Origin of the sequence: Pseudomonas sp. GM17 (assembly GCF_000282175.2) — a bacterium.
Lineage (GTDB): Bacteria > Pseudomonadota > Gammaproteobacteria > Pseudomonadales > Pseudomonadaceae > Aquipseudomonas > Aquipseudomonas chlororaphis.
In genome coordinates this window covers 6496541-6610004 of the sequence record NZ_CP124732.1, presented here as the reverse complement: position 1 = coordinate 6610004, position 113464 = coordinate 6496541, and the positions used below count along the sequence as shown (strand labels likewise).

Here is a 113464-nt window from a genome sequence, read left to right as displayed (position 1 = left end):
CGACATCGAGTTTGGGGTGGGTGGTTGTCTGCTTTCGATCGTTGATGATCATCGACCTGACACCCAGCTTGCTAAGTGTCAGGGCAAGAGTCAGCCCGACCGGACCGCCTCCGGAGATAACTACAGGCACTTCAATCATGCTGCTACTCCAAGCCTTGTTTTTTGTGGCTGTGCGCCGCGGAAGGCGGAACGGACGTTCTCAAGAACACGGCCCAAGCCGTTCGCCCCACGGACAATCTGCTTGGTCTGGGTGGCAAGACACTCGACCCCGACCTCCACAGCATCTGCGTGCTCTTTAATCGATGCAGGGTGATAGCCATACAGCGCAGTCACATTGGGGAAGCGCTTGAGGCCCTGATGGAAATGTCCTTTGAGAGTGGATTGATGGAACCGCCAAGCACCTGGATAACCATAGTGGCGATCCAGGGAGCCGATCTGGGTGGTCATGACAGGCTTCCCGCCAGGCTCGAGCAGTAAATCCATGTCTTTGAAAGATTCGGAGGTTCGACCGATGTCTTCCGCGAGGCCGGCGAACTGAAAAATTCGCATCAACTCGCTATCAAAATGTACAGCCCCGGGGGCGTAATACAGATCAACATCGCGCTCTATAGCCGCGATATTCCATCCGTACTGACCCAGTAGATTTGCCAGTACTGCCCCTGTAGGGCCGAGTCTGACGATCACTACATTGCAAGTTCTTGTTATTGGTTGAGTCACGAGCGTAAGTCTCCGCAAAAGCAAACACAGGCAATTTATATTGAACATGAGTGATCAATTTGGTCAACCGCATGATCGAAGATAAAACCTCCTAAAATTTCCTGTGATGATGAAAGTCACCATAAAAATCCTTTTATTTACAACTGGTTTAGATTTTGTGATCGTCTGGCGACGCCTCGATCTGAGGAGCGGACATGTTTCCTGGTTGAAATAAATTGAACTTTGATGTTCAATTTGTCCATGGCTAGCTTAGGAGACATTTGTGAAGAACCTCAGCCAAGTGCAGAAACGCATTCATGAAGCCGCACTCCGCCTCTTTGTGGAGCGTGGTGGCAGTCAGCTGAACATCAGCGATCTAGCCGCTGCAGCCGGCGTTGCCCGAGGCACGATCTACAACAATCTGGAATCGATGGAGCAACTGTTCGTGCAAGTCGCCACCCACCTCGGGGCCGAAATGCACCAACGAGTCACCAGAAGCTTTGCGCAACTGCCAGATCCGGCTCAGCGCCTTTCCAACGGAATTCGCTTCTTTGTACGTCGTACCCACGAAGAACCCCATTGGGGTGCTTTCATCAATCGCTTCGCACTGAGCAACGCCTCTCTGCAGGAAATGCTCTACGGCCCGCCCACCATGGATCTGATGCAAGGCCTTTCGAGTGGGCGCTACAACTTCCGGCCGGAGCAACTGATGACGGTCATATCCCATATCGCGGGAACCACGTTGGGTGCGATGTTCCTCGTGAGCCAAGGCCACAAAACGTGGCGCGAGGCGGGATCGGACTCCGCAGAAATGGTTTTGCGCTCGTTGGGCATTTCCTTCGATGAGGCTCGTGCCATTGCCACAGTAGAGCTGCCACCTCTGCCTACGTTGGACTGATGAACTAGGCCCAAACGCCTCCTTCAAAAAGAAGGGGTTGGGGGCTCGCTTTGCCTGCGAAAAGCTGGGAGAACAAGAAGATGACCAGTAATGTGAAGAATCCGACTCTTGTTACACCGCAACCCGCCCGCCATCCGCGGCCGACGGTCAAGGCCCAAACCCTTGCTCATCTGATTTTCGAGCGTCCGGATTTGGATAAGGCCGAGAAGTTTTTGGTGGATTTCGGCCTGCGGATCACACACCGCACGGATGACTGTCTGTGCTTGCGGGCCACTGGGTCAGCTCCCTACTGCTATCGGGTGCATCGAGCTGACCAGACGCGGTTTGTTGGCCTCGGTTTCACAGTCGCTTCCAAGGAAGACCTGATCAAGGTGTCGGGTATTCCTGGTGCTAGTGCTATCCAAGAGGCGACCTTACCGGGTGGTGGTCAGTTCGTAAGCGTGACGGACCCATCTGGTTTCACTGTGGAGGCCATCTTCGGCCAGACACCAGTACTACCGCTGTACCATCGCTCTGCTTTGCCGGTTAACCAACCTTCAGACACAGCCCGGGTCAATCAGACCCAGCGTTCTCCAGCAGCACCGCCGGAGATTATCAAGCTTGGCCACGTTGTCCTCGAGGTGGCTGACTATCAAGCCACTTCGGGCTGGTACACCCAGAACTTCGGTCTGATCCCCAGCGATGTGCAAGTCCTGCCGGACGGCTCTCCCGCAGTCGCGTTCATGCGCCTGGATCTGGGTGACACGCCTGCTGACCACCATACCCTTGCAATGGCTCAAGGGTTCATGGCTGCCTACAGCCACAGTGCTTACGAGGTAGTGGATGCCGATGCCGTCGGTATAGGGCAGCGCGTTCTGCGTGAGCGCGGCTGGAAGCATGCATGGGGTATCGGTCGCCACATACTGGGTAGCCAAATCTTCGACTATTGGCAAGATCCTTGGGGTGATAAGCACGAGCACTACTGCGATGGTGACCTATTCACTGCCGATCGGCCTACGGGCCTCCACCAAGTGAGCGCCGAAGCAATGTCGCAGTGGGGAGAACGTATGCCCAAGAGCTTCACCAAGCCCAAGAAGAATCTGGCGAACCTTTGTGCCCTCGTGCGCAACCTGCGCCGAAGTCCCGATCTGAGCCTGCGCAAACTGATCACGTTGGCGCGCCTCTTCGCCTGACTCAATGAAAACCGAATCCCCCCGATTCAGCAGGCGCACGCTAATCAAGGCGAGCGGCTTGGCTTTGTGCAGCCCTCTGCTCTGTACGTATGGAACCGAGCCACCTAGCCAGATCGTGGCGTCAACGCACCAGAACAATGACTCTCCAGGAGCTTCTGCCATGCCCGTGCACATTGTCCGTTTCATCCACCAGAACGCTCCACGTTGGGGTGTCATCCGCAAGGATCGTATTTCTCTGATCGAGGGCGACTACCCCACAACCGGAGACTTCATTTGTGGCAACACGCCCGAGGAGCTGGAACGCCTTCAAGATGGCGAGCTCCGCTTGAGCGACGTGAAGCTGCTCTCGCCGGTTACCCAGAACCAACAGTTCGTGTGTCAGGGCGCCAACTACCGTCAGCATATGATCGAGTCTGGAATGGACCCGGACGCGAAAGCCTACAACATGATCTTCACGAAAGCGCCCAGCTGCATCGTTCCGGCGAACAGTAATCTGATCAAGCCGAAGAGCGTGCGCTTCCTCGATTACGAGATCGAACTGGGGCTGATCCTCAAGAAAGACATCACCAGCGGGGTGGCGATCACCGAAAGCAACCTGCACGAGTACATTGCAGGTGTCGTGATCGTGAACGACTACTCCGCACGGGACATCCAGATTCCGCAGATGCAGTTCTACAAAGGCAAAAGCTTCCGCACCTTCGGCCCGGTGGGCCCGTACCTTTGCCTTCTGAATCGGCATGAGATGCGCTATCTCCGGGACCTGCGTCTGCAGCTCAGGGTAAATGGTGAGGTTCGTCAGAACGACACCACGGCAAACCTCGTATTCGGACCGGTAGAGACGCTGGCCGAGTTGTCGACGGTACACGATTTAGCCCCGGGCGACCTCATTGCTACTGGAACCCCGGCAGGCTGCGCGCTGGCAATCCCATCGCCTGCCAAACAACGCATTGGTGCTCTGCTGCCGGAGGAGACGAAGTGGAAACTCTTCATGAAAGCTCAAGAAGGCCGTACCCAGTATCTGAAGAACGGAGACGTTGTAGAGGCGAACATACGCAGCAGTGACGGTGTTATTGATCTAGGCGTTCAACGCAACCTGGTAGTGGAGCAAGCCTGATGGCCGTGAGTTCGCTGACCGATATCGAGTCTATGGAAAAAACGCCACTCTCCCAACGAGGGTTGGCTCCCAGTACCTACGAGGCAATTTCGCGAACGGCGAAACGCTTCCCGAATGCTCCGGCGCTTACCTTCTTCCTGGATGCCAAAGATTTTCGTTCAACCCATCAGTGGGACTACTCCAAACTGATGGGCGACATCAATAGAGCGGCGAATGCCTTCCACAATCTAGGGATCGGTCCGAAGGATGTCATTGCCTTCATCCTGCCGAACCTGCCGGAAACCCAGTTCACTATCTGGGGTGGTGAAGCCAGCGGCATTGTCATGGCAGTGAACCCACTCCTTGAGCCTACCCAGATGGCGGAGCTGCTTCGAGCAGCCAATGCAAAGGTCGTGGTGACTTTGGCGCCGACTCCCGGTGCCGATCTGTGGTCGAAGCTGGCGGGCCAGCTGAAGAATCTTCCCGGTGTGAAGCACATCGTCTGGGTCAGTATGGCGCCATACGTGAGCGCCGTGAAAGGTTTGGCTCTGAGATGGGTAGCGTATCGCGAAAAGGCCAACCACCAGGGCGTGAAGATCAGCGACCTCCGTTCGTTGATGCGCGGTCAGCCCTCGTCCCATTTGAAGAGCGGTCGTCAGATTCGTGCGCAAGAGCGTTCTTCATTCTTCTGTACCGGTGGAACTACAGGGCTTCCCAAGATTGCTGCGCGTACGCACGGATCCGAGGTGTATGACGCTTGGGCGATGGCAAGCAACATGTTTCCGCGAGAACCCGGCGATGTCATCTTTTGTGGCCTACCGTTGTTCCATGTGAATGGCCAGATGATGACGGGACTGATGCCTTGGACCTATGGTGATCACGTCGTCATGGGGACGCCTCAAGGTTACCGCGGAAATGCTGTGATCAGCAGGTTCTGGGAAATTGTCGAGCATTTCAAAATCAACTACTTCTCAGGCGTTCCGACCGTTTTTTCCTCGCTACTGCAGTACCCTACCGATGGGAAAGACTTGTCCAGTCTCACCTACGCCCTCTGCGGTGCAGCCCCCATGCCGGTGGAAATCTTCAGGGAGTTCGAGCAGCGCATCGGCATCAGCATTCTTGAAGGTTATGGCCTGACCGAAGGTGCCTGCGTATCTACCTGCAACCCGCCAGCTGGCGAAAGGCGCGTAGGCTCGATTGGTCTTCGTCTTGCTTATCAAGGTATGCGCACTGTCGTACTGGATGACAATGGTGCCTATCTGCGTGACGCCGAGATAGACGAAGTTGGGGTAGTCGCCATCCACGGCCCTAACGTCTTCGAAGGCTACCTGGAGCCCAGTCACAACAAAGGACTGTGGATCGATATCGCCGGAGCCCGCTGGTTGAACACCGGCGATCTTGGTCGCCAGGACGCTGAAGGCTACTTCTGGCTGACCGGCCGTAAGAAGGAGTTGATCATCCGCGGCGGTCACAATATCGATCCGAAAGTTATTGAGGAGTCGATGCAAACCCACCCTGCGATTGCACTGGTGGCCGCGGTGGGGTGCCCAGATGCTCACGCCGGGGAAGTCCCGGTGATCTATGTGCAACTGCATCCAGGGATGACTGCTAGCAAAGAAGAGTTAATGATCTTTGCTGTGGGATCTATATCCGAGCGAGCAGCGGTACCCAAACGCATCGAACTCCTTGATGCGCTTCCCCTCACCCCTGTCGGCAAGATTTTCAAGCCAGCACTGCAGCAACGCGAAATTGCCTACATCGTTCGCCAGGAGGCAGCCACTGCCGGCCTGAATGGCCTCGAAGTGGAGGTTGTCCAGGATACCCGCCGCGGGCTCGTTGCCCAAATCAACAGCATGTATCGGGCAACTCTGGAACGAGCACTTGGCAGGTACAGCTTCGCAGTCAATTGGATAGGTGATTCCCCCCAACAAGTCAGACCTCCCAAGCTGAGGTGATGCCATTAGAGCATTAATGAGCGGAGAGATATTGGAGAACCAAGAGACCTTTATCGAAAAGTACAGTGTTAAAGGTCAGTGGCTAATTTCTCGCTGATTCGACGAGGCAATCGAGATGACTTGCTCTTAACTCATCGTATATGCCGGCTGTGGCAGACGTTGAACCTTGGCTGTTAGATATACAGCAAGAGCCACTTTCATGCCTCTTTGGGTCTGAGAGCAGAACTCAACACTTCTAGAAACTTATAAGGGAGAGGTCGTCAATCAAAGTCTTTGCATCACCAAACTCAATAATAAATACAATAAAAGAAGAGCGAAATCATGAGAATACAAAGCAAAACCGGTGCCTTTGCTATCAATCGCCAAGCGTCCACTCCAAAAACAGTTGTCATCACCGCACTGCTCTTAGCATCGATGATCAGTCCCCATTCTTATGGGAATGGCCTGGCGATCAACGAGCAAAGCGCAAGTGCAGCTGGAACCGCTTATGCGGGCCGATCTTCCTCCGCCATTGACGCGAGCACCGTCTACGGGAACCCTGCCGGTCTGACTAAGCTGAAGTCTCGACAAGTGGTTAGCGGCCTGTCGGTTGTAATCCCGAAGGACGAAATCTCCGACGTCGAAAGCTCAGCAACAGGGACTAGTAAGGGAAACTCCATACCCGTTGGCGTCATTCCCTTCGCTTATTTCTCGCAGCCGATAAACGATCGAGTTTCGTTTGGTCTTGGCTTCTATGCGACTGCCGGCCTGGTAAACGATTACGAGTCCACCTTCCAAGGTCGATACTACGGTTCCTACAGTGACACCAAGATTGTTACGCTTCAGCCGACCATTGCCTTCAAGCTCACAGATAGAGTTTCGTTTGGATTTGGCCCCACGATTAATCGCATCGACGGGAAACTACAAAATTATCTCGCAACCGGCCCATTGAATAATGGCACGGAAACGCGCCTATCCATCACCGGTGATGATACTGCACTAGGTTATAACGTAGGCATCCTGTTCGATATTTCTGATGCCGCGACGATAGGTCTGACTTACCATTCGAAGGTCAACTTCCACCTTAAAGGAAAAACAAAGGTTACTGGCGCACCGGATGGTTTTGATATCAATGGTTCCTATGATGCCAGCCTTGATATCGTTTACCCGGAATTTGTTGATACATCACTAACCTATCGGTTCAACAATAAGTGGACCGGTTATCTTGGCACATCATGGACTCGCTGGAGCAGGTTTCAGTCATTTGATATCTATAACAAGACACCGGATACCGCTGTTGGTAATGGTTTATCTAAAGTCGTCGAACCACTTAGATGGAAGGATACGTGGTCGATATCAATAGGGGCGGCGTATCAGATTAATAACGAGTGGCAGCTGAGAGCGGGGATGGCATACGACCCTTCGCCGGCGCACAATGCCAACAGAAACGTTCGTATCCCGACCGGCAATCGTAAGGCTTTCACCGTAGGCGCAGGTTACTCACCGACCAGCGATATTACCGTCGACTTCGCCTATGGGTATATTTGGGAGTCCGAGGCCTCGGTGTCGCAATCGGACTCCTCCGGATTGTGTCCCTCTTACAACGCCACTTACCAGAACAGCGCCAACGGTATAACGACGTAACTAACCTATAAGTTTTGAAATTTGCTCATGGGCTGGCCAAAGCTACGGCTTGGTCAGCTCGGTCAGTCGAGCAAGGGCGGTTGAGGAACCGGCGCAAAAAGCAAAAGCACACAAAAGATGGCAACAGGGATACCTGGCGACTCTAGACTAGCGACTTATCTATTAGATGCTGACATGGTCATCTCAGCGGACAAAAAACTTCGTTCGCCTTTCCGAAAGGAAGGCAGAAGTCCCTTTTGTGATCGCTCAGGCAATGCGAGTTCCTGCTGAACGAGATAGTGTTGATGAGCTGTTCCAGCGGGTCGCTAACGCTCGTAAGATATAGACCCCTTGTGAGTCTTAGTGCTACACAGCACTCCTGACTGGCCGCTATGAAAGCAGTCACTGGCATCCGTACTGCTGACTGTCACCTTGGTCCCCCGTTGGGGATAATGGTTCAGAGAGATTTCATTTCATTATATGAAACCTGTCGATGTATCCAGTCAGCTGCCGCTGATTGGGTTTCGTGATCCCCCTTAGAAAGTCTGGGTGTAGGACGCTCTCATCTATTTCTACTATCGTTGGACCAGATCGCTCTTATAAGTAGATATTGTTTCGTTTATTCCTTTCAGTGGGTGCAGACCTGCTTTATGCAAGGCAAGTCGGGCGTATGCTTACCGCCAAACTGCAGGCCTAATGCTCGATTAAGGCTATAGCCATATCGAGGCCTACCGCTTGCTTGGGGTAGTCACCTGAGAGAAGCATAGAGTCCGCCTATACGCTGTCATGTCTGTGAGAGAGTGGATTCCCGCTGACGAGCAATATCGAAATCTAGATGTGCAAGCTCTCGTAATGCTATCAGTCGTTGGCGGTATTCAGTGGCAGGCATACCTTCTTCGAGCATAGTGAGCAACTCATCTTCTTCTTCAAAATATTTTCCAATGGCCATGACCAAATGTACCGAACTTACAGTCTCTGTATAGCTCGAAAGATCGCGGAAAGCGAGATGTATGTAGTACTCGACGGATTGAGTTTGTAGATGTCCAGTCCAGTTGATGATTTCAGCAACAAAAGTTCGGCTATCTAGCAGGGCGCGACGGAATTCATCTTCGTTCGAAAGCTCGTGGCGCTTTATAAAATGAATGAAGAGGTTTGTGATAAAAGCATGACGGAACATGTGCGCACAAACCTGGGATTTGATGCCTGCAACCTTGCGAAGATGATTAATCTCGTTGGAGATCACTGGGCTAGTGAGCGGATCGCCTGTCCTGGCTGAGACGAAAAGGTAGCCATGATCTATGTTGTATTTGTAGGATTTTCGCATTAACTTTCTACGTTCTACTTCGATATATTGCCGAAGTTTTTTTAGTGCAGTGGTGAAAACTGGAATGTAGCGTTCGGCTCCCTCACCTTGCTTGAGTGTGTCTAAGCGCAAGACGGGATGCTTCATTTCTAAAGCCTTTAACACATCATCCACCTTGAGGTTGGCAATTTCTGTTCGTCTTGCTCCCGTGTCAGTGAGAAGCTCGATCATGCAAGCACGTCTGACCTTTACGAACGCCGATGAGTTATCAATTCTGATAGCGGCTTTTAGTTGCTTAATTTGCTCCTTAGTTATCGGATTTCTACGGTGCTGTCTTCCTGGAGAGCCAAATGAGTGATGAGTCAGATAAGTTCGGTAGATCTTTTTTCCATTATGTGTAATCGTGACGTGTTTTTCCTCCCTTGCTCGAATAGTTCCATCAGCAGATACAAAGTCGCGGTAACCATAAAATCTACCGACAAAGTCTAAGAAGTTGAGCCAGACTTTTCCTGTTGCGATAACCGTGGATTCCGATTTTTTGGGTTGTGATGGATTGTAGCTGGAAGTCTCTCTTCGGATTTCGCTGATGTAATCGGTGAATTTCGCATCTTCTAGGCAGATAGGGTCGATTTCGTCTCTATAGCATCGCCGAAGCAGTTGGCTGACTTTCGCGGCGTAGTCGCCCATGGACCCCCCTTTCTTCCCCTTGCGAGATAGTCCTTGCTGGCCTCGACCCTTGCGTTCGAGGAGCGATAGCATATAGAGGTTGCCAACCAAACAAGGTGATCCATTTGGCCAAATAATGAACGGCATATTAGACGCGTCACGTGTGTTCAGCCGACCCACGGAAAAGTAGCTGAACATATTAAAATCACCCAAGAGCTGATAAAGCTTACGGTCCGTAACGCTTTCCATCTATTTACCCCTGCGAAAATCGTCGATATGCGAAACTTCGGTTGAGGGAGCAAGCGTTTCGAGGGAGTTCGGAATCACGTTGAAAGGAGGCATGCCCATGCTTACGATTGCACGTAGAGTTTGAAGAGCATCCTGAGTTCGCTTGGATCTGATATTGTCATTAGAAGCATCCCTAATGCCGTTGAACTGGCCAATTGCTTCAGACAATGCGCGAAGCAAGATGATATTCGTCTTGCGATGCATCTGTAGTTCTTGCTCTAATTGTTCGACTTTCCTTGTCAATCCAGACTTGCTTCGTTTGTTTGCGTACTGTTCTTGTTTATTAGCGTAATCTAATGATTCAAGAGCTTTGAGACGGAGGTCATTAAGCGCTTTGAAACCACCTACTAGATTCTCATTGGCGTGAGCCTTGAGGGTGTTAAGACTCATAGCGAATGTCTGCTGGGCCTCGCCTTGGTCGTTAATAATGGAGCATTCAAACTTTGCAAGGCTGCCTTGGCTTTTGAGTGCAATACGAAGGTCGACCTCCTTATTAAATTGCAATGGCCGTTGAATAATCTGTACCAGCAGAGCATGGAGTGTTTTGACGCCAACAACCACTTGGCTTGCTCGTGAAGGTGCTTTGCTCATGCTTCCACTCCCGTCTTGATCAGGCGGGCCACAACCTGGAACTTATGACCCCGGTGGTCAGTGAAGAATTCTGGCTCGATTTCCACCCAGCCCTCAGCCATCAAGTCTTGAATCTGGTCTTCCAAGTCATGGGTATCGATTAGGTTGAAGTCCTCGGTGCCGTGCCGTTTCTTGAGCAGTTCAGCGAGTGCAAGGTAGTTCTCAACATTACCTAGATGCAGTTGTTCGGCCACGTAGTGTGCCTTGGCACTGGCTAGTACGGTTCCGTCGGTTGACTCAGTGATGTAATGGTAGACATGCTTGGGATCTGTGTGACCCAGCATCCATTGCAGCGTGTCGAGCTTGGCGAAACTACCACAGTAGAAAAACAGCATGGCAAAGAAACGGCGCATTTGGTGCTGGCGGAAATAGTAGCGTTCACCAAATGTATTCAGGGGCGTTTCGAAATAGTCACAGAACAGATCGAGATTACGATTGTATACAGCGGCGCCACATTCCGTAAGCTTCGCTGCGCCCGTCATTGCGGGCGTGGAAAACAAGGTTTGAGGCTTACGGATGTACCCTATTCGCTGAAGTACCTTTTGCATCTTGATCAGCGTTTTCACCATGTCTGCTGCAATCGGCTCAATAGGGCGCGCTTGTATACGACGATAGCCGAATAGATGACGAGTACTCTTCGCGTTGTGGAATATGAGCCACTGTTCAGTTTCATCCAGACAGTCAGCTGCTTTTAGCTTATACAGCTCACTCGCTCGTCTGGCCATAAGTGCGCCAACGATCAGTTGAACACTCCCAATATACACCGCGATAAGCTCATATAAACCAGAATTGTTTCGAAGATTGTTGAAGTACTCATGCTTTTCCCCTTTCACGTTAAGAGGGTTCTTTAGCATGTTCATGCCATTCAGGCGGGCTGCGAGACAAAGTTTTCTGACGCCAAAGCTCACCAGCTTAGGTCCGGCTAGCTTTTGTACCTCTTGATGCATAAGAGCGCTTGGTGAGATGTTGCGCTTTCGACATTCGAGCGCAATTCGGCAAAAAGCTCTGGTGAGATCCTGTCCAAAATCGAGGTGAAACTCAATTGCTTGCCGGAGAGCATTGAAAACAATCGCAGACGGAATGGTGCGAAACCGGCCTAAGGCTGACAGATTGGGCATAAAGCATTCAGCTTCAATAAGAGCCTCAAAACTGGGGGCTGGAAGAGAGAGTTCGTGTAACACTCCTAAGCCATAAAGCGCAGAGCGGAAGGAAAAGTATTTGGATTCTTTCATTTTTTCACTCCTTCCGCTTGTTACAGGAACACTACAGAATTCTCTTTTGAAAGGGCTGGAGTTATTGTTAAAGCAAAGAATAGAGTGAATAGCCTTGGCGTTATTTTTTCCCCATAGGGTGTCAGTATAAATCTCTTGGGCGATCAAGAGGGTGTTTGGCTGATTACCGTATGGTACCTGATTGTGGTAAAGGCCCTTTAAATAGAGGGCTGCTCGTACCTGGGGGACTAGCTCGTGCGGAATCCCAAGCGTGTCATCGTCTAATTGTTCATTAGTGATTTCTGAAATGTTTGGAATGCTATTTATTAAGGCTAATATCTCTTTTTGGTCTGCGCGGGCTAACAAGTCAAGACAGTATGCGCGAAGTCGATGAGTCCATTTGTAGATTGACTCAAAAATTGAGTGTGTTGACGAAATGGTTTCTAGAATTTCTATTAAGTTTCCACCCGTTAGTCCTTCCAGTCCATGCGAAGAAAGCTGGTAGCGTTTATCATTGATCAGTAAGATATCAATTATGCAACAAGTGGTACGAAAGTGCTTGCGTTGTTGCGCAAGGCTATTTGTTTCTTCGTAGACGCTGGAGGGGCTACGTACGCAAGATGTCAAGTAGTACTTTAGGCTGTCTAGTAACTGCTTGTTTTGTGGTGCGGTTAGAAGGCTTCCATCATTCAACCTTACGTTCCAGTATAATTTTTTGGGTATTTCGAAGTCAAAGCTGTAGCTCCACACTGGAGAATCAAAGTCGCTACGCAACCAAGGGGCCGTTCGATATTCTTCCTGGGGGTCAGTAAAAAAAGGCGATAGAAACGCGAGTTTAGGAGGAAGATGCATATATCAGACTCTCCATGTGTGAAGCATTGGCGTACTGTTTCGCGACGTTAAGGTGGTCTTGAAGGTCGCTGTTGAAACCGTCTTCAATTTCTTTAACAACCAGATCGGTGAACTTTGACCAATAGATGGCTTTTGAACAAAGATTGGATGGGGTTTGGGAAAGACTAACAGCCTCTTTCAGTGAGATAAGGGCTGTGAGAACGCCGGCATCAATTGAGATAAGTACGCGATCGGCATGCTTATCGTTATTGTTAATTACCTGCTTGAATTCCTTCGTTTTAATAAAGTCCGGATTCTGAAGGTGTTCGGGGATTTCGCGTAGCGCATGGTTTTCCAGGAACTCATGAAGCTCCTCCATGCTTTGGAATTTTGCTACATCTAGCAAGCGAGGGCTCTCCTTCATGGCTTCACAAATAATTCCGCGCTGAAAAATTTGGATCCACCGGGTTTGGAAGAACGCCAGGATAGGTTCCGGCAGGTAGCAGCTCAGCAGAGACGAGTGATAAGCGGTATGCCCAAGAGCCTTAGCCATTGCCTCGACACTGTTGGTTTTGAGGTAAACCTCAACTCCACTAGATGCTCTGTACGACGTCACGGAGATTCGAGTGAGAAAATCTCGGATGCTATTTTCGTCTTGGTCAGATAGAGCAGAAAACTCATCCAGTGTCCGCTGATGGCTATCGATGTTGCCTTTATTGATTTTAAAAGGTATTGGCCTCTTTGGGTAGCTAATGGCTCGCGCGCAGTGAAGGAATAAGTAACGCCATGCATCGTCGCCAGTTTTATGTAACTCGTCTCGAAGAGGTTGCGTTAAAGAAATAATTCGACGTACCCAAGCAGCTTGCCGAGGAGTTAAGTCAACTTTTTGCTCGCTCAGTGCACCACCCTTGCGATCTTTGTATCCTATCAGTTGATACCCCTGATCTGTCTTTAGGAATCCAGAAATATTTCCCCGTTTGTCATAAAGTTCAAAGTGAGCGAAGAAGCTTTCCGTCAGGCAGGGATGATAGTAGGTGAGCATCAATTGCAGGGCCAAAAAGTCAATGGCTTTAGGAATGGCTAATATTTTGGCTGCATCATCTTTCGTTAGTGTGTTTGCGATGTTTTTATAGTTTTCTCGGAGATGTGCTAATCCCTGGGTGTTGAGTGTTGTGCATAGTTGAATTTTCTCGAATTCATTGCTGTGATTTATAAGTGGGTTTTTCTCTGTGTTTGGTGTTCCCATGAGCGCAAGCTGATCTCGAATAACTTGAGCCTTGCGGGATTTAAATAACCTTTGCTTGCTCCACTTTAAAACAAGCTTGTTGTCGTCTAAGATTTTTTTAAAAAGAATATCGATAGCTTCCGAGTCGCTTATTTGTAATGGTACGGAAGTGATTAGTTTGTCTTTGACAACGACCCCGCAAGCCGTTTTTCTGATATTGGTATGAGAGCCAGGTGTGGATGATGACGTTGGGCGTGGTAATTGGCCGGTGAACGGTCTAGCCCAGAGGCCCGATTGGATGAATGTCTCATCCATTTGAGTGATGAACTTTGCATAGGAACGCGTCCGCGTTGCGATATCTGTACCTATTTCCAGTGCTTGCTTGAAGTTGAAAACCATGTATTCGATGAAAAGTTTTTTGATCCGTACAGGATGTTTAAAACTGGCTGTAGGCCATAGTTCAGCATTCTGAGAGAGGAAAGCTAGGAAAAGCTTGAAGTTAGAGTGTGAGGGGGCAAGGTACTTTGCTGAGTTTTGGCGATAGTTTTTATAGACCTCTTCGGCAAATTCCTCTCCATGGGAGTTCCAGATCAGGTTGATCGGAATGAAGCTGACATTGTCCTTCCGGCCTCTAACGTTCCAACCATTCCAGTAACGGACCGCCTTTGGATCAAGGTGCTGCTTCGCTTTTTCCCAGAGGTGTTGGTTGTTCCAGGGCATTCGTTCCTTGTTACTTAAGGATGGTATGAGTGGAATTTCTCTGCGCATTTCATCCAGCAATTTGACGAACCCCCTTCGGTAGCGCTGTCTGCCCTGAACTCCAAGGGCGATCAAGGAATCGTCAGCTAGCGACCCGAGAAATCCTTTCATGACATTGAGGAATGCTGGGGAAGAGAGAGAGAAGAACGTAATCGAGATCTTGGTGACGTGACAGTAGGCCTCGAAGACCTTTAAGAGGTGAGTAGGAGTTTCCCTGGGATTGATGGAGGCGCAACGCTGCATGATCTCCACGACATCCGCTGGAAGGATCTTGAAGGGATAGTTCATCAGTGACTGCATGTGTTTGATAATTGTCAATGACCGTACCTCCGTAGTTTTCATTTTTACCCCAGATATAGATGGATCCTTTCAAGTGTTGACAAGATTAAGCAAGTGGCAAATTCAACGAGCGCAGTCTCGACGCCGACCTGGCCCTGGCCTTGAGCCTCAATGGCCGCGATCTGTTTCGCGACGAGCAGCCGCTGAAAATCCTCCTGATGTCGGCGACCCTGGAAGGCGAGCGCCTGGCCGGGCTGCTGGACGACGCACCGATCCTGCGCAGCGAAGGCCGCATGTTCCCGGTCGATGTGCGCTGGGGGCGGCCCTTCCAGCCGGGCGAGTTCATCGAGCCGCGGCTGGTGCAGACCGTTCTTGAAGCGCTGAACGATGAAAGCGGCAGCGTCCTGGTGTTCTTGCCGGGGCAGGCCGAGATCCGCCGGGTGCATCAGCAGTTGGCCGACGCCCTGGGCGAGCGCCCGGAGACGCTGCTCTGTCCGCTGCACGGTGAACTGGACCTGGCGGCGCAGCGCGCGGCCATCGAACCGGCCCCGCCGGGCAAGCGCAAAGTGGTGCTGGCGACCAATATCGCCGAGACCAGCCTGACCATCGACGGCGTGCGCGTGGTGGTCGATGCCGGGCTGGCACGGGTGCCGCGTTTCGACCCGGGCAGCGGCATGACCCGTCTCGACACCCAGCGTATTTCCCGGGCCAGCGCCACCCAGCGCGCCGGCCGGGCCGGGCGCCTGGAGCCGGGCGTGTGCTATCGCCTGTGGTCCCAGGACCAGCACGAACAACTGGCGGCCTATGGCAGCGCGGAGATTCTCCAGGCGGACCTGGCGGGCCTGGCCCTGCAACTGGCCCGCTGGGGTGTGACACCGGCGCAACTGGTGTGGCTGGATGTGCCGCCCGGCGCGGCCTATGCCCAGGCCCAGGACTTGCTCGAACGCCTCGGAGCGCTGACGGCCAAGGCTGGCGAGGACTGCAAGCTGACGCCCCATGGCCAGGCAATGGCCGAGTTGCCGGCCCATCCGCGCATTGCCCATCTGCTGTTGCGCGGCCAGGCCCTGGGGCTGGCGGACATGGCCTGCGACGTCGCCGCCTTGCTCGGCGAGCGCGACATCCTGCGTGGCGGCGGTGCCGACCTGCATAGCCGCCTGGTGCTGCTGTCCGGCGAAGAGCGCGCGGCCCGTGGCGCCCAGGGCGGGGTCCAGCGGGCTCGGCAACTGGCCCGGCAATACCGTGGTTATCTGCGCGGACAACCAAGCCAGGCGGTGGCGGACCCGGATCACCCGCGCTGGCTGGGCGCCTTGCTGGCGCTGGCCTATCCGGATCGGGTCGCCCAGCAACGTCGTCCCGGCGGCGCCGAATACCGGCTGGCCAACGGCCGCGCGGCGCTGTTCAGCGAGACCGACAGCCTGATGAAGCAACCCTGGCTGGTGATCGCCGACCTGGGCAGTCGCCAGGGGCAGCGGGAAGAGCGCATCTACCTGGCGGCGGATTTCGACCCGGCGCTGTTCGACTCGGTCCTGGCCGAGCAGGTGCGCTGCGTCGATCAGCTTGATTGGGACGAGCGCGAAGGAGTGTTGCGTGCCGAGCGCCAGCGCAAGGTCGGCGAACTGGTGCTCAGCCGCGAGCCGCTGACCGGCCTGGACGAGGCAGCGCGCTGCCAGGCCCTGGTCAACCTGGTGCGGCGCAAGGGCCTGGAACTGTTGCCCTGGACCCCGGAGCTGCGCCAGTGGCAGGCCCGGGTGGCCTTGTTGCGCCAGCTCGATCTAGAGGCCAAGGGCGAAAGCCAGTGGCCGGATGTCAGTGACGCGGCGTTGCTCAAGAGCCTGGAAAGCTGGCTGCTGCCGTATCTGGGCAAGGTTTCGCGCCTCAGCCACTTCGCCAACCTGGAACTGGCCAGCATTGTCCACAGCCTGCTGCCCTGGCCGTTGCCGCAGCGCCTGGACGAGCTGGCGCCGCACCACCTGACAGTGCCGTCCGGCTCGTCGATCCGCCTTGATTACAGTGAACAACCGCCGATTCTCGCGGTGCGCTTGCAGGAGTTGTTCGGCCTGGCAGAGACACCACGGATCGCCGGTGGCCGGCAGGTGGTCAAGCTGCATCTGCTGTCCCCGGCGCGGCGGCCGGTGCAGGTCACCCAGGACCTGGCGAACTTCTGGCGCAGCACCTACGCCGAGGTGAAGAAGGACCTCAAGGGCCGTTACCCGAAACACTACTGGCCGGACGACCCGCTGGTGGCCGAAGCCACGGCCCGCGCCAAACCGCGCAAGTAACCCAGTGTGTAGCCGCTGCCGCAGGCTGCGATAGGTCCGCAGGACCTCCAGTGCCGACGCCAGCGACCGTTCCGGCCGATCGGCGGCAGCGGCTACGGCGCGGCGGGCAGCAGGAAGCGGGCGATCAGTGGCAGGTGGTCGGAGATGCGCAGGGTGTCGTCCTGCCGTACCTGGGCCTCGACTCGCTTGAGCCGCGGGCTGTGGAACAGGTAGTCGACGGTGCGATCCGGGCCGCTCAGGGCCGGGTCGTTGGGGTAGTGGGTCAGCCACAGGGCGCGGTCGATACCGCTGGCTTCGTTGTTGGTGGGAATCATCGGGTACTTGTCCCAGAGCGTGTGCAGCGCGCTATCGGCGGAGTAGGGCGTGCGTTGCTCGGGGGCGAGCCGCTGGTACTGGCCCAGGGGCAGCAGGCTGAAATCGCCGCCGATCAGCCAGGGCGTACCACGGGCTTCGAAGCGGTCGAGGATCCTGGTGACCGCGTTCACCTGGGCTTGCAGGGTGTCGTCGGGTTTCGTCGCGCGCTCCAGATGGGTGTTGAGCACCGCCATCTGCCCGCCGTCGCTTAACGGCAGGTAACTCACCAGCACGGCGTTTTTCGGCTGGAACTGGCGGCTGAGGAGATTGGCCTCGGGCACCGGCAATTGCAGGCGTTCGGCATGTTCGATGCGGTAGCGGCTCAAGGTCGCCAGTTGCCGGCCGACGCTGCCGAAGATGTGCGGGGAGGGTACGAAGTCGGCCTTCCAGTCGAAGGCCTGTGTGCTGCAGGGATACAGGTCGGTCAGGCGTTCCTGCAGCAGCTTGAGCTGGTCCTGGTAGTCGCTGGCCTTGGCGCCGTCGTCCAGCTCCTGCACCAGCACGATGTCCGGCTGTTCATCGCGAATCACCCGGGCCACTTCGTCCAGGCTGAAGGCCATGTCTTCCGGGGTCGGGCGCTCGTCCGGCCCTTGGGCCTGGTCGTTCCAGAACACGTAGCGCTTGCCTGCCAGGTACTGCACGTTCCAGGTCATCACCTTCAGCGCCTGGCCCGGCACCAGGCTGGGCACCTTGCCGGTGCAGGCGACCGGCAGCGACTCCTTGGCGTCGGGGCGCCAGGTCAGGCTGTAGACCAGGGCTGATAACAGGCCTGCGCTGATCAGCAGGCCCAGGAGGATGAAGCGAAATAGGCGGGGCATCGGCTCGGCTTATGGCGTTGCTGGATTGAGCCCGAGCATAACCGAGAGCGGGACCGCGGCCCAAGGGGTAGAGCGGTCGGCCCCCGGGGTCATTGCTGGTCAGGCGAGTCGCCGATCAGCATGAACAGGCGGAATACCACCACGCTGGTGAACAACTGCAGGAAGCTGTGGGCGCTTTCGATCAGCAGCGACAGCATCGGACCCGGCTCGGGGTACGCCGCCAGGCTGGCGCCCTTGAGCACCCACAACGGGGCCATCACGGCCAGGATGCAGACCAGGATCCGCAGGAAGTGCCCGCGGGTCAGGCGGAAGCTTTCCTTGATCGCGGCCAGTGGTTGCAGGCCCTTGAGCACCAGCAGGTATTCGGCGAAGGCCAGGGTCACCATCAGCCACAGCCCGGGCAGGAAATACAGCGACAGGCCCAGCAGGATCAGCAGGGTGTTGATGGCGGTCAGCAGGGCAAAGCGCGGCCACAGGCTGACGGTCGCGGCGAGCAGGTCGCGGGCCAATGGCGATTCGCCACGGCTGCGGGCATCTAGAAACAGGATCAGTACCCCGGTGTAGAGCGGGTAGATCAGCAGGCCGACGATCACGCTGTAGCCGGGAAAGGCCTCGGGGCCCAGCGAGCTGTCGACCGCCTGCTGCAGCAGCGCTTCGAGGACCACCAGCGGCAGGCACAGTTGGACGATACGGCCCAGGTTGCGCTGGCAGAAGTACAGGGAGTCGCGCAGAACGGTTAACGGATTCATCAGTGGTTATCGCAGATCACAAAAAGCGGTTGGACACTTTAACCGATGCAGCCCCGGGGCGAGCAAACGTAAACGTTAGGTAAAGGCCATTGAAAGCTCGCTGGGCAGCCCCATTACTGGTTGCACCTTGCGCATGACGGACAAGGCCCCGTTTTTTACCGGCAATCTAAAGAGGTCGCCATGAACAGCGAAGAGCAAACCCTGATCGATGGACTGTTTTCACGGTTGCAGCAAGCCGAGAAGGATTCAGCCCCGCGCGACGCCCAGGCCGAGGCGCGGATCAAGGAGCATCTGACCCGGCAGCCTGCCGCCGGGTATTTCATGACCCAGGCGATTCTGGTGCAAGAGGCGGCAATCAAGAGTCTCGACGAGCAGAACAAGCAACTCACCCAGCAAGTCCAGCAACTGCAGGCCGAGCTGCAGCAGGCCAGGTCCCAGGCCGCGGCGCCGGCGCCCAGCAGCGGTGGCGGCTTCCTTTCGAGCATCTTCGGCAGCGGTTCCCGCGATCCGCAGCCGGCGCCGACGCAAAGCGCTCCGGCCTCGTCCGGCGGTGGCTGGCGCGAACCGGCGCGGCCGGCGTTCAACCCGCAGCCGCAGCAGAACTACCCGCAACAGAGCTATCCCCAGCAGAACTATGCCGCGCCACCCCAGCAGGCTCCGGCCGCGGCTGGCAGCAGTTTCCTCGGTGGCGCGCTGAAAACTGCCGCCGGCGTGGCGGGTGGCGTGATGCTGGCGCAAGGTCTCAGCAGCCTGTTCCATGGCAACCAGCAGCCGCAGGAAATCGTCGAAGTGATCAAGGAAGAACCGGCACCCGCCAGCGACAACGCGGGTGGCTGGGGCAATGACGAGCAGCGCATGGCCAACAACGACTCCTGGGGCAACAACGACCAGGGTGGTTTCAGCGATGCCGACTACGGCAACGACGACAGCTCGTTCTTTTCCGACGACGATTCCTTCGTCTGATCCGCCATCGGTCCGGAACGCAACAGCGTCCCGGACCGATTATTCGCGGAACCTTCCTTCTGGCTGGCATACTGGGCGACTTTTTCAGGGTTTGAGTCCCGGCCCAGTTCGCGCGCGTGAGCGCCATGAGGATAAGCGGTGAAAAAAATCGCTGTGTTCGCCGATGTCCAGAATCTCTATTACACCGTGCGCCAGGCCTATGGCTGCCACTTCAACTATGCCGCCCTGTGGGCCGATATCAGCCAGCAGGGGCAGATAGTCGAGGCCTACGCCTATGCGATCGACCGGGGCGACAGCAAGCAGCAGCAGTTCCAGCAGATCCTGCGCAACCTGGGCTTCACGGTAAAACTCAAACCCTATATCCAGCGCAGCGACGGCTCGGCCAAGGGCGACTGGGACGTGGGTATCACCATCGACATCATGGACGCCGCCGCCCATGTCGACGAAGTGGTGCTGGCTTCCGGTGATGGCGATTTCGACCTGTTGCTCGAGCGCATCATCAGCAAGCACGGGGTCGAAGCGGTGGCCTATGGCGTGCCGGGGCTGACCGCCAATTCGCTGATTCGCGCGGCCACGCGCTACGTGCCGATCGAAGGCGCGCTACTGCTCAAAAGCTGAGCTGACTATTTTTTGTACGGAGCTGGGCAGGTTTGGAACGCATCGCAGTCATCGACTTTGAAACCACCGGGATCTCCCCGAGCAGCAGTTGCCGGGCCACGGAAATCGCCGTGGTGATCCTTGAGCAGGGGCGCATCGTCGAGCGTTACCAGAGCCTGATGAACGCCGGCGTGCGGGTGCCGGCCTTCATCGAACAACTGACCGGCATCAGCAACGCCATGCTGCGCGGCGCGCCGCCGGCCGAGCAGGTGATGAACGAGGTCAATGAGTTCGTCGGCACCACGCCGCTGCTGGCGCACAACGCTGCGTTCGACCAGAAGTTCTGGGACTACGAACTCGGCCGGATCAAGCGCACCCGCTTGCAGAACTTCGCCTGTTCCCTGTTGCTGGCGCGACGGCTGATGCCGGCGGCGCCCAACCATAAGCTCGGCACCCTCACCAGTTTCGCCAGCCTGCCCCATACCGGCCAGGCTCACCGGGCCATGGCCGATGCGGAAATGGCCGCCAACCTCACCGCCCACCTGGCGCTGGAGCTGCGGCAGAAACACGGGCTGCGCGAGCTGTCCCACGATTTCCTATGCAAATTGCAGAAAGTGCCGGCCGCCAAGATCGGCGAACACCTCAAGCGCCATCGCGGCGCCTGACTCCTGTAGCCGCTGCCGAAGGCTGCGATAAGGCTCGAAGAGTCTTCCGAGGCCCTCAAGAGCGCGTCTCCTTCGGAGCCGATCGCAGCCTGCGGCAGCGGCTACACAGTCGGCGCTGGCTGGGTTCACTTGCCGTTGCTCTCCAGATGCCCCAGCGGCACGCGCTGTTCGATGGCGCTGGAGAGCACGATCGAGGTCTTGCTGAACCCGTACTTCGCCACCCGGTTGATCAGCTCTTCCAGCTCCGGCATCGAGCCGACGGCGGCGCGCATGATCACGCACGGATCGCCGGTGACCCGCTGGCATTCGGTGAGTTGCGGGATCCGGCTCAGTTCGTCGTAGGCCTTCTGATTACCGTGCTGGGCCATGCGCAGTTCGATCACGCACTGGATCGGCAGCCCGAGCTTGGCCAAGTCGACCTTGGCCTGGTAACCGGTGATCACTCCGCTGGCTTCGAGTTTGGCCACCCGTTCGGCCACGGCCGGGGCGGAGAGGTTCACCTTGCGCGCCAGCTCGGCGTAGCTCGCCCGGCCATTTTCCAGCAGGGCGGCGAGGAGCATGCGGTCATATTTATCCATGATAAGGCTCTCAAACTCAGCGACTTTCGAAAGCATGGTTTATAGCCAGAATCTCCATGTTTTGAAAAGTGTACCGATGCTTTAAACAGGTTTTGTAACTTAAGTTCCGTCGGCCGGCTTTCTAGAATAACCCTCTCCCTCGTCCTGTCTTCGAGCTTCCCATGCCTGGCCTACGCCGTTTTCCCTTGCCCCTGATTGCCGCCTTTTTTGCGTTGTACGTGATCTGGGGGTCGACCTACCTGGTGATCCGTATCGGTGTCGAATACTGGCCGCCGCTGATGCTCGCCGGCATCCGTTTCGTTATCGCCGGCAGCCTGATGTACGGCTTCCTGCGTTGGCGCGGGGCGCCGGCACCGACCTGGGCGCAATGGCGGGCGGCGGGGGTGATCGGCATCCTGCTGCTGAGCTGCGGCAATGGCGCGGTCACTGTCGCCGAACACATGGGCGTGGCGTCCGGAGTGGCGGCCCTGGCGGTGGCCACGGTGCCGTTGTTCACCCTGCTGTGCGGTTACTTCTGGGGGGCGCGCAACACTCGCCTGGAATGGGCCGGGATCGTCCTCGGGCTGATCGGCATCGCCATGCTCAACCTCGGTTCCAACCTGCAGTCGAGCCCGACCGGCGCGGCTTTGCTGGTGTTCGCGGCGGCGGCCTGGGCCTTCGGTTCGGTGTGGAGCAAGCACCTGCCGTTGCCGCAAGGGGCGATGGCCAGTGCCGTCGAGATGCTGGTGGGCGGCGTGGTGCTGCTGATCGGCAGCTGGTTGAGCGGCGAGCAACTGGCCGCCGTTCCGCCGATCGAAGGCTGGGCAGCCCTGGCGTACCTGATCGGCTTCGGCTCGATCATCGCCTTTAACGCCTACATGTACTTGCTCAAGCATGTGCGTCCGGCGGCGGCCACCAGCTATGCCTACGTCAACCCGGCGGTAGCGGTGCTGCTGGGGATCGTGTTTGTCGGCGAGACCATCGGCCTGGAGGAGGCGCTGGCGATGGTGGTGATCATCAGTGCCGTGGTGTTGATCGGCCTGCCGCAGTGGCGCAAACCAAAAGCCACCGCGATACAGGAAGAAGCCACCGCTTGAAATGGCCTGTTGGCGCATGATCAAAAACGCCGGGCATTGCCCGGCGTTTTTTGTTCCAGCCTGTCGTGCTCAGTCCGGGTTGGACAGCATCACCAGCGCTAGCAGCACCAGGACGAAGGCCAGCATGAACAGCAGGCTGATCCCGGCGACGCGCCACAACGAGAAGAAAGGCCCCTTGCTGAGTTTGTGTTCGACGACGACCGGACCGAAGAGCTGGCGTGCGTAGGTGTTCATCGCAAAAATCGGTGGCAGTACGAAGACCACGGCTGGAACGCTTTCCGGCAGCACCGCGCCCAGCACCATCATCAGGATGAGCAGGCCGATACCGATGTACCAGGCCTTCTTCACTTCGCTTTCACGGCCGAGCGCCTTGAGGTTGGCGGCGATCATGTAGGACCCCGCCACGGAAGTGCCGAGGAAGGTGGCAAGGCCGACAGCGTTGGTGCTGTACAGGCGCAATGGCGCAGTCGCCGCCGGGGTCTGCAATTCGGCGGTCGGTGTCTGGAAGGGGTTGGGTGTATCCATACAGGTCAGGCTCCTGGATCTTCAAAGGTGCGATAGGGAAAAAGGGGCTGAATTCTCCTCCCGTACCTCAAGGCGCGTCCACCTGCATTCTTCATGCCCGCCAGCTGGCGACCTGTTGCGGGGCAACTCGTCAGCCCGAAAGAAACCCGCCTGAATTAGGGTAAACTGCCGCCCATTGCACACCTGCGCTGACAATCTCCCTACGGTATCCCCATGACATTCGCCACTCTTGGCCTGATCGAACCCTTGCTGCGCGCCCTCGAAACGCTTGGCTACCAGACCCCGACACCGGTGCAGGCGCAAGCCATTCCGGCGGTGCTGGGCGGTCGCGACCTGATGGCCGCGGCCCAGACCGGCACCGGCAAGACCGCCGGCTTCGCCTTGCCGCTGTTGCAGTTGCTGGCCATGGAAGGGCCGAAAGTCTCCGCCAACTCGGTGCGCGCCCTGATTCTGGTGCCGACCCGCGAACTGGCCGAACAGGTGCACGAAGCGGTGCGCCAGTACGCCGAGAACCTGCCGCTGCGCACTTACGCGGTATACGGCGGCGTCAGCATCAATCCGCAAATGATGAAGCTGCGCGGCGGCGTTGACCTGCTGGTGGCCACGCCGGGCCGCCTGCTCGATCTGTTCCGCCAGAACGCGCTGAAGTTCAACCAGTTGCAGACCCTGGTGCTGGACGAAGCCGACCGCATGCTCGACCTGGGCTTTTCCGAAGAGCTGGCGAACATTTATCGCGCCCTGCCGAAAAAGCGTCAGACCCTGCTGTTCTCCGCGACCTTCTCCGATGACATCCGCCTGCTGGCCGGGCAGATGCTCAACGACCCGCTGAGCATCGAAGTCAGCCCGCGCAACGTTGCCGCCAACACCGTCAAGCAATGGGTGGTGACGGTGGACAAGAAGCGCAAGCCGGAGCTGTTCAGCCACCTGCTGCGCAAGAACCGCTGGAAGCAGGTGCTGGTGTTCGCCAAGACCCGCAACGGCGTGGACGCGCTGGTGGAAAGGCTGCAGGGCCAGGGCGTGAACGCCGACGGCATCCATGGCGACAAGCCCCAGGCCACCCGCCAGCGGGCGCTGGACCGCTTCAAGGCCAGCGAGATCCAGATCCTGGTGGCCACCGATGTCGCGGCCCGTGGCCTGGACATCGAGGACTTGCCGCTGGTGGTCAACTTCGACCTGCCGATCGTCGCCGAGGATTACATCCACCGCATCGGCCGCACCGGCCGCGCCGGCTCCACCGGTGAGGCGATCTCGCTGGTGTGCGCCGATGAAGTGAACCTGCTGTCGGCCATCGAGATGCTGACCCGCCAGACCCTCAAGCGCCACGACGAGCCGGACTTCATCCCGGAGCACCGGGTACCGGAAACCGACGCCAGCGGCCAGGTGATCAAGAAGCCGAAAAAGCCGAAGAAACCCAAGACTTCCGGCGGTGGCGGCAAGCGCAACCTGGGCAAGTGGGTGGACAGTGGCGAAGTGGCCGAAGCTCCGGCGGTGAAACCGGTGCGCAAGGTGCCGGCGTTCAACACCGGGCCGCGCAAGCGCAAGCCGTAAGCGATCAACACCGCTCCTGTCGCCGCTGCCGAGCCCGCGAGGCTGCGATCGGCAGGGTAGCGGCCGCCAAACCAGACGACCCGGTTTCTCCAGGAGAACCGGGTCGTCTGGTTTTACGAGGGCTGCGTCGGAATGCCGCCCACCTCGATCGCAGGCTGCGCCAGCGGCTACAGGGCCTGCGCCGGGTTCAGGCCTTTTCCCGCAACCACTCGAGCATCCCCAACCCCGCTGCCCGCCCACTGGCGAAACACGCGGTGAGAAGGTAGCCGCCGGTGGGCGCCTCCCAGTCGAGCATCTCCCCGGCGCAGAACACGCCGGGCAATTGCTTGAGCATCAGGCGTTGGTCCATGGCCTCGAACGTCACCCCGCCGGCGCTGCTGATGGCTTCGTCCAGGGGCCGGGTTTTCACCAGGGTCAGCGGCAGGGCCTTGATCGCCTTGGCCAGCAGCGCCGGGTCGGCGAAGCAGTCGGCGCTGGTCAGTTCACGCAAGAGCGCGGCTTTTAACCCATCGATGCCCACCTGGCTGTGCAGGTGCTTGGCCATGGAGCGCGAGCCCCGTGGCTTGCTCAACGCGGCCTGGATCCGGTCATGGGGTTTGCCCGGCAACAGGTCGATATGCACCGTGGCGGTGCCGTGCTTGTTGATTGCCTCGCGAATCGGTGCCGACAGCGCGTAGATCAGGCTGCCCTCGATCCCGGTGGTGGTGATCACGCACTCGCCGAGGCGGGGGATGTCGTCGTTCAGGCCAATGGCCACGTTCTTCAGCGGGGCACCGGCGAACTTGCTGCGCAGCAGATCGCTCCAGTCCTGCACCTCAAACCCGCAGTTGCTCGGTTGCAGGGGCGCCAGTTGCACGCCGCGTTGCTCCAGCGGCAGCATCCAGGCGCCATCCGAACCCAGGCGCGACCAGCTGCCGCCACCCAGCGCCAGCAACACGGCGTCGGCCTGAACCGATTTTTCGCCTTCCGGACTGTGGATGCGCAGGCTGCCATCGACATTCCAGCCGAGCCAGCGATGACGGGTGTGGATAACCACGCCGGCATCGCGCAGGCGCTTGAGCCAGGCGCGCAGCAGCGGCGCGGCTTTCATGTCGGTGGGGAACACCCGGCCCGAGCTGCCGACGAACGTCTCGATGCCCAGGCCGTGAATCCATTGGCACAACGCCTCGCTGCCGAACTCGCGCAACAGCGGGGCCATCTGTGGGGCCCGTTCGGCATAACGCGAGAGGAAGGCCGGGTAGGCCTCGGAATGGGTGATGTTCATGCCGCCGACCCCGGCCAGCAGGAACTTGCGGCCTACCGATGGCATGCCGTCGTAGAGATCGACGCGCAGGCCCGCCAGGCTCAGCACCTCGGCCGCCATCAAGCCGGCGGGGCCGCCACCGATAATGGCGACGTGATGGGGCAGGGTGGTGCGGGATAAGGTCATGGCGGGCGGCAGCGTGGCGGAATAAGCCAGGCATTCTACCCGAGGCAGGCCCGTCGCCAATGCTCCATGCGTCCCGCAGCGGCTTATGCAGGGGGTTGATCAAAAAACGTTCAATGCTCTGCAGGGCTTGTATCCCATGGGCTGCAGAGGCTTGCGCTCAGGTTATCCACAAGCCGCTCCACAGAGATTGGGGGTAAGGCGCCCATCTTTTGATGACAACCTGATGACGCGACCGGCCCCCATTTCTGCAGCCGCTGCCGCAGGCTGCGCAAGGTCTGCAGGACCTCCAGCGCCAGTGCCGACGCCAGCGAGCGTTCCGGTCGATCGCCGCCTGCGGCAGCGGCTACAGGTGTTGGTCGAAAAATGATCAGTTAGCTGGAAGGCTTGTATTGCCTGGTGTGCAGCGGCTTACGCGCAGGTTATCCACAAGCGGCTCCACAGCGGTTGGGGGTAAGACATCCACTTTTTGATGACAACCTGATGACGCCACAGGCCTCCATTTCCGTAGCCGCTGCCGCAGGCTGCGCAAGGTCCGTAGGACCTCCAGCGCCAGTGCCGACGCCAGCGAGCGTTCCGGCCGATCGCCGCCTACGTCAGCGGCCATAGGTGTTGGTCGAAAAATGAGCAGCGGGCTGGAGGGCTTGTATTGCCTGGCGTGCAGCGGCTTACGCGCAGGTTATCCACAAGCGGCTCCACAGCGGTTGGGGGTAAGACGCCCACCTTTTGATGACAACCTGATGATGCGGCGGCGCTCATTTTTCAATGGCAACCCAATGACGTCCACACCCGTTGCGCGCTGTGGTGCAGGATACCGTGGCGCCGGGCCAGGGCCTGGCGGTCCTTGCTGTAGCCGCCGCCGATCACCCCGAGCACCGGGATGTCGCGGCCCAGGCAATGGCGCATCACCTGTTCGTCGCGGGCGGCGACGCCCTGGTCGGTCAGCTTCAGGTAACCCAGGGCATCGTCCTGGTGCACATCCACCCCGGCGTCGTACAGCACCAGGTCCGGCTGGTACAGCGGCAGCAGGTAATTGAGGGCATCGTCGACCACCTTCAGGTAGTCGGCGTCGCCCATGCCCATTGGCAGGGGGATGTCCCAGTCGCTGCTGGCCTTGCGCGCCGGGAAGTTTTTTTCGCAGTGCAGCGAGACAGTCACGGCATCCGGGGTATGTTCGAGAATCCGCGCGGTGCCGTCGCCCTGGTGCACGTCGCAGTCGAAGATCAGCACCCGGCCGACCCGTCCGGCTTCCAGCAGGTAATGGCTGATCACCGCCAGGTCGTTGAAGATGCAGAAGCCCGCCGGGTGGTCGTAGTGGGCGTGATGGGTGCCGCCTGCCAGGTGACAGGCCAGGCCATGCTCCAGGGCCTGTTCGGCGGCCAGCAACGAGCCACCGACGGCGCGCACGGTGCGCCGGGCCAGGGCTTCGTTCCAGGGCAGGCCGAGGCGCCGCTGGTCTTCCCGCGACAACTCGCCGGCCATATAGCGTTCGATATACCCAGGGTCGTGGGCCAGGGCGAGAATTTCCCTGGGGCATAGTTCCGGGCGCAGCAGGTCGGCATCGCGGGTCAGGCCGCTGTCCACCAGGTGGTCGCGCAGCAGGCGAAACTTGTCCATGGGGAAGCGGTGCTCCGCCGGGAACTCAGGGCTGTAGTCTTCGTGGTAGATCAGCGGCAGTGGCATGGCAATTTCATGTAGGAATCCGAAAAGGATCCTACCAGCGATGTAGACTGGCACGCATGGAAATGGAGGGGACGATGGAGCCGATACTGCAACTCGAAAGTGCTCGACTGCTGTTGCGCCAGTGGCGCGACGAGGATTTGCCGGCGTTCGCGGCGATGTGTGCCGACCCGCAGGTGATGCGTTATTTTCCGGCCCCCTTGAGCCGCCTGGAAAGCGCCGCGCTGATCGGTCGGATCCGTGGGCATTTCGCCGAGCACGGTTTTGGCACGTGGGCGCTGGAGCGCAAGGATACCGGGGCCTTTATCGGTTTTACCGGGTTGGGCGTGGTGGGCTTCGAGGCGCCGTTCACCCCGGCGGTGGAAATCGGCTGGCGCCTGGCGCGCGAGCACTGGGGCCTGGGCTATGCCAGCGAAGCGGCCTGGACCGCGCTGCGCTGTGGTTTCGATCGCCTGGCCCTGAAGGAGATCGTCGCCTTCACCACCACCAGCAATCTGCCGTCGCAGAAAGTCATGCAGGCCATCGGCATGCAACACGCTGCGCACGACGATTTCGATCACCCAAAGCTCGGCAGCGAGCATCCGCTGCGTCATCATGTGCTGTATCGCATCAACCGCGAACAATGGTTGGAAACCTTGCATGGATAGCAGGTCGGGGGCATCTGGAGTGTGCCCATGTGTGTGAACCCGATTGAATCGACCGCAGCAGCGAAGACTGCGCGGCATTGCTCTGTGTGAGGAGAGTCTGAATGAGCCACGTGTTGGATGATCTGGTCGACCTGTTGACCCTGGAACCGATCGAGGAAAACCTGTTTCGCGGTCGCAGCCAAGACTTGGGTTTCCGCCAGCTGTTCGGCGGCCAGGTATTGGGTCAGTCCCTGTCCGCGGCCAGCCAGACTGTCGAAGAGGCCCGCCATGTGCATTCGCTGCACGGTTATTTCCTGCGCCCGGGCGACGCGGCGTTGCCGGTGGTGTACCAGGTCGATCGGGTACGCGATGGCGGCAGTTTCAGCACCCGCCGGGTGACGGCGATCCAGAAGGGCAACCCGATCTTCACCTGCAGCGCCTCGTTCCAGTACGACGAGGAAGGCTTCGAGCACCAGGACACGATGCCCCAGGTGGTCGGCCCGGAAAACCTGCCGTCGGAGCTGGAGATCACCCAGCAGCGCGCGCACCTTATCCCTGAGCACATGCGCGAGAAACTGCTGTGCCCCAAGCCCATCGAAGTGCGCCCGGTCACCGAGAAAGACCCCTACAACCCACAGCCGGCGGACCCGATCAAATACGTCTGGTTCCGCGCCGACGGCAGCCTGCCGGACATTCCCGCGCTGCATAAATACCTGCTGGCCTATGCCTCGGACTTCGGCCTGCTGACCACCTCGATGCTGCCCCACGGCAAGTCGGTGTGGCAGAAGGACATGCAGGTCGCCAGCCTCGACCATGCGCTGTGGTTCCATGCCGACCTGCGCGCCGACGACTGGCTGCTGTATGCCATGGACAGCCCGTGGGCCGGCAATTCCCGTGGTTTCTCCCGTGGCAGCGTGTTCAACCGCGCCGGCCAGCTGGTGGCGTCGGTGACCCAGGAAGGCCTGATCCGCCACCGCAAGGACTGGGCATGAGCCTGGCCGAGGTTCGGCATTGGGTGTTCGACATGGATGGCACCCTGACGGTGGCCGTGCACGATTTCGCGGCCATCCGCGAGGCGTTGGGGATCCCGCCGGAGCACGACATCCTGACCCACCTCGCGGCCTTGCCCGCCGCCGAAGCCGCGGCGAAACACGCCTGGCTGCTGGAGCACGAACGCGACCTGGCGCTGGGTTCGCGGCCGGCGCCGGGGGCGGTGGAGCTGGTGCGGGAGCTGGCGGCGCGGGGCTATCGCCTGGGCATCCTGACCCGCAATGCGCGGGAGTTGGCCCATGTCACCCTGGAGGCCATCGGCCTGGCCGACTGCTTTGCCGTCGAGGACGTGCTGGGGCGCGACGAAGCACCGCCCAAGCCTCACCCGGGCGGCTTGCTGAAGCTGGCCGCGGCCTGGGAGGTGGCGCCCGCCGAAATGGTGATGGTCGGCGACTACCGCTTCGACCTTGATTGCGGTCGCGCGGCGGGCACCCACACGGTGCTGGTCAACCTGCCGGATAACCCGTGGCCGGAGCTGGCCGACTGGCATGCCGAGGATTGCAGCGCGCTGCGGCGGATGGTGCTGGCTTAAAAAGCATCGCGGGCAAGCCTCGCTCCTACGGATCTGCGTTGTAGCCCTCTGCCGGGTACGACAACGAACCTGTAGGAGCGAGGCTTGCCCGCGATAGCGTTCTTGCTGATCTCACTCTGTTTATTGGCCAAACAATGCCTTCTGCCCCTCGGGCGAAGTGAACATCTTGTCGCCGTCATGCCCGACCCCGGGCACTTCGATCAATTGCTGTTGCAATCCCTGGGGATGACGCTGTTTCAGGTAGTCGAAGTAGTTGTGCCCGCGAATCAAGCGGTAGGCGCCCTGGGCCTCGGCGGCGCAGCTGGTGTCCAGCGCCGGGTGGTGCGGGTCGGTGTCCTGTTTGCCTAGCAGGTAGGTGATATCGCGTTTGACGTAGCGCTGTTCCAGTTGCTGCGCGGTCTGGCCGGCGGCGTAGGCCGGCAGCTTGAGCAGGCCGTACTTCCAGCGGTTGAAACCGGGGCACGCGCCGGCATCGACCTTCACCGGGCGCTGCTCGTCGAAGTAGGCATAGGACGACGGGTTGGCGATGACGTAGCGCAGCTTGATGCCGTCATCCTCCAGGCCCGGATGGTGCTGGCCGAGCAGGGCGAAACGCTGCACCACCTGGGCGCCACCGGAGTGGCCGGCGATGACGATCTCGGTCAGGGCCGGGAACTGCTGGCGATCGCTCAGCCGCGTGATGATCGCGTCCAGCACCGCATAGGAACTGACTGCCCTGGGCCCGCTGGACGGCTCGCCGGCCATCCAGTCATTGCCCTGCCAGCGCAGCAGCGAACCGGGTAGTTGGTGACGCTCGATATCGCTCTGGTTGAGAAACTGCGGGGCGACCACCAGGGTGGACGCACTTTGCCCGGCCTGGCTGGCGGCCTGTTCGGCGCTTTGCAGGTAGGTCTGGGCGTTACGCAGACGCCCGTGGACAATGATCAGCGCCCGCTGGACCTCGGGCAGCGGCCGCTGCCAGTCCTGGCTCAGGCCGATGGCCAGTTCGCCGCCTTCGAGGTTCAGCCGCGCGGGGCTGATCGTCTTGACGCCATTTTCCGCTGCCTGCGCGCCGGCGCAGATCATCCATAACGTGAGCAGCACCAGTACCCGGCGCATTACAGACTCTTCGCCGCGAAGGTGTCGCATTGGCCGACTTGGCCTTGAGTGAAACCGGCCTTGAACCAGCGTACCCGTTGCGCCGAGCTGCCGTGGGTGAAGGAGTCCGGTACCACGCGGCCCTGGCCTTGCTGTTGCAGGCGGTCGTCACCGATGGCATTGGCGGCGTTCAGGGCTTCTTCGATATCCCCCGGCTCCAGCCAGTTCAGGCGTTTCTGCGCATGGTTGGCCCAGACACCCGCCAGGCAGTCGGCCTGCAGTTCCTGGCGCACCAGCAGGCCGCCGTCGCCTTCCATCTGCCGGCCTTGTTGGCGGGCGGCCTGGATCTTCGCCGAGACGCCGAGCAGGGTCTGTACGTGGTGGCCGATTTCGTGGGCGATCACGTAGGCCTGGGCGAAGTCGCCGGCGGCCGAGAAGCGCTGGTCCATCTCGCGGAAGAAGTCCATGTCCAGGTACACCTGCTGGTCGGCCGGGCAATAGAACGGGCCGGTGGCGGAGGTCGCCGAGCCGCAGGCGGAGTTCACCCGGCCACGGAACAGGATGAGCTTGGGTTGCTGATAGGCGCGTCCGGCCTGTTGGAAGATCTGGCCCCAGGTGTCTTCGGTGTCGCCGAGGATGGAGCGCACGAATTCCGCCTGCTCGTCGTTGGCCGGCGGCGCCTGGCGGGTCTGCTGGGTGGTGGCGGGCGCCGAGGACTGGTCCATCTGCCCGGCGAGTTGCCCGAGGATTTGCAGCGGGTCCTGGCCAGTGACCCAGCCGATGCCGACGATCAGGATGATGGCGGTCAGGCTCAGGCCCTTGCCACCGCCAAAGCGCAGACCGCCGCCTCCACCGCCGCCACTGTCATCGCGAGCATCCACCACGTTGTCGCTGCGCCGTCCTTTCTTCCAAAGCATGGGTGAATCCTCGTTCTAATTTGCTGATCAGTGTTGCTGGTGAGTAGGGCAGACGCCAGTCCGGTCGTCAGCCTTTTGCATGCACGCTACCATGGCCCGCAGCCGCATCGATCCTGTCGCGACACATCCGGGGCCTCCTTTGAACATCGATACCCGCATCAAATTCCGTCACCTCGTATGTTTTCTTGAAATGTCTCGCCAGGGCAGCCTGGCTCGGGCGGCGGATGTGCTCGCGGTAAGCCAGCCGGCGATGTCGAAAAGCCTCAAGGAACTGGAAGAACTGCTCGATACCCGGCTGTTCGCCCGGAGTAAGGCCGGGCTCAGCCTGACCGAGGCCGGCATGGCCTTTCTGCGTTACGCCGGGCCCTCGGTGCAGGCCCTGCGCGAGGGGGTGAACACCCTGCGAGGTGGCGAATATGCCGCCGGCGTGGTGCGCCTGGGTGTGCTTTCGACCGCCGAAAGCCTGCTGCTGCCGGAGGTGGTGCGGCGCCTGCACGAACGGCATTCGGCGCTGGTGGTAAGCGTGGTCACCGGCCCCAGCGCCTACCTGCTGTCGCAGTTGCGGGTCGGCGATGTCGACCTGGTGGTCGGGCGCATGACGGACAGCCCGCAGATCCAGGGCCTGAGCTTCGAGCATCTGTACAGCGAGTCGATGACCCTGGTGGCGCGCCCCGATCATCCGTTGCTGCACGGGCCATTGGACCGGCATGCGCTGGAGCGCTACCCGCTGGTACTGCCGCTGGCCGGCACCACCATCCGCAAGTTCGCCGACAGCCTGTTCGTGCAGTGCGGCATCAGCCAGTCGCGCCAGCGCCTGGAGACCCTCTCGGTGGCCTTGAGCCGGCGTTATGCGCTGTCCAGCGATGCGCTGTGGATCGCCCCGCTGGATGCGGTGCGCCTGGACCTGGCCAATGGCGAGTTGCGCGAGATCGACCTCGGGCAGCGTGAGCCGGGCGGCTCGGTGGGCATCTCCAGCAATGCCAGCCTGCCGCTATCGCTGGCGGCGCAATGGTGCGTCGAGGTGCTGCGGGAGGTCGGGCAGGCCTATCGCGAGGGGCGTTATCCATAACCGTTTGGTTATGTTGTTGAGGGGGCTTTTCAATAGTCGCCGGGCTGCTGTTGTTTGAAACTGCGTGGGCTGCGCTCCATAAATCAAACAACAGGAGACCGACATGTCCGATGCAGACAGCAGTCGTTTCGTTATCCGTGACCGTAATTGGCATCCCAAGGCCCTGACCCCCGACTACAAGACCTCCGTGGCCCGTTCGCCACGCCAGGCACTGGTGAGCATCCCGCAATCGCTGAGCGAAACCAGCGGCCCCGATTTCTCCCATCTGAAGACCGGGCGTTTCGACAACGACCTGCTGCTCAATTTCAATAACGGCGGCTTGCCGGTGGGCGAGCGGATCATCGTCGCCGGCCGGGTCTGCGATCAGTACGGCCAGCCGATTCCCCACACCCTGGTGGAGATGTGGCAAGCCAACGCCGGTGGTCGCTACCGGCACAAGAACGACCGTTACCTGGCGCCCCTGGACCCGAACTTCGGCGGTGTCGGCCGGGCCCTGACCGACCGTGATGGCTACTACAGCTTCCGCACCATCAAGCCCGGCCCTTACCCGTGGCGCAACGGCCCGAACGACTGGCGCCCGGCGCATATCCACTTCTCCATCAGCGGGCCGTCGATCGCCACGCGGTTGATCACCCAGCTGTATTTCGAGGGCGACCCGCTGATCCCGCTGTGCCCGATCGTCAAGTCGATCGCCAACCCGGACGCGGTGCAGAGCCTGATCGCGCGGTTGGACATGAGCAGCGCCAACCCGATGGACTGCCTGGCCTATCGCTTCGACATCGTGTTGCGCGGCCAGCGCAAGACCCACTTCGAGAATTGCTGAGGAGCCCGCCATGCCTATCCAATTGCTGCCCGAAACCCCTTCGCAAACAGCCGGCCCTTATGTGCACATCGGCCTGGCGCTGGCCGCGGCGGGCAACCCGACCCGCAGCGACGAGATCTGGAACCGGATGGCCGGGCCCGACGCCCAGGGGGAAAAGATCCTGCTGATCGGCCATGTGTATGACGGCAACGGCCATCTGGTGCGCGACTCGTTCCTCGAGTTCTGGCAAGCCAACCACGAGGGCGTCTACGACCCAGTGTTCGATTCGGAGAAAGCCTTCAACAGCTTCGGGCGCACGGCCACCACCTTCGATGCCGGCGAGTGGACGCTGCACACGGTCAAGCCGGGCGTGGTGAACAACGCCGCCGGGGCGCCGATGGCGCCGCACATCAACGTGGCGCTGTTCGCCCGGGGGATCAACATCCACCTGCATACTCGCCTGTATTTCGCTGACGAGCCGGAAGCCAACGCCGCCTGCCCGGTGCTGAACCTGATCGAGCAGCCGCAGCGGCGCGACACCCTGCTGGCGCATCCCTGTGACGTGGATGGGCAGCGGGCGTACCGCTTCGATATCCGCATCCAGGGGGAAGAGGAGACGGTGTTCTTCGATTTCTGATTGGCCATCCGTAACCGCGGGCGTCTCCTGCGGAGCCGATCGCAGCCTCGCGGGCTCGGCAGCGGCTACAGGGATTCCGTGCTTTCTGTAGCCGCTGGCGCAGCCTGCGATAAGGTCCGCAGGGCCTTCAAGCGATCTCAATAACCACGCTCTCTTCGAGGGTGATTGCTGGCTTATTCGTAAGCGCTGGCGCCCGCGATGTGCCGCCCGGCGATATAGCCGAAGGTCAGCGCCGGGCCGAGATTGATGCCGCCGGCGGGGTAGTGGCCGCCCATGATGCTGGCCATGTCGCTGCCGGCGGCATACAGGCCGGCGATGGCCTGGCCCTGGCCGTCGAGCACCTGGGCGTGGGGGTTGACCTTGAGCCCGGCGAAGGTGCCGAAGCAGCCCGGCTGGACTTTTACCGCGTAGAACGGCCCCTGTTCGATGGGCGCCACGCACGGGTTGGATTGCTGGCGCGGGTCACCCTGCTTGCGGTTATAGGGTGTCGAGCCCCGGCCGAACAGCGGGTCCTGGCCTTGTCGAGCATGCCGGTTGTATTCCGCCAGGGTGGCGCGCAAGCCGTTCACCTCGATGCCGCAGGCCTGGGCCAGTTCCTCGATGCTCGCGCCGCGTTTCAGGTAGCCACTGCGGATAAAGGGCACCAGCGGCACCGGGAAGGGCCGGGAGATGCCCAGGCCATAGCGGCGCTGGAACCGGTGACTGCAGATCAGCCACGACGCCACTTCTTCGCCCTCGGGCGCCGCCGCGACCATCGCTCGCACATAGTCGTAGTAACCGTCGGCTTCGTTGACGAAGCGCTGGCCGTTGCGCAAGACGCCGATGACTCCCGGCTTGCCGCGCTCGATGATGTGCGGGAAATGCCCGCGGCTGCCGTCCTGGTAGGGCACCGCGGAAACCGGGGCCCAGGCCACGGGGGATTCCATGTCGGTATCGACCCGGGCACCGACGCTTTCCCCCAGGCGCAAGCCGTCGCCCGAGACCGCCAGCGGCGGCAGGGCCAGGTGTTCGTGGCCGGTGGGCGTGCGTGGGAACAGTGCCTTGCGCCGCTCGATGTCGTTGGCGAAACCACCGGCCGCCAGCACCACCGCTTTGCGGGCGTGGATACGAATGGGCCCCCGGGTGGCGCTGCTGACAATCGCCCCCGTCACCGCGTCGCCGTCGCGCAGCAGCTCGGTGACCGGCGCCGACTCCCAGAGCAGCACGCCAAGGTCCTGCGCCGACTTGGCCAGGCGCGCCACCAGCGCCACGCCATTGACCAGTTGCAGGGCGCGGCGATGGGTGACGAGGTCGCGTAGGTGGCGAGCGACGCGTTTGCTCACATGCCAGGCTGCCGGCAGCGAACGGCTCAGGTTGAGGAAGGCCGTCAGGTCGGCGCCGGCCATGATCGGCATGCCGATGAACGAGGTTTCGCGCATCGTCTTGCGCAGGCGCTTGAGCAGCGTGCCGACCTCGCGCCCATCGTAGGGCGCGGCGATCACCGAGCGTCCGCCGGTGCCGGCGCCCGGCGTATCGCCGTGGATATCGGCGATGGCGTTGCCGTCGGCGAATTGCAGTGCGGTATGGCGCTCGAAGAACGACACCATGCGCGGGCCGGCTTCGAGGAAGGCGTCGATCATTGCTGGCCGGTAGCGTTCGCCCAGTTCATGTTTCAGGTAAGTCCGCGGCAGTTCCACGTCCTCGACTATGCCGGCGCGTCGCGCCAGCGGGTTGCACGGCACCCAGGCCCAGCCGCCGGACCAGGCGGTGGCGCCGCCGAACACCGGGTCTTTCTCCACCACTATGACCTTCAAGCCATGCCAGGCCGCGGTCACGGCCGCCGAAAGGCCGGCGGCGCCGGAGCCGACGACCAGCACGTCGCAATCGATATCGGGGTGGTGCAGGGAGGCGGTGGCAGGCATGGAAGAAGCAACTCCGCTAAACGAACGATTATTGTTTTTGGAACTTGATTCCAAAAAATATACGGAGTCGAATAGTCGGCAGCAAGGCGAGGGCGGGATCATCTGCGCCGTGCCGAGGTTTTTATGGGCGGTTATCGAACGAGGCCGCGGTGTGTTTCCCATTGCGCCGGTTGTCACTAGAATCGGCCAAATTTCGTCTGGACCCGACCATGGCCGGCAGTCAAATCGAGCGCGTCTTCAGCGTTCTGGAAAGTCTTACCAGCGACCCCCGCGGCCTGCCGATGCAGACCCTGGCCGAGCAGCTGGGCATCCCCAAAAGCGCCACCCACCGGCTGTTGGCGGAGCTGATTCGCCTGGGCTACGTGCGCCAGAACCCGGACAACCTGCGCTATCACCTGTCGACCAAGCTGGTGGCCATGGGCTTTCGCTACCTGTCCAGCAGCGGCGCGGATATCGTCCAGCCGGTGCTCGACCGGCTGGCCCAGGAAACCGGCGAGCTGGTGCGCCTCGGGGTGATCGAGGACGAGCGCCAGACCTGGATCGCCAAGTCCCAGGGCGCCCGTTCCGGGTTGCGCTACGACCCCGACATGGGCCGCGAGGCGCCGTTGTTCTATACCGCTTCCGGGCATGCCTGGCTGGCCTGCCTGAGCGATGCCGAGGCGTTATCGCTGGTGGAGCGCCAGGCCGCCGAGATCCCCGCGGACCTGGGCCCGAACGCGCCGCGCTCGAACATCGAACTGCTCGAACGCCTGCGCCTGGCCCGGGAACAGGGCTACGCCTGGGTCGAGGAAAGTTCGGCGGTGGGCACCTCGGCGGTGGCCGCGGTGGTGCGTCATCCGGTCGACGGCCGGGTGGTCGGAGTGCTGAGCATCGCCGGCCCCAGCGCGCGCATGCCGCTGGCGCGCCTGCATGAACTGGCGCCGCTGCTGTTGAAGTTCACCGACGAACTCTCGGCCGCCAGCCAGGCCTCCGAACTCTTCAGCTGAGCCTGTAGCCGCTGGCGCAGCCTGCGATCGGCTCCGCAGGAGCCGCAAAACCGTTCACTGCGGTGTGGCAGGCTCAACACGGTCGCCTGTTTTACGGCCGCTGCGCGCCCGATCGCAGCCTCGCGGGGCTCGGCAGCGGCTACAGGGTTTCCTCGTGTTCTGTAGCCGCTGGCGCAGCCTGCGATAAGCCCGGGCCACGCTGGTCGTAGGGCCTTCACGATCTCAAGCCTTAAAGCTGTTCGTTGATCGGACACTATTTCGTTTTGCTCTTGTGTGAAAGTGGAACCGAGTTCTAAATATTTGAAATCTCACGTTCCCATAACAATCACAAGAGGATCCCGCCTTGGACTCGCCTTTGCGCATTGCCCTGATCGGCGCCGGCAACATGGGCCAGCAGCATTGCCAGCACCTCAAGACCCTCACTGAGGCCAGGCTCTGCGCCGTGGCCGATCCCGGCCCGCAAGCCGCCGGGATCGCCGCGCAGTGGCAGGTGCCGTATTACCCCGACCATGGACTGATGCTCGAACAGGCCCGCCCCGACGCCGTGATAGTCGCCAACCCGAACAACCTGCACGTTGGCACCGCCCTGGATTGCCTGGCGGCCGGGGTGCCGGTGCTGCTGGAGAAACCGGTTGGCGTGCACCTGGATGAAGCGCGCGAACTGGTGGCCGCGGTGAAAGCCAGCGGCGTCCCGGTGCTGGTCGGGCATCACCGGCGCCACAATCCGCTGATCGTTCGCGCCCATGCGCTGGTGCGGGGCGGGGCATTGGGCCGGCTGACCACGGTCACCGCGCTCTGGCAGTTGCAGAAGCCCGACAGCTATTTCGAGATTCCCTGGCGCCGCGAGCCTGGGGCCGGAATGTTGCTGACCAACTTGATTCACGACCTTGACCTGCTGCGTCATCTGTGCGGCGAGGTGCATCAGGTGCAGGCCGTCACCAGCAACGCGGTGCGTGGTTTTGCCAACGAGGATTGCGCCGCCGTCCTGCTGCAATTCGCCAACGGTGCCCTGGGCAGCCTGACCGGTTCCGACGCCGTGGCGGCGCCCTGGAGCTGGGAGCTGGATTCCGGCGAAAACCCGGTATACCCGCGCCAGGCCGACCAGCCGTGCTACCTGCTGGCTGGCACCGCTGGCGCCCTGAGCATTCCGCAGCTCAAGCGCTGGCAGTACGCCGAGGCCGGCGCCGGCTGGCATCAGCCGTTGCTGGCGGTCGAGGAACCTTTCACCGCCGCTGAGGCCCTGCGCCTGCAGTTGCAGCATTTCGTCAAAGTGGCGCGGCGCGAGGTCGAGCCGCTGGTCAGCGTGGCCGATGCGGCGCGGACCCTGGCGCTGATCGAGGCGATCCGCGAAGCGGCGGCGACCGGTCGGGCCTGTGCCCCGGCGCTGATCGAGGGATGAGCATGAGCGAACGTATTCTGTCCCTGGCCAGCCTCACGGTGCTGGAAATTTCACCGCCGCAGATGGTCGAGGTGGCGGCCCGTGCCGGTTACAGCCACGTCGGTTTGCGCCTGGTACCGGCGACGCCACAGGAGCATCACTTTGCCCTGGTGGCCGATGCCGAGCTGCGCCGACAGACCCTGAGCCGCCTGCGCGACACCGGCGTCGGCGTGCTGGATGTGGAGATCCTGCGGCTCGAACCGCACACCCGGGTGGCGGATTTCGAAGCGGTGCTGGCGGTCGGCGCGGAGTTCGGCGCCAGCGAGCTGCTGGTGGCCGGCAACGACCCCGACGAGGGGCGCATGACCGAGCGCTTCGCCGAACTGTGCGACCTGGCGTCGATCTACGGCCTGCACCCGCACCTGGAGTTCATGCCCTGGACCGATGCACGCAACCTGGAACAGGCGCTGCGGGTGGTGGAGAACGCCGGCCGCGACAACGCCGGCGTGCTGGTGGATGCATTCCACTTCGATCGCTCGGCCTCGCGCCTGGAGGACTTGGCAAAGGTCGCGCCGTCACGGCTGCGTTATGCCCAGCTGTGCGACGTGGCCGGCCCGCGACCGGACGATATGCAGGAGATCCTGCGCCAGGCCCGCAACGAGCGGCGTTTCCCCGGGGATGGCGATTGCGACCTGGCGGGGCTCTTGCATTGCCTGCCGGCCAACCTGCCGTTGAGCCTGGAGATCCCCACGGTGAAATTGCTCGAACAGGGTGTCGGCGCCCTGGAGCGGGCGCAAATGGCCCTGGACAAGACCCGGGCGTTGTTGGCCCGGCTTTAGCGGGTAGCAGGTGTGACCCTTTTCGCGGGCAAGCCTCGCTCCTACGGACGCCGCGTCTGTAGGAGCGAGGCTTGCCCGCGAAGCTGTTTTCTACAAACAAACCCTATCTTGAGAGACCCCGCGGATGACCCTCAGCACACCCCTTTCCGGTGTCAACCAGCCCTTCAAGGGCATCCTGCTGGTCGTCGTGGCGACCTTCCTGTTCGCCAGCCACGACGCCCTGTCGAAATACCTCTCGGGGTTCTATCCGATCGTGATGGTGGTCTGGGCCCGCTACCTGGTTCATACCCTGCTGATGGCCGGGATCTTCCTGCCGCAATCGGGCCTGCGGGTGTTGCGCACCAAGCGGCCGTTGCTGCAACTGGCGCGGGCCTTGTGCCTGCTCGGCACCAGCCTGCTGTTCACTTCGGCGCTGCTGTTTATCCCGCTGGCCGAAGCCACGGCGGTCAACTTCCTGGCGCCGGTGCTGGTCACCGCGCTGTCGGTGCCGCTGCTGGGCGAGCGGGTGACTAAGGGCCAGTGGCTGGCGGTGATCTGCGGTTTTATCGGGGTGCTGATCATCGTTCACCCGGGCGGCGACCTGTTCACCCCGGCGGTGCTGCTGCCTTTCTGCTCGGCACTGTTTTTCTGCTTTTACCAACTGCTGACCCGCAAGCTCGCCGAGCACGACAGCCCGACCACCAGCAACTTCTTCGCCGGCCTGTGCAACACCCTGGTGATGAGCGCGCTGGTGCCGTTGTTCTGGCAGGTGCCGGGCTTTGTCCATGGTGTGTTGATGCTGGCGCTGGGGGCCTGCGGCATGACCGCCCACCTGTTCCTGACCCAGGCCTTCCGCCATGCGGCGCCGGCGCTGTTGGCGCCGTTCGGCTATTGCCAGATCGTCTTCGCCGGATTGCTGGGCTGGCTGTTGTTCAGCCATACGCCGCAGCCGATCACCCAGCTGGGCATCGCGGTGATCTGCCTCAGCGGCTTGGCGGCTGCCTGGCAACAGCGGCGGCGCTGAGTGGCGTTGGCAACGGGAGGACAGCCGGTATCGACTGAGAGAAGGGGGGAGAAAAAAGCAGGCCCGGAACCGGGCCTGCGAGAGGAAAGCGTCAGTCTTCTATTTTTGGAATCTTGCGTGGGGCCATGAAGTACATCCAGGTCAGGGCAATGAAGTACATCGCCGGGATCAGGGTGAACAGCACGGTGTAGTTGTTGTTGGTGACGGTCAGGATATGGCCCACCAGCTGGGTCATGAACATGCCGCCGATGGCCGCGCACATGCCGCCGAAACCGAACACCGTGCTCATCATGTGCTTGGGCGTGTAGTCCATCACCAGGCTCCAGATGTTGGCGGTCCAGGCCTGGTGCGCGCCGATGGCCAGGGAGATGGCGAACACCGCCAGCCACAGGTTGCTGGCCCCGGCGGCCATGACCACGCCGACGATGCAGCAGGCGAACAGCAGCATGGACATCAGGCGCGCCTTGATCGGGTTGACCCCGCGGCCGATCAGGAACGACGAGAGGATGCCGCCGCCGACGCTGCCGAAGTCGGCGGTCAGGTAGATGATGATCAGCGGGATGCCCATCTGGGTCACGTTAATGCCCAGGTTGTACTGCTGGTTGAGGAACGGCGGCAGCCAGTACAGGTAGAACCAGAACACCGGCGCGGTGATCGAGTAGGCCAGGGCGAAAGCCCAGGTGCCGCGCATACGCAGGATGCGCGAGAAAGGCACGCGGGCCTGTTCCGGTTCGACTTCTTTCTGGATGTACTCGAGCTCGGACTGTTTGACGCTCGGGTGATCTTCCGGGTTGAAGTACTTCAGGCCCCAGAACAGCAGCCAGATGCCGCCCAGCGCAGCCATGCACAGGAATGCCGCCTGCCAGCCCCAGGCATGCAGGATCAACGGCAGCAGCATCGGCGTGAACATGGCGCCGACGTTGGTCCCGGCGTTGAAGATGCCAGTGGCCACGGCGCGTTCGCCGGCCGGGAACCACAGGCGTGTGGTCTTCACGCAGGCCGGGTAGTTGGCGGCCTCGGTCAGCCCGAGGATAAAGCGGCAGACCATGAAGCCCGCGGCCGAAGTGGCCAGGCCGTGAGCGCCGGTGGCCAGGCTCCACAACAGCACGGCGAAGAAGAACACGCGCTTGACGCCGACCCGGTCGATCAACCGTCCTTGCAGGACGAAACCGACGGCGTAGCCGACCTGGAACCAGAAGTTGATGTTGGCGTAGTCCATCGCCGTCCAGCTCATTTCCTTGGCCAGGATCGGCTGCATCACACCCAGGGCGGCGCGGTCGATGTAGTTCAGGGTGGTGGCGAAGAACACCAGGGCGAGCATGCCCCAGCGGGTCTTGCCGACCGCCATGGCGCCGCGGATCTTGTCGCCGATGCCGCCGGAGGCGGTGCCGAGGCTCGGGGCCATGCGGGAGCTTTGAGAAGGAATCATGTGTGCCATCCGTTCAATGACTGACGAGGGACAACTCGTCGGGACTCAAGGGCGCGTGATCGATTGTCGACTGTGCGGACGGACCGCGGATGAACTCGATGATCGATCGGCTGAGTGCTTTGGTCGACGCGCGTCGGGCGCGGCGGTGGAAAGCGGGTTGGTCAGCGTGCGGGCATGGTCAGCCCAGGGGCCGTAGTGCGTCCGTCTGAAGGCGGCTGTTGGAGGTCTGGCCGGGTGAGGGCCAGAGGGCCAGGCAGAGAGGTGTGGCGTTGAGTGCAAGCATGAGGGTGTACCCGATTTTTGAAATTTTTATGGTGTGTTCTGGGTCTTGGGCGATTGAAGCCGGCGCTTAGGTGCCGGCTCAATGTGCTGTCGATGGTGCGCAGCGGACGAAAAATCGTCAATTCGCCAACGGCCATTTTGTTCGATAATCGCACGAAAAACTAACTGGTTCGTACACTTTGAATTGCTGTCTGTACTGCCCGGCTCAATAATCCGCCCCATCCAATAACAAACGTACCTGTAGCCGCTGCCGCAGGCTGCGATCGCCCGCGAAGCGGGCGCGGGATCTTCAGTGCGCTGGAGGACCTGCGGCAGCGGCCACAGGCACGGCGCCCGATCTGTGGTCATTACCGGGAGTTGAAACATGCAGCGTTCCATTGCCACCGTCTCCTTGAGCGGTACCCTGCCGGAAAAACTCGAAGCCATTGCCGCCGCCGGTTTCGACGGTGTGGAGATTTTCGAGAACGACCTGCTCTACTACGACGGCAGCCCTCGGGAAATCCGCCAGATGTGCGCGGACCTGGGCATCGCCATCACCCTGTTCCAGCCTTTTCGCGATTTCGAAGGTTGCCGCCGCGACCGCCTGCAACGCAACCTGGAACGCGCCGAGCGCAAGTTCGACCTGATGCAGGAACTGGGCACCGACCTGGTGCTGGTGTGCAGCAATGCCGCGGCCGACAGCGTCGGCGACCGGCAGATCCTGGTGGACGACCTGCGCCTGCTGGCCGAGCGCGCCGGTAGCCGTGGCCTGCGGATCGGCTACGAAGCCCTGGCCTGGGGCCGGCACGTCAATACTTATCAACAGGTCTGGGACATCGTTCGCGAGGCCGACCATCCGAGCCTGGGCGTGCTGCTCGACAGCTTCCACACCTTGTCGCTCAAGGGCGACCCGGCGGCGATCGCCGAGATTCCCAGGGACAAGATCTTCTTCGTGCAGATGGCCGACGCGCCGATCCTGGCCATGGACGTGCTGGAGTGGAGCCGGCATTTTCGCTGCTTCCCGGGGCAGGGCGATTTCGACTTGCCGGGGTTCCTCGCGCCGATCATCAAGAGCGGCTACACCGGGCCTTTGTCCCTGGAGATCTTCAACGACGGTTTCCGCGCCGCGCCACCCCGGGCCAACGCCGCGGACGGCCTGCGCTCGCTGCTGTACCTCGAGGAGAAAACCCGCCAGCGCCTGGCGCAGGAAGCCACGCCGGTGGCCAATATCGATACGCTGTTCGCGCCGCCGCCGGCCAGTGAATATGGCGGCACCGAGTTTCTCGAGTTCGCCGTGGACGAAGCGCTGGGCGCCAAGCTTGGCGGCTGGCTGGAACGCCTGGGGTTCGCCAGGGCCGGCCAGCACCGCTCGAAGAATGTCAGCCTGATGCGCCAGGGCGATATCAACCTGATCCTCAACTCCGAGCCTTATTCCTTTGCCCACAGCTTCTTCGAAGCCCACGGCCCCTCGGTGTGCGCCACGGCGATCCGGGTCAAGGACAGCGCCAAGGCGCTGGAGCGCGCAGTGGCCTACAAGGGCCAGCCGTACCGCGGCTTGGTGGGCCCCAACGAACTGGAACTGGCCGCCGTACGCGAGCTGGATGGCAGCCTGATCTACCTGGTGGACCAGGAGCAGGGCGGCCAGCACCTGTACGACACCGATTTCAATATGCTCCCGGGCGTGGTGGCCAAGGGCGGCCTCAAGCGCATCGACCACATGGCCATGGCGTTGCCGGCCGACAGCCTCGACAGCTGGGTGCTGTTCTACAAGAGCCTGCTGGATTTCACCGCCGACGACGAAGTGGTGCTGCCCGACCCCTACGGCCTGGTGAAGAGCCGGGCGCTGCGCAGCCGTTGCAGCACCATTCGTTTGCCGCTGAACATTTCCGAGAACCGCAAGACCGCGATCTCCCATGCGCTGTCCAGTTACGGCGGCTCGGGCGTGCATCACATCGCCTTCGATTGCGACGATATCTTTGCCGAAGTCAGCCGGGCCAAGGAGGCGGGCGTGCCGCTGCTGGATATCCCGCTCAACTACTACGACGACCTGGCGGCGCGCTTCGATTTCGACGACGAGTTCCTCAGCGAGCTGGCCTACTACAACGTGCTCTACGACCGTGACGCCCAGGGTGGCGAGCTGTTCCATGTCTACACCGAGCCGTTCGAGGGGCGCTTCTTCTTCGAGATCATCCAGCGCAAGAATGGCTACGTCGGTTATGGCGCGGCGAACGTCGCGGTACGCCTGGCGGCCATGGCCAAGTCGCGCAGTGGCGGGGTGCGGCACGCGAAGTTGTAGGAGTTTCGTAACGGCGGCGGCAAAGGGCCGCCGTCCTGCTTTCCTTCGCTGCGCGAGGCGGCCCATAATCGCCCGCGTGTGCAGCGATGGCCGTGAGCCCCAGAATGACAATGACCACAGAACTCTCCGTAGCGCCCGAGCAGCCCGTGATCGAGCCACGCAAGAGTCGCAAGAACAACCCGGAAAAGACCCGCGAGAACATTCTTCAAGAAGCCATTGTGGAGTTCGTGCAGCAGGGCCTGTCCGGTGCTCGGGTGGATGCCATCGCCGAGCGCATCCACACCTCCAAGCGCATGATCTATTACTACTTCGGCAGCAAGGAGCAGCTGTACGTCGAGGTGCTGGAGAAGCTCTACGGCGATATCCGCAACACCGAAAGCCGCCTGCACCTGGCGGAGCTGGCGCCGCGCGAGGCGATTCGCCGGCTGGTGGAGTTCACCTTCGATCACCACGACCGCAACGTCGATTTCGTGCGCATCGTCAGCATCGAGAACATCCATAACGCCGAATACGTGAAGCGCTCCGAAGCGATCAAGGCGATGAACAACACCATCCTGCATGCCCTGGGCGAGATCCTCCGGCGCGGGGCCGACGAGGGCGTGTTCCGCGCCGGCCTGGACCCACTGGACGTGCATTTGCTGATCAGTTCGTTCTGCTTCTACCGCGTGTCCAACCGCCACACGTTCGGCGAGATCTTCCAGATCGACCTGCCTGACGAGGCGATCAAGCAGCGCCACCGCGAGATGATCTGCGAGTCGGTGCTGCGCTACTTGCAGGCCTGATCGCCTAGAGGGTTGAACCCCGTTGCCGGTCGATCAGCCGGCACAAGGTTGCAACCGCATCCGGCATTGACTCCGCCCGGGTATTGCCAAAGCCCATCAGCAAGCCCGGGCGTGATCCGCCCTGGGCACCCACGAAAAAACCTGACAGCGGCGCGACGCCGATCTTCCGGGCATGGGCGGCGGCCGCGATCGCCTGGTCGTCGAGCCCATCGGGCAGTTCGGCGAGCAGGTGCAATCCGCTGGCGCTGCTGGCTACCGTCATGCGCTCGCTGCCGGCGTTGTGAATGGCTGCCAGCAAGGCGGCGCGACGCTGCGCATAAACCGCCTGGCTACGACGGATGTGGCTGCCGAGATGGCCATTGCCGATGAACTCCGCCGCCGTCGCCTGGAGCGACAAAGGCACGCGGTGGCCGCTGCCATTGCGTACGTTGCACAACACCTCCACTACCGCCTCGGGGGCGACCAGGAACCCCAGGCGCAGGCCCGGCGCCAGCAGCTTGCTCAAGGTCCCGACATAAATGACCCGCCCCTGATGGCCGTCCAGGGCCTTGAGCGCCGGGGTTGGCGCGCCGCCGTAGCGGAACTCGCTGTCGTAATCGTCTTCGAGGATGAAGGCATCGGCATCGTGGGCCCATTGCAGCAAGGCCAGGCGTCGCGCCAGGCTCATGCCGACCCCCAGGGGATACTGGTGCGAAGGCGATACCAGCGCCAGCCTGGCGTCGGGCGCGAGCCGGCGGCCGGCCTGCACATCCAGGCCTTCTGCATCCACCGGAACGCCCACGGCCTGCACACCGGCCAGCAGCACGCTGCGGTAGGCCGCATCGTAGCCGGGGTTCTCGACCCAGACCCGCTCTCCCAGGTCGGTGAGCGCCAGGGTGGCAATCGACACCGCCGCCTGGGCACCGGGAGTAATCACGATGTGACTGGCCTGGCACACCACTCCGCGTGCCGCGCCGAGGTACGCCGCCAGGGCTTCGCGCAATGGCAGGAAGCCCTGCGGGTCGCCGTAGGACAGGTCGGGAAGTGGCCGGCGTCGCCAGAAGCGGCCTTCCAGGCGCCCCCACAGCGCATAGGGAAAGGCGTCCAGCGCCGGCAGGCCCGGGGTCAGCGGCCAGGCGGCCCGGGCCACGGACATCGAGTCGGTCCCCGTCAGCGCCCGGGCCCGGGTGGAGCCGACGGGGGCCTCTGTCCGGGCGGGCGGCGAGGCCGTTTGCTCGGCGATCCGCGCCATGACGTAGGTCCCCGAACCTGTCCGGGCCTCGAGGAATCCCTCGGCGATCAACTGCCCATAGACCTCGGTCACGGTCATGCGCGATAGCCCCAATTGTGTCGCCAGCACGCGTGAAGCCGGCAGGCGGATCCCGGCCTTGACGCTGCCGTCGGCGATGCCTTTGCGCAGGAACAGCAGCAATTGCTCGCGCAAGGACAAGTGGCCGTCCTTGGCCAGTTGCAGACGGTTCCAGATGGGATAGGCGGTTTTGCGGGTTTTCATTGGGGGCCTGTGGATTGCCGGTCGGCGGCAGCTGGAAAAGTGGTCTGGGATATTGATCGAAAGTGGATATTTTATACAGGCCATTACCTGCGGATACTCCCTCGCCTTGCCAACACAGCCAGAGGGTTTCCCCGATGAAAACCGCCAGCATCAGAATCGCTGACCTGCTGCATCCAAGCGTTGCCGCGCTGATCTCGGTCATCGTCAATTACGGGGGAACCTTCATTCTGGTTTTCCAGGGGGCCAAGGCGGCCGGGCTGAGCCCGGAGCAGACCGCTTCGTGGATCTGGTCGATCTCGATCGGCGTCGGCCTGACCGGCGCCTGGCTGAGTTATCGCTACCGCGAGCCGATCATTACCGCCTGGTCGACACCGGGCGCGGCCTTCCTGATCGCGGTACTGCCGAGCACGCCTTACCCGGAAATGATCGGCGCCTTCATGCTGTCGGCTGCCGGCTTCATGGTGCTGGGCATGTCGGGTTATTTCGAGCGGCTGGTGAAGCTGATCCCGCCGGGGATCGCGGCGGGCCTGCTGGCGGGCATTCTGTTGCGCTTCGGGATTGGCGCTTTCGACGGCGCAGGGGTCGATCCTTTGCTGGTGGGCGCGCTGCTGCTCAGCTATGTGCTGCTACGGCGCTTTACTGCGCGTTATGCGATTGTCGGGGTGTTGCTGATTGGCATTGTGCTGTTGCTCGGGTTGGGGCAAGTCAGTTTCGCCAGCCTCGAACTCAAGCCGGCCCTGCCGGTGCTGACTGTGCCGGTGTTCTCGCTGAATGCGCTGCTGAGCGTGGCCCTGCCGTTGTTCCTGATCACCCTGACCGGTCAGTACATGCCCGGCATGCTGGTGCTGCGCAACGATGGGTTCAAGACCAGTGCCAATCCGATTCTCACCGCGACCGGCCTGGGCTCCTTGCTGATGGCGCCGTTCGGTTCCCATGCGTTCAATGTCGCCGCCATTACCGCCGCCATCTGCACGGGAAAGGAGGCGCATGAAGAACCGGCCAAGCGTTATCTGGCCGGGCTCGCGTGTGGGGTGTTCTACCTGCTGGTGGGGATCTTCGGCAGCACCCTGGCGGCGCTGTTCGTGGTCCTGCCGGCGACCTTTATCACCACCCTGGCGGGCCTGGCCCTGCTGGGGGCGATCGGCGGCAACCTCGCCACCGCGCTGGTCGAGCCGAGTGGCCGGGAAACCGCCTTGATCACCTTCCTGGCGACCGCCGCCAATATCACCTTGTTCGGGTTGGGCGGCGCATTCTGGGGCTTGCTGGCGGGGTTGCTGGCGCACGGCGTGATGCACGGACGGCTGCGGCCAGCTGGTCGTCATGAACGCGCCTAGTCGCCATGCATGGCCGCGGGGGAGTGTGGCAGGTACCTGTCGAGAGCGGAGCCGATCACAGCCCCGCACTGACCTGGTCAGGCGCTGTCAGCCATTCATGCTCTGGAAATGCGCGAGCATGCGCTGGGCATCCGGCGCCACGCCGCTGAACAGCTCGAATGCCTTCACCGCCTGAAACACCGCCATGTTGCCGCCGTTCAGGGTGCGGCAACCGAGGGCTCGGGCGTTGCGCAGCAGCTCGGTTTCCAGGGGGAAGTAGACGATCTCCGCGACCCACAATCCGGGGCGCAGCAACTCGACCGGTACCGGCATGCCCGGCAGCTTGGCCATGCCCACGGGTGTGGTGTTCACCAGGCCGTCGGCGGCAGCCAGGGTGGCGGGCAGGTCGACGCCGGCCTTGGCCCGGCCGGGGCCGAAATGCTGGTTGAGGTTATCCGCCAGGCTCTGGGCGCGGGCACTTTCCACATCGAAGATATGCAACTGTTGCACGCCTTCGCTGAGCAGCGCATGGGCCACCGCGGCACCGGCACCGCCGGCACCCATCTGCACCACGCGCGACAGGGCCACGCCTTGCAAGCCGCGACGGAAACCTTCGGCAAAACCCAGGCAATCGGTGTTGTGGCCGATGCGCTTGCCATCCTTGAGCACCACGGTATTCACCGCGCCGATGCCGCGGGCTTCCGGCGACAGCTCGTCGAGCAGCGGGATGATGCTTTGCTTGCACGGGAAGGTGATATTCAACCCGGTGAAGTTCATGCGCTCGGCGGCCAGCAGCAGGTCGGGCAGGGCGTTGCTGTCGAGTTGCAGCTGGTCCAGGTCGATCAGCCGGTACAGATAACGCAGGCCCTGGGCGTCGCCTTCGTGCTCATGCAGCGCCGGGGTGCGCGAGGCCTGGATGCCGGCGCCGATCAGTCCGGCCAGTACTGTGTTCTGCTGGGTCATGCCTGGGCTCCTTGAAAGCGCTGGCTGAAATGCGCCAGTGCCAGGCGATAGCCATGGCTGCCAAAGCCGCACATTACTGCCAGGGCGATGCCCGAGACAAAGGAATGATGGCGGAACGGTTCGCGGGCGTGGACGTTCGACAGGTGCACTTCGATCACCGGCAACTCGCTGGCCACCAGGGCATCGCGGATCGCCACCGAGGTGTGGGTCCAGGCCGCCGGGTTGATCACGATCCCGGCGCAACGGCCACGGGCGCCGTGAATCCAGTCCAGCAGTTCGCCTTCGTGGTTGGTCTGGCGAAACTCCACGGTCAGGCCGAACTCCTCGGCGGCACGCCCGCACAGGGCGGAAATGTCGGCCAGGGTCTCGTGACCATAGGTGGCGGGTTCGCGGGTGCCGAGCAGGTTCAGGTTCGGGCCGTTGAGCACCAGAACGATAGGGCGCATGGGGGGAATTCTCCGTTGTTATTGTGGACGTGGCTTGAGCGGCCAGCGGCTGGGGCTAAATTGTACTAACTGGTTAATTTGGTCAATGAGCCGGGGGACAGCCCCGAAATAATGGTTCGATAATCGAACACTACCCGGATGAGTGGAGAAGTTCTTTCACCTTCTCGGCAGAAGATGCGTATTCATATCAATTGAAAACAATTCTTAGTAAGCCGTAAGATGCCGGCCAATTTCCTTCAAGTTCCAGGGAGTCGGTTTGTCGGACGTGGATCTCAAGGGGCTGTTTCTCAAGCATGCCGCTACCTTGCGTGGGTACCTGGCGCGCAAGGTACGGGACCCGCAGTTGGCCGCTGATCTGGTGCAGGAGAGTTTCCTGCGGCTGGCCGAACAGACGCGCGGCGAGCGCATCGACAATTCCCAGGGCTATCTCTACCGCACGGCGAACAATCTGCTGATCGACCATGTCCGTCAGGAGGCGCGGCGCAAGACCGACACCGTGCCCCATGAAGCCCTGGCCGAGATCGAAGACGAGCAAGCCGGTCTGGAGGCCCAGGCGATGGCGCAGCAACAGCGCAAGGCATTGAAGCAGGCCATTCTGGAGTTGCCGCCGCGCACTCAGGAGATCTTCCGCTTGAACCGGATCGAAGGCATGACCCACGCCGAAGTGGCCAGGCATCTGGAGATTTCCGACAGCTCGGTGCAGAAACACCTGTCCAGGGCCCTGGCCCATGTGATGCAGCGCCTGGCTACCGGCGGTCGGGCGGCCGACGAGTGAGTTACGGTAAAACCCGGGGTCAGTCGTCACTGCTTATATATAACGAGAAATCGAGATTCACACGTGAATAGCCAGGGTCCGCAAGAGCGCAGTATCACTGAGGCCGCCGCCGACTGGGCGGTGCGTTTGCATGCCGGTGGACTGAGCGCCGCCGAGCAGGCCGAGCTGGAGCAATGGCAAGCGCGGGACCCGCGCCACGCCCCGGCGCTGGCGTTTGCCCGGCGGACCTGGGACGCGCTGGGCGAGCTGCGCCTGGAGCCGGAACTGGCGCAACCGCGTCGCGCGCCCGCCGCCAGGGCCACGGCGGTTCAGCGGCCGCGCCGCCGGCGTTTCCTGCCACGGGCGGCCAGCGCGGCGGTGCTGGTGCTGGCTGTCGCGCTCGGCTGGTGGCAAGGGCCGCACGCCTTGCTGCGGATGCAGGCCGACTACCTCACCGACAAAGGCGAAGTGCGCACCGTGCACCTGGCCGACGGCAGTACCGTGGAGCTGGATTCGTCCAGCGCCATTCGCCTCGATTTCAACCAGGCCCAGCGCCAGGTGCATTTGCTCGCCGGCTCCGCGGTGTTCGACGTGGCGCCCATGGGCGGCGAGGAGTCCCGCCCTTTTGTGGTCGAGAGTGCCGGCGGGCAGACCCGCGCCCTGGGCACGCGCTTCGTGGTGGGGCGTGAAAGCAGCCAGCAGGCCTGGATCGGCGTACTGCAACACAGCGTTGCCGTAAACCTGGATACGCCGGCGCAGCAGGGCGCTTCCGAACGGGTCCTGCAGGAAGGGCAGAGCGCCCGCTACAACCCGCTGTCGGGGGTGGTCACTCTGGATGGCCTGGATCTGCAACGGGCCACGAGCTGGCGGCGTGGCGTGCTGGTGTTCGATCGCCAGCCGCTGGCGCTGGTGATCGAACAGCTCAATCGTTATCGCCCCGGCCGGGTGGTATTGGGTAACGAAGCCCTGGCCCAGCGTCAGGTCAGCGGCGTGTTCCGCCTGGACATGCTCGACACTGCCCTGGCCACCCTGACCCGGGAACTGCAGGTGCGGCACTTCGATCTGGCCGGCGTCAGCCTGATTTACTGAGGCCTGGCGCCGCCGCTTTCCTCCCCGTGAAAAATAGTTGGAAAAAACCTTACTGAGTTTTCCTGCCTGGCACGTCTAGCTAATTGAGATGCATTCGCATCAATAAAAAGCAGCCAGCGCAGGAATACGGATATGAGGGTAAGCAGTCGCACTGGAGTTCATGCCGCAAGCCGGTTGGCCCTGGCTATTCATCTGGGCGCCGCGGGGCTGCTGCTCGATACCGGGTTGGCGCATGCGGCGCAGGGGGCCGCGGTTGCCGGTGCCGAGCAGCAAAGCCGCCTGATGTTCGACATTCCTGCCCAGGCCCTGGACAGCGCCGTGCTGGCCTTCGCCGAACAGGCCGGGCTGCAAGTGCTGTTCGACAGCCAGCGCCTCAAGGGCCTGCACAGTTCGCCGCTCAAGGGCAGCTACAGCGTCCAGGAAGGGTTGGCGCGGCTGCTGGGCAACGCGCCGGTGGAATACCGCTTCACCGGCGACAGCCAGGTCACCCTGAACCGCGTCGCCGCCGAGCACCAGGGGGCCTTGGCCCTGGCCACTACTACCGTGTCCGGCAACCTCGAAGGGCGAAAAAACGATTGGGTCTACAGTGCGCCGCGTTCGGTGAGCGTCGTCAGCCGTGAGCAGATCGACCGCAACCCACCCCGGCACGCGGCGGACATGCTGGAAGAAACCAGCGGCGTGTATTCGGCGGTCAGCCAGCAGGACCCCGGCCTGTCGGTGAACATCCGTGGCATCCAGGATTACGGCCGGGTCAACATGGCGGTCGACGGCATGCGCCAGAACTACCAGCAGAGCGGCCACCAGCAACGCAACGGCACCCTGTATGTCGACCCCGAGCTGCTCTCCGAGGTGGTGATCGAGAAGGGCGCGACCTCCAGCATGGGCGGTGCCGGGGTGATCGGCGGGATCGCCAATTTCCGCACCCTGGAGGCCCGCGACCTGATCAAGCCGGGCGAGGAAATGGGCGGGCGCATCCGCCTGACCAGCGGTCTGGGCGGGCGCAGCAACGGCACGCATTTTATCGGCAGTTCGGCCTTCGCCATCGGCACTGAAGTCTGGGACATGCTGGTCGCCGCCAGCGAGCGGCACCTGGGCGACTACGACCCGGGAACCCGCGGCAGCATCGGCGAACTGCGCACCGGCGGCTGGCGGGACCCTTCGATCAACGACCGGGTGAAGAACTCGCCGGTGGCCTATTCCGCTTCGGTGATGCGCTCGCGCCTGGCCAAGCTCGGGCTGAACCTGCCCCAGGACCAGCGCCTGCAGTTCAGCTACCTGACCACCCAGGTGTCCTACGACGACGCCAACATGCTCAACACCGAAAAGGATCAGCTGTGGGAGAAGCTGGGCAGCAGCGATGTGCGCTCGCAGAACTTCGCCCTCGACTACAGCTACACCCCGGACAACCCGCTGGTGGACTTCAAGGCCAAGCTCTATTACGTCGACAACCGTAACGACCAGAGCACCCTGCAACGGGGCATCACTCCCGGATATTCGATCACCTACCAGACCGACACCTACGGCGCCCAGGCGCAGAACACCTCGACCTTCGCCCTCGGCGAGCTGTCGACGCTCAAGGCCAACTACGGCCTGGAGTTCTTCTACGACAAGGTGCGCCCGGACTCCAGCCAGCCGGTGGCGAGCGGTTCGGCGGTGAACGCCCCGGCCTCGGAAGGCATGACGCCCAAGGGCGACCGCGCACTCGGCAGCCTGTTCGCGCGCCTGGACTACGACTACGACGGCTGGCTGAACCTGAACGCCGGGTTGCGCTACGACCGTTACCGGCTGCGCGGCGATACCGGGATCAATACCCGCACCTTCATTCTCGGCACCACCCGGCAAACCACGGTGCCGATCGACTATGACGTGGACACCGAGGAAGGGCGTTTCTCGCCGACCTTCGGCCTGTCGATCAAGCCCGGCGTGGACTGGCTGCAACTGTTCGCCAGCTACGGCAAGGGCTGGCGTCCGCCGGCTATCACCGAGACCCTGATCACCGGCCGGCCCCACGGCGGTGGCGCCGAAAGCATGTACCCCAACCCCTTCCTGCGCCCGGAGCGTTCCACCACCTGGGAAGCCGGGGTCAATGTGTTCAAGGAAAACCTGTGGTTCGACGAGGACCGGCTGGGGATCAAGGTCGCGTACTTCGACACCCGCGTCGAAGACTTCATCTTCATGAACATGGGCGTGCAGCCCCCCGGCTACGGCATGGCCGGGATCGGCAACAGCGCCTACGTCAACAACCTGCAGGACACCCGCTTCAAGGGCGTGGAGTACCAGCTCGACTACGACGCCGGGCGCGCCTACGGGCAGCTGGCCTACACCCACATGATCGGCAGCAACGACTTCTGCTCGAAGACCGCGTGGCTGGGCGGGGTGACCCAGACCGTAAAGAACAGCACGGCCGGACGCGCCCCGGTGGTCGGCATGCGCCCGGACGCACAGGCCAATAGCGCCAGCCATTGCAGCGCGATCCTCGGTTCGGCCGAACACATGCCGATGGACCGCGGCACCTTGACCCTGGGCGCGCGGTTCTTCGAGCGCAAGCTGGATATCGGCGCCCGGGCCCGCTACAGCGCGGGCTACTCGGAGGGTGGCAGCAACACCCGCACCACCACCAACGTCTACCCCGCGGACTGGAAGTCCTACACCGTTTACGACCTGTACGGCAGCTACCGCGCCACCGAAGAACTGACCCTGCGCCTGGCGATGGAGAACGTCACCGACCGCGCCTACCTGGTGCCCATGGGCGACGTGCTGGCCTTCACCCTGGGGCGTGGCCGCACCTTGCAGGGCACCCTCGAATATCAGTTCTGACCGCTTTTGCCCAGAGAAGGGCAAAACCGTAGCGGGCATCGGCTCGCTGCGGAGTGACCAACCTATGTACTGGAGTTTTGCATGAGCATTTCCATTTCCTACAGCGCTACCTACGGCGGCGTCAGCGTTGCGAACTACCTCAATGACTGGTCGGCCTACTTTGGCGACGTCAACCATCGCCCGGGCCAGGTGGTCGATGGCACCAACACCGGCGGCTTCAACCCGGGCCCGTTCTCGGGTACCGAGTACGCCCTGAAGAGCACCAACAGCGACGCCGCGTTCGTGGCCGAAGGCAACCTGAACTACACCCTGTTCGAGAGCCCGAGCCACACCCTGTGGGGCAACCTGAACACCGTCTCGCTCGGCGACACCCTGACCGGTGGCCCGAGCGCCGGCGGCTACGACCTGGTCAGCCAGGAAGTCAGCTTCACCAACCTGGGCCTCAACAGCCTGCGCGACGAAGGCCGTGCTGGCGAAGTGCACAAGGTGGTGTATGGCCTGATGAGCGGCGACAGCTCGGCGCTGGCCGGCGAGATCGATGCCCTGCTCAAGGCGATCAGCCCGAACCTGTCGGTCAACTCGACGTTCGACGACCTGGCCGCGGCCGGTGTCGCCCACGTTGCCCCGGCATCCGCCGCCGCGGCCGACATCGGCCTGGTGGGTGTGCAGGATGTGGCCCAGGACTGGGCGCTGGCAGCCTGAATGGCCGCTTGAGGCATAAAAAAACGAATGAAAGATCGCTCTTCCATTCGTTCGCTTGAATCACCCCCGTCGCCCGAGTTTTCGAAGGCCAGGGCGGCGGCGGTGGCAAATTCTGGGGAGCGCCGCGATGGCTGTCAACGCGCGCGGCGTGCCTCTTGCCGACTCGCTCCGACGGAGCGGGTGGCGGTGTATTTCTCGACTTCCAACAGGACACCTCGATGAGCAGGCCGAACCCACTTGCCGGTTCCGAGACGCTGGCGGCCCTGGCCGCCTATAAAAGCGGCTTCTTCAACATCGGCCTGTTCTCGGCGGTGATCAACCTGCTGATGCTGGCGCCCGCGCTGTACATGCTGCAGGTGTACGACCGGGTGCTGGCGTCCGGCAACCAGATGACCCTGTTGATGCTGACGCTGATGATCGTCGGCCTGTTCGGCCTGATGGGCGCCCTGGAGTGGGTGCGCAGCCAGGTGGTGATCCGCCTGGGCACGCAGATGGACATGCGCCTGAACCAGCGGGTCTACGACGCGGCCTTCGAGGCCCAGCTCAAGGGCAGCCCGCAAGCCGCCGGCCAGGCCCTGAATGACCTGACGGCGCTGCGCCAGTTCGCCACCGGCAATGCGCTGTTCGCGTTTTTCGACGCGCCGTGGTTTCCGGTCTACCTGTTGGTGATCTTCCTGTTTCACCCCTGGCTTGGCCTGCTGGCCCTGGGCGGCGCGCTGCTGTTGGTGGCCCTGGCCTGGATCAACCAGCACATCTGCCAGGCGCCGCTGGCCGAGGCCAGCCAGCTGTCCATCAGCACCAGCCAGCAGGCCACGGCCAACCTGCGCAACGCCGACGCCATCGAAGCCATGGGCATGCTTGCCGCGCTGCGCGCGCGCTGGTTCGGTGGGCACCAGGCGTTCCTCGCCCAGCAGAACCTGGCCAGTGAAAAGACCGCGCTGATCAGTGCCTGGTCCAAGGGCGTGCGCCTGGCCCTGCAATCCTTGGTGCTGGGCCTTGGCGCGCTGCTGGCAGTGCAGGGGGAAATCACCCCGGGGATGATGATCGCCGGTTCGATCCTGATGGGCCGGGTGCTCAGCCCCATCGACCAGTTGATCGCCGTGTGGAAACAGTGGAGTTCGGCGCGCCTGGCCTATGCGCGGTTGTCAGAGATGCTGCAGGCCAATCCGCCACGCCCGGCGCGTATGAGCCTGCCCACGCCCAAGGGCGAACTGAGCGTCGAGCAACTGAGCGCCTGCGCCCCCGGCAGTCGCCGTCCGGCCCTGGCCAACCTGGGTTTCAGCCTGCCGGCCGGGCAGGTGCTGGGAGTCATCGGCCCCTCGGGTTGCGGCAAGTCGACCCTGGCGCGGCTGCTGGTGGGGGCCTGGACGCCGCTGGCCGGCAAGGTCCGCCTCGACGGCGCGGAACTGAGCCAGTGGGACCGCCAGCAACTCGGCCCGCACATCGGTTACCTGCCCCAGGATATCCAGCTGTTCGCCGGCAGCATCGCCGAGAACATCGCGCGCTTCGGCGAGGTGAATGCCGACCAGGTGCTGGCGGCGGCGCAGATGGCCGGGGTGCATCAGCTGATCCTGCAACTGCCGCAAGGCTATGACACGCGCCTGGGGGAGGGCGGGGCGGGGCTGTCCGGGGGGCAGAAGCAGCGCATCGGCCTGGCCCGCGCGCTGTATGGCCTGCCGGCGCTGATCGTGCTCGACGAGCCCAACGCCAACCTCGATGAGGCCGGCGAGCAGGCGCTGTTGCAGGCGATTGCCCAGCTCAAGCAGCAGCGCCGGACCCTGGTGCTGATCACCCACAAGCCCAACGTGCTGAGCCTGACCGACCAGTTGATGATCCTGCGCGAGGGCCAGTTGCAGGCCTTCGGGCCGACGACGCGGGTCCTGGAGACGATGCACAAGCCCAAGGCCGCCGCGGCCCCGGTGACGCCGGCGAGCACCCCGGCGGCCAGCATGAATGTCAGTTATCGCCTGGGCGTGGCCGCCGCCGGCGAAGGAAAAAAAGCATGAGCCAAGCACAACCCCTGGGTCGCCTGCCGACCGCCGACCACCAGCGCGCGCCGGGCACCCTGTTGGCCCTGGACGAGAAGAAATATTCGCGCCTGGGCTGGCTGCTGGTGCTTGGCGGCTTTGCTGGCTTCCTCGGCTGGGCCGCGCTGGCGCCCCTGGACAAGGGCGTGGCGGTGGCCGGCAAGGTCATGGTCTCCGGGCATCGCAAGGCGGTGCAGCACCCCAGCGGCGGCATCATCGAGCGCATCGAGGTGCGCGACGGCGAAGTGGTCAGCGCCGGCCAGGTGTTGATTCGCCTCAAGGAGCTGCCGCTGCGCACCCAGGTGCAGTCGCTGCGGACCCAGTTCCTCGGCTCCCTGGCCAGCGAGGCCCGCTTGAATGCCGAGCGCGATGGTGGCCAGGTCCTGGCCTTTGCCCCGGAACTGCGGGCCCAGGCCGATGACCCGGAAGTGGCCGCCACCATGGCCCTGCAGCGCCAGCTGTTCAGCAGCCGCGCCCAGGCCCTGGCCATGGAGCAGCAGGGCATCGCCGAAAGCATCGCCGGCTCCGAGGCCCAACTGCGCGGCACCCGCGATTCCCAGGCGAGCAAGGTGCTCCAGCGCAGCGCCTTGAACGAACAACTGCAAGGGCTGCGCGAACTCGCACGCGACGGCTATATCCCGCGCAACCGGCTGCTGGACAGCGAGCGCCTGTATGCGCAGATCGACGGCTCGATCGCCGAGGACTTCGGGCGCATCGGCCAGTTGCAGCGGCAGATCCTCGAGATGCGCTTGCGTATCCGCCAACGGGCCGAGGAGTTCCAGAAAGAGGTGCGCAGCCAGCTGGCCGAAACCCGTACCCGCAGCGAAGACCTGCGCAACCGCCTGGCCTCGGCCGAGTTCGAGCTGGCCAACAGTCTGGTGCGCGCGCCGGCGGCCGGGGTGGTGGTGGGGCTGGAGGTGTTCACCGAGGGCGGGGTGGTCAAGCCGGGGCAGGCGCTGATGGAGATCGTGCCCCAGGGCGAGCCGCTGCTGGTGGAGGCGCGGGTGCCGGTGCAGATGATCGACAAGGTGCACCCCGGGTTGCCGGTGGAACTGATGTTCTCGGCCTTCAGCCAGAGCACCACGCCGCGGGTCGCCGGGCAGGTGACCCTGGTGTCGGCCGACAGACAGGTGGACGAGCGCACCGACGAGCCGTACTACACCTTGCGTGCCGAGGTCAGCGCCGACGGCATGCAGCAACTGCGCGGCTTGCAGATCCGCCCGGGCATGCCGGTGGAAGCCTTTGTGCGTACCGGCGAGCGCTCGATGCTCAATTACCTGTTCAAGCCGTTGCTGGACCGCACGCACATGGCACTGGTGGAAGAATGAACCGGCGTCTTATCCCTTGGCTGCTGGCCAGCCTGTATGGCCTGTGCGCCCCCGCGGCCCACGCCCTGGGGCTGCTGGACGCTTACGCGCTGGCGGTGCGCAACGATCCGACCTTCCAGGCGGCGATCCAGGAGCGCGACGCCGGCGAAGAGAACCGCGTGCTGGGCCGCGCCGCCCTGTTGCCGACCCTGTCGTGGAATTACAACAATTCGCGCAACCAATCCGAGGTGACCCAGGCCACGCCCCTGGGGGACTCTTCCACCGATCGCGACTACCGCAGCTACGCCTCCAACCTGACCCTGCAGCAGCCGCTGCTGGATTACGAAGCCTATGCGCGCTTTCGCCAGGGCGCGGCCCAGGCGCTGTTCGCCGACGAGCGTTTTCGCAGCAAGAGCCAGGAACTGGCGGTGCGACTGTTGGGCGCCTACAGCCAGGCCCTGCTGGCCCAGGAGCGTATCGAACTGAGCCAGGCCCAGCGGCGCGCCTATGCCGAGCGCCTGCAACTCAACCAGCGTTTGCTCAAGGGCGGAGAAGGCACCCGCACCGACGTGCTGGAAACCCAGGCGCGCTTGAGCCTGGCCCTGGCCGAAGAGATCGAGGCCCGTGACCTGCAGGACAGCGCCCTGCGCGAGCTGGAAGCGATAGTCGGCCAGCCGTTGCGGGTCGACGAACTCGACCCGCTGGCCCGCCGGTTCGATATCCAGCCCATGCAGCCCAACCGTTTCGAGAGCTGGCGCGACCTGGCCGTCGCCAACAACCCGGAACTGGCCTCCCAGCAGCACGCGTTGCAGGCCGCGGAATATGAGGTGGAGCGCAAGCGCGCCGGGCATCTGCCCAAGGTCAGCCTCTACGCCAGCAGCCGCCAGACCCGTTCGGATTCGGAAAGCACCTACAACCAGAAGTACGACACCAACAGCGTCGGCATCCAGGTCAGCCTGCCGCTGTTCGCCGGCGGCTCGGTGTCGGCGTCGACCCGCCAGGCGGCCAGCCAGCTGTCCCAGGCGCAATACGAGCTGGATGCGCAGACCGCCAACGTGCTGATCGAGCTGCGCAAGCAGTTCAACCTCAACACCAGCGGCGCGGCGCGGGTCCGCGCCTATGAGATGGCGGTCGAATCGGCCGAGGCCCTGGTCCAGGCCACCCTGAAAAGCGTGCGCGGCGGCGAGCGGGTCAACCTCGACGTGCTGGATGCCGAGCAGCAGCTGTTCAGCGCCCGGCGCGACCTGGCCGATGCGCGGCACGCCTACCTGCTGGCGCGGGTCCAGCTCAGGTTCTATGCCGGCCTGCTCAATGAACAAGACTTGCAGCAGTTGGCCGGCTACTTTCGCCCCATCAGCTGACACTCTTCTGTAGCCGCTGCCGCAGGCTGCGATAAGGTCCGCAGGACCTTCAGCGATTTCAAGATCGCCACGGCCGTTCCGGTCGATCGCAGCCTGCGGCAGCGGCTACAGGAAACCGTGGAATGCAAACAGCCGTCACGAGGACGGCTGTTTGCTGTGCAGCGGGGCGGGTTCAACGCCGGGTCAGCAAGACCCCGGATTCCATGTGGTGGGTCCACGGGAACTGGTCGAACATCGCGCAGCGGGTGATGCGGTGGGTGTCGTGCAATTGGGCGATGTTGGCCGCCAGGGTTTCCGGGTTGCACGAGATGTACAGGATGTTGTCGAAGCGCCGGGTCAGCTCGCAGGTGTCCGGGTCCATGCCGGCGCGCGGCGGGTCGACGAACACACTGCCGAATTCGTAGCTCTTCAGGTCCACGCCCTGCAGGCGACGGAACGGACGCACTTCGTTCAAGGCTTCGGTCAGCTCTTCGGCGGACAGGCGCACCAGGGTGACGTTATCCACCGCGTTTTCGCTGAGGTTGCTCAGGGCCGCGTTGACCGAGGTCTTGCTGATCTCGGTGGCCAGCACCTTGCGCGCCCGGGTGGCCAGGGGCAGGGTGAAGTTGCCGTTGCCGCAGTACAGCTCCAGCAGGTCGTCCGGACGATCGCCCAGGGCGTCGTAGGCCCAGTTGAGCATCTTCTGGTTGACCGTGCCGTTGGGCTGGGTGAAGGCGCCTTCGGGCTGGCGGTAGCTGAAGGTGCGGCCGCCGACTTCGAGTTTCTCCACCACGTAATCGTGGCCGATCACTTCGCGCTTGCCCTTGGAACGGCCAATGACGCTGACGTTCAGGTCGGTCGCCAACTGGCTCGCCGCGGCGTGCCAGTGCTCGTCCAGCGGGCGGTGATAACACAGGGTGATCATCGCGTCGCCGGCCAGGGTGGTGAGGAACTCGACCTGGAACAGCTTGTGGCTCAAGGCGCTGCTGGCTTGCCAGGCGGCCTTGAGTTGCGGCATCAGCTGATTGATGCGCAGGCTGGCGATGGGGAATTCTTCGATCAGGATCGGCGTGCGTTTGTCTTCCTGGGAAAACATCGCGTAGTGACGCTCGCCGGCTTCGCGCCACAGGCGGAACTCCGCGCGCAGGCGGAAGTGCTGCAGCGGCGAATCGAAGACCTGTGGCTCGGGGGCATCGAACGGCGCCAGCAGTTCACGCAGGCGCGCGACCTTGTCGGCGAGCTGGGTGGCGTAAGCCTGGGAGTCGAAAGTCATGCGTTGAACCAACCCAACTTGATCACAAACAGTACCGACAGGATCACCAGCGGCGCGTTCAGCTCACGGGCGCGGCCCGACAGCAGCTTGATCGCGGTCCAGGCAATGAAGCCGAAGGCGATGCCGTTGGCGATGGAGTAGGTGAACGGCATGGCCAGGGCGGTGACCACCACGGGCGCGGCGACGGTGATGTCGTCCCAGTCTATTTCCGCCAGGCCCGACGTCATCAGTACCGCGACGAACAGCAGGGCCGGCGCGGTGGCGAAAGCTGGCACGCTGGCCGCCAGCGGCGAGAAGAACAGCGCCAGGAGGAACAGGATCGCCACGACGATGGCGGTCAGGCCGGTGCGGCCACCGGCGCTGACGCCGGCGGCGGATTCGATGTAGCTGGTGGTGGTCGAGGTGCCCAGCAGGGAGCCGGCCATGGCCGCGGTGCTGTCGGCAATCAGGGCCCGGCCCATTTTCGGCATGTGGCCGTCCTTGCCCATCAGGCCGGCGCGCTTGGCGACGCCGATCAGGGTGCCGGAGTTGTCGAACAGGTCGACGAACAGGAAGGCGAAGATCACGCTGACCAGGCCGATGTCCAGCGCGCCCTTGATGTCCAGTTGCAGGAAGGTCGGCGCCAGCGAAGGCGGCATCGAGGTCACGCCGCCGAACGGGGTGAAGCCCAGGGCGATGGAGACGATGGTCACCGAGAGGATGCCGATCAGGACCGCGCCGCGGACCTTCAGGGCTTCCAGGGCGACGATCAGGGCGAAGCCCAGGGTCGCGAGGATCGGCGCCGGTTGCTTCAGATCACCGAGGCCGACCATGGTCGCCGGGTTGCCGACCACGATGCCGGCATTGTGCAGGGCGATCAGCGCCAGGAACAGGCCGATACCGGCGGCGATCGCCGAGCGCAGCGGCAGCGGGATGCTGTTGATGATCCATTCGCGGATCTTGAAGATCGACAGCAGGAAGAACAGCACCGCCGAAATGAACACCGCGCCCAGCGCCACTTGCCAGGTATGGCCCATGTGCAGGACCACGGTGTAGGTGAAGAAGGCGTTCAGGCCCATGCCTGGAGCCAGGGCGATCGGGTAGTTGGCGATCAGGCCCATCACGGTCGAGCCGATGGCGGCGGCCAGGCAGGTGGCGACGAACACCGCACCCTTGTCCATGCCGGTCTCGCCGAGGATGCTCGGGTTGACGAACAGAATGTAGGCCATGGCCAGGAAGGTCGTGAGGCCCGCAAGAATCTCGGTCCGCACATTGGTGTTGTGTGCCTTGAGTTGAAACAGCCTTTCCAGCATGTCTGCTCCCCGTGGCGCGCAGGGCGCCGTGAATGTATCGACCCAGACAGCAAAGCACAGACCATAAAAAAGCGTCCGGGGATTTTGTGCGGGTCGGAAAAAGCCGCGCATCATACCAGCAGCGCAGGGCTATGGCTGCGATCCTCGGCGATGTTTTGCCCGAGTGGCGACTGGGGCATACTGCGCCGACGTTTTGGGGGGACTTATGCACAGCACGATAAAAACGATGGCCCTGGCGGTAGTGGCCAGCAGCCTGTGGTTGGGCACGGCGCCGGCCATGGCCCGTTCCGCGCCACCCTTGAGCCAGGTGGAAATCCTCAAGGTCGAGTCGCAGTCCTGTGGCCTGGAGGATGTGTCGGACGGACGCGACAAGACCGCCTGCGATCACCAGGGCCCGAACATCAAGGTGTACGTGCTGGAAATCGGCTATGGCCGCCAGCCCCGGGTGGCGCTGGACGGCTTCGAGGTCAACGGCACGCGCGCGGCAGTCTGCGAAGAGGGTTCCAGCCTGGTGCCGTGCGGCAACTCCGGGATCACCGTCGGCTACATCTATACCTTCGACCTGGCCGGCAAACAGGAAGGCACCTTCACCTTCAGCAACACCTCGCTCAACGCGCCGGGCAACAGCATGAGCGCGCAGATCTACATCAAGTGACGGCAGCGTCCGAACGCGGAGGGCTTTAAAGCTGACTAAGCTTTAAAGACCCTACCGCGGACACAGCCCATGACCTTTAGAGCCCTGATTCCCCTCGCCGAGGGTGTCGACGACCTGCAAAGCGTGACCCTGATCGATGTGCTGCGCCGTGCTCAAGTCGAAGTGCTGGTGGCCAGTATCGAAGGGCGGCGCATGCTCACCTGCGCCCGCGGCACCCGCATGACCGCCGACGGCATGCTGGTGGATGTGCTGGCCCAGAACTTCGACCTGATCGTGCTGCCTGGTGGTGCTGTCGGCGCGCAGCACCTGGCGGCCCATCAACCGCTGATGCAATTGGTCAAGGACCAGGCCGCCGCCGGGCGCCTGTTCGCCGGCATCGCCGAAGCGCCGGCCCTGGCCTTGCAGAATTACGGGGTGCTGCGCCAGCGGCGCATGACCTGCCTGCCCAGCGCCAGCCATCAGCTGTCGGGCTGCAACTTCGTCGACCAACCGGTGGTGGTGGATGGCAACTGCATCACCGCTCAAGGCTCGGGGGCGGCCCTGAGTTTTGCCCTGACCCTGGTGGAACAACTGTGCGGCAGGGGCCGGCGGACGGTGGTGGAGGGGGAGTTGCTGGTTTAGGGGCGACTGCGACTGACGCTCAAAACCGGGTAACAAAGGCTAATTAGCCGCTCCTTGCACAGCCCATCCGATCACACCTATAGTTCGCGCCGTCGCTGCCAATTCAGCGAACGGGTTTGGTCACCCGAAATTAAGAAGGCGCATGCGCCACCCTGGTATTGCGGGCATTTTTTCTATGCCCGCACGCTTTATGGTGGGCTGTGCGCGGGACACCTTCGGGTGTGCCGGGTGCCTTCTTTCCCGGTTGACCAACCTGTGCACAGTCCGCCACCTATCGTTTGGTCACGATTGGGGGCGGTCATTCATAAAGAAGGATTTAAGGATGAATACCCCGAAAACTACCGCTCACTATGTGCCGCTCAAATCCAACATAAGCCGGCCAGGCGTTTTCTTTATCAACGCCAACGCTTCCTCGGAGGCACTTCACGAAGCGGCGGAGCAACGTATGCGTGCGGCTGCCAATCTGCTGGAAACCCTGTGCTGTCTGAACTTCAGCCACGGCGATGTGAAGGACATACCGCACATCATCGATGTGCTCTATCTGCTGACCCGGGATGGGTGCGATCTATTGGAGGCGGCAAAATGGCGAGTGGTCGATGAGGCGCAGCCCAGCCACTGACGCTTGAGTCTGGCCGCGCCTGTCAGGCGCGGCTTTCGGCCTTGGCTTGTTCTTCCACCGGCCCATGCATGCGATCGCGACGGGCCAGGGTCGGGAACAGTTTTATCCACACTCCGGTCACCAGCAGGGTGCCGACTCCGCCGAGGACCACCGCCGGCACGGTGCCGAACCAGTGGGCGGTGAGCCCGGACTCGAACTCGCCGAGCTGGTTGGAAGCGCCGATGAACAGGCCGTTGACGGCGCTGACCCGGCCGCGCATTTCGTCCGGGGTTTCCAGTTGCACGAAGGAGGCGCGGATCACCATACTGATCATGTCCGCCGCGCCCAGCAGCACCAGCACCGCAAGCGAAAACCAGAACGAGGTCGACAGGCCGAAGGCAATGGTGGCGACGCCGAACACGCCGACGGCGGTGAACATCACCCGGCCGACATGGCGGTCGACCGCAAAGCGCGCCAGCCACAGCGACATCAGCAGCGCCCCCACCGCCGGTGCCGAGCGCAGCAGGCCCAGGCCCCAGGCGCCGGTGAGCAGGATGTCCTTGGCGAACACCGGCAGCAGGGCGGTGGCGCCGCCCAGCAATACGGCGAACAGGTCCAGGGAGATCGCCCCGAGAATGTCCGGCCGGCTGCGAATGAAGCGCACCCCGGCGAGCAATGAGTCCAGGGTGGCCTTGCCCTTGTTCAGCGGCGTCTGCCGCGCGGGCAGGTTGAGCATCAGGCAGCAGGCGATCACATACAGCAGCACGGTCGGGCCATAAACCCATACGCTGCCAAAGGCGTAGAGCAGGCCGCCGAGGGCCGGCGCGACGATGGTCGCCGATTGCTGGGCGGACTGCGCGGCGGCCACGGCGCGGGGGAACAGCGCGCTGGGCACGATGCTCGGCAGCAGCGCCTGGGTGGTCGGCATCTCGAAGGAGCGGGCGGCGCCCAGCAGGAACGCGAGGATGAAGATCATTTCGCGAGTGACGTTATGGGTGGCGCTGCCGATGGCCAGGGACAGGGCGATCAGCGCCTGCAGTGACTGGCAGATGGCTGCCACCTTGCGTCGGTCATAGCGGTCCGCCACATGCCCGGTGTGCAGCATGAACAGCACCCGCGGCGCGAACTCCACCAGCCCGACCAGGCCCAGGTCGAGCACGTTGCCGGTCAGTTGGTAGAGGTTCCAGCCGATGGCCACGGTGAGCATCTGGAAGCCGCTGGCGGTGAAGATCCGCGCCAGCCAGAAAGCAATGAATGGACGGTGATGGCGAAGCAGCAGAGGGTCTTGGCTGGGCATCTGAAAGGCAGGTCTGGGCGTGGAGTAAGGCGAGGTTATCACCAAGATGTAACCAATAGTTGCAGAATCCTTAGCCTCGCATCTATCCCGTTTATTCGAAATAGCCCAATCCCTGTAGCCGCTGCCGCAGGCTGCGATAAGGGCCGAAGGACCTTTGACGGAGCAGAAATCGCCACGACCGTTCCGGTCGATCGCAGCCTGCGGCAGCGGCTACAGGGAGAGCAAAACTTCGGGGAAACCCCGAGCTTGACGTGGTGAGGCAACCTGTCACGCGACAAAAGACCACACAAACCAACGGCGAAAATGCGACTACTCTTTCAGCGTTGATTGATCCAGATCAAAACCTTTTGCAAGGTTGGGTCTGGTGGCCTGATGGCCAGACTCCCTGCGTTGCGATGGGTTTAAAAAGAACGAATTCGAATTCGCCACACTCCAGATCCGTGGGGGCAGTGGGTGCAGGCCTCCAGCCGGCAGCCGGTATTACCTGACAGAGGAAAGCTTATGTTCGGTTTGGAGGCACTAGATCTCGCCCGAATTCAGTTCGCGTTCACCATCTCGTTCCACATCCTGTTCCCCGCCATCACCATCGGTCTGGCGAGCTACCTGGCGGTGCTCGAAGGTTTGTGGCTCAAGACCCGCGACGATACCTACCGTGACCTGTACCACTTCTGGTCGAAGATCTTCGCCGTCAACTTTGGCATGGGGGTGGTCTCGGGCCTGGTCATGGCCTACCAGTTCGGCACCAACTGGAGTCGGTTCTCCGATTTTGCCGGCTCCGTTACCGGGCCGCTGCTGACCTATGAAGTGCTCACCGCATTCTTCCTCGAAGCCGGCTTCCTCGGCGTGATGCTGTTCGGCTGGAACCGGGTCGGGCGCAAGCTGCACTTCTTCGCCACCGTAATGGTGGCCATCGGTACGCTGATTTCGACCTTCTGGATTCTCTCGTCCAACAGCTGGATGCAGACCCCGCAAGGCTACGAAATCGTCGATGGCCGAGTGATTCCAGTGGACTGGCTGGCGGTGGTGTTCAACCCGTCGTTCCCGTACCGCCTGGCGCACATGGCCACGGCCGCCTTTGTCGCCACCGCGTTCTTCGTCGGTTCGTCCGCTGCCTGGCACCTGCTGCGCGGCCGCGATAACCCGGCGATCCGCCGCATGCTGTCGATGGCCATGTGGATGGCCCTGATCGTCGCGCCGATCCAGGCCGTGATCGGCGACTTCCACGGTCTCAACACCCTCAAGCACCAGCCGGCGAAAATCGCCGCGATCGAAGGGCACTGGGAAAACGTCGGTAACGAGCCGACCCCGCTGATCCTGTTCGGCTGGCCGGACATGAAGGCTGAAAAGACCAAGTTTGCCGTCGAGATCCCGTATCTGGGCAGCCTCATCCTCACTCACTCGCTGGACAAACAGGTGCCGGCGCTCAAGGAATTCCCGCCGGAAGACCGGCCGAATTCGACCATCGTGTTCTGGTCGTTCCGGATCATGGTCGGCCTCGGCATGCTGATGATCCTCACCGGCCTGTGGAGCTTGTGGCTGCGCAAGCGTGACCGCATCTACCAGAACCGCGCGTTCCTGTACCTGGCGCTGTGGATGGGCCCATCCGGCCTGATCGCGATCCTCGCCGGCTGGTTCACCACCGAGATCGGTCGCCAGCCGTGGGTGGTCTACGGGCTGATGCGTACCGCGGACGCTTCGTCCGGGCATAGCCTGATGCAGATGAGCATCACCCTGGCGCTGTTTGTCGTGGTGTATTTCTCGCTGTTCGGGGTCGGTATCGGCTACATGATGCGCCTGGTGCGCAAAGGGCCGAAGACCAACGAAGGCGCGGAAGTCAGCCACGGTGGTCCTGGCCAGAAACGCACGCCGGCCCGTCCGCTGTCGGCCGCCGACGACGATGCCGAAGACAACGGCACCAGCCTGAACAAGGGGAATTGAGTCATGGGTATCGATCTTCCGCTGATCTGGGCCGTGATCATCATCTTCGGCATCATGATGTACGTGGTCATGGACGGGTTCGACCTGGGGATCGGGATTCTCTTCCCGTTCGTCAAGGACTCCCGCGACCGTGACGTGATGATGAACACCGTCGCCCCGGTCTGGGACGGCAACGAAACCTGGCTGGTGCTGGGCGGTGCCGCGCTGTTCGGCGCCTTCCCGCTGGCCTATTCGGTGGTGCTTTCGGCGCTGTACATGCCGCTGATCCTGATGCTTATCGGCCTGATCTTCCGCGGCGTGGCCTTCGAGTTCCGCTTCAAGGCCAAGGAAGCCAAGCGCCACATCTGGGACAAGGCGTTCATCGGCGGTTCGGTGGCGGCGACCTTCTTCCAGGGCCTGGCGCTGGGCGCCTTCATCGATGGCCTGCCGGTGGTCGACCGCCAGTACGCCGGCGGTTCGCTGGACTGGTTCACGTCGTTCACCCTGTTCTGCGGTGTCGCGCTGGTGGTGGCCTATGCCTTGCTCGGCTGCACCTGGCTGATCATGAAGACCGAAGGCAAGCTGCAGGAGCAGATGCATGACCTGGCGCGGCCGTTGGCTTTCGTGCTGCTGGCGGTGATCGGTGTCGTCAGTATCTGGACGCCGCTGGCCCACCCGGAAATCGCTTCGCGCTGGTTCACCCTGCCGAACCTGTTCTGGTTCCTGCCGGTGCCGATCCTGGTGCTGGTGACCATGTACGGCCTGCTGCGCGCGGTGGCCCGCAATGCTCACTACACGCCGTTCCTGCTGACCCTGGTGCTGATCTTCCTCGGCTACAGCGGCCTGGGCATCAGCCTGTGGCCGAACATCGTGCCGCCGTCGATCTCGATCTGGGACGCCGCCGCGCCGCCGCAAAGCCAGGGCTTCATGCTGGTGGGCACGCTGTTCATCATCCCGTTCATCCTGGGTTACACCTTCTGGAGCTACTACGTGTTTCGCGGCAAGGTCACCCACGAAGACGGCTACCACTAGTCAATGCGCCGCTCCCCGCGCGGGAGCGGACCTGCTCGCGATGGCGCCCCGAGCGACGCCATCGTCTCCATTCCGAGAGGAGTATTCGATGATGGCTGGTAAACCCACGTTGCAGGAAATCGAAGAAGCCGAGAAGAAACCGCTCTGGCAGCGCCTGGGCTGGCTCGCCGGGATCTGGGTCGGCAGCGTGCTGGCGCTGTTTATCGTCGCCAGCCTGATGCGCATGTTCATGAACGCCGCGGGCCTGACCACACACTGATTTTTACTACCGCTCATCCCATCCCGTTGCCTTGCGGCACGGTTTTATAGCCCTCCTCTGGAGGGTTTTTTTTGGTCTGGGGTTGCTACGTTTTTTCTTTCGTAGGAGCAGCCGGTCGACGCTCGATTGCTCGCGATGAACGATAACGCAGTGCTTCAGGCATTCCGCGTGGCACGTATCGCGAGCAAGCTTCGCTCCTACAGAGAGGGGGGATTATTTGCGGGCTTTGAGGATCACGAACTTGGGCGTGGCGGCCACTTGCTCGACGCCGCGGAACAGCCGCGCCAGCTTGCTGTGATAACCCAGGTGGCGGTTGCCGACGATGTACAGCGCGCCGCCCACCACCAGGGCTTCGCGGGCCTGCTGGAACATGCGCCAGGCGAGGAAGTCGCCGACCACCTGTTGCTGGTGGAAGGGCGGGTTGCACAGCACCACGTCCAGCGACTGCGGTTCCTGGCCGGCCAGGCCGTCGCCGGCGCGCACGGTCACTTCGCGCTCGCCCAGGGTCGCGCGCCAGTTCTCCAGGGCCGATTGCACGGCCATGAAGGATTCGTCCACCAGGGTGTAATGGGCATCGGGGTTGTGCAGGGCGCTGGCGATGGCCAGCACGCCGTTGCCGCACCCCAGGTCCGCGACCCGGGCCTTGCCGAGGTTTTTCGGCAGGTGCGGGAGGAAGGCGCGGGTGCCGATGTCCAGGCCTTCGCGGCAGAACACGTTGGCGTGGTTGAGCAGCTCGATGGCCGGCTCGTCGAGCTTGTAGCGGGTCGGGTAGGGCGAAACCGCCGGGGTTTTCGCCTCCGGGGTGGCGATCAGTAAACGGGCTTTTTTCACCGCCAGCGAAGCCTGTACCGGGCCGATATAGCGTTCCAGCAGGTCGCCGGCGGCCCGCGGCAGGTGCTTGACCATCGCCACCGCCACCACCTGGGCGCCCGGGGCCAGTTGGCCTTGCAGGCGGATCAGCTGTTCTTCCAGCAGGGCCAGGGTCTTGGGCACGCGGATCAGTACGCGGTCGAACGGCCCGGTCAACGGCTCGCTGGCCGGTACCACTGTTACGGCGTCGAATGGCAGGCCATTGCGCACCAGGTTTTTCTCCAGCGCCAGTGCGCCGAGAAACGAATCGCCGCTGCTGTGCACCTGTACGCGTCCGACCAGGCTGGCCGCCAGCGCGCCGAAGCTGTCGTTGAGCACCAGCACGCGGGTGTCCGCCGTCGGCTGCTGTTCGGCCAGGTGATTGAGCAAGTACTCGTCCGCCGCGTCGAAAGCTTGCAGGGGCTCGTTCTGTTGTTCGGGCTGGCGGATCAGGTCGAGCTGGGCGAAGGGGCTTTCGAGCAAGGGCATGGGGCGGACTCTTGGTAATCGGTGAATGTCCTGCCGGCGGGAGGGGCGCGATGCGGGCTGGACCGTTCGGGCAGGTGGCGCGCAGGCCGCGTGGCAGGTGCCCGAAGAGGGGGCCAATGGTACGTTTTTTTGCGCTCGATTGCCCGCGCTCTATGCCATTACAAACCGCCGGTGTTTCTGCCGCGCGCTTTGCGGGACACTAAGGGCATTCGCTTATTGGAGCCAGCCATGACTGCCAGTGCAGAAAAATACACGCGCCAGACCTTGCTCGACGTCCAGCCCCTGACTCCCAGCCTGTTTACCCTGCGCGTCACGCGGGACGCGGGTTTTCGCTTTCGCGCCGGGCAATTCGCCCGCCTGGGGGTGACCAAGGCCGATGGCAGCACGGTGTGGCGTGCGTACTCCATGGTGTCTTCGCCCTTCGACGAGTTTCTCGAGTTCTTCTCCATCGTCGTGCCTGGCGGTGAGTTCACCAGCGAGCTGAGCCGGCTGGGGGAGGGCGATACCCTGATGGTGGACCGGCAGGCGTTCGGTTATCTGACCCTCGACCGTTTCGTCGATGGCCGCGACCTCTGGCTGCTGTCCACCGGCACCGGGATCGCGCCTTTTGTTTCGATCCTCCAGGATTTCGAAGTCTGGGAGAAATTCGAGCGGATCATCCTGGTCTACAGCGTGCGCGAAGCCAAGGAACTGGCTTATCAGCAATTGCTGGCCGAGCTGAAACAGCGCGATTATCTGGCGGAAGTTGCCCACAAGCTGCAAGTCATCACCACGGTGACCCGTGAACAGCATCCGGGCAGCCTCAACGGGCGGATCACCCATCTGATCGAGAGTGGCGAACTGGAACGTGTCGCTGGCGTGCCCCTGAGCGCCGAGCACTCGCGAGTGATGCTCTGCGGCAACCCGCAGATGATCGACGACACCCGCGCCTTGCTCAAACAACGGGACATGCACCTGAGCCTGACCCGGCGGCCCGGGCAGGTGGCGGTGGAAAACTACTGGTAAAAAAATGGCGCCGCCTGACTTGCAGGGGGCGCCGTTTTGTTGCGGCAGGAGTCTCAGGGCTTGTTGTTCTGCGCCTTGAGCAGGTCGCGGATCTCGCCCAGCAGCTCTTCTTCCTTGGTCGGAACCGGCGGCAGGGTTGGCGCCACGGCCTCTTCGCGCTTCAGGCGGTTGATCGCCTTCACACCCATGAAGATGGCAAAGGCAACGATGATGAAGTCGATCAGGCTCTGGATGAATTTGCCGTAGGCCAGCACCACGGCCGGCGTCTCGCCGACAGCTTCCTTGAGCGTGATCGCCAGATCACTGAAGTCCACCCCACCGATCAGCAAGCCGATTGGCGGCATGACTACATCGCCAACAAACGACGAGACGATCTTGCCGAATGCGGCGCCAATGATAATACCGACGGCCATGTCGACCACATTACCTTTGACCGCGAAGGCCTTGAACTCACTTAGCACGCCCATAGGTTATTCCTTGTTACAGATGAGGTTGGTGAACGCAGTGTAATTCAGCACAAGGCATCTTGCTTGCAACAACTGCTTACAGCGTTCGCAGTTATCGACCGAGTTAACGGCAAATAGTTTACAAAGTGCCATCAATCGCGCGCGAAATACCTGCGCTTGCTCTTACATACCAGAATATTTTTTCAATCAGACTGTTGCGACCTTTCTATTTAGAGTTCGACTCTTTGGTCACTAGCCTCTGACAGGCGCACCTGGATGCGTTTGATTAAAACCAGAGGAATAAAACATGACCATGATCATTGGCCTTGGGAGTTTTTCCCAACGACGCGTATTGGGCGTACTCGCCGCCAGTATGCTTTCTCTTTCCGTACAGGCCGCCACTCTGACCCGCGATAACGGGGCCGCGGTGGGCGATAACCAGAACTCGCAGACCGCGGGCGCTACCGGACCGGTATTGCTGCAGGATGTGCAGTTGATCCAGAAGCTCCAGCGTTTCGATCGCGAGCGCATTCCAGAGCGGGTGGTGCATGCCCGTGGCACCGGTGCCCATGGTTCCTTCACCGTGACCGACAGCCTGAGCGACCTGACCAAGGCCAAGGTATTCGCCGCCGGCCAGGTAACACCGGTATTCGTACGTTTTTCCGCGGTAGTGCATGGCAACCATTCGCCGGAAACCCTGCGTGACCCGCGCGGTTTTGCCACCAAGTTCTATACCGCCGACGGTAACTGGGACCTGGTCGGCAACAACTTCCCGACTTTCTTTATTCGCGACGCGATCAAATTCCCGGACATGGTGCATGCATTCAAACCTGATCCGCGCACCAACCTGGATGACGATTCCCGGCGCTTCGATTTCTTCTCCCATGTTCCGGAAGCCACCCGGACCCTGACCGAGCTGTATTCCAATTCCGGCACTCCGGCCAGTTACCGGGAAATGGACGGTAACGGCGTGCACGCCTACAAGTTGGTGAATGCCAAGGGCGAAGTGCATTACGTGAAGTTTCACTGGAAGAGTTTGCAGGGCATCAACAACCTCGATCCCAAACAAGTGGTCGAGGTGCAGGGGCGCGATTACAGCCATATGACCAATGACCTGGTGGCGCATATCAACAAGGGCGACTTCCCGAAATGGGACCTGTATGTCCAGGTCCTGAAGCCGGAAGATCTGGCCAAGTTCGATTTCGACCCGCTGGATGCCACCAAGATCTGGCCGGGCGTGCCTGAGCGCAAGGTCGGGCAGATGGTGCTCAACCGCAACCCGGCCAACGTGTTCCAGGAAACCGAACAGGTGGCCATGGCCCCGGCCAACCTGGTACCGGGCATCGAGCCGTCGGAAGACCGCCTGCTGCAAGGCCGGGTGTTCTCCTATGCCGATACCCAGCTGTACCGCCTGGGCGCCAACGCCCTGCAATTGCCGATCAACGCACCGAAAGTCGCGGTGAACAACGGCAACCAGGACGGCGCGATGAACAGCGGCAGCACCAGCACCGGCGTGAACTATCAGCCGAGCCGCCTGATGCCGCGTGAAGAGCCGCAAAGCGCGCGCTACAGCCAGCTGGCGCTGAGTGGCAGCACCCAGCAGGCGAAGATCCAGCGCGAGCAGAACTTCAAGCAGGCCGGCGATCTGTATCGTTCGCTGAGCCAGAAGGAGCGTCAGGACCTGATCGAGAACTTCGGCGGTTCCCTGGCGACCACCGATGACGAGAGCAAGCACATCATGCTGTCGTTCCTCTACAAGGCCGATCCGGAGTACGGCACTGGCGTGACCAAGGTGGCCAAGGGCGACCTGGCCCGGGTCAAGGCCCTGGCCGCCAAGCTGTCGGATTGATCCCACCCCGCGTCACGCCCCTGGCGTGACGCTTCCTCTTTATATAGGCGCGAGGCTTGCCCGCGAAAGGCCGCAAAGCGGCTCCAATACCGGTGATGGCGTTCTAGCTGACGAACGTTTGCCCGGGCTGAAGTCATCGCGGGCAAGCCTCGCTCCTACAGAATCTTTGAGACAAGGGAGTCGCACCATGCGCCTGTTCATTTCGCTGCTGCTGGCCGCCTGCTCGCTGGGCGCTCATGCGCAGCCACCGGCCCCCGCGGACCCGGTGGCGGTCAAGGTCCAACTAGAGAATTACTACTTCGATGCGGCCCGTCGCGGCGACGTCGAGATGCTCAATACCTTTATCGAGGCCGGTTATTCCCTCGATACCCAGGACGAGAAGGGCTACACCGCCCTGATCCTCGCGGCATATCACGGCCAGGGGCCGGCGGTGGAGCGTTTGCTGGCCGCCGGTGCCGACGCCTGCGTGCAGGATAAAAGGGGCAACACGGCGCTGATGGGCGCCATTTTCAAGGGCGAAGTGAAGATCGCCCGGCGCCTGCTGGCCACCGACTGCAACCCCGACCAGCGCAACGGCGCCGGCCAGACGGCGGCGATGTACGCCGGGCTGTTCAAGCGGGTGGAGCTGCTCGACGCCCTGGCGACCAAGGGCGCCGACCTGAATGCCGAGGACTCGCTGGGCAACAGCGCCACGCGTCTGGCCGAGGGCGAAATCCGCACGGTGGCGCCGCGCTGATCCGCTCCAGCTGAGCTATCATCGCGGTTTTTGCCCGGGGGATCAGATGGCCAAGGCCAAGCGCATGTACGGCTGCACCGAGTGCGGCGCAACCTTTCCCAAATGGGCCGGCCAGTGCGGCGAATGCGGGGCCTGGAACACCCTGACCGAAACCATGGTGGAAAGCGGCGGTGCCGCGGCCCCCAGCGGTCGTACCGGCTGGGCCGGGCAGCAGGCGCAGATCAAGACCCTGGCCGAGGTCAGCGTCGAAGAGATCCCGCGTTTTTCCACGGCTTCCGGCGAACTGGACCGGGTGCTCGGCGGCGGCCTGGTCGACGGTTCGGTGGTGCTGATCGGCGGCGACCCGGGGATCGGCAAGTCGACCATTTTGTTACAGACTTTGTGCAACATCGCCACGCGCATGCCGGCGCTCTACGTCACCGGCGAGGAATCGCAGCAACAGGTGGCGATGCGCGCCCGGCGCCTGGGCCTGCCCCAGGATCAGCTGCGGGTGATGACCGAAACCTGTATCGAAACCATCATCGCCACGGCCCGGCAGGAGAAGCCCAAGGTCATGGTGATCGACTCGATCCAGACCATCTTCACCGAGCAGCTGCAATCGGCCCCCGGCGGTGTTTCCCAGGTGCGCGAAAGCGCCGCGCTGCTGGTGCGCTACGCCAAGCAGAGCGGCACGGCGATCTTCCTGGTGGGCCATGTGACCAAGGAGGGCGCGCTGGCCGGGCCGCGGGTCCTCGAGCACATGGTCGACACGGTGCTGTATTTCGAAGGTGAATCCGACGGCCGCCTGCGCTTGCTGCGGGCGGTGAAGAACCGTTTCGGCGCGGTCAACGAACTGGGCGTATTTGGCATGACCGACCGCGGCCTGAAAGAAGTTTCCAATCCTTCGGCGATCTTTCTCACCCGTGCCCAGGAAGAAGTCCCGGGCAGTGTGGTCATGGCTACCTGGGAAGGCACCCGGCCGATGCTGGTGGAAGTCCAGGCGCTGGTGGATGACAGCCACCTGGCCAACCCGCGGCGGGTTACCCTGGGCCTGGACCAGAACCGCCTGGCGATGCTGCTGGCGGTACTGCACCGCCACGGCGGCATTCCGACCCACGATCAGGACGTGTTCCTCAACGTCGTCGGCGGGGTCAAGGTGCTGGAAACTGCCTCCGACCTGGCGCTGATGGCGGCGGTAATGTCGAGCCTGCGCAATCGGCCCTTGCCCCACGACTTGCTGGTGTTCGGCGAAGTCGGCCTGTCTGGTGAAGTGCGCCCGGTGCCGAGCGGCCAGGAGCGCCTCAAGGAAGCGGCCAAGCACGGCTTCAAACGGGCCATCGTGCCCAAGGGCAATGCCCCTAAAGAGCCACCGCCGGGCTTGCGAATCATTGCGGTAACCCGTCTGGAGCAGGCGCTGGATGCGCTGTTCGAATGACCCCTTGTGCCACTGAAAGGAAGCAGTTGATGCAGATGACAGGAGCGGGCCTTGGCGCCCTTGGTTTTACGCTGTTGTGGGTAAGCGGCCTGGCTGTGGCCAGCCAGGAAGATGCGCCGCACGGCTATCGGATTGCCCAGGAATTGCTGGTCGGCGACGGCACGGTGCTCGAGGTCCTGGAAGACCGGCGCATCACCGCGCAATTGCATGCGCAGAGCTGGGGCAGTGGCCTGGACGAGGAAACCTTCGACGAGTCGACGGACAGCGAGCACCAGCCGCAGCTGGAGGCTCGGGTGCGCCTGGTGTCGGAGGTTGGCGAAGTGCTGGCCGAGCAGTCCCTGGGCTACCCGCTGGCGAAGGTGGAGAAGGCACCGCTCAGTGGCCTGCCATACCCGGCATTTTTCCTCACCGTCGATCAGACGGCCCCAATGGGCAGCTATAGCGGCCCGGCCACGCAGATCCTGGCGCCGACGCAAAGCCGCTTGGAGCCCGTACTGTATCGGGACGAAAACGGGGAGCAGCGCCCGCTGGCGATGGCCCAGACCGGCAAGGCGGCCTGGCAGATCCTTCCATCGGCATCGGGGGCTACCGAGTCGATCGCCCAGGTGTCTTCGGCGCCTGCCAGCGAGGGTGACGATTTTGTGACCACCTATCGGATTTATCGCTGGGTGGACGGGCAGTGGACCGCCGCCAGTCGGCAACAGCCCGGTTATTGGGATATGGAAAGCGAATTTCCCGAGCCTTCGGCGTTCCCCTGAACGGCTGACGGGAAGAGGCGGGCGCTCAAACCTCCAGCAGCGCCCCCAGCTCGCGCTCCAGCTCCTGCGGGTCGGCGAGATTCAGTTCGATCAGCCGGCGCAGATGTTCGATCGACTCCAGGTCTATATGCAGGCAGACGAAGCCCAACTGACCGTGATCGTCGTGCGCCAGTCGCACGTCCATGCGTACTTCGGCGTCATCGCTCAAATGGATATCGGCTTCGAACGGCTGGCTTTCGTCCCCCAGCCAGGGATCGGGGCGCTGGATCAGCATGCCCCTGAGCGAGAGATCGACCAACTGCACGGACCAGCGATAAGGGCCCTGGCTCAGTTCGGTACGGGCATCGAAGGCGATGCGTTTGAAACGGCGACGATCGGAATGGTGTTCGCTCATGAGCAGCCCCTCTGCATGGTGAAATGACTATAGACCCGGGTTTGCCCAACCCGCTACAGCCAGCGGCGCACCTTGCGGCAATAGTCACGGTAGCGGTCGCCGAACAACTCCAGCAGATGGTGCTCGTCCGGCCGGATCACCGTCAGGTTCATCAGGTAAATCAGCAGCGGCAACAGCAGCCACGGCCACAGGCTGCCGAGCAACAGGGCGATGGCGCAGTAACCCAGGGTGTCGCCGAGATTGATGGGGTTGCGCGAGATTGCGAACGGGCCATCGCACAGCAGGCGCCGGGGTTCGCCGGCATTGCTGGTGGTGGTGTGCCGTTGCCTGAGACGCCACATCGCCCAGAACGACAGGCCCTGGCCGCCGATAATCAACAGCAGGGCCAGGGTGCGCAGCCAGCCGTTGACCGGGACCGGCAAGGGCACACCGTCGGCAAGCGACAGCGCCGCCACCAGGAACAGCAGATACAGCAGCGGCGGTGACAACGGCGGTCTATTGGGCGGCGCGGGCATGGGCACTCCAGACGACGAGTCCTTACAGGTGCGACCGCTTTTTCGCTCGGGTGGTTCAGTGCTCCGGGAACGCTTGCACCGAGGCGGTGCAAAACCTAGGAAAAAACTCAAAAGGACGCTCTAGACCAACGTGGGGGGTGGCCTTTGGGGCCAGTAGCGCTAAACTCCGGATGGCTGTCTTTCTTGTCCACCCTGGCTGGAATAATAAAATGAAAAATAATAATAGCCCGCTACGCCACTTACCCTGGCTGGTGCTGGCAATCGTAGGAGCGTGCGCCCTCGGCGTAGTGGCATTGCGCCGCGGCGAGGCGATCAACGCCTTGTGGATCGTGGTCGCTGCCGTGGCCATCTATCTGGTCGCATACCGTTACTACAGCCTGTTCATCGCTAACAACGTGATGCAGCTCGATGCGCGCCGGGCCACCCCCGCCGTACTCAACAACGACGGTCTGGACTACGTTCCGACCAACAAGCACATTCTCTTCGGTCACCACTTCGCGGCCATCGCCGGCGCGGGCCCGCTGGTGGGGCCGGTACTGGCGGCGCAGATGGGCTATCTGCCCGGCACGCTCTGGCTGATTGCCGGGGTGGTGCTGGCGGGGGCGGTGCAGGACTTCATGGTCCTGTTCATGTCCACCCGGCGCAACGGCCGTTCCCTGGGCGACATGGTCCGTGAGGAAATGGGCCGGATCCCGGGGACCATCGCGCTGTTCGGCTGCTTCCTGATCATGATCATCATCCTCGCGGTGCTGGCGCTGATCGTGGTCAAGGCCCTGGCCGAAAGCCCGTGGGGCATCTTCACGGTGATGGCGACCATCCCGATCGCGATGTTCATGGGCGTCTACATGCGCTACATCCGCCCGGGCCGCATCGGTGAAATCTCCATCATCGGCGTGCTCCTGCTGCTGGGCTCGATCTGGCTGGGGGGCCAGATTGCCGCGGATCCCGTGTGGTCCAAGGCCTTCACCTTCACCGGCGTACAGATCACCTGGATGCTGATCGGCTACGGTTTCGTCGCCGCGGTGCTGCCGGTATGGCTGATCCTGGCGCCTCGCGACTACCTGTCGACCTTCCTCAAGATCGGCACCATCATCGCCCTGGCGATCGGCATCCTGATCACCATGCCCGAGCTGAAGATGCCGGCGCTGACCCAGTTCACCGACGGCACCGGCCCGGTCTGGAAAGGCGGCCTGTTCCCGTTCCTGTTCATCACCATCGCCTGTGGCGCGGTGTCCGGCTTCCACGCGCTGATCTCTTCCGGGACCACGCCGAAGCTGCTGGATAACGAAACCAACGCCCGTTACATCGGTTACGGCGGCATGCTGATGGAATCCTTCGTGGCCATCATGGCGATGGTTGCCGCTTCGGTGATCGAGCCTGGCGTGTACTTCGCCATGAACAGCCCGGCGGCCATCGTCGGCGGTGACGTGGTCACTGTGGCGCAGACGGTCAGCAGCTGGGGCTTCGCCATTACTCCGGACGCCCTGCAAGCAGTGGCCAAGGATATCGGTGAAACCACCATCCTGGCCCGTGCCGGCGGTGCGCCGACCCTGGCGGTCGGTATCGCGCAGATTCTGCACACGGTGCTGCCGGGCGAGAACACCATGGCGTTCTGGTACCACTTCGCGATCCTGTTCGAAGCGCTGTTCATCCTGACCGCGGTGGATGCCGGTACCCGTGCCGGGCGTTTCATGCTGCAGGATCTGCTGGGCTCCTTCGTGCCGGCACTGAAGCGCACCGAGTCCTGGACCGCCAACCTGATCGCCACCGCCGGCTGCGTGGCCCTCTGGGGTTACCTGCTGTACCAGGGCGTGATCGACCCGCTGGGCGGCATCAACACCCTGTGGCCGCTGTTCGGCATCTCCAACCAGATGCTGGCGGGTATCGCGCTGATGCTCGGCACCGTGGTGCTGATCAAGATGAAGCGTCAACGCTACATCTGGGTGACCTTGCTGCCAGCCGCCTGGCTGCTGATCTGCACCACCACCGCGGGCCTCATCAAGCTGTTCGACGCCAACCCGGCAGTCGGTTTCCTGGCCCTGGCCAAGAAGTACAGCGATGCCCTGGCCAATGGTCAGATCCTCGCGCCGGCCAAGGACATCACGCAGATGCAGCACGTGATCTTCAACGCCTACACCAACGCCACGCTGACGGTGCTGTTCCTGCTGGTGGTATTCAGCATCCTGTTCTACGCACTCAAGGTGGGGATCTCCGCCTGGGGTAAAAAAGAACGCACGGATAAAGAATCGCCATTCCATGCACTGCCAGATGCTTGATCGAGGACTGCAATCGTGTTCAATGACCTGAGTCGCCTCGGTAAATACCTCGGTCAGGCCGCGCGCCTGATGGTCGGCATGCCCGACTACGACAACTACGTCGAGCATATGCAGACCAAGCACCCGGACAAGCCGGTGATGTCGTACGAGGCGTTCTTCCGGGAACGCCAGGAAGCACGGTACGGCGGCAAAGCCGGGCCCAAATGCTGTTGATTCGTTAGTCCCTCTGTAGGAGCGAGCGTGCTCGCGAAAAACGTAAAGATGCCGAGTTCATTCTGAACGCACGCGGTGTCCTTGAGTTCTTCGCGAGCAAGCTCGCTCCTACAGTTGTTTTTGCGTTCCCATTTTTTCAGGAGAACCGCTTTTGTCCTCTCCAATCCCCGTCACCGTTCTCAGCGGCTTCCTCGGCGCCGGCAAGACCACCTTGCTGCGCCACCTGCTCAAGGCCGAACACGGTCTGAAAATCGCCGTGATCGAAAACGAATTCAGCGATGCCGGTATCGACACCCAGTTGCTGGGCGACGAGCCGGTGCAAGTGATGACGCTGTCCAATGGCTGCGTCTGCTGCACCATCCACACCGATCTGACCAAGGCGCTGTACCTGTTGCTGGAACGGCTGGACAGCGGCGAGATCACCTTCGACCGGCTGGTGATCGAATGCACCGGGCTGGCCGACCCCGCGCCCGTGGCCCAGACCTTCTTCATCGACGAAGAGCTGCGCGAGCGCTATATCCTCGACGGCATCATCACCCTGGTGGACGCCAAGCACGCCGAGCACCACCTGACCCAGACCATCGCCCAGGCCCAGATCGGCTTCGCCGACCGTCTGCTGGTGAGCAAGCGCGACCTGGTGGACGAGCCGACCTTCAACGCGCTGAGCGAGCGCCTGACCCGGATCAACCGCCGTGCGCCGATCCGTGTGGTCGAGCATGGGCGCATCGATTTGGCCGAACTGCTGGATGTGCGAGGCTTCAACCTGAATGCCGACCTGGGCGGCGGTGTCAGCCTGCGTCCGGTGAGCAACGCGCCTTCCATCGATCGTATTTCCAGCCTGGTGCTGCGCACCGACGCGCCGCTGGATATCGACCGGCTCAGCGAGTTCATGAACGAACTGCTGGAAGAGCATGGCAAGCAGCTGCTGCGCTACAAGGGCGTGCTGAACATTGCCGGCGAGCCACGGCGCCTGGTGTTCCAGGGCGTGCTCAAGCTGTACGGTTTCGACTGGGATACCGAATGGGCCGAAGGCGAGACGCGCGAGAGCGTGATTGTGTTCATTGCCGACGATCTGCCGGAAGAAAAGATCCGTGCCGGATTCGCCAGGATGGCGGCGCAGTAGCATCGTTGTAGTGTCTGTACTGGCGTTATCGCGAGCAAGCTCGCTCCTACATGGGGGACATGGAAAACCTGTAGGAGCGAGCTTGCTTGCGAAACGATCTCAGGCTCAGCGTGTTATTTCGATCCTGCACTGGCCTTGAGCAACCTTTCCTCCAGGTGATCCAGGTGCCCGGTCATCAAGGCGACCGCGGCCTTTACGTCACCGTCTTCGATGGCATCGACAATCGCCGCGTGCTCTTGCCAGGCGCAATGGCTGCAGGCGCGGGTTTCATGGTGGGCAATCGCCAGTGACGTCAGCGGCACCAGGCTGCCGAGGAAATGCGCCAGCGGCGCGTTGCCGGCCACCTCGGCCAATTGCAGGTGGAACTCGCCGGACAGGCGGATCGCCGGGCCACGCAAGCCGCGGTCGATGCAATCGCGCTCAGCGGCGATCAGCTCCCGCAGGCGTTTTAGGTTGCGCGGTGCCGGTTGCTGGCAGGCGAGCCTGACCAGGGTGATTTCCGTCAGGCGGCGGGCGTGCAGGATCTGCCGCGTTTGCTCGTGGTCCGGAGCCGCCACCTGAGGCCGGTGGTTGGGCCGCAGGATAATCACCTGCTGGTGGGACAAGCGCGCCAGGACCTGGCGAATGATGCTGCGGCTGACCCCGAACACTTCGCCGAGGCTGTCCTCGGTGAAACGGCTGGCGGGGGCAATGCGTTGTTCGAGAATGGCATCGAAAATCTGCGGGTAGACATCGTCGACCAGCAGTTTTTTCTCGCCGCTGCGGCGCCGTGGCAGGGCAGCGGGGAGGGGGAATGCAAGTTTGTTCAAGGCGTAGCTGGCCATGGCCTGTCTCCAGTCCGGTTACCGATACGAAAGTGTTGTGCGGCTTAGTTGCCCAGATGATCGTCCGGGATGTTCAGCTCGATGCCCATGCGCTGGCCTTCCCTGAGGATGTGCCGGCGCATTTCGGCACTGGCCAGCGCGCTGTTCTTGTTGCGGATCGCCCGGACCACCGCTTCGTTTTCTTCCAGGCGTTCGGCCAGGTGCTCCGGCGAGTTGCGCAGGATCTCCGCGCTCTGCTTGAGGGCGTTGCTGGTCTGCTGCACCACGTTCTGGAAGATCGGGTTGGAGGTCAGGGTGAACAGCTCTTCATGGAAGGCGATGTAGGCGTTCATCCCGGCTTCGCTGTCGTTGGCGTCCAGGGCCTCGCGCATGTCCATCAGGGTCAGGCGCAACTGGCCCACTTCCTTGCTGCTGATGGACTGCGCCACCAGGCCGACGATGAATGGCTCGAGGGTGTAGCGCAGTTGCAGCACGTCCTCGAGGCTGGCGCCCGCCACGCCGCTGTCGCTGGCCGGTTGTTCGTTGAGGCTGGCCTCCAGCACCACCACGCCTTTGCCGGGCATGGAGCGCACCAGGCCAAGGGTTTCCAGAACAGTCACCGCCTCACGCAGGCTCGGGCGGCTGATGCCCAGTTGCTCGGCCAATTCACGTTGCCCCGGTAGCATGTCGCCGGAGCGCCATTGACCACGGGCCAAGGCCGCCCGCAGCTTTTCTACCACTGAATTTACAACCGTTGACGAGGTGATCACTGTTCACTCCCTGGAATATGGCGGATGAGGCCCATGGCAGGCGCTGATTGTTGTGCCTGCCGGCGAGAGGCACAAGGCATGCCTCAGAACTCCTGCTGCTGCGCGCCGGGCAGCGGTTTACGCGGTTGGAAACCATAGCCCTGCTGGCCGCTCAGGACTTTGTTGGCCCGTTGAATATCGATGTCTTTTTCCCAGCGGGCGATCGCCACGGTGGCGACGCAGTTGCCGATCAGGTTGGTCAGCGCCCGGCCGATGCCCATGAACCAGTCCACCGCCAGCACCAGCACCAGGCCCACCACCGGGATGGCCGGAATCGCCGTCAGGGTGGCGGCCAGGATCACCAGCGCCGAACCGGGAATCCCGTGGGCGCCTTTGGAGGTGATCAGCGACACCAGCAGGATGGTCAGCAGGTCGGACATCGACAACGGCGTACCGGTGGCATTGGCGATGAAGACGATGGCCAGGGTCAGGTAGATCGAGAACCCGTCGAGGTTGAACGAATAACCCGTCGGGATGACCAGGCCGACCGTGGAACTGCCGATGCCCAGGTGCTCCAGTTTGCGCATGATCTGTGGCAGTACGGCGTCGGAGGAGGCGGTGCCGAGGACGATCAGCAGCTCTTCGCGCAGGTATTTGAGGAACGGCAGCATGCGCAGGCCGGAACAGCGCATGACCAGCCCGAGAATCACCGCCACGAAGGCGAAGCAGGTCAGGTAGAACAGGCCCACCAGGCTGCCCAGGTGCTGCAGCGAGTCCAGGCCGTATTTGCTGGTGGTGAAGGCGATGGCGCCGAACACGCCGATCGGCGCCAGGCGCACGATCATGCCCATGATGCGGAAGATGATGTGGCTGAGTTCGTTGATCAGCCGCGAGATGCCGGAAGCGGCTTCGCCCACCAGGTTCAGCGCGCTGCCGAACAGCACGGAGAACAGCAGCACCTGCAGGATGTTGTTTTCGGCGAAGGCGCCCAGTACCGAGTTGGGGATCAGCCCCATCAGGAACTCGGAGGTGCCGTGCATGTGCTGGCTGCGCTGGGCGATGTCGCTCATATCGGCGGCGGACAGCTGTTCCAGATGGATATTGGCGCCGCTGCCGATGCCGGTGGTGAAGGCGAAGACCAGGCCGATCACCAGGGCGATGGTGGTCAGGACTTCGAAGTAGATGACTGATTTGAGCCCGATGCGTCCGACCTTTTTCAGGTCGCCGGCGCCGGAGATGCCGCTGACCACCACGCAGAAGACGATCAGGCCGATCAGCATCTTGATCAGCTTGATAAAGGCGTCGCCCAGTGGCTTGAGTTGCGAGGAGTATTCGGGGAGTGTCAGTCCGCACACGATGCCGAGCATCAGTCCGAGGACTACCTGGAGGAAAATCGAACGCGAGCACCATCTGAGCATGAGGGGAATCCTGGTCGGTGTCCCGGCTGCCGTGCGCGGAGCGCATCAGATTCGGGACTTAATTATTGTGGTCTTACCGGTATGTCCAGTGCAGGCGCAGTCTATGCCCGAGTTTCCCGCGAATACAAGGGTAAATCCGAAAATTGGCATGACCGGTCTGACCAGTGGTGCTGGTCCTGTAGCCGCTGCCGCAGGCTGCGATAAGGCCGAAGGCCTTCCTGCGATCTTCAGAGTGTCGCGGCCGTGCCGGCCGATCGCAGCCTGCGGCAGTGGCTACAGGCTCCGGGCCAGACAATTCGCGGCCGAAAAAAAGCCCGGCACGAAGGCCGGGCTTTTCAGGTAACGCTCTGCTAATTAAGCGCCGTATACCGGCAGCTTCTTGCAGATGGCTTTGACTTTCTCACGAACGGCGTCGATCACCGCTTCGTTATTCAGGTCAGCCAGGATGTCGCAGATCCAGCCCGCCAGTTCCTTGCACTCGGCTTCCTTGAAGCCGCGAGTGGTCACAGCCGGAGTACCGAAGCGCAGGCCGGAGGTAACGAACGGGGAGCGTGGGTCGTTTGGCACGGAGTTCTTGTTCACGGTGATGAAGGCCTTGCCCAGGGCGGCATCGGCGTCTTTACCGGAGATTTCCTGCTTGATCAGCGAGAGCAGGAACAGGTGGTTCTGCGTACCGCCGGAAACCACGTCGAAACCGCGCTCGATGAACACGCCGGCCATGGCCTGGGCGTTCTTCACCACTTGTTGCTGGTAGGCCTTGAACTCAGGCTGCAGCGCTTCCTTGAAGCAGATGGCCTTGGCGGCAATCACGTGCTCCAGCGGACCGCCCTGGGCGCCCGGGAATACCGCGGAGTTCAGCTTCTTCTCGATGTCGGCGTTGGCGCGCGCCAGGATCAGGCCGCCACGTGGACCGCGCAGGGTCTTGTGGGTGGTGGTGGTTACCACGTCGGCGAAAGGCACCGGGTTCGGGTAGACGCCAGCGGCGACCAGTCCCGCAACGTGAGCCATATCAACAAAGAGATAGGCACCGACCTTGTCGGCGATTGCGCGGAAACGTGGGAAGTCCAGGACCTGCGAGTAGGCAGAGAAGCCGGCCACGATCATCTTCGGCTTGTGCTCGACCGCCAGGCGCTCGACTTCGTCGTAGTCGATCAGGCCGTTGGCATCGATGCCGTACTGGATGGCGTTGTACAGCTTGCCGGAGGAGGAAACGCTGGCGCCGTGGGTCAGGTGACCGCCGTGGGCCAGGCTCATACCCAGGATGGTGTCGCCAGCCGACAGCAGCGCCAGGTAAACGGCGGCGTTGGCTTGCGAGCCGGCGTGCGGCTGAACGTTGGCGTAGTCGGCGCCGAACAGCTCCTTGGCACGGTCGATGGCCAGCTGCTCAACCACGTCGACGTATTCGCAGCCGCCGTAGTAACGCTTGCCTGGGTAACCTTCGGCGTATTTGTTGGTCAGCACCGAGCCTTGAGCTTCCATCACCGCAGGGCTGGTGTAGTTTTCCGAAGCGATCAGCTCAATGTGCTCTTCCTGGCGCTGAGCTTCTTGCTCCATGGCGGCAAAGAGATCGGCGTCGTACTTGGCAATAGTCAAATCACGGCTGAACATGGCGGTCCTCAAGGATCGGGGCAGAAAAGGGGGGCATTCTAACCCAACGGGTTTTAGATGGCATATGAAAGGACATCATGTCGCAGACAAGTGGTGTTCATGAGCTGCCCAGGCTGAGTCCTGTAGCCGCTGCCGCAGGGAAGGCGATACCCGGGGTCAATCGAACATGAACAGCGCGTCGTTGCTGAACTGCCCTTCGAAGCTGTTGGCCGGCATCGGCCGGCCGAACAGGTAACCCTGGACTTCGTCGCAGCCGTGCTCGCGCAGGAAGTCCAATTGCTCATGGGTTTCCACACCCTCGGCGATCACTGCCAGGTTCAGGCTGTGGGCCATGGCGATGATGGCGCGGGCGATCTGCGCGTCCTGCTCGCCGGACGGCAGGCCGTCGACGAAGGTGCGGTCGATCTTCAAGACATCGATGGGGAACTGCTTGAGGTAGTTCAGCGATGAATAACCGGTGCCGAAGTCGTCGACTGCGATGCTCAGGCCGAGGTTCTTCAGCCCGTCGAGGATCTGCATCGCCTCGCTGACTTCGCGCATCAGGATACTTTCGGTCAGCTCCAGCTCCAGGCAGGCTGGCGGCAGGCCGGTGTCCTTGAGGATGGTGGCGATCCGCATGCCCAGTTGGCCATCGGAGAATTGCCGGGCCGAGATGTTCACCGAGACCTTCGGCACCCGGACCTTGGCCTGGTGCCAGGCCTTGAGCTGGCGACAGGCTTCGCTGATGACCCAGTCGCCGACATCCACCACCAGCCCCAGTTCTTCGAGCACCGGGATGAAGTCCCCCGGCGGTACCAGCCCGCGTCGCGGATGGCGCCAGCGCAGCAGGGCCTCGGCGCCGGTCAGGCGCTTGCCGTCGCCGCTGAACTGCGGCTGGTAGTAGAGAATGAATTCCTGCTGTTCCAGGGCGTGGCGCAGGTCGCTTTCCAGCTCCAGGCGTTCCAGGGCGCTGGCGTTCATGTCGGCCTGGTAGAACTGGAAGTTGTTCTTGCCGCGCTCCTTGGCGTGGTACATCGCGGTGTCGGCGTTTTTCATCAGCTGGCTCAGTTCGTTGCCGTCCTGCGGGCTCAGGGCAATCCCGATACTGGCGGTGACGAAGAACTCACGGCCTTCGAGCACGAACGGCTTCACCAGGCTGGCGAGAATCTGTTCGGCAACGTGGATCGCCCGGTTCAGGGCGATCTCGCGGCTGCTCCGCGGTTGCAGGAGCAGGGTGAACTCATCGCCGCCCATGCGCGCCACGGTGTCGTCATCGTCGACGCAATCGAGCAGGCGGGTGGCCATCTCCTTGAGCATCCGGTCGCCCGCGGCGTGGCCCAGGGAGTCGTTGATCGGCTTGAAACGGTCCAGGTCGAGGAACATCAGCACCACCCAGGACTTTTGCCGCTCCGCCGATTGCAGGGCGGTGTGCAGGCGGTCCTGGAACAGGGTGCGGTTGGGCAGGTGGGTCAGGGCGTCGTAGTAGGCCAGGCGGTGAATGCGCTGTTCGCTGGCCTTGCGTTCGCTGATGTCGGTGAAGAAGCACACGTAGCTGGCCAGGTCGCCTTCGTCATCGAGTACCGCGGTGATGCCGACCCAGGCCGGATAGTGCTCGCCGTTGCGACGCTTGAGCCAGACCTCGCCTTCCCAGGTGCTGTGCTGGTGCAGCTGCTTGAGCACATAGCGCAGGTGGGCTTCCTGCTGTTCGTCGACGGTGAGCATGTTCGGCAACTGGTCGAGCACCTGGGACACCGCGTAGCCACTGACCCGGCTGAACGCCTCGTTAGCCTGGACGATGTAGCCCGCCGGGTCGGTGATCAGGATCGCCGAGGTCGAGTGCTCGAATACCGTGGCCGCCATGCGCAAGTCTTTTTCCGCGCGACGCTGCTGGCTGATATCGCGGCCGACCCCGAGCACGCCTTCGAAAGCGCCGTGTTCGTCCCACACCAGCACCAGGCGCAACTCGATCGGAATCTTGCGCCCGTCGGCCCGCAGGCAATCGAACAGGAACAACTGGGTCTGCACCTGGTTACGCAGGCGTGCCAGTTGCTCGGGCTTGTCCAGGGCCTTGCTGACCCGCTCCATCAGGGCGTAGATGCCGGTCAGTTGTTGCGGGTTGGCGATGGTCGATTGCCAGCCGTTCTGGAAGATCCACTCCACGTCATAACCCAGTACCGACTGCACCGAGGGGCTGACATAGTTGAGGGCCATCTTACTGTCGGTGGAGAAAATCACGTCGCTGATGCTTTCGGCGAGCATGCGATAGCGTCGTTCGCTGTCGCGCAGGGATTCGCTGGCCTCGATCTGGTCGGTGATGTCCTTGGCCACGCCGATGATGCGCGTGACCTGATCGTACTTGTCCCGCGCCAGGGCCTGTTCGCGGATGTCGAAACAGCGCCATTGGCCGCTGCGGTGGCGAAAGCGCAAATGGCACTGCAGCAACTGCAGGTAGCCGGCATGCCGCTGTTCCTGGCGCAGGCGGTGATAGAGGTCGGCGTCTTCCGGGTGCAGGAGGATTTCCCAGAAATACTCGCCCATCTGGTGCAGTTCGGTCTTGTTGTAGCCGAGGGTCTGGCCCAGGTGATGGTTGCTGAAGATCATCCGCTGGCTGATGACGTCCTGCACATACAGGTGGTCCGGCACGGTGCGCACCACATCCGACCAGAAACCCTCGCGCTCCAGCAACGACAGCTCGATGAGCTTGCGGCTGGTGATGTCGCTGATGCTGAGGATCACCGCGCGATAGTCGGAAGGGTCTTCCGGCAGGCGCAGTACCAGCCACAGATGCTGGTCGTGGCCCTGGGCGTCGCTGAGGCGGATTTCCAGCTCCAGCTGTTTGTGCTGGTTGATCACGGTCTCCAGCAACTGGTTGCCGATGGCGCTGCTGTGGAGCGGGCTGCCTTCGATCAGCAGTTTCCAGGCCTGCCCGCAGGAGTCGACGTTGAGCAGCCGCAGGGCCACCTGATTGACCTCGGTGACGCGCAGTTCTTCAAGCAGCAGCTGGCGCTGCTGTGGGTTGTGCTCCAGCCAGGCCTTGAGCTGTTCGCTGTCGTGCAGTTGCGCCTTGTCGAGAAACGCCGGCAGCCCGGAGATATCCAGGACACAGAGAGCGACCCCGGTGCCTTCGAAAATATCCTGATAGCGCCGACGCCCTTCGTGCAACTGACGCTGGCGGCGGCGCATGTTCAGCAACGCGATCACCGGCAGCAGGGAAAACGCCAGCCCCAGCAGGCACTTGGCGATAAACGCCGGCAACAGTTGCTCGATCACCGCGCGATCGTCGAACAGGCCGCGCAATTGCCAGTCGCTATTGCCCAGTGGCGCGACCAGCACGCTGTTGGCTATGTCGTCGGTGCTCACCGGGGTGTTGCTGCCGTCGTCGCGGCTGAGGGTTTTCTGGTTCAGGCGGTTTTCAATGACCCAGGTCGGGTGAAAACCCTGGTCGGGACTGGGCTCCAGGGACTGGACGAAAGACGGTGCCAGGCGCAGCACCCAGTAACTCTTGAGGGCGCCGCTGGGCTGGTGCAACAGCAGCTGTACCAGCGCGCCGTTGGTGGCGTTGCTGTAGTAGTAGCGCTGGCCGCGGCTGCGGCTGGTCAGCTCGGCGAGCCATGCGGCGTCCTGGCCGTCGGCGCCACTGTCGTTGATGAGCTGGCCCTTGGCATCCAGCAGCGCGATGCTTTGCAGGTCGGGCAGGGACAGCTGCAGCCTTTTCAGCAGCAGTTGTTGCTGTTCGGCATTCTGGGGCGGCTCGACGATTGGCAGCAGGTTGAGGGCGATCTGCGCATTGAGTGCCAGGTTGAGGCTGATGTGTTCGGCCAGGTCGGCGTTGTAGTCGATCGCGTGTTGACGCTGGTCTTTGCGGGTCTGTTGCAGTTGGTCGAGCAGTTGCCAGAACAGCAGGGCGAGCAGCAGCAGGACCAGGGTCGCCAGCACGCCTTTCAGGGTGCCGCGCAGGGGCGAGCCGGACGCAGGTGCAGGTGCGCGCAGGGAAAAGGGCGGAGTGGCATTGGACAAACTGTGATCCTGCGGTTTGGCTGGACTGGCGCGACGTGCACTATAAGCCGGACGCCCGAAGGGCGGCTAGCATGCCTTGAGTTGTGGCAAAGTGCCAGTCCCGGCTGGCTGGACCTTGCCCGGCCATTGAGGTAGCTTTGCCGGTTACGCGGGAGCGCTCCAGCTCCAGACAATCAGGCTTTTTCCGTACGCAGGCATTGATCACGATCAAATGCCGGCGCCGCGCATGGCCTGGCCCGGGCTTCGCCCGCTCTCCATTCATCAGTCACTGACGCTAGGTTCATCATGGCTCAATACGTCTTCACCATGCATCGGCTGGGAAAAGTTGTTCCGCCGAAGCGGGAAATCCTGAAAAACATCTCTCTGTCGTTCTTCCCGGGCGCCAAGATCGGCGTGCTGGGCCTCAATGGTTCGGGTAAGTCCACCCTGCTGAAAATCATGGCCGGCGTCGACACCGAGTTCGAGGGCGAAGCCCGTCCGATGCCCGAGCTGAACATCGGCTATCTGCCTCAGGAGCCTCAGCTGGATCCGACCAAGACCGTGCGTGAAGTGGTCGAGGAAGCGGTCAGCGTGATCAAGGACGCCCAGGCGCGCCTGGACGAGGTCTACGCGGCCTACGCCGATCCGGATGCCGACTTCGACAAGCTGGCCGCCGAACAGGCCAAGCTCGAAGCGATCCTGCAGGCCAGCGATGGCCACAACCTGGAGCGCCAGCTGGAAGTCGCCGCCGATGCGCTGCGCCTGCCGGCCTGGGACGCCAAGGTCGAACACCTGTCCGGTGGTGAAAAGCGTCGCGTGGCCCTGTGCCGCCTGCTGCTGTCCGCTCCGGACATGCTGCTGCTCGACGAACCGACCAACCACCTGGACGCCGATTCCGTGGCCTGGCTGGAACACTTCCTCCATGATTTCCCGGGCACCGTGGTTGCGATCACGCACGACCGTTACTTCCTGGACAACGTCGCCGGCTGGATTCTCGAACTCGACCGCGGCGCCGGTATTCCTTACGAGGGCAACTATTCGGGCTGGCTGGAAGCCAAGTCCGATCGTCTGGCCCAGGAATCCAAGCAGCAGTCGGCCCATGAAAAGGCCATGAAGGAAGAGCTGGAGTGGGTGCGCAAGGGCGCCAAGGCTCGCCAATCGAAATCCAAGGCCCGTCTGGCCCGCTTCGAAGAAATGCAATCGCAGGAATTCCAGAAGCGCAGCGAGACCAACGAGATCTACATCCCGGCCGGTCCGCGCCTGGGCGACAAGGTCATTGAGTTCAAGAACGTCACCAAGGGCTACGGCGATCGCGTGCTGATCGACAACCTGTCGTTCTCCATGCCAAAAGGCGCCATCGTCGGCGTGATCGGCGGTAACGGCGCCGGTAAGTCCACCCTGTTCCGTATGCTGATGGGCAAGGAAACGCCGGACTCGGGCAGCATCGAAGTCGGCGAAACCGTGCAGCTGGCTTGCGTCGACCAGAGCCGCGAAGACCTGGACGGCAGCAAGACTGTGTTCCAGCAGATCTCCGACGGTTCCGACCAGATCCGCATCGGCAGCTACGAGATCCCGTCGCGTACCTACGTCGGTCGCTTCAACTTCAAGGGCGGCGACCAGCAGAAGTTCGTCAAGGACCTGTCCGGTGGTGAGCGTGGCCGCCTGCACCTGGCCCTGACCCTGAAAGAGGGCGGCAACGTCCTGCTGCTCGACGAACCGTCCAACGACCTCGACGTCGAAACCCTGCGTTCCCTGGAAGAAGCCCTGCTGGACTTCCCGGGCGCCGCCATTGTGATCTCCCACGACCGGTGGTTCCTTGACCGTGTCGCGACCCACATCCTGGCGTACGAAGACGACTCGCAAGCGGTGTTCTTCGAAGGCAACTACACCGAGTACGAAGCCGATCGCAAGAAGCGCCTCGGCGACGCGGCAGCCCAACCGCACCGCGTGCGTTACAAGAAACTGGCCTGATCCGGGCAAGTTGCTTGAAAGAAACGGAGCCTTCGGGCTCCGTTTTTTTTGCCTGTTTTTCGGGTTCGCCAACATGGGGCGTTATTGGTGATTCGGATCCCCTGAATGGTGCGTGAAATGCTGAAAATGGCGAAAAATTTATATCAATTGCACCATTTAAATTCATAACTGCGACATTTTGCTCTGTCATGGTGCTGTTCGAGTTGCTAAAGTCCCGGGCAAATCTGCGTTAACGACAATAAATTTGCCGAGACTTTCCCATGATCGAATCCGTCGAAGACTTCCTCGCCCGCCTGAAAAAACGCGACCCGGACCAGCCTGAATTCCACCAGGCGGTGGAAGAGGTGCTGCGCAGCCTGTGGCCGTTCCTGGAGGCCAATCCGCATTACCTGACCTCGGGCATTCTCGAGCGCATCTGTGAGCCGGAGCGGGCGGTGGTGTTTCGTGTGTCGTGGGTCGACGATCAGGGCAAGGTCCAGGTCAATCGCGGGTTCCGCATCCAGATGAACAGCGCTATCGGCCCGTACAAGGGCGGTTTGCGCTTCCACCCTTCGGTCAATCTTGGGGTGCTGAAACTCCTCGCCTTCGAGCAGACCTTCAAGAACTCCCTGACTTCGCTGCCCATGGGCGGCGGCAAAGGCGGCTCGGACTTCGATCCGAAGGGCAAGAGCGACGCCGAGGTGATGCGCTTCTGCCAGGCCTTCATGAGCGAGCTGTATCGCCATATCGGTTCGGACGTGGACGTGCCGGCGGGGGATATCGGTGTGGGCGCCCGGGAAATCGGCTTCCTGTTCGGCCAGTACAAGCGCCTGAGCAATCAGTTCACTTCGGTGCTGACCGGCAAGGGCATGAGTTACGGCGGCAGCCTGATCCGTCCGGAGGCTACCGGCTTTGGCTGCGTGTACTTCGCCGAAGAAATGCTCAAGCGCCGTGACGAGCGGGTGGAGGGCAAGCGCGTGGCGATTTCCGGCTCCGGCAACGTGGCGCAATACGCCGCGCGCAAGGTCATGGACCTGGGCGGCAAGGTGATCTCCCTGTCGGACTCCGAAGGCACGCTGTACTGCGAGGCCGGGCTGACCGAGGAGCAATGGCAGGCGGTGCTGGAGCTGAAGAACGTCAAGCGCGGGCGCATCAGCGAGCTGGCGACGCGGTTCAACCTCGAGTTCCTTGCCGGACAGCACCCCTGGGAGTTGCCGTGCGACATCGCGCTGCCGTGCGCCACCCAGAACGAACTGGACGCCGAGTCGGCACGCACGCTGCTGCGCAACGGCTGCATGTGCGTGGCTGAAGGGGCGAACATGCCGACCACCCTGGAGGCTGTGGATATCTTTATCGAGGCCGGCATTCTGTTCGCCCCGGGCAAGGCGTCCAACGCCGGGGGCGTGGCGGTCAGCGGGCTGGAGATGTCGCAGAACGCCATGCGCCTGCTGTGGAGCGCCGGCGAGGTGGACAGCAAGCTGCACGGCATCATGCAGTCGATCCACCACGCCTGCGTGCATTACGGCGAAGAAAACGGCCGGATCAACTACGTCAAAGGGGCCAACATCGCCGGCTTCGTCAAGGTCGCCGATGCCATGCTGGCCCAGGGCGTGGTTTAAGCCGGGTCGATGCGGATCACCTCGATCAACTGATCGCCCGCCGGCCGCTGCCACAGCACTTCATCGCCAAGCTGGGTGCCCAGCAGCGCCCGGCCCAGCGGCGAGCCCCAATTGATCAGGCCCTTGGCGACATCGGCCTGATCCTCTCCCACCAGTTGCACACACTGCTCGGTGCCGTGCTCGTCGGCGAAGATGACCCGGCTGCCGATCTGCACTTTCGACCGCGATGTCGCCTGGGGAACCACCTGGGCGCTTTGCAGGCGCTGGTTGAAGTAGCGCAGGTCGCGTTCGATATCGGCCAACTGCTGTGGGTCCGCCTGGTCGCCCAGCGCCGATTGTTCGTTGTGCCGGGTTTGCAGGAACGCGACCTTGGCCTGCAGTTCGCTCAGGCCCTGCGGGGTGACGTAGTTGGGCTGCGCGCTGATCTGCCGTTCCACGGGTTGGTCGGCCTGGGCGGCAGTCAGTTCCTCATTGACGAAGGCTCGGCTCATGGGCGTTTTCCCGTAATGGAGGTGTGGGCCATGGTCGCAGCCTTTTGGTTTCTGGCCATGCCTGAAAGCGACTTACTGTGAGCGATAGGCTCGCGCGGCGTCGCGGTCTTTTTCTTCTTGCCAGGCGCGTTCGAGTTCGTCCCAGTGACGTTCCCGATAATCGTTGCGGTCCTGGTTTTCCAGCATGGCCTGGCACTGGCGAAAGCCGTCGCTCCAGCCTTCGGCGTATTGCGGGTCCTTGAGGTAGCGCGGCACGCTCTTGCGAAATTCGCCGTTGATCGCCCCGGCGGCCTGGCGACCGCTGGCGCAGCCATCATCGAAGCCGTCGGCGAAGGCCGGCGGATAACCCTGCTTGAGCAACTGCTCGTGGGTCGTCTCGCAACCGGTCATCAACGCCAGCAACGCTGCCACTACCGCATACCGCCACATCTCTGACTCCCACGCCGTTCAACGGCTGATAGAGAAAGTCTAGAAGGGGATTCGTCAGTGGTCTGTGAAAGCACGGTGAGAATGCTACCGGGCGTCAGTAGTGGTACCACTTCAGTTCCAGCATCACCTCGTTTTCCGCCGTGGCCAGGTGGCTGAACTCGCGCTGGGCGCTCAGGCGCAGGCCCAGGTTGCGCGACAGCTCCCATTGCTGGTTGAGGCTCAGGCTGCGACGCACCTCGCCATTGGTGAAGTAATCGCCCTTGGCTTCGACGCTGAAGTTGCCCAACGGGTTTTTCCACAGCAGGCCGGTGTTGAAGCCGGCCGCCGGGGTGATGAAACCGGCGAAATCGGCGTTGTGCTCGACGCGCATGGTGCCCAGGGCGAAGCCGAGCATATTCTCGCTGAGCTGCCAGGTGCCGCCACCGCCACCGTTGACATGGCTGACCAGGGTTTCATCGTCGTGTTTGCCCGGCACCCGCTCCAGGCCGCCGGTGACCTGCCAGGACCAGGGTTGCAGCAGTTCGTTACGCGGCGTCAGCGAACGAATGGTCGCCAGGTCCAGTTGCTGTAGCTGCCAATTGTTGCCTTCGTACTGGCGCAGCTTCATCTGCAGGATTTCGATCTGTGCGCCTAGGGGGAAACCTTCGGCGTTGTCATTGAGGTCGTGATAGGCCATGCGCAGCCCGTATTCGCCAAAGGCCTGGTCGCCGCGGGTGCCCACGCCGACCTGCCAGGTGCGCGATTCATGGCCGTCTTCCGGCAGGCCAGGGCGTTCGATGGACAGTTCGGGCGGCGGGTTGCGGTTGATCGCCCGCAACAGCTCGAAACTGCGCTGCGCCCGTTGCGGATCGCGCTCTTGACCGTTGGCCCGGTAGCGCTCAAGGCGATAGGCCGTATCGATGATCAACGCCTGGCGGTCTCGTGGCAGGGCCTTGAAGGCCGGCTCCTGCAACTGTTGCTGGTCGGCGCTGACCTTCAGCACCCATTGCTGTTCGTCGCTGCTCAGCGGCTTGGCGCGCTCGAGCAGCTCACGTTCGCGGGACGGACGATATTCGATCTTCTCCACCAGGCCGGCTTCCTTCACCGCCTTGACGGTGTCGGTAGGAATCGCCGTCAGCGGGAATTGCCCGGTCAGGCGCAGGCTCGGACGGGCGACCTGCAGCAGCTCGAGCAAGCGGTAGGAGCAGTTCTCGTCGAAGAAGAAGTAGTCGAACTTGATCTGCTTCAGTTCCCAGACGTGCTCGACCATGCGTTCGGTTTCGGCCTGGGTCAGGTTCAGCCGGTATTCCCACAGGTCGCGGTTTTCCAGGCTGCGGTACTCCGAGAGCTTTTCCTGGTAGGGCACCAGGGCGAACAGGCCGGGATAGCCGCCCATCAGGCCTTTCCAGGCATAGAGAATGCTGTTGTCCGAGCCTTCGATATAGGCGCCGAAGTTGATCGCGTAGCTGAGCAGGGCGGTGTGGTTGCTTTGGACGTCGGCCTGGTCGATGCGCAGCAGGGTATGGCCGAACATCGACGACGGGCTGTTCAGGTAGGCCGCCGGGAAAATCATCACCGTGCTGTGGGGCGAGACGTCCTTGAACCACTGGTTGAACTCATTGCAGTCCACCGCCGGCAGATCGCTCAGGCGCAGCTGGGCCTTGAGCCAGCGGGTGCGGGCGGGGTACACGCATTGAGCATGCTGGTTGCCGCTGCTGGCGGGGGCGTAGAGCGCGTCAAGGGTGGCCTTGAGTTCGGCGTCGGGGTGTTCGGCACCGTCTTTGGCGAGGAAAAACTTCGGGTCGCTGACATAGCTGCGCCAGCCACCGAGCTTGGCGGTTTCGTAGTGGCCAAGGGAAATCCAGAACGGATCGCTGGCCAGTTGCTGCAAACGTGAGTGGTCGATTTGTGGCGCGGCGGACAGCGGGGCGCAGACACAGAGCGCCAGGGAGGCAAGGCGTTTGAGCATGGTGGGCAACTTGAGTCGGAAAAAACAAAGACCCGGGAGGGGTCATGTCCGAAAAACAAAAGCCCGCTCCCCGAGAAGAGCGGGCGGGTCGAGATTAAGCCGGGGTGGCGTACTTGGCCAGGCGTGCATCGCTTTTCAGCACGGCCAGGGTGTTGGTGTGCACATCTTCCGCGGTCACATCGGCTTTGCTGAAGATCTGCTGGAAGTGCTCGTGGGTGACCGCGGCGAAGTGCGCGCGGTCTTCAGGAGCGACGCCCAGGACCACGGCGTAGGTGGTCAGCGCTTCGCCTTCACCTTTGGCCATGTCTTCGGAGAGCTCGTTCATCATGCCATTCATGGCAAACCAGGATTTGCCGCCGTAAGTCAGCGCGCTGTTGGTCGAGCAGCCGTTGGTGCCGGAAGTCATACCGAAGGTCGCGTTACCGGAGGTGCCGTTGGTGGTGGAGGCCAGGAAGTGAGCCGGAGTGCCGCGCTGTCCTTCGAACAGCAGGTTGCCCCACCCACAATCCGGACCGCCTGGCGCTTGGGCCATTGCATTGATGGAAACAGCGGTGAAGAGAGTACCGAGAAGAATCCGTTTCATAGCTTTGTTCTCTTTATGTGCAAACCAATGGACAAGGGTTCTGGCCCATGTCGGCGCCAGTGGGCCGGTTATTAGTCCAGCCGCGCAGCTTGGAGTTTAGGCAGATTCCAAGGGTTCCGTGTTTTTTTGCATGACATTCCTTGAAATAGACGGTTTTTATGCTGTCTGCGTGGGGCCGGGGATTTGCCCGCGCTTTCGCTGCGTCGCGCCTTGCCAGCCGCTGTACCCGGCGCCAGAATGCCCCATCTGCCCCGCCTGATGTAAGGAAGCCCGATGCCTGATCCTGTTGCTGCCAGCTTGCGTCTAGCGCCCGAAGCGCTGACCCGTCCGTTTTCCGCTGAACAGTTCAGCTTCTCGACCACCAATGATTTGGAGCCCTTTCGCGGTGTGCTTGGCCAGGAACGTGCGGTCGAAGCCTTGCAGTTCGGTGTGGCCATGCCACGCCCCGGTTACAACGTCTTTGTCATGGGCGAGCCCGGCACTGGCCGCTTCTCTTTCGTCAAACGCTACCTGAAGGCTGAAGGCAAACGTCTGCAGACCCCGTCCGACTGGGTCTACGTCAACAATTTCGATGAGCCGCGCGAGCCACGCGCGCTGGAGCTGCCTTCGGGGGCCGCGGGTGCGTTCATCAGTGACATCAACGGCCTGATCGACAATTTGCTGGCGACCTTTCCGGCGGTCTTCGAGCATCCGTCCTATCAACAGAAGAAAAGCGCCATCGACCGCGCGTTCAACCAGCGTTACGACCGTGCCCTCGACGTTATCGAGCGCCTGGCGCTGGAGAAGGACGTCGCGCTGTACCGCGACAGCAGCAATATCGCCTTCACCCCGATGCTCGACGGCAAGGCGCTGGACGAGGCCGAGTTCGCGCAATTGCCCGAAGCCGATCGCGAGCGTTTCCATGAGGACATTTCCGCCCTGGAAGAGCGCCTCAACGAAGAACTGGCGAGCCTGCCGCAGTGGAAGCGCGAGTCGAGCAACCAGCTGCGTCACCTCAACGAAGAAACCATCACCCTGGCCTTGCAGCCGCTGCTGGCGCCGCTGTCCGAGAAGTACGCGGAAAACGCCGGTGTATGCGGTTACCTGCAAGCCATGCAGGTGTACCTGCTCAAGACTGTGGTCGAGCAACTGGTGGACGACAGCAAGACCGACGCAGTGGCCCGCAAGCTGCTGGAAGAACAGTACGGCCCGAGCCTGGTGGTCGGTCACCCGGCCAGTGGCGGCGCGCCGGTGGTGTTCGAGCCGCACCCGACCTACGACAACCTGTTTGGTCGCATCGAATACAGCACCGACCAGGGCGCGCTCTACACCACTTACCGGCAGTTGCGTCCGGGTGCCCTGCATCGGGCCAATGGCGGTTTCCTGATTCTCGAAGCCGAGAAGATGCTCAGCGAACCCTTTGTCTGGGATGCCCTCAAGCGGGCCCTGCAATCGCGCAAGCTGAAGATGGAGTCGCCGCTGGGCGAACTGGGGCGCCTGGCCACCGTGACCCTGACCCCGCAACACATCCCGTTGCAGGTCAAGGTCGTGATCATTGGTGCCCGCCAGCTGTACTACACGCTGCAGGACCTGGATCCGGACTTCCAGGAAATGTTCCGCGTACTGGTGGACTTCGACGAAGACATCCCGATGGTGGACGAGAGCCTCGAACAGTTCGCCCAGTTGCTGAAAACCCGCACCTCCGAAGAAGGCATGGCGCCGCTGACCGCGGATGCGGTGGCGCGTCTGGCAACCTACAGCGCCCGGCTGGCGGAGCACCAGGGGCGCTTGTCAGCGCGTATTGGCGATCTGTTCCAGCTGGTCAGCGAGGCGGACTTCATCCGTCACCTGGCCTCGGACGAGATGACCGATGCCGGGCACATCGAACGGGCGCTCAAAGCCAAGGCCACCCGTACCGGGCGGGTTTCGGCGCGGATTCTCGACGACATGCTGGCGGGGATCATTCTGATCGACACCGATGGCGCCGCCGTGGGCAAGTGCAACGGGCTGACGGTGCTGGAAGTGGGCGACTCGGCCTTTGGCGTGCCGGCGCGGATTTCCGCCACGGTCTACCCGGGGGGCAGCGGTATCGTCGACATCGAGCGCGAGGTCAATCTCGGCCAGCCGATTCACTCCAAGGGCGTGATGATTCTCACCGGCTACCTGGGCAGTCGTTACGCCCAGGAATTCCCCCTGGCGATCTCGGCAAGCATCGCGCTGGAGCAATCCTACGGTTACGTCGATGGCGACAGTGCGTCGCTGGGCGAGGCATGCACGCTGATCTCGGCCTTGTCGAAAACCCCGCTCAAGCAATGTTTTGCCATTACCGGATCGATCAACCAGTTCGGCGAAGTGCAGGCGGTTGGCGGGGTCAACGAGAAGATCGAAGGCTTCTTCCGCCTCTGCGAAGCTCGGGGCCTGACGGGCGAGCAAGGTGCGATCATTCCTCACGCCAACGTCGCCACCCTGATGCTCGATGAGAAGGTGCTGGCGGCGGTCCGCGCCGGGCAATTCCATGTGTATGCCGTGCGCCAGGCTGACGAGGCCCTGAGCCTGCTGGTCGGCGAGCCCGCGGGCGAGCCGGATGCGGATGGCCAGTTCCCGGAAGGCAGCGTCAACGCGCGGGTGGTGGAGCGCCTGCGGGTCATCGCTGAAATGGTCAGCGAGGAGGACCTCAAGGAAGCGGAAAAAGAGCAGGCGCAAGAGGCATTGGCGCAAACCAAGCCGGCATGAGCCTTGCCGCGGCGAGGGCTTGGCCTTCGTCGCGGCGCCGGTCCGCTGGCGTCAACTTTCGTGAATAGACCATTCGGCGCCTGTTCAGCCGGTCAACTTTGCTTCTCAGGCTTTTCTTCCTATTCTCAGGCAAGGAGAACGACAGTCGTCACTGGATCGAAACAGTCTTCACATGAGGGCTGAATACCGGATCTACCGAGGGTCGCCGCCATGTCGCGCAACCTCTGCCTTACCCGCCAGTGTCTTGGCCTGGTCACCCGTATCGAATGCAGTATCCGCCCGCTGGCGGGAGATAACGGAATGTGGACCCTACTGTTCGCGGCCGGAATGGCTGGCGAGCAACCTTCGGCCATCAAGGCCCAGGGACCTTTCTGCGGTCCCAGCGTGGCTGAATCCATCCTTGATTCCATCGTCGAAAGCCTGACCACCCATGGTTATGAGCTGGCCGACGATCCGCAGATCTGGTGCCTGCACCTTCAGGCGCAACTACGGCAGATCAATGGCGAACGCTGCCGCCATTGACGCAATCTCCCATTAATCCCTACCGCTGAGTCCTACTCGGCGGGTGGTGGGTTCTCCAGCTTGTCGAGCTTGACCTCAAAGCCATATTCGACGGTATTGAGTTCGCTGCGCTGGTAGGTTTCCAGCTCGGTGGGCTGTCCATAGAAGTAATGCACGTCGAACAAGGCCGGGCCGTTTGCCGGCGCCTCATGGCTGACTGCAAGAATCTCCTTCAGGTACTGGCCGCTGGCTTCCTTGGCGTAGAAACGCCAGGCCTCGGCCGGGAACAGGCGCTGGTCGACGATCAGCGCATTGCCCCGCAGCTCCAGGCCTTTGGGTAGTTGGCTGACGGGCAGGGCTTTCTTCTCGATGCTGGCCAGGAACAGCGGGATCGCACCGACGGCGTAAGCCGGGGTTTCCGGGAACAGGGTCAGGTCGTAAGTGATCGAGCTGCGCATCGGATCGACCTCGACTGCCTCCGATGGCAGTTCGATGGGCTCGCCGCGTTTGCCGTTTTCGTTCTGGGTGAAGAAGGTCACGGGGCTGTCGCCGGTGGAGAAGGACGTGCCCAGCAACTCGTCATTGAAGGTTCTCGGGTGGTCGAACTCGATCCGCGCCGCGCTGGCGTCTTCGGTGGATTGATGAACGACCACGCTTTTCTTCAAGGTTTCTTGGTCGAGATTGGCGCCCTTGAGGTAGTTCGGTGCCTGATCGTCATACACCACTACCGGCATGGGCAGGGGCTGGATCTTGCTGTCGGTGGTCAGAGGGTCGAAGCGTCGCACCGGCAGATTGAGGTCTTTGCGGGTGATGGTGGCTGCGGAGAAGTCCAGCACATTGACTTCGAGCTTGTCGATCAGGCCGTTGAAATACACCTTGGTGTAATGGCTGTGCTGCTCGCGCTCGAAGGCTTTGCGCTCATTTTCGAGCTGCTGCTCGAACGCTTGGCTCCAGGCCTTCTGCCTCTGCATTTCGCTGAGCTGTTTGGTGTAGAAGGCGATCTGTTGGCTGTTTTCGTTGATCGACCCGGAGCGCGAAAGGATCTGCCCGGTAGTGTCCCGTGCCTGCACCAGCAATGGGTTGAGCGGCGTCTCGCTGAGTTCGGGCGACAATGGGGCGCTGTTGGTCAACTCGATTTCGGCGCTGTTCTTGTCCAGGGACAGCAGTTTCACGCTGACATTCTTGTCGCTGCGTTGCTTGCCGATATCGGCCTTGCCCAGTTCGAAGGTGAGGACCTGGTGTGGCGCGATCACTTCGGCCTTGCCTTGCAGCGTCACGGGTTGGGGCTGGTTCTTGTTTTCGACTTCCAGGCCTTCGATGAACGGGTAGGTCACCGTCAGGTCATCCGGGTTGGTCAGGTTGGAGCTGGACGGGCTCAACTGGATGCCGGGATCGGTTTCCGACCATTCGGGTTGGAAGGCGATGACCTTGCCGTTGCTCAGGGTCACGGATTGCCATTCCAGGCCGTGGGGGAAGGGGAATTGCGCCGGCATGTTGCAGCTGAAGGGAAACACCGGCTGCAGGTCGGTCAGGTAGTCGGAATTGGAGGTCTTGCGTAGTACGAACAGGCCGTTGAGGTAGGTGTCGACCAGCGCCTGCGGGCTGGGGTAGTGCTTGAGCAGGGCCAGGGCGTCATCGCCGTATTCGGTCTCGATGGGCTTGTTCTGGAGCCGCAGTTGCGCGCGTTCGAGCAGTAACAGCGAACCGCCCAGATCGGCGATGGCGTCCTTGAGCTTGGGGTCCTGGATAGCGTCCAGGGATTGTTCGAACTGTGCGGTTTTCTGTTCCAGGCTGACTTGCTGCTTCTCGTCGCTGGGCGAGCAGCCGCTGCTGAGCAGTACCGCGATACACAGGCCGGTACCCGCCAAAGGCAATCGCAAATCCATTCTCCAGGCTTCCTGTCCGATGTCATTGAGCTGTTCACGTGATTCCGACACTAGCAGAAAACGCTTTGGCAGACGCGCAGGTAATGGATTTGGTTGCGGTTTATGGGCTTTTGGCCGGCTGATATACTCGCCGCCGTTTTCAGACCTGTGTGAGATTCAATGGAACGTTTTATCGAGAATGCAATGTACGCCTCGCGCTGGCTGCTGGCGCCGATCTACTTTGGTCTGTCGTTGGGGCTGCTGGCCCTGGCCCTGAAGTTCTTCCAGGAAGTCTTCCACGTCATTCCCAACGTGTTCAGCATGGCCGAGTCCGATCTGATCCTGGTGCTGCTGTCGTTGATCGACATGGCGCTGGTCGGTGGCCTGTTGGTGATGGTGATGATCTCCGGCTACGAGAACTTCGTGTCCCAGCTGGACATCGACGAGGACAAGGAAAAGCTCAACTGGCTGGGCAAGATGGACTCCTCCTCTCTGAAGATGAAGGTGGCCGCGTCCATTGTGGCGATCTCCTCGATCCATCTGCTGCGGGTATTCATGGATGCGAAGAACATCGAGCCGCAGTACCTGATGTGGTACGTGATCATCCACATGACCTTTGTGATTTCGGCCTTCGCCATGGGCTACCTGGACAAGCTGACCAAGCACTGATCGCCTGGTCACCGCTGTAGCCGCGCCGCCCGGCCGTTGTGAAACGGACGGGCGGCGTCGTTTGTGGCTTGTGCTTTTACCGGCCGAGGCATATCCCTGTAAGGGTCACAGGCTTGAACTGCGCGAGGTGCACTCATGAACCTGCACGAGTTGAATGCTTATGCCGTCGCCGGAAAAATCGACGAGCTGAACCTGATCTCCCTCGAAGGCGGCATCTATCTGCTCGAGGCGCGGATGCATGGGGCGGCCTATCCGTTGAGCGATGCCCACGGTCAGATGTTGCATCTGCGTTCGGTGGAGCATGCCCGGGAAGTGTTGCACGCCTTTCCCAAGCTGCCCTTCAACCTGATCCATGCCTCAGTGCATGACGAGATGTGCGGCCTCTCGGCCGGTATCGATGACAGCCTGCGGGTGCCCCTCGCCGTCCGCTCGGCCTGACAGGCGGGACGCACGTTCATCATCGCCATGGCATCTGTGCTAGTCTGCTCGCCCTTTTGGTTCCGGGCGTCCCGGGATGCGCTGTGTACGCACGGCGGATTTCCGAGCCGTCCGCACAGCGGAGCAGTGTCATGTCCGAAGTAAATCTGTCCACCGACGAAACCCGCGTCAGCTACGGTATCGGCCGTCAGCTGGGCGACCAGCTGCGTGACAACCCGCCACCGGGCGTGAGCCTGGACGCCATCCTGGCTGGCCTGACCGACGCGTTCGCCGGCAAGCCTAGCCGTGTAGGCCAGGAAGAAATGTCCGCCAGCTTCAAGGTGATCCGCGAAATCATGCAGGCCGAAGCCGCTGCCAAGGCTGAAGCCGCTGCTGGTGCGGGCCTGGCTTTCCTGGCTGAAAACGCCAAGCGTGAAGGCATCACCACTCTGGCCTCCGGCCTGCAGTTCGAAGTGCTGACCCAGGGCGAAGGCGCCAAGCCATCCCGTGAAGACAGCGTGCGTACCCACTACCACGGCACCCTGATCGACGGCACCGTGTTCGACAGTTCCTACGAGCGCGGCCAGCCTGCGGAATTCCCGGTCGGCGGCGTGATCGCTGGCTGGACCGAGGCGCTGCAACTGATGAATGCCGGTAGCAAATGGCGTCTGTACGTGCCGAGCGAACTGGCTTACGGCGCGCAAGGCGTTGGCAGCATCCCGCCGCACAGCGTTCTGGTGTTTGACGTCGAGTTGCTCGACGTTCTGTAAGCCTCAGCTGCCGGGTTGAGCTTGCTCGCGATCCATACGCCGTGTTTGCGGTGTAGGGATCGCGAGAAGGCTTGCCTTGGCAGAGGGGTCAGGTGGGGTCATAGACGTATTTTTGCGCTCAGGCCTTGCCCTTCGGCTGTTCCAGTAGGGCGCAAGGCCCGTGCATAGCAGAACAGAAACAGGTTGCGCACCAGTTCCTTGAGCACCACTGGCTCGCTGGAACTCAGGCCGTTGAGGTCCAGGTCGCCCTGATCCTGCAGCTCGTTCAAGGCTTCTTCTTCCAGTACCGCACAGACTTCCCCGGTTTCCCGATGCAGGATTCTCAGGTAAGGGTGTGGGCGGTCCAGCCATGCGTCGATCAAATAAGTCATGAGTCTCATCTCTTTGATGGGTTTCAATGAGAATAATTCTTATTCAATGAATAGCAAGTACCTATTGGCGGTTTCTGCTTTTTTCTGTGTGGAAATTGTTGTGGGTCAAAAGGGCTGGCCTTTTGATATTTAGCGGGAAATGAGGGGAGCCTAGCGGGAGCGGGGAGGGCTTCACCCCGTGCCTGGCACGGGGCGATAGCCGGAATATCAGACCTTGCGGACGAACTCGGACTTGAGCTTCATCGGGCCGATACCGTCGATCTTGCAGTCGATGTCGTGGTCGCCATCGCACAGGCGGATGTTCTTGACCTTGGTGCCGACCTTGACCACCAGCGAGGTGCCCTTGACCTTGAGGTCCTTGATCACGGTGATGGTGTCGCCGTCTTGCAGGACGTTACCGACCGAGTCCTTTTTCACGGTTTCATCGGATGCGGCCTCGGCTTCGCCGTTGGCGGACCATTCGTGGGCGCATTCCGGGCAGACTAGTTGGGCGCCGTCTTCATAGGTGTATTCGGAATTGCATTTCGGGCAGGGTGGCAGCGTGCTCACTAAGGCTCCTCGGATTCAGGAAGGCTAAAAAGCGCACATTATATAGGGTTTTGCTTGGGGAAGGGGTATAGCGGGGGATCGAGGGGGAAAGCATCACGAACAAACCCGCTCCTGCGCAGGGCAGGAGCGGGCTTGTGTGCAGTCGGATCTTAGTGGGTGCGGGCTACGGCGAATTCGCTCAGTTCCACCAGCGCGTCGCGGTATTCGCTCGGCGGCAGGGCTTCCAGGCAGGCAATGGCGCGAGCGACATAGTCGCGGGCCAGTTGCGCGGTGTAGTCCAGGGAACCGGAGGCCTCCACGGCAGCGCGGATGCTTTCCAGGTCTTCGATACCGCCTTTCTGGATCGCCTGGCGCACCAGGGCAGCCTGTTCCGGCGTGCCTTCGCGCATGGTGTAGATCAGCGGCAGGGTCGGCTTGCCTTCGGCCAGGTCGTCGCCGACGTTCTTGCCCAGGGTTTGTGCGTCACCACGGTAGTCGAGCAGGTCGTCCACCAGTTGGAAGGCCACGCCCAGGTGATCGCCGAAGGTGCGCAGGGCTTCGCTCTGCTCTTCGGTGGCGCCGGCCAGGGCGGCGGCGCTGTGGGTCGAGGCCTCGAAGAGCATCGCAGTCTTGCCGCGGATGACTTCCATGTAGGTTTCTTCGGTGGTGCTGGCATCACGGACTTTCGACAGCTGCAGCACTTCGCCTTCGGCGATGATGCGGGTGGCCTGCGAAAGGATTTTCATCACCGGCATCGAGCCCAGCTCGACCATCATCTCGAAGGAGCGCGAGTACAGGAAGTCGCCCACCAGCACGCTCGGGGCGTTGCCCCACATGGCGTTGGCGGTCGAGCGGCCGCGGCGCATGCCGGACATGTCGACCACGTCGTCATGCAGCAGGGTGGCGGTGTGCAGGAATTCGATGGTGGCGGCCAGCAGGCGCAGGTCGTCGCCTTCGCGACCCAGGGCCTTGCCACACAGCAGCACCAATAAAGGACGCAGGCGTTTACCCCCGGCCGAGGTAATGTAGTCGCCGATTTTCGATACCAGCGGCACTCGGGAGGTCAGCTGCTTCTTGATGATGCCGTCGACGGCGCTAAAATCGTCCGCCACCGCGCGGTAGAAAGCTTGGGGTTGCATCAGCGACAGGTGCTCCAGAAGGGTTGCGCGGCATGCTAGGACCCACGTCCGGGGCTGTCAAGGCGCGATGGACGGCCCCTTGCATCGTCAAGACAGCTTGCGTACAATCGCGCACCCTGAACTTCCTGGGCAGCACCTGCCTTACGCAATTGCACTTGGGCCGTTCCAGCCCCATGCAGCCATGCCAGCCAATACCTCTTCTTATAAAGAGCTGGGTGAGCAGGATTATCGGAGAAATACCATGTACGCAGTAATCGTTACCGGCGGTAAGCAATACAAGGTCGCTGAAGGTGAATACCTGAAGATCGAAAAACTGGAAATCGCCACTGGCGAATCCGTGACTTTTGACCGCGTTCTGTTGGTTGCCAATGGCGACGACGTGAACATCGGCGCACCTGTTGTTGCTGGCGCAACCGTCAAGGCTGAAGTGATCTCCCAAGGTCGTCACGATAAAGTCCGCATCATCAAGTTCCGTCGCCGTAAGCACCACATGAAGCGTATGGGCCACCGCCAGTGGTTCACCGAGATCAAAATCACCGGTATTCAGGCTTAATTTCAGCCTAATTCCTCACTAGGAGAATTGAACTCATGGCACACAAAAAAGCTGGTGGTAGTACCCGTAACGGTCGCGACTCAGAAGCCAAACGCCTTGGCGTGAAGATGTATGGCGGCCAGGTCATCAAGGCCGGCAACATCATCGTGCGTCAGCGCGGCACCCAATTCCACGCTGGCTACGGCGTTGGCATGGGTAAGGATCACACCCTCTTCGCGAAAATCGAAGGCGTGATCAAGTTTGAAGTAAAAGGCGCCTTCGGTCGTCGTTACGTGAGCGTCGTCGCGGCTTAATTGCGCGATCGCTGGAAAAGCCCTGTCTCGCGACGGGGCTTTTTCGTTTGTGGGGTGAGTCTCTTGCAAAACTGTTTGTATGGGCTGCCAGCGCTGGATGTTACGGCCGTTGATCGGGGTCGCTGCGCTCATTTTTGCAAGAGTCTTATGTCTTAGTGTTTTTCGGCTCGCCCGTGCGGCGAGAGGCGTTTTGTTATGAAGTTCGTTGATGAAGTTTCGATCCGAGTAAAAGCTGGCGACGGCGGCAATGGCTGCATGAGTTTCCGTCGGGAAAAGTTCATCGAAAACGGTGGTCCGAACGGTGGTGATGGTGGCGATGGCGGCTCGATCTACATGATCGCCGACGAAAACCTCAATACCCTGGTGGACTACCGCTACACCCGTCATTTCGATGCCGAGCGCGGCTCCAATGGCGGCAGTACCGATTGCACCGGCAAGAAGGGTGAGGATCTCGAGCTGCGCGTACCGGTCGGCACCACGGTGATCGACGCCGGGACCCAGGAAGTGATCGGTGACCTGACCAAGGCTGGTCAGCGTTTGCTGGTGGTGCAGGGCGGCTGGCACGGTCTGGGTAACACCCGTTTCAAGTCCAGTACCAACCGCGCGCCGCGCCAGACCACGCCGGGCAAGCCGGGTGAGCAGCGTGACCTCAAGCTGGAGCTGAAAGTGCTGGCGGACGTTGGTCTGCTGGGCTTGCCGAATGCCGGTAAGAGCACCTTCATTCGCTCGGTGTCCGCGGCCAAGCCGAAAGTGGCTGACTATCCGTTCACGACCCTGGTGCCGAACCTGGGCGTGGTCAGTGTCGACCGCTGGAAGAGCTTCGTGATCGCCGACATTCCGGGTCTGATCGAAGGCGCTTCGGATGGTGCGGGCCTGGGGATCCGTTTCCTCAAGCACCTGGCGCGTACTCGTCTGCTGTTGCATCTCGTGGACATGGCGCCACTGGATGAAAGCAGTCCGGCCGATGCGGCGGAAGTGATCGTCAATGAGCTGACCAAGTTCAGCCCGTCCCTGGCTGAGCGTGATCGCTGGCTGGTGCTGAACAAATGCGACCAGATCCTCGAGGAAGAGCATGAGGCGCGGGTCAAGGAGATCGTCGATCGCCTGGAGTGGACCGGTCCGGTGTACGTGATCTCGGCTATTTCCAAAGACGGTACCGAGCGCCTGAGTCGCGACATCATGCGGTATCTGGAAGATCGTGCCGATCGTCTGGCGGCCGACCCGGCTTATGCCGACGAATTGGCCGAGCTCGATCAGCGTATCGAGGACGAGGCGCGTGCCCAGTTGCAGGCTCTGGATGACCAGCGTGCCCTGCGCCGCAGCGGCGTGAAGAGCGTGCACGACATCGGCGACGATGATTGGGATGAGGAAGATGTGGATGACGAAGATGGTCCGGAAATCATTTACGTCCGCGACTGATTCGTTGCAGTAAACTACAAGCGCCGCTCACTGAGCGGCGTTTTAGTATCCGGGAAACGTAGCCACGAATAACTTTATGGGCGCGCTCGGTCGCGTGGCTCTCAAGCTAAGGTTGAAGAAGATGCGGAGTAAGGTGACAGGTGCGCAGCGCTGGGTCGTGAAGATCGGCAGTGCGCTGCTGACGGCGGACGGCAAAGGGCTGGATCGCGCGGCAATGGGTGTCTGGGTCGAGCAGATGGTGGCCTTGCATGAGGCCGGTGTCGAGCTGGTATTGGTTTCCTCCGGCGCGGTCGCGGCCGGCATGAGCCGCCTGGGCTGGACCGCACGACCGAGTGCGATGCATGAGCTGCAGGCGGCCGCGGCCATTGGTCAGATGGGCCTGGTGCAGGCTTGGGAGTCGAGCTTTGCCGAGCACGGCTTGCACACCGCGCAGATTCTGCTGACCCATGACGACCTGTCCGACCGCAAGCGTTACCTCAATGCCCGCAGCACCTTGCGTGCGCTGGTCGAGCTCAAGGTGATTCCGGTCATCAATGAAAACGACACCGTGGTTACCGATGAGATCCGTTTCGGCGACAACGACACCCTGGCGGCCCTGGTGGCTAACCTGGTCGAGGCCGATCTGCTGGTGATCCTCACGGATCGCGACGGCATGTTCGATGCGGACCCCCGTAATAATCCCGATGCCCAGCTGATTTACGAGGCGCGTGCCGACGATCCGGCGCTGGACGCAGTGGCGGGTGGCACGGGTGGCGCGCTGGGGCGTGGCGGTATGCAGACCAAGCTGCGCGCGGCGCGTCTGGCAGCCCGTTCCGGGGCGCACACCATCATTGTCGGTGGGCGTCTGGAGCGTGTGCTGGATCGTCTCAAGGCGGGTGAGCGCCTGGGGACCTTGCTGTCGCCTGAGCGCGGCATGCTGGCGGCGCGCAAGCAATGGCTGGCTGGGCACCTGCAAACCCGTGGCACCCTGGTGTTGGACGATGGTGCGGTGTCGGCCTTGTCCCAAGGCAACAAAAGCTTGCTGCCGGTGGGGGTCAAGCTGGTTCAGGGCAGCTTCCGTCGTGGCGAGATGGTGGTATGCGTGGCGCCGGACGGGCGTGAAATCGCCCGCGGCCTGGCCAACTACAGCGCCCTGGAAGCGCAAAAAATCATCGGTCAGTCCTCTGATGCGATTGTCGGTTTGTTGGGGTACATGGCTGAGCCCGAGCTGGTTCACCGTGACAACCTGATTCTGGTCTAAGGAAAAACCAATGCGTGTAGCAAAAGGGTTGTTGGGGTTGCTGTTGGCGATGCCGCTGCTGGCCTGCGCTGAAGAAATCGGCCAGGTGTCGACGGTGTTCAAATTTGTCGGGCCTAATGACCGCATTGTGGTCGAGGCCTTCGACGATCCGAAGGTGGAGGGCGTGACCTGCTACCTGTCGCGCGCCAAGACCGGTGGCGTGAAGGGTGGGTTGGGTCTGGCGGAAGATCGCGCCGAAGCCTCCATTGCCTGTCGTCAGGTCGGCCCGATCAGCTTCAAGGGTGAGCTCAAGGATGGCGAAGAGGTATTCAAGGAGCGCACTTCGCTGGTGTTCAAGACCATGCAGGTGGTGCGTTTCCTCGACAAGAAGCGCAATACCCTGGTGTACCTGGTCTATAGCGATCGGTTGATCGAGGGCAGTCCGCAGAATGCGGTGACGGCGATTCCGATCCTGCCTTGGGCGCAGACTCCGTAACGGTCTTTAGGGCTGGCTCCTGCAGTGGTTATTCCCTGTAGGGGCTGCCGGTCGATGTTCGATTGCTGGCAATAGTGGTTTGGTGGTCAAGGCAGTAAATCGCAGGCAATAAAAAACCGACCCTGAGGTCGGTTTTTTAACAAGCGTGTCGCTTAGGCTGCAGCAGCAAGGTTCAGAGCCTTGATGTGGCCATTCAGACGACCTTTATGGCGAGCAGCTTTGTTCTTGTGGATGATGCCTTTATCGGCCATGCGGTCGATAACTGGCACGGCCAGAACATAAGCAGCTTGCGCTTTTTCAGCGTCTTTTGCGTCGATGGCTTTAACTACATTCTTGATGTAGGTACGAACCATGGAACGCAGGCTGGCGTTGTGGCTGCGACGCTTCTCAGCCTGTTTTGCACGTTTTTTGGCGGAAGGTGAGTTGGCCACCGTCGAGCTCCTCGAAAGACTTTTTGGGAAATAGCAAACAAAATAGGCCGCGAATCATGCCGATGAGTTGAAGGCTTGTCAAGGGCAGGTGATGCGTTCCGCTGAGTGGTTGGATCTGAAGAGGCGGGATATTTATTTCCGGCGCTTGACCTGTAAACTCGCGAGCTTTGGCTCTGTGCTGTTGCGGCGCGGAGTATCGCACAAGTGGGCGCATTGTTCGCCTGCTGTTTATCTACAGGCAAAAAACCTTTCCATGAACCTGCTCAAGTCGTTGGCCGCTGTCAGCTCTATCACCATGCTTTCCCGGGTTCTGGGGTTCGTGCGCGATACCATCATTGCGCGTACATTCGGCGCCGGAATGGCGACGGACGCCTTTTTCATCGCCTTCAAGCTGCCCAACCTGCTGCGTCGCATCTTTGCCGAGGGGGCTTTTTCCCAGGCCTTTGTGCCGATCCTGGCGGAATACAAAAGCCAGCAGGGTGAGGAGGCGACCCGGACCTTTATTGCCTATGTGTCCGGCCTGCTGACCCTGGTGCTGGCGCTGGTGACGGCGCTGGGGATCATCGCCGCGCCCTGGGTGATCTGGGCGACGGCGCCAGGTTTTGTCGACACCCCGGAAAAATTCACGCTGACCACCGATCTGTTGCGCGTGACCTTTCCTTATATATTGCTGATCTCGTTGTCCTCTCTGGCGGGGGCGATCCTCAATACCTGGAACCGCTTTTCGGTCCCGGCGTTCGTGCCGACGTTGCTGAACGTCGCCATGATCGTCTTCTCGGTATTCCTGACACCTTATTTCGATCCGCCGGTCATGGCCCTGGGCTGGGCGGTTCTGGCGGGTGGCCTGGCGCAGTTGCTGTATCAACTGCCGCACCTGAAAAAGATCGGCATGCTCGTGCTACCGCGCCTGAACCTGCGCGACACTGGGGTCTGGCGGGTGCTGAAGCAGATGCTGCCGGCCATTCTCGGGGTCTCGGTGAGCCAGATCTCGCTGATCATCAATACCATCTTCGCCTCGTTCCTGGTGGCTGGCTCGGTGTCCTGGATGTATTACGCCGATCGCCTGATGGAGCTGCCTTCAGGGGTTCTGGGGGTGGCGCTGGGCACGATCCTGCTACCGACGCTGGCCAAGACTTACGCCAACAAGGACCGGCATGAATATTCGCGGATTCTCGATTGGGGCTTGCGCCTGTGCTTCATGCTGGTGCTGCCTTGCGCGCTGGCCCTGGGGATTCTGGCGGAGCCATTGACGGTGTCGCTGTTCCAGTACGGCCAGTTCAGCGCCTTCGACGCCTCGATGACCCAGCGTGCGCTGGTCGCGTATTCGGTCGGTTTGCTCGCGATCATTGTGATCAAGGTGCTGGCACCGGGTTTCTATGCCCAGCAAAACATCCGTACCCCGGTGAAAATTGCGATTTTCACCCTGATCGTCACGCAACTGCTGAACCTGGCGTTCATCGGCCCGCTGAAACATGCGGGCCTGGCGCTGGCGATCAGCGCCGGGGCCTGTATCAACGCGGGTTTGCTGTTCTATCAGCTGCGCAAGCAGCAGATGTTCCTGCCGCAACCTGGCTGGGGCAAGTTTGCCCTCAAGCTAGTCGTCGCGGTGAGCGTGATGTCGGCGGTGTTGCTGGGGCTGATGCAGTTCATGCCGGCCTGGGATCAGGGGAATATGCTCGCACGCTTCCTGCGTCTGGGTGTGCTGGTGGTGGCGGGCGTGGTGGCCTATTTCGGCATGCTGGTGTTGTTCGGCTTCCGTCTGCGCGACTTCAATCGCAAGGCGTTGCACTGAGGTCCTGAGGCGCTTGGACGCCGGCGAGGCAGTGGTTTTGTCGGTTCGATCACTTTGGCGCGTGCTGTTGCCTGTCACCGGCCGTCGGGTGTGGTTATAATCGACCACTTTATGAGCAAGAAGCGCGTTATGCAGCTGGTCCGAGGCCTCCACAACCTGCGCCCCCAGCATCGGGGCTGTGTCGCCACTATTGGCAACTTCGACGGTGTTCACCGTGGCCACCAGGCTATCCTGGGCCGGCTGCGTGAGCGTGCGCTTGAGTTGGGCGTGCCCAGCTGCGTGGTGATATTCGAGCCGCAGCCGCGCGAGTTCTTCGCTCCGGATACCGCCCCGGCCCGCCTGGCACGCTTGCGCGACAAGCTGCAGCTGCTGGCCGAGGAGGGCGTCGACCGGGTCCTGTGCCTGGCGTTCAACCAGCGCTTGAGCAAGCTCAGCGCCAGTGAATTCGTCGAGACCATCCTGGTCGACGGCCTGGGTGTGCAGCACCTGGAAGTCGGCGATGATTTTCGTTTTGGCTGCGACCGGGTCGGTGATTTCGATTTCCTGCAAAAGGCCGGTATCACCCACGGTTTTACCGTTGAGGCCGCGCAGACCGTCGAACTGGATGGCCTGCGCGTCAGCAGCACTCAGGTCCGCAATGCGCTGGCGGCTGCCGATTTCGTATTGGCCGAGCGTCTGCTCGGTCGCCCGTTCCGCATCGCCGGGCGGGTCCTGCACGGGCAGAAGCTGGCGCGCCAGTTGGGTACGCCAACCATCAATGTGCAGCTCAAGCGCCGTCGCGTACCGTTGTCCGGGGTGTACCTGGTCGATGTCGACATCGACGGCAAGACCTGGCCGGGCGTCGCCAATATCGGCGTGCGGCCGACGGTAGCAGGTGATGGCAAGGCCCACCTGGAAGTCCATCTTTTAGATTTTGCCGGCGATCTGTATGACCGGCGTTTGACGGTGGTTTTCCACCATAAGCTGCGTGAAGAGCAGCGTTTCGCCTCTCTGGAGGCGCTGAAGACGGCGATCAACGCGGATGTCGCCGCCGCCCGTGCCGAAGTTGCACGTATCCATAGCGCCAATCGCTAATGAAGAGCCTTAAATGACCGACTATAAAGCCACGCTAAACCTTCCGGACACCGCCTTCCCAATGAAGGCCGGCCTGCCTCAGCGCGAACCGCAGATTCTGCAGCGCTGGGACAGCATTGGCCTGTACGGTAAGTTGCGCGAAATTGGCAAGGATCGTCCGAAGTTCGTACTTCACGACGGTCCGCCCTACGCCAACGGCTCGATTCACATCGGTCATGCGGTCAACAAGATTCTCAAGGACATGATCATCCGCTCGAAGACCCTGGCGGGCTTCGACGCGCCTTATGTTCCAGGTTGGGACTGCCACGGTCTGCCGATCGAGCACAAGGTCGAGGTCACCCACGGCAAGAACCTGTCCTCGGACAAGACCCGTGAGCTGTGCCGTGCCTACGCCACCGAGCAGATCGAAGGCCAGAAAGCCGAGTTCATCCGCCTCGGCGTGCTGGGCGACTGGGCCAACCCGTACAAGACCATGGACTTCGCCAACGAGGCCGGGGAAATCCGTGCCCTGGCGGAAATGGTCAAGGGCGGTTTCGTGTTCAAGGGGCTCAAGCCGGTGAACTGGTGCTTCGACTGCGGCTCGGCCCTGGCTGAAGCGGAAGTCGAGTACCAGGACAAGAAGTCCTCGACCATCGACGTGGCCTTCCCGATCGCCGACGAAGCCAAGCTGGCCGCCGCCTTTGGCCTGGCCAAGCTGAGCAAGCCGGCTTCGATCGTGATCTGGACCACCACTCCGTGGACCATCCCGGCCAACCAGGCGTTGAACGTTCACCCTGAGTTCAACTACGCCCTGGTCGACGCTGGCGACAAGCTGCTGGTGCTGGCCGAGGAACTGGTGGAGTCCTGCCTGGCCCGCTACAACCTGGAAGGCTCGGTCATCGCCACCGCCCCGGGTTCGGCGCTGGAGCTGATCAACTTCCGTCACCCGTT

Annotated in this window: 99 protein-coding genes and 1 pseudogene (2 of these 100 cut by a window edge); 60 read left to right on the top strand and 40 right to left on the bottom strand. The window is 62.0% G+C overall.

Going from position 1 to position 113464, the window contains the following annotated elements:
- Positions 1 to 139, bottom strand: partial view of an FAD-dependent monooxygenase gene (locus PMI20_RS29645; protein ID WP_007929161.1) — the 5' end (the start) only. Its footprint begins 1508 nt before the window's first position; only the first 139 of its 1647 coding nucleotides appear in the window; its start codon is at positions 137 to 139; the stop codon falls past the left edge of the window.
- Positions 136 to 684 (bottom strand): FAD-dependent monooxygenase, encoded by a 549-nt coding sequence (locus PMI20_RS29640; RefSeq protein ID WP_157173170.1) that lies wholly within the window; start codon positions 682 to 684, stop codon positions 136 to 138. Before PMI20_RS29640 ends, PMI20_RS29645 begins: the two co-directional genes overlap by 4 nt.
- Before the next feature lie 295 nt (positions 685 to 979).
- On the opposite strand from PMI20_RS29640, the gene PMI20_RS29635 reads away from it, so the two are divergent.
- The 5 genes from PMI20_RS29635 (at position 980) to PMI20_RS29615 (ending at position 7437) form a co-directional block, all read left to right on the top strand.
- Positions 980 to 1594, top strand: a complete 615-nt coding sequence (locus tag PMI20_RS29635) for a TetR/AcrR family transcriptional regulator (RefSeq protein ID WP_007929158.1) — start codon at positions 980 to 982, stop codon at positions 1592 to 1594.
- 80 nt (positions 1595 to 1674) lie between these two features.
- A complete protein-coding gene (locus tag PMI20_RS29630) occupies positions 1675 to 2766 on the top strand; it encodes a VOC family protein (RefSeq protein WP_007929156.1) in 1092 nt (363 codons plus the stop codon).
- A gap of 160 nt (positions 2767 to 2926) precedes the next feature.
- Positions 2927 to 3880, top strand: a complete 954-nt coding sequence (locus PMI20_RS29625) for a fumarylacetoacetate hydrolase family protein (RefSeq protein WP_007929155.1) — start codon at positions 2927 to 2929, stop codon at positions 3878 to 3880.
- Positions 3880 to 5814: an acyl-CoA synthetase gene (locus PMI20_RS29620; RefSeq protein ID WP_007929153.1), complete on the top strand. Its 1935-nt coding sequence runs from the start codon at positions 3880 to 3882 to the stop codon at positions 5812 to 5814. Before PMI20_RS29625 ends, PMI20_RS29620 begins: the two co-directional genes overlap by 1 nt.
- Before the next feature lie 414 nt (positions 5815 to 6228).
- Positions 6229 to 7437: an OmpP1/FadL family transporter gene (locus PMI20_RS29615; protein ID WP_502945124.1), complete on the top strand. Its 1209-nt coding sequence runs from the start codon at positions 6229 to 6231 to the stop codon at positions 7435 to 7437.
- 763 nt (positions 7438 to 8200) lie between these two features.
- Here the strand turns inward: PMI20_RS29615 and PMI20_RS29610 are convergent.
- Genes PMI20_RS29610 through PMI20_RS29595 form a run of 4 tightly spaced genes read right to left on the bottom strand, consistent with a single transcriptional unit; the run spans position 8201 to position 14617 of the window.
- On the bottom strand, positions 8201 to 9634 hold the full coding sequence (locus PMI20_RS29610) for a tyrosine-type recombinase/integrase (RefSeq protein WP_007929150.1): 1434 nt from the start codon (positions 9632 to 9634) through the stop codon (positions 8201 to 8203).
- On the bottom strand, positions 9635 to 10264 hold the full coding sequence (locus PMI20_RS29605; protein ID WP_007929149.1) for a hypothetical protein: 630 nt from the start codon (positions 10262 to 10264) through the stop codon (positions 9635 to 9637).
- A complete protein-coding gene (locus PMI20_RS29600) occupies positions 10261 to 12366 on the bottom strand; it encodes a hypothetical protein (RefSeq protein ID WP_007929148.1) in 2106 nt (701 codons plus the stop codon). Before PMI20_RS29600 ends, PMI20_RS29605 begins: the two co-directional genes overlap by 4 nt.
- The gene (locus PMI20_RS29595; protein ID WP_238543447.1) at positions 12350 to 14617 is read right to left on the bottom strand and encodes a hypothetical protein; all 2268 of its coding nucleotides are present in this window, start codon (positions 14615 to 14617) and stop codon (positions 12350 to 12352) included. Before PMI20_RS29595 ends, PMI20_RS29600 begins: the two co-directional genes overlap by 17 nt.
- 110 nt (positions 14618 to 14727) lie before the next feature.
- Here PMI20_RS29595 and hrpB point away from each other — a divergent pair.
- Positions 14728 to 16887: pseudogene (hrpB, locus tag PMI20_RS29590) on the top strand (ATP-dependent helicase HrpB); the annotation flags it as partial.
- A 92-nt stretch (positions 16888 to 16979) separates the two neighbouring features.
- Here the strand turns inward: hrpB and PMI20_RS29585 are convergent.
- Positions 16980 to 18059: an endonuclease/exonuclease/phosphatase family protein gene (locus PMI20_RS29585; RefSeq protein WP_007929144.1), complete on the bottom strand. Its 1080-nt coding sequence runs from the start codon at positions 18057 to 18059 to the stop codon at positions 16980 to 16982.
- An 89-nt stretch (positions 18060 to 18148) separates the two neighbouring features.
- Positions 18149 to 18808, bottom strand: coding sequence for a DUF7847 domain-containing protein (locus tag PMI20_RS29580; protein ID WP_007929142.1), 660 nt, complete (start codon positions 18806 to 18808; stop codon positions 18149 to 18151).
- A 180-nt stretch (positions 18809 to 18988) separates the two neighbouring features.
- Here PMI20_RS29580 and PMI20_RS29575 point away from each other — a divergent pair, with 180 nt between their 5' ends.
- The 3 genes from PMI20_RS29575 (at position 18989) to PMI20_RS29565 (ending at position 21033) form a co-directional block, all read left to right on the top strand.
- A complete protein-coding gene (locus PMI20_RS29575) occupies positions 18989 to 19771 on the top strand; it encodes a DUF2076 domain-containing protein (protein ID WP_007929140.1) in 783 nt (260 codons plus the stop codon).
- 138 nt (positions 19772 to 19909) lie between these two features.
- Positions 19910 to 20389, top strand: a complete 480-nt coding sequence (locus PMI20_RS29570; RefSeq protein WP_007929138.1) for an NYN domain-containing protein — start codon at positions 19910 to 19912, stop codon at positions 20387 to 20389.
- A 32-nt stretch (positions 20390 to 20421) separates the two neighbouring features.
- Positions 20422 to 21033 (top strand): 3'-5' exonuclease, encoded by a 612-nt coding sequence (locus tag PMI20_RS29565; protein ID WP_007929135.1) that lies wholly within the window; start codon positions 20422 to 20424, stop codon positions 21031 to 21033.
- A 125-nt stretch (positions 21034 to 21158) separates the two neighbouring features.
- Here the strand turns inward: PMI20_RS29565 and PMI20_RS29560 are convergent, their stop codons facing one another.
- Positions 21159 to 21611 (bottom strand): Lrp/AsnC family transcriptional regulator, encoded by a 453-nt coding sequence (locus PMI20_RS29560; RefSeq protein ID WP_007930752.1) that lies wholly within the window; start codon positions 21609 to 21611, stop codon positions 21159 to 21161.
- Between the two features lie 161 nt (positions 21612 to 21772).
- Here PMI20_RS29560 and yedA point away from each other — a divergent pair, with 161 nt between their 5' ends.
- Positions 21773 to 22687 carry a drug/metabolite exporter YedA gene (gene yedA, locus PMI20_RS29555; RefSeq protein WP_007930753.1) on the top strand — a complete coding sequence of 305 codons (915 nt, stop codon included), beginning with the start codon at positions 21773 to 21775 and terminating at the stop codon, positions 22685 to 22687.
- 69 nt (positions 22688 to 22756) lie between these two features.
- Here the strand turns inward: yedA and PMI20_RS29550 are convergent, their stop codons facing one another.
- Entirely contained in the window at positions 22757 to 23212 is a 456-nt protein-coding gene (locus tag PMI20_RS29550) for a hypothetical protein (protein WP_007930754.1), read from the bottom strand.
- 213 nt (positions 23213 to 23425) lie between these two features.
- On the opposite strand from PMI20_RS29550, the gene rhlE1 reads away from it, so the two are divergent.
- Positions 23426 to 24760 (top strand): RNA helicase RhlE1, encoded by a 1335-nt coding sequence (gene rhlE1, locus PMI20_RS29545; protein WP_007930755.1) that lies wholly within the window; start codon positions 23426 to 23428, stop codon positions 24758 to 24760.
- A 187-nt stretch (positions 24761 to 24947) separates the two neighbouring features.
- Here the strand turns inward: rhlE1 and PMI20_RS29540 are convergent, their stop codons facing one another.
- A complete protein-coding gene (locus tag PMI20_RS29540; RefSeq protein WP_007931058.1) occupies positions 24948 to 26189 on the bottom strand; it encodes a TIGR03862 family flavoprotein in 1242 nt (413 codons plus the stop codon).
- A gap of 759 nt (positions 26190 to 26948) precedes the next feature.
- Positions 26949 to 27869: a histone deacetylase family protein gene (locus PMI20_RS29535; RefSeq protein ID WP_007928907.1), complete on the bottom strand. Its 921-nt coding sequence runs from the start codon at positions 27867 to 27869 to the stop codon at positions 26949 to 26951.
- Positions 27870 to 27943: 74 nt separating this feature from the next.
- Here PMI20_RS29535 and PMI20_RS29530 point away from each other — a divergent pair, with 74 nt between their 5' ends.
- The 3 genes from PMI20_RS29530 to PMI20_RS29520 all read left to right on the top strand — a co-directional run bounded on the left by PMI20_RS29530 (position 27944) and on the right by PMI20_RS29520 (position 30074).
- A complete protein-coding gene (locus tag PMI20_RS29530; RefSeq protein ID WP_007928906.1) occupies positions 27944 to 28513 on the top strand; it encodes a GNAT family N-acetyltransferase in 570 nt (189 codons plus the stop codon).
- Between the two features lie 101 nt (positions 28514 to 28614).
- Entirely contained in the window at positions 28615 to 29484 is an 870-nt protein-coding gene (gene tesB / locus PMI20_RS29525; RefSeq protein WP_007928905.1) for an acyl-CoA thioesterase II, read from the top strand.
- Entirely contained in the window at positions 29481 to 30074 is a 594-nt protein-coding gene (locus tag PMI20_RS29520) for an HAD family hydrolase (protein ID WP_007928904.1), read from the top strand. Before tesB ends, PMI20_RS29520 begins: the two co-directional genes overlap by 4 nt.
- Positions 30075 to 30194: 120 nt before the next feature.
- Here the strand turns inward: PMI20_RS29520 and PMI20_RS29515 are convergent, their stop codons facing one another.
- Positions 30195 to 31172 carry a hypothetical protein gene (locus PMI20_RS29515; RefSeq protein ID WP_007928903.1) on the bottom strand — a complete coding sequence of 326 codons (978 nt, stop codon included), beginning with the start codon at positions 31170 to 31172 and terminating at the stop codon, positions 30195 to 30197.
- Positions 31172 to 32068 (bottom strand): KPN_02809 family neutral zinc metallopeptidase, encoded by an 897-nt coding sequence (gene ypfJ, locus PMI20_RS29510; protein WP_007928902.1) that lies wholly within the window; start codon positions 32066 to 32068, stop codon positions 31172 to 31174. The genes PMI20_RS29515 and ypfJ overlap by 1 nt, the downstream gene beginning before the upstream one ends.
- A gap of 139 nt (positions 32069 to 32207) precedes the next feature.
- Here ypfJ and pcaQ point away from each other — a divergent pair, with 139 nt between their 5' ends.
- From pcaQ to pcaG, 3 genes are all read left to right on the top strand, one after another.
- Complete coding sequence (gene pcaQ, locus PMI20_RS29505) at positions 32208 to 33137, top strand: pca operon transcription factor PcaQ (RefSeq protein WP_037035359.1); 930 nt, start codon at positions 32208 to 32210, stop codon at positions 33135 to 33137.
- A 103-nt stretch (positions 33138 to 33240) separates the two neighbouring features.
- Positions 33241 to 33960, top strand: a complete 720-nt coding sequence (pcaH, locus tag PMI20_RS29500) for a protocatechuate 3,4-dioxygenase subunit beta (RefSeq protein WP_007928900.1) — start codon at positions 33241 to 33243, stop codon at positions 33958 to 33960.
- A gap of 10 nt (positions 33961 to 33970) precedes the next feature.
- Positions 33971 to 34576 (top strand): protocatechuate 3,4-dioxygenase subunit alpha, encoded by a 606-nt coding sequence (pcaG, locus tag PMI20_RS29495; RefSeq protein ID WP_007928898.1) that lies wholly within the window; start codon positions 33971 to 33973, stop codon positions 34574 to 34576.
- A gap of 173 nt (positions 34577 to 34749) precedes the next feature.
- Here the strand turns inward: pcaG and PMI20_RS29490 are convergent, their stop codons facing one another.
- Positions 34750 to 36477 (bottom strand): FAD-dependent oxidoreductase, encoded by a 1728-nt coding sequence (locus PMI20_RS29490; protein ID WP_007928895.1) that lies wholly within the window; start codon positions 36475 to 36477, stop codon positions 34750 to 34752.
- A 209-nt stretch (positions 36478 to 36686) separates the two neighbouring features.
- On the opposite strand from PMI20_RS29490, the gene PMI20_RS29485 reads away from it, so the two are divergent.
- The 4 genes from PMI20_RS29485 (at position 36687) to PMI20_RS29470 (ending at position 40683) form a co-directional block, all read left to right on the top strand.
- Complete coding sequence (locus tag PMI20_RS29485) at positions 36687 to 37463, top strand: IclR family transcriptional regulator (RefSeq protein WP_007928890.1); 777 nt, start codon at positions 36687 to 36689, stop codon at positions 37461 to 37463.
- A 343-nt stretch (positions 37464 to 37806) separates the two neighbouring features.
- On the top strand, positions 37807 to 38862 hold the full coding sequence (locus PMI20_RS29480) for a Gfo/Idh/MocA family protein (protein ID WP_007928888.1): 1056 nt from the start codon (positions 37807 to 37809) through the stop codon (positions 38860 to 38862).
- Between the two features lie 2 nt (positions 38863 to 38864).
- The gene (locus PMI20_RS29475; protein ID WP_007928886.1) at positions 38865 to 39680 is read left to right on the top strand and encodes a sugar phosphate isomerase/epimerase family protein; all 816 of its coding nucleotides are present in this window, start codon (positions 38865 to 38867) and stop codon (positions 39678 to 39680) included.
- Positions 39681 to 39804: 124 nt separating this feature from the next.
- The gene (locus PMI20_RS29470) at positions 39805 to 40683 is read left to right on the top strand and encodes a DMT family transporter (RefSeq protein WP_007928885.1); all 879 of its coding nucleotides are present in this window, start codon (positions 39805 to 39807) and stop codon (positions 40681 to 40683) included.
- 91 nt (positions 40684 to 40774) lie between these two features.
- On the opposite strand, the gene PMI20_RS29465 is transcribed toward PMI20_RS29470, so the two are convergent.
- Entirely contained in the window at positions 40775 to 42112 is a 1338-nt protein-coding gene (locus PMI20_RS29465) for an MFS transporter (RefSeq protein WP_007928884.1), read from the bottom strand.
- A 646-nt stretch (positions 42113 to 42758) separates the two neighbouring features.
- Here PMI20_RS29465 and quiC point away from each other — a divergent pair.
- Entirely contained in the window at positions 42759 to 44669 is a 1911-nt protein-coding gene (gene quiC / locus PMI20_RS29460; protein ID WP_007928883.1) for a 3-dehydroshikimate dehydratase QuiC, read from the top strand.
- A gap of 104 nt (positions 44670 to 44773) precedes the next feature.
- Complete coding sequence (locus tag PMI20_RS29455) at positions 44774 to 45451, top strand: TetR/AcrR family transcriptional regulator (protein ID WP_007928882.1); 678 nt, start codon at positions 44774 to 44776, stop codon at positions 45449 to 45451.
- A 4-nt stretch (positions 45452 to 45455) separates the two neighbouring features.
- On the opposite strand, the gene pdxR is transcribed toward PMI20_RS29455, so the two are convergent.
- Positions 45456 to 46943: a MocR-like pyridoxine biosynthesis transcription factor PdxR gene (gene pdxR, locus PMI20_RS29450; RefSeq protein WP_007928881.1), complete on the bottom strand. Its 1488-nt coding sequence runs from the start codon at positions 46941 to 46943 to the stop codon at positions 45456 to 45458.
- 134 nt (positions 46944 to 47077) lie between these two features.
- Between pdxR and PMI20_RS29445 the strand changes: the two genes are divergently transcribed.
- Complete coding sequence (locus PMI20_RS29445) at positions 47078 to 48277, top strand: benzoate/H(+) symporter BenE family transporter (protein WP_007928880.1); 1200 nt, start codon at positions 47078 to 47080, stop codon at positions 48275 to 48277.
- Positions 48278 to 48364: 87 nt separating this feature from the next.
- Here the strand turns inward: PMI20_RS29445 and PMI20_RS29440 are convergent, their stop codons facing one another.
- Both PMI20_RS29440 and aroQ read right to left on the bottom strand, forming a co-directional pair.
- Positions 48365 to 49219 (bottom strand): shikimate dehydrogenase, encoded by an 855-nt coding sequence (locus PMI20_RS29440; RefSeq protein WP_007928879.1) that lies wholly within the window; start codon positions 49217 to 49219, stop codon positions 48365 to 48367.
- Positions 49216 to 49665: a type II 3-dehydroquinate dehydratase gene (gene aroQ, locus PMI20_RS29435; RefSeq protein ID WP_007928871.1), complete on the bottom strand. Its 450-nt coding sequence runs from the start codon at positions 49663 to 49665 to the stop codon at positions 49216 to 49218. Before aroQ ends, PMI20_RS29440 begins: the two co-directional genes overlap by 4 nt.
- Positions 49666 to 49921: 256 nt before the next feature.
- On the opposite strand from aroQ, the gene PMI20_RS29430 reads away from it, so the two are divergent.
- From PMI20_RS29430 to PMI20_RS29400, 7 genes are all read left to right on the top strand, one after another.
- The gene (locus tag PMI20_RS29430; RefSeq protein ID WP_007928868.1) at positions 49922 to 50440 is read left to right on the top strand and encodes an RNA polymerase sigma factor; all 519 of its coding nucleotides are present in this window, start codon (positions 49922 to 49924) and stop codon (positions 50438 to 50440) included.
- Positions 50441 to 50503: 63 nt separating this feature from the next.
- Positions 50504 to 51508: a FecR family protein gene (locus PMI20_RS29425; RefSeq protein ID WP_007928866.1), complete on the top strand. Its 1005-nt coding sequence runs from the start codon at positions 50504 to 50506 to the stop codon at positions 51506 to 51508.
- Positions 51509 to 51640: 132 nt separating this feature from the next.
- Complete coding sequence (locus PMI20_RS29420) at positions 51641 to 54325, top strand: TonB-dependent receptor (RefSeq protein WP_007928865.1); 2685 nt, start codon at positions 51641 to 51643, stop codon at positions 54323 to 54325.
- 81 nt (positions 54326 to 54406) lie between these two features.
- On the top strand, positions 54407 to 55027 hold the full coding sequence (locus tag PMI20_RS29415; protein WP_007928863.1) for a heme acquisition protein HasA: 621 nt from the start codon (positions 54407 to 54409) through the stop codon (positions 55025 to 55027).
- 218 nt (positions 55028 to 55245) lie between these two features.
- The gene (locus PMI20_RS29410; protein ID WP_007928861.1) at positions 55246 to 57033 is read left to right on the top strand and encodes a type I secretion system permease/ATPase; all 1788 of its coding nucleotides are present in this window, start codon (positions 55246 to 55248) and stop codon (positions 57031 to 57033) included.
- The gene (locus PMI20_RS29405) at positions 57030 to 58382 is read left to right on the top strand and encodes an HlyD family type I secretion periplasmic adaptor subunit (protein WP_007928859.1); all 1353 of its coding nucleotides are present in this window, start codon (positions 57030 to 57032) and stop codon (positions 58380 to 58382) included. Before PMI20_RS29410 ends, PMI20_RS29405 begins: the two co-directional genes overlap by 4 nt.
- Positions 58379 to 59722 carry a TolC family outer membrane protein gene (locus tag PMI20_RS29400; protein ID WP_007928857.1) on the top strand — a complete coding sequence of 448 codons (1344 nt, stop codon included), beginning with the start codon at positions 58379 to 58381 and terminating at the stop codon, positions 59720 to 59722. Before PMI20_RS29405 ends, PMI20_RS29400 begins: the two co-directional genes overlap by 4 nt.
- A 172-nt stretch (positions 59723 to 59894) precedes the next feature.
- Here PMI20_RS29400 and trmA read toward each other — a convergent pair whose 3' ends face one another.
- The gene (gene trmA / locus PMI20_RS29395) at positions 59895 to 60974 is read right to left on the bottom strand and encodes a tRNA (uridine(54)-C5)-methyltransferase TrmA (RefSeq protein ID WP_007930012.1); all 1080 of its coding nucleotides are present in this window, start codon (positions 60972 to 60974) and stop codon (positions 59895 to 59897) included.
- Positions 60971 to 62266 carry an NCS2 family permease gene (locus PMI20_RS29390; protein WP_007930015.1) on the bottom strand — a complete coding sequence of 432 codons (1296 nt, stop codon included), beginning with the start codon at positions 62264 to 62266 and terminating at the stop codon, positions 60971 to 60973. Before PMI20_RS29390 ends, trmA begins: the two co-directional genes overlap by 4 nt.
- Positions 62267 to 62471: 205 nt before the next feature.
- On the opposite strand from PMI20_RS29390, the gene PMI20_RS29385 reads away from it, so the two are divergent.
- From PMI20_RS29385 to PMI20_RS29375, 3 genes are all read left to right on the top strand, one after another.
- Positions 62472 to 62921 carry a DUF4879 domain-containing protein gene (locus PMI20_RS29385; protein WP_037035572.1) on the top strand — a complete coding sequence of 150 codons (450 nt, stop codon included), beginning with the start codon at positions 62472 to 62474 and terminating at the stop codon, positions 62919 to 62921.
- A gap of 69 nt (positions 62922 to 62990) precedes the next feature.
- A complete protein-coding gene (locus PMI20_RS29380) occupies positions 62991 to 63542 on the top strand; it encodes a DJ-1 family glyoxalase III (protein WP_007930019.1) in 552 nt (183 codons plus the stop codon).
- A gap of 322 nt (positions 63543 to 63864) precedes the next feature.
- Positions 63865 to 64161 carry a hypothetical protein gene (locus tag PMI20_RS29375; protein WP_007930022.1) on the top strand — a complete coding sequence of 99 codons (297 nt, stop codon included), beginning with the start codon at positions 63865 to 63867 and terminating at the stop codon, positions 64159 to 64161.
- Between the two features lie 22 nt (positions 64162 to 64183).
- On the opposite strand, the gene PMI20_RS29370 is transcribed toward PMI20_RS29375, so the two are convergent.
- Entirely contained in the window at positions 64184 to 65437 is a 1254-nt protein-coding gene (locus PMI20_RS29370; RefSeq protein WP_007930024.1) for an MFS transporter, read from the bottom strand.
- A 501-nt stretch (positions 65438 to 65938) separates the two neighbouring features.
- Here PMI20_RS29370 and PMI20_RS29365 point away from each other — a divergent pair.
- The 3 genes from PMI20_RS29365 to PMI20_RS29355 all read left to right on the top strand — a co-directional run bounded on the left by PMI20_RS29365 (position 65939) and on the right by PMI20_RS29355 (position 68645).
- On the top strand, positions 65939 to 67375 hold the full coding sequence (locus tag PMI20_RS29365) for a cytochrome ubiquinol oxidase subunit I (protein WP_007930025.1): 1437 nt from the start codon (positions 65939 to 65941) through the stop codon (positions 67373 to 67375).
- 3 nt (positions 67376 to 67378) lie between these two features.
- Positions 67379 to 68386 (top strand): cytochrome d ubiquinol oxidase subunit II, encoded by a 1008-nt coding sequence (gene cydB, locus PMI20_RS29360; RefSeq protein WP_007930026.1) that lies wholly within the window; start codon positions 67379 to 67381, stop codon positions 68384 to 68386.
- Positions 68387 to 68477: 91 nt separating this feature from the next.
- A complete protein-coding gene (locus PMI20_RS29355) occupies positions 68478 to 68645 on the top strand; it encodes a DUF2474 domain-containing protein (RefSeq protein ID WP_023969448.1) in 168 nt (55 codons plus the stop codon).
- A 213-nt stretch (positions 68646 to 68858) separates the two neighbouring features.
- On the opposite strand, the gene PMI20_RS29350 is transcribed toward PMI20_RS29355, so the two are convergent.
- A complete protein-coding gene (locus PMI20_RS29350; RefSeq protein WP_007930028.1) occupies positions 68859 to 69983 on the bottom strand; it encodes a methyltransferase in 1125 nt (374 codons plus the stop codon).
- Positions 69984 to 70211: 228 nt separating this feature from the next.
- On the opposite strand from PMI20_RS29350, the gene PMI20_RS29345 reads away from it, so the two are divergent.
- The gene (locus PMI20_RS29345) at positions 70212 to 70988 is read left to right on the top strand and encodes a ferredoxin--NADP reductase (RefSeq protein WP_007930029.1); all 777 of its coding nucleotides are present in this window, start codon (positions 70212 to 70214) and stop codon (positions 70986 to 70988) included.
- A gap of 53 nt (positions 70989 to 71041) precedes the next feature.
- Here PMI20_RS29345 and mscL read toward each other — a convergent pair whose 3' ends face one another.
- Entirely contained in the window at positions 71042 to 71455 is a 414-nt protein-coding gene (gene mscL / locus PMI20_RS29340) for a large-conductance mechanosensitive channel protein MscL (RefSeq protein WP_007930031.1), read from the bottom strand.
- A 286-nt stretch (positions 71456 to 71741) separates the two neighbouring features.
- On the opposite strand from mscL, the gene katB reads away from it, so the two are divergent.
- From katB to PMI20_RS29320, 4 genes are all read left to right on the top strand, one after another.
- The gene (katB, locus tag PMI20_RS29335) at positions 71742 to 73283 is read left to right on the top strand and encodes a catalase KatB (protein WP_007930032.1); all 1542 of its coding nucleotides are present in this window, start codon (positions 71742 to 71744) and stop codon (positions 73281 to 73283) included.
- Between the two features lie 187 nt (positions 73284 to 73470).
- On the top strand, positions 73471 to 74019 hold the full coding sequence (locus PMI20_RS29330; RefSeq protein ID WP_007930033.1) for an ankyrin repeat domain-containing protein: 549 nt from the start codon (positions 73471 to 73473) through the stop codon (positions 74017 to 74019).
- A 46-nt stretch (positions 74020 to 74065) separates the two neighbouring features.
- Positions 74066 to 75433 (top strand): DNA repair protein RadA, encoded by a 1368-nt coding sequence (gene radA / locus PMI20_RS29325; protein ID WP_007930034.1) that lies wholly within the window; start codon positions 74066 to 74068, stop codon positions 75431 to 75433.
- 29 nt (positions 75434 to 75462) lie between these two features.
- Complete coding sequence (locus PMI20_RS29320) at positions 75463 to 76191, top strand: hypothetical protein (RefSeq protein ID WP_007930035.1); 729 nt, start codon at positions 75463 to 75465, stop codon at positions 76189 to 76191.
- A gap of 25 nt (positions 76192 to 76216) precedes the next feature.
- On the opposite strand, the gene PMI20_RS29315 is transcribed toward PMI20_RS29320, so the two are convergent.
- Together PMI20_RS29315 and PMI20_RS29310 are read right to left on the bottom strand one after the other, a co-directional pair.
- Complete coding sequence (locus tag PMI20_RS29315) at positions 76217 to 76585, bottom strand: PilZ domain-containing protein (RefSeq protein ID WP_007930036.1); 369 nt, start codon at positions 76583 to 76585, stop codon at positions 76217 to 76219.
- Between the two features lie 53 nt (positions 76586 to 76638).
- Positions 76639 to 77100 (bottom strand): methyltransferase family protein, encoded by a 462-nt coding sequence (locus PMI20_RS29310; protein ID WP_007930037.1) that lies wholly within the window; start codon positions 77098 to 77100, stop codon positions 76639 to 76641.
- A gap of 209 nt (positions 77101 to 77309) precedes the next feature.
- Here PMI20_RS29310 and PMI20_RS29305 point away from each other — a divergent pair, with 209 nt between their 5' ends.
- From PMI20_RS29305 to yjiA, 3 genes are all read left to right on the top strand, one after another.
- Positions 77310 to 79376 (top strand): carbon starvation CstA family protein, encoded by a 2067-nt coding sequence (locus PMI20_RS29305; protein WP_007930038.1) that lies wholly within the window; start codon positions 77310 to 77312, stop codon positions 79374 to 79376.
- A 15-nt stretch (positions 79377 to 79391) separates the two neighbouring features.
- Complete coding sequence (locus PMI20_RS29300) at positions 79392 to 79589, top strand: YbdD/YjiX family protein (RefSeq protein WP_007930039.1); 198 nt, start codon at positions 79392 to 79394, stop codon at positions 79587 to 79589.
- Positions 79590 to 79740: 151 nt separating this feature from the next.
- Positions 79741 to 80712 carry a GTPase gene (gene yjiA / locus PMI20_RS29295; protein ID WP_007930040.1) on the top strand — a complete coding sequence of 324 codons (972 nt, stop codon included), beginning with the start codon at positions 79741 to 79743 and terminating at the stop codon, positions 80710 to 80712.
- Between the two features lie 113 nt (positions 80713 to 80825).
- On the opposite strand, the gene PMI20_RS29290 is transcribed toward yjiA, so the two are convergent.
- The 5 genes from PMI20_RS29290 to PMI20_RS29270 form a co-directional block, all read right to left on the bottom strand.
- Positions 80826 to 81536 (bottom strand): GntR family transcriptional regulator, encoded by a 711-nt coding sequence (locus PMI20_RS29290; protein ID WP_007930041.1) that lies wholly within the window; start codon positions 81534 to 81536, stop codon positions 80826 to 80828.
- 44 nt (positions 81537 to 81580) lie between these two features.
- On the bottom strand, positions 81581 to 82285 hold the full coding sequence (locus tag PMI20_RS29285) for a FadR/GntR family transcriptional regulator (protein WP_007930042.1): 705 nt from the start codon (positions 82283 to 82285) through the stop codon (positions 81581 to 81583).
- A gap of 83 nt (positions 82286 to 82368) precedes the next feature.
- Complete coding sequence (locus tag PMI20_RS29280; protein ID WP_007930043.1) at positions 82369 to 83682, bottom strand: C4-dicarboxylate transporter DctA; 1314 nt, start codon at positions 83680 to 83682, stop codon at positions 82369 to 82371.
- Positions 83683 to 84036: 354 nt separating this feature from the next.
- Positions 84037 to 85290, bottom strand: a complete 1254-nt coding sequence (glyA, locus tag PMI20_RS29275) for a serine hydroxymethyltransferase (RefSeq protein WP_007924771.1) — start codon at positions 85288 to 85290, stop codon at positions 84037 to 84039.
- 156 nt (positions 85291 to 85446) lie between these two features.
- The gene (locus tag PMI20_RS29270; RefSeq protein WP_007924769.1) at positions 85447 to 89286 is read right to left on the bottom strand and encodes a sensor domain-containing protein; all 3840 of its coding nucleotides are present in this window, start codon (positions 89284 to 89286) and stop codon (positions 85447 to 85449) included.
- A 285-nt stretch (positions 89287 to 89571) separates the two neighbouring features.
- Here PMI20_RS29270 and ettA point away from each other — a divergent pair, with 285 nt between their 5' ends.
- Both ettA and gdhA read left to right on the top strand, forming a co-directional pair.
- Positions 89572 to 91236: an energy-dependent translational throttle protein EttA gene (gene ettA / locus PMI20_RS29265; protein ID WP_007924767.1), complete on the top strand. Its 1665-nt coding sequence runs from the start codon at positions 89572 to 89574 to the stop codon at positions 91234 to 91236.
- A gap of 260 nt (positions 91237 to 91496) precedes the next feature.
- Positions 91497 to 92834: an NADP-specific glutamate dehydrogenase gene (gdhA, locus tag PMI20_RS29260; protein WP_007924766.1), complete on the top strand. Its 1338-nt coding sequence runs from the start codon at positions 91497 to 91499 to the stop codon at positions 92832 to 92834.
- On the opposite strand, the gene PMI20_RS29255 is transcribed toward gdhA, so the two are convergent.
- From PMI20_RS29255 to PMI20_RS29240, 4 genes are all read right to left on the bottom strand, one after another.
- On the bottom strand, positions 92831 to 93325 hold the full coding sequence (locus PMI20_RS29255) for a GreA/GreB family elongation factor (protein ID WP_007924763.1): 495 nt from the start codon (positions 93323 to 93325) through the stop codon (positions 92831 to 92833). The two genes, gdhA and PMI20_RS29255, sit on opposite strands and share 4 nt — an antisense overlap.
- Before the next feature lie 72 nt (positions 93326 to 93397).
- Positions 93398 to 93754, bottom strand: a complete 357-nt coding sequence (locus PMI20_RS29250) for a hypothetical protein (protein ID WP_007924762.1) — start codon at positions 93752 to 93754, stop codon at positions 93398 to 93400.
- Positions 93755 to 93848: 94 nt separating this feature from the next.
- Positions 93849 to 95702 carry an Lnb N-terminal periplasmic domain-containing protein gene (locus tag PMI20_RS29245; RefSeq protein ID WP_007924761.1) on the bottom strand — a complete coding sequence of 618 codons (1854 nt, stop codon included), beginning with the start codon at positions 95700 to 95702 and terminating at the stop codon, positions 93849 to 93851.
- 94 nt (positions 95703 to 95796) lie between these two features.
- Positions 95797 to 96285: a DUF3015 domain-containing protein gene (locus tag PMI20_RS29240; protein ID WP_007924760.1), complete on the bottom strand. Its 489-nt coding sequence runs from the start codon at positions 96283 to 96285 to the stop codon at positions 95797 to 95799.
- A 273-nt stretch (positions 96286 to 96558) separates the two neighbouring features.
- On the opposite strand from PMI20_RS29240, the gene PMI20_RS29235 reads away from it, so the two are divergent.
- Both PMI20_RS29235 and PMI20_RS29230 read left to right on the top strand, forming a co-directional pair.
- The gene (locus PMI20_RS29235; protein WP_007924759.1) at positions 96559 to 98997 is read left to right on the top strand and encodes a Lon protease family protein; all 2439 of its coding nucleotides are present in this window, start codon (positions 96559 to 96561) and stop codon (positions 98995 to 98997) included.
- 210 nt (positions 98998 to 99207) lie between these two features.
- Positions 99208 to 99519: a PA4575 family protein gene (locus tag PMI20_RS29230; RefSeq protein WP_007924756.1), complete on the top strand. Its 312-nt coding sequence runs from the start codon at positions 99208 to 99210 to the stop codon at positions 99517 to 99519.
- 32 nt (positions 99520 to 99551) lie between these two features.
- Here PMI20_RS29230 and PMI20_RS29225 read toward each other — a convergent pair whose 3' ends face one another.
- Entirely contained in the window at positions 99552 to 101384 is a 1833-nt protein-coding gene (locus PMI20_RS29225) for a hypothetical protein (protein ID WP_007924754.1), read from the bottom strand.
- Positions 101385 to 101543: 159 nt separating this feature from the next.
- Between PMI20_RS29225 and PMI20_RS29220 the strand changes: the two genes are divergently transcribed.
- The 3 genes from PMI20_RS29220 (at position 101544) to bamJ (ending at position 103219) form a co-directional block, all read left to right on the top strand.
- Entirely contained in the window at positions 101544 to 102032 is a 489-nt protein-coding gene (locus tag PMI20_RS29220; protein ID WP_007924753.1) for a TIGR00645 family protein, read from the top strand.
- Positions 102033 to 102167: 135 nt separating this feature from the next.
- On the top strand, positions 102168 to 102470 hold the full coding sequence (locus PMI20_RS29215; RefSeq protein ID WP_007924752.1) for a DUF6482 family protein: 303 nt from the start codon (positions 102168 to 102170) through the stop codon (positions 102468 to 102470).
- Positions 102471 to 102601: 131 nt separating this feature from the next.
- Positions 102602 to 103219, top strand: coding sequence for a BamJ family beta-barrel-assembly machinery protein (bamJ, locus tag PMI20_RS29210; protein WP_007924751.1), 618 nt, complete (start codon positions 102602 to 102604; stop codon positions 103217 to 103219).
- 98 nt (positions 103220 to 103317) lie between these two features.
- Here bamJ and PMI20_RS29205 read toward each other — a convergent pair whose 3' ends face one another.
- From PMI20_RS29205 to PMI20_RS29195, 3 genes are all read right to left on the bottom strand, one after another.
- The gene (locus PMI20_RS29205) at positions 103318 to 103590 is read right to left on the bottom strand and encodes a PA4570 family protein (RefSeq protein WP_007924750.1); all 273 of its coding nucleotides are present in this window, start codon (positions 103588 to 103590) and stop codon (positions 103318 to 103320) included.
- Positions 103591 to 103797: 207 nt separating this feature from the next.
- Positions 103798 to 104139 (bottom strand): zinc ribbon domain-containing protein YjdM, encoded by a 342-nt coding sequence (locus tag PMI20_RS29200; protein ID WP_007924748.1) that lies wholly within the window; start codon positions 104137 to 104139, stop codon positions 103798 to 103800.
- A gap of 149 nt (positions 104140 to 104288) precedes the next feature.
- Positions 104289 to 105257, bottom strand: coding sequence for a polyprenyl synthetase family protein (locus PMI20_RS29195; protein ID WP_007924747.1), 969 nt, complete (start codon positions 105255 to 105257; stop codon positions 104289 to 104291).
- Between the two features lie 241 nt (positions 105258 to 105498).
- Between PMI20_RS29195 and rplU the strand changes: the two genes are divergently transcribed.
- The 5 genes from rplU (at position 105499) to PMI20_RS29170 (ending at position 109237) form a co-directional block, all read left to right on the top strand.
- On the top strand, positions 105499 to 105810 hold the full coding sequence (gene rplU / locus PMI20_RS29190) for a 50S ribosomal protein L21 (protein ID WP_007924746.1): 312 nt from the start codon (positions 105499 to 105501) through the stop codon (positions 105808 to 105810).
- 35 nt (positions 105811 to 105845) lie between these two features.
- Complete coding sequence (gene rpmA / locus PMI20_RS29185; RefSeq protein ID WP_003228360.1) at positions 105846 to 106103, top strand: 50S ribosomal protein L27; 258 nt, start codon at positions 105846 to 105848, stop codon at positions 106101 to 106103.
- A gap of 195 nt (positions 106104 to 106298) precedes the next feature.
- Positions 106299 to 107522 (top strand): Obg family GTPase CgtA, encoded by a 1224-nt coding sequence (cgtA, locus tag PMI20_RS29180; RefSeq protein ID WP_007924745.1) that lies wholly within the window; start codon positions 106299 to 106301, stop codon positions 107520 to 107522.
- Positions 107523 to 107643: 121 nt separating this feature from the next.
- Positions 107644 to 108762, top strand: a complete 1119-nt coding sequence (gene proB / locus PMI20_RS29175; protein WP_007924743.1) for a glutamate 5-kinase — start codon at positions 107644 to 107646, stop codon at positions 108760 to 108762.
- A gap of 10 nt (positions 108763 to 108772) precedes the next feature.
- A complete protein-coding gene (locus PMI20_RS29170; protein WP_007924741.1) occupies positions 108773 to 109237 on the top strand; it encodes a CreA family protein in 465 nt (154 codons plus the stop codon).
- A gap of 152 nt (positions 109238 to 109389) precedes the next feature.
- On the opposite strand, the gene rpsT is transcribed toward PMI20_RS29170, so the two are convergent.
- Positions 109390 to 109668, bottom strand: coding sequence for a 30S ribosomal protein S20 (gene rpsT / locus PMI20_RS29165; RefSeq protein WP_007924739.1), 279 nt, complete (start codon positions 109666 to 109668; stop codon positions 109390 to 109392).
- A 253-nt stretch (positions 109669 to 109921) separates the two neighbouring features.
- Here rpsT and murJ point away from each other — a divergent pair, with 253 nt between their 5' ends.
- The 3 genes from murJ to ileS all read left to right on the top strand — a co-directional run.
- Entirely contained in the window at positions 109922 to 111460 is a 1539-nt protein-coding gene (gene murJ, locus PMI20_RS29160; RefSeq protein WP_007924737.1) for a murein biosynthesis integral membrane protein MurJ, read from the top strand.
- Positions 111461 to 111589: 129 nt separating this feature from the next.
- Entirely contained in the window at positions 111590 to 112534 is a 945-nt protein-coding gene (gene ribF, locus PMI20_RS29155) for a bifunctional riboflavin kinase/FAD synthetase (RefSeq protein ID WP_007924736.1), read from the top strand.
- A gap of 13 nt (positions 112535 to 112547) precedes the next feature.
- Positions 112548 to 113464 carry the 5' end (the start) of an isoleucine--tRNA ligase gene (ileS, locus tag PMI20_RS29150; protein ID WP_007924735.1) on the top strand. Its footprint extends 1915 nt past the window's final position, so 917 of the gene's 2832 nt are visible here — the first part of the coding sequence; it begins with the start codon at positions 112548 to 112550; the stop codon falls past the right edge of the window.

Excerpts from the sequence above, each read along its gene's own strand:
- PMI20_RS29630 (WP_007929156.1), top strand. The coding sequence starts at position 1,675 with ATGACCAGTAATGTGAAGAATCCGACTCTTGTTACACCGCAACCCGCC.
- PMI20_RS29625 (WP_007929155.1), top strand. The coding sequence starts at position 2,927 with ATGCCCGTGCACATTGTCCGTTTCATCCACCAGAACGCTCCACGTTGG.
- PMI20_RS29620 (WP_007929153.1), top strand. The coding sequence starts at position 3,880 with ATGGCCGTGAGTTCGCTGACCGATATCGAGTCTATGGAAAAAACGCCA.
- PMI20_RS29615 (WP_502945124.1), top strand. The coding sequence starts at position 6,229 with ATGATCAGTCCCCATTCTTATGGGAATGGCCTGGCGATCAACGAGCAA.
- PMI20_RS29610 (WP_007929150.1), bottom strand. The coding sequence starts at position 9,634 with ATGGAAAGCGTTACGGACCGTAAGCTTTATCAGCTCTTGGGTGATTTT.
- PMI20_RS29605 (WP_007929149.1), bottom strand. The coding sequence starts at position 10,264 with ATGAGCAAAGCACCTTCACGAGCAAGCCAAGTGGTTGTTGGCGTCAAA.
- PMI20_RS29600 (WP_007929148.1), bottom strand. The coding sequence starts at position 12,366 with ATGCATCTTCCTCCTAAACTCGCGTTTCTATCGCCTTTTTTTACTGAC.
- PMI20_RS29595 (WP_238543447.1), bottom strand. The coding sequence starts at position 14,617 with ATGAACTATCCCTTCAAGATCCTTCCAGCGGATGTCGTGGAGATCATG.
- PMI20_RS29585 (WP_007929144.1), bottom strand. The coding sequence starts at position 18,059 with ATGCCCCGCCTATTTCGCTTCATCCTCCTGGGCCTGCTGATCAGCGCA.
- PMI20_RS29580 (WP_007929142.1), bottom strand. The coding sequence starts at position 18,808 with ATGAATCCGTTAACCGTTCTGCGCGACTCCCTGTACTTCTGCCAGCGC.
- PMI20_RS29575 (WP_007929140.1), top strand. The coding sequence starts at position 18,989 with ATGAACAGCGAAGAGCAAACCCTGATCGATGGACTGTTTTCACGGTTG.
- PMI20_RS29560 (WP_007930752.1), bottom strand. The coding sequence starts at position 21,611 with ATGGATAAATATGACCGCATGCTCCTCGCCGCCCTGCTGGAAAATGGC.
- yedA (WP_007930753.1), top strand. The coding sequence starts at position 21,773 with ATGCCTGGCCTACGCCGTTTTCCCTTGCCCCTGATTGCCGCCTTTTTT.
- PMI20_RS29550 (WP_007930754.1), bottom strand. The coding sequence starts at position 23,212 with ATGGATACACCCAACCCCTTCCAGACACCGACCGCCGAATTGCAGACC.
- rhlE1 (WP_007930755.1), top strand. The coding sequence starts at position 23,426 with ATGACATTCGCCACTCTTGGCCTGATCGAACCCTTGCTGCGCGCCCTC.
- PMI20_RS29540 (WP_007931058.1), bottom strand. The coding sequence starts at position 26,189 with ATGACCTTATCCCGCACCACCCTGCCCCATCACGTCGCCATTATCGGT.
- PMI20_RS29535 (WP_007928907.1), bottom strand. The coding sequence starts at position 27,869 with ATGCCACTGCCGCTGATCTACCACGAAGACTACAGCCCTGAGTTCCCG.
- PMI20_RS29530 (WP_007928906.1), top strand. The coding sequence starts at position 27,944 with ATGGAGCCGATACTGCAACTCGAAAGTGCTCGACTGCTGTTGCGCCAG.
- tesB (WP_007928905.1), top strand. The coding sequence starts at position 28,615 with ATGAGCCACGTGTTGGATGATCTGGTCGACCTGTTGACCCTGGAACCG.
- PMI20_RS29520 (WP_007928904.1), top strand. The coding sequence starts at position 29,481 with ATGAGCCTGGCCGAGGTTCGGCATTGGGTGTTCGACATGGATGGCACC.
- PMI20_RS29515 (WP_007928903.1), bottom strand. The coding sequence starts at position 31,172 with ATGCGCCGGGTACTGGTGCTGCTCACGTTATGGATGATCTGCGCCGGC.
- ypfJ (WP_007928902.1), bottom strand. The coding sequence starts at position 32,068 with ATGCTTTGGAAGAAAGGACGGCGCAGCGACAACGTGGTGGATGCTCGC.
- pcaH (WP_007928900.1), top strand. The coding sequence starts at position 33,241 with ATGTCCGATGCAGACAGCAGTCGTTTCGTTATCCGTGACCGTAATTGG.
- pcaG (WP_007928898.1), top strand. The coding sequence starts at position 33,971 with ATGCCTATCCAATTGCTGCCCGAAACCCCTTCGCAAACAGCCGGCCCT.
- PMI20_RS29490 (WP_007928895.1), bottom strand. The coding sequence starts at position 36,477 with ATGCCTGCCACCGCCTCCCTGCACCACCCCGATATCGATTGCGACGTG.
- PMI20_RS29485 (WP_007928890.1), top strand. The coding sequence starts at position 36,687 with ATGGCCGGCAGTCAAATCGAGCGCGTCTTCAGCGTTCTGGAAAGTCTT.
- PMI20_RS29475 (WP_007928886.1), top strand. The coding sequence starts at position 38,865 with ATGAGCGAACGTATTCTGTCCCTGGCCAGCCTCACGGTGCTGGAAATT.
- PMI20_RS29470 (WP_007928885.1), top strand. The coding sequence starts at position 39,805 with ATGACCCTCAGCACACCCCTTTCCGGTGTCAACCAGCCCTTCAAGGGC.
- PMI20_RS29465 (WP_007928884.1), bottom strand. The coding sequence starts at position 42,112 with ATGATTCCTTCTCAAAGCTCCCGCATGGCCCCGAGCCTCGGCACCGCC.
- quiC (WP_007928883.1), top strand. The coding sequence starts at position 42,759 with ATGCAGCGTTCCATTGCCACCGTCTCCTTGAGCGGTACCCTGCCGGAA.
- PMI20_RS29455 (WP_007928882.1), top strand. The coding sequence starts at position 44,774 with ATGACAATGACCACAGAACTCTCCGTAGCGCCCGAGCAGCCCGTGATC.
- pdxR (WP_007928881.1), bottom strand. The coding sequence starts at position 46,943 with ATGAAAACCCGCAAAACCGCCTATCCCATCTGGAACCGTCTGCAACTG.
- PMI20_RS29445 (WP_007928880.1), top strand. The coding sequence starts at position 47,078 with ATGAAAACCGCCAGCATCAGAATCGCTGACCTGCTGCATCCAAGCGTT.
- PMI20_RS29440 (WP_007928879.1), bottom strand. The coding sequence starts at position 49,219 with ATGACCCAGCAGAACACAGTACTGGCCGGACTGATCGGCGCCGGCATC.
- aroQ (WP_007928871.1), bottom strand. The coding sequence starts at position 49,665 with ATGCGCCCTATCGTTCTGGTGCTCAACGGCCCGAACCTGAACCTGCTC.
- PMI20_RS29420 (WP_007928865.1), top strand. The coding sequence starts at position 51,641 with ATGAGGGTAAGCAGTCGCACTGGAGTTCATGCCGCAAGCCGGTTGGCC.
- PMI20_RS29415 (WP_007928863.1), top strand. The coding sequence starts at position 54,407 with ATGAGCATTTCCATTTCCTACAGCGCTACCTACGGCGGCGTCAGCGTT.
- PMI20_RS29410 (WP_007928861.1), top strand. The coding sequence starts at position 55,246 with ATGAGCAGGCCGAACCCACTTGCCGGTTCCGAGACGCTGGCGGCCCTG.
- PMI20_RS29405 (WP_007928859.1), top strand. The coding sequence starts at position 57,030 with ATGAGCCAAGCACAACCCCTGGGTCGCCTGCCGACCGCCGACCACCAG.
- PMI20_RS29400 (WP_007928857.1), top strand. The coding sequence starts at position 58,379 with ATGAACCGGCGTCTTATCCCTTGGCTGCTGGCCAGCCTGTATGGCCTG.
- trmA (WP_007930012.1), bottom strand. The coding sequence starts at position 60,974 with ATGACTTTCGACTCCCAGGCTTACGCCACCCAGCTCGCCGACAAGGTC.
- PMI20_RS29390 (WP_007930015.1), bottom strand. The coding sequence starts at position 62,266 with ATGCTGGAAAGGCTGTTTCAACTCAAGGCACACAACACCAATGTGCGG.
- PMI20_RS29385 (WP_037035572.1), top strand. The coding sequence starts at position 62,472 with ATGCACAGCACGATAAAAACGATGGCCCTGGCGGTAGTGGCCAGCAGC.
- PMI20_RS29380 (WP_007930019.1), top strand. The coding sequence starts at position 62,991 with ATGACCTTTAGAGCCCTGATTCCCCTCGCCGAGGGTGTCGACGACCTG.
- PMI20_RS29375 (WP_007930022.1), top strand. The coding sequence starts at position 63,865 with ATGAATACCCCGAAAACTACCGCTCACTATGTGCCGCTCAAATCCAAC.
- PMI20_RS29370 (WP_007930024.1), bottom strand. The coding sequence starts at position 65,437 with ATGCCCAGCCAAGACCCTCTGCTGCTTCGCCATCACCGTCCATTCATT.
- PMI20_RS29365 (WP_007930025.1), top strand. The coding sequence starts at position 65,939 with ATGTTCGGTTTGGAGGCACTAGATCTCGCCCGAATTCAGTTCGCGTTC.
- cydB (WP_007930026.1), top strand. The coding sequence starts at position 67,379 with ATGGGTATCGATCTTCCGCTGATCTGGGCCGTGATCATCATCTTCGGC.
- PMI20_RS29355 (WP_023969448.1), top strand. The coding sequence starts at position 68,478 with ATGGCTGGTAAACCCACGTTGCAGGAAATCGAAGAAGCCGAGAAGAAA.
- PMI20_RS29350 (WP_007930028.1), bottom strand. The coding sequence starts at position 69,983 with ATGCCCTTGCTCGAAAGCCCCTTCGCCCAGCTCGACCTGATCCGCCAG.
- PMI20_RS29345 (WP_007930029.1), top strand. The coding sequence starts at position 70,212 with ATGACTGCCAGTGCAGAAAAATACACGCGCCAGACCTTGCTCGACGTC.
- mscL (WP_007930031.1), bottom strand. The coding sequence starts at position 71,455 with ATGGGCGTGCTAAGTGAGTTCAAGGCCTTCGCGGTCAAAGGTAATGTG.
- katB (WP_007930032.1), top strand. The coding sequence starts at position 71,742 with ATGACCATGATCATTGGCCTTGGGAGTTTTTCCCAACGACGCGTATTG.
- PMI20_RS29330 (WP_007930033.1), top strand. The coding sequence starts at position 73,471 with ATGCGCCTGTTCATTTCGCTGCTGCTGGCCGCCTGCTCGCTGGGCGCT.
- radA (WP_007930034.1), top strand. The coding sequence starts at position 74,066 with ATGGCCAAGGCCAAGCGCATGTACGGCTGCACCGAGTGCGGCGCAACC.
- PMI20_RS29320 (WP_007930035.1), top strand. The coding sequence starts at position 75,463 with ATGCAGATGACAGGAGCGGGCCTTGGCGCCCTTGGTTTTACGCTGTTG.
- PMI20_RS29315 (WP_007930036.1), bottom strand. The coding sequence starts at position 76,585 with ATGAGCGAACACCATTCCGATCGTCGCCGTTTCAAACGCATCGCCTTC.
- PMI20_RS29310 (WP_007930037.1), bottom strand. The coding sequence starts at position 77,100 with ATGCCCGCGCCGCCCAATAGACCGCCGTTGTCACCGCCGCTGCTGTAT.
- PMI20_RS29305 (WP_007930038.1), top strand. The coding sequence starts at position 77,310 with ATGAAAAATAATAATAGCCCGCTACGCCACTTACCCTGGCTGGTGCTG.
- PMI20_RS29290 (WP_007930041.1), bottom strand. The coding sequence starts at position 81,536 with ATGGCCAGCTACGCCTTGAACAAACTTGCATTCCCCCTCCCCGCTGCC.
- PMI20_RS29280 (WP_007930043.1), bottom strand. The coding sequence starts at position 83,682 with ATGCTCAGATGGTGCTCGCGTTCGATTTTCCTCCAGGTAGTCCTCGGA.
- glyA (WP_007924771.1), bottom strand. The coding sequence starts at position 85,290 with ATGTTCAGCCGTGATTTGACTATTGCCAAGTACGACGCCGATCTCTTT.
- ettA (WP_007924767.1), top strand. The coding sequence starts at position 89,572 with ATGGCTCAATACGTCTTCACCATGCATCGGCTGGGAAAAGTTGTTCCG.
- gdhA (WP_007924766.1), top strand. The coding sequence starts at position 91,497 with ATGATCGAATCCGTCGAAGACTTCCTCGCCCGCCTGAAAAAACGCGAC.
- PMI20_RS29255 (WP_007924763.1), bottom strand. The coding sequence starts at position 93,325 with ATGAGCCGAGCCTTCGTCAATGAGGAACTGACTGCCGCCCAGGCCGAC.
- PMI20_RS29250 (WP_007924762.1), bottom strand. The coding sequence starts at position 93,754 with ATGTGGCGGTATGCGGTAGTGGCAGCGTTGCTGGCGTTGATGACCGGT.
- PMI20_RS29245 (WP_007924761.1), bottom strand. The coding sequence starts at position 95,702 with ATGCTCAAACGCCTTGCCTCCCTGGCGCTCTGTGTCTGCGCCCCGCTG.
- PMI20_RS29240 (WP_007924760.1), bottom strand. The coding sequence starts at position 96,285 with ATGAAACGGATTCTTCTCGGTACTCTCTTCACCGCTGTTTCCATCAAT.
- PMI20_RS29235 (WP_007924759.1), top strand. The coding sequence starts at position 96,559 with ATGCCTGATCCTGTTGCTGCCAGCTTGCGTCTAGCGCCCGAAGCGCTG.
- PMI20_RS29230 (WP_007924756.1), top strand. The coding sequence starts at position 99,208 with ATGTCGCGCAACCTCTGCCTTACCCGCCAGTGTCTTGGCCTGGTCACC.
- PMI20_RS29225 (WP_007924754.1), bottom strand. The coding sequence starts at position 101,384 with ATGGATTTGCGATTGCCTTTGGCGGGTACCGGCCTGTGTATCGCGGTA.
- PMI20_RS29220 (WP_007924753.1), top strand. The coding sequence starts at position 101,544 with ATGGAACGTTTTATCGAGAATGCAATGTACGCCTCGCGCTGGCTGCTG.
- PMI20_RS29215 (WP_007924752.1), top strand. The coding sequence starts at position 102,168 with ATGAACCTGCACGAGTTGAATGCTTATGCCGTCGCCGGAAAAATCGAC.
- bamJ (WP_007924751.1), top strand. The coding sequence starts at position 102,602 with ATGTCCGAAGTAAATCTGTCCACCGACGAAACCCGCGTCAGCTACGGT.
- PMI20_RS29205 (WP_007924750.1), bottom strand. The coding sequence starts at position 103,590 with ATGACTTATTTGATCGACGCATGGCTGGACCGCCCACACCCTTACCTG.
- PMI20_RS29195 (WP_007924747.1), bottom strand. The coding sequence starts at position 105,257 with ATGCAACCCCAAGCTTTCTACCGCGCGGTGGCGGACGATTTTAGCGCC.
- rplU (WP_007924746.1), top strand. The coding sequence starts at position 105,499 with ATGTACGCAGTAATCGTTACCGGCGGTAAGCAATACAAGGTCGCTGAA.
- rpmA (WP_003228360.1), top strand. The coding sequence starts at position 105,846 with ATGGCACACAAAAAAGCTGGTGGTAGTACCCGTAACGGTCGCGACTCA.
- cgtA (WP_007924745.1), top strand. The coding sequence starts at position 106,299 with ATGAAGTTCGTTGATGAAGTTTCGATCCGAGTAAAAGCTGGCGACGGC.
- proB (WP_007924743.1), top strand. The coding sequence starts at position 107,644 with ATGCGGAGTAAGGTGACAGGTGCGCAGCGCTGGGTCGTGAAGATCGGC.
- PMI20_RS29170 (WP_007924741.1), top strand. The coding sequence starts at position 108,773 with ATGCGTGTAGCAAAAGGGTTGTTGGGGTTGCTGTTGGCGATGCCGCTG.
- murJ (WP_007924737.1), top strand. The coding sequence starts at position 109,922 with ATGAACCTGCTCAAGTCGTTGGCCGCTGTCAGCTCTATCACCATGCTT.
- ribF (WP_007924736.1), top strand. The coding sequence starts at position 111,590 with ATGCAGCTGGTCCGAGGCCTCCACAACCTGCGCCCCCAGCATCGGGGC.